Annotated in this window: 96 protein-coding genes, 2 tRNA genes, 2 rRNA genes and 1 pseudogene (2 of these 101 cut by a window edge); 49 read left to right on the forward strand and 52 right to left on the reverse strand. The window is 61.4% G+C overall.

Annotation, left to right across the window (positions count from 1 at the left end; all coding sequences use genetic code 11):
* From AMK05_RS00315 to AMK05_RS00325, 3 genes are all read left to right on the forward strand, one after another.
* A 23S ribosomal RNA gene (locus tag AMK05_RS00315) occupies positions 1-1838 on the forward strand; it begins 1044 nt to the left of the window's first position.
* Between the two features lie 109 nt (positions 1839-1947).
* Positions 1948-2062 (forward strand): 5S ribosomal RNA (gene rrf, locus AMK05_RS00320).
* A 199-nt stretch (positions 2063-2261) separates the two neighbouring features.
* Positions 2262-2338: transfer RNA gene (locus AMK05_RS00325), tRNA-Met, on the forward strand.
* Positions 2339-2430: 92 nt separating this feature from the next.
* Here the strand turns inward: AMK05_RS00325 and AMK05_RS00330 are convergent.
* The 7 genes from AMK05_RS00330 to AMK05_RS00360 form a co-directional block, all read right to left on the reverse strand.
* Complete coding sequence (locus AMK05_RS00330) at positions 2431-5808, reverse strand: DEAD/DEAH box helicase (protein WP_064835528.1); 3378 nt, start codon at positions 5806-5808, stop codon at positions 2431-2433.
* Between the two features lie 131 nt (positions 5809-5939).
* Positions 5940-7586: a GNAT family N-acetyltransferase gene (locus AMK05_RS00335; RefSeq protein WP_064835530.1), complete on the reverse strand. Its 1647-nt coding sequence runs from the start codon at positions 7584-7586 to the stop codon at positions 5940-5942.
* 259 nt (positions 7587-7845) lie between these two features.
* Positions 7846-8337 carry a hypothetical protein gene (locus AMK05_RS00340; RefSeq protein WP_049731340.1) on the reverse strand — a complete coding sequence of 164 codons (492 nt, stop codon included), beginning with the start codon at positions 8335-8337 and terminating at the stop codon, positions 7846-7848.
* 124 nt (positions 8338-8461) lie between these two features.
* Positions 8462-9811, reverse strand: a complete 1350-nt coding sequence (locus AMK05_RS00345) for an HlyD family type I secretion periplasmic adaptor subunit (RefSeq protein WP_064835532.1) — start codon at positions 9809-9811, stop codon at positions 8462-8464.
* 5 nt (positions 9812-9816) lie between these two features.
* A complete protein-coding gene (locus tag AMK05_RS00350; RefSeq protein ID WP_064835534.1) occupies positions 9817-12159 on the reverse strand; it encodes a type I secretion system permease/ATPase in 2343 nt (780 codons plus the stop codon).
* A gap of 25 nt (positions 12160-12184) precedes the next feature.
* Positions 12185-14236 carry a hypothetical protein gene (locus tag AMK05_RS00355; protein ID WP_064841219.1) on the reverse strand — a complete coding sequence of 684 codons (2052 nt, stop codon included), beginning with the start codon at positions 14234-14236 and terminating at the stop codon, positions 12185-12187.
* Between the two features lie 144 nt (positions 14237-14380).
* The gene (locus tag AMK05_RS00360; RefSeq protein ID WP_064835536.1) at positions 14381-15352 is read right to left on the reverse strand and encodes a hypothetical protein; all 972 of its coding nucleotides are present in this window, start codon (positions 15350-15352) and stop codon (positions 14381-14383) included.
* A gap of 833 nt (positions 15353-16185) precedes the next feature.
* Between AMK05_RS00360 and AMK05_RS00365 the strand changes: the two genes are divergently transcribed.
* Positions 16186-16968 (forward strand): helix-turn-helix transcriptional regulator, encoded by a 783-nt coding sequence (locus tag AMK05_RS00365; protein WP_064835538.1) that lies wholly within the window; start codon positions 16186-16188, stop codon positions 16966-16968.
* Between the two features lie 63 nt (positions 16969-17031).
* Here AMK05_RS00365 and AMK05_RS00370 read toward each other — a convergent pair whose 3' ends face one another.
* Positions 17032-17352 carry a hypothetical protein gene (locus tag AMK05_RS00370; RefSeq protein WP_064835540.1) on the reverse strand — a complete coding sequence of 107 codons (321 nt, stop codon included), beginning with the start codon at positions 17350-17352 and terminating at the stop codon, positions 17032-17034.
* A gap of 389 nt (positions 17353-17741) precedes the next feature.
* On the opposite strand from AMK05_RS00370, the gene AMK05_RS00375 reads away from it, so the two are divergent.
* The 5 genes from AMK05_RS00375 to AMK05_RS00395 are packed head-to-tail and all read left to right on the forward strand — an operon-like array spanning position 17742 to position 23154.
* On the forward strand, positions 17742-18767 hold the full coding sequence (locus tag AMK05_RS00375; RefSeq protein WP_064835542.1) for a UDP-glucuronic acid decarboxylase family protein: 1026 nt from the start codon (positions 17742-17744) through the stop codon (positions 18765-18767).
* Position 18768: 1 nt separating this feature from the next.
* Positions 18769-19752 carry a UDP-glucose 4-epimerase GalE gene (gene galE / locus AMK05_RS00380; RefSeq protein ID WP_064835544.1) on the forward strand — a complete coding sequence of 328 codons (984 nt, stop codon included), beginning with the start codon at positions 18769-18771 and terminating at the stop codon, positions 19750-19752.
* Positions 19749-21617, forward strand: a complete 1869-nt coding sequence (locus tag AMK05_RS00385) for a glycosyltransferase family 2 protein (protein ID WP_064835546.1) — start codon at positions 19749-19751, stop codon at positions 21615-21617. Before galE ends, AMK05_RS00385 begins: the two co-directional genes overlap by 4 nt.
* A 37-nt stretch (positions 21618-21654) precedes the next feature.
* A complete protein-coding gene (locus AMK05_RS00390) occupies positions 21655-22182 on the forward strand; it encodes a DUF995 domain-containing protein (protein WP_064835548.1) in 528 nt (175 codons plus the stop codon).
* A 3-nt stretch (positions 22183-22185) separates the two neighbouring features.
* Entirely contained in the window at positions 22186-23154 is a 969-nt protein-coding gene (locus AMK05_RS00395) for a glycoside hydrolase family 26 protein (protein WP_064835550.1), read from the forward strand.
* A gap of 63 nt (positions 23155-23217) precedes the next feature.
* Here AMK05_RS00395 and AMK05_RS00400 read toward each other — a convergent pair whose 3' ends face one another.
* Entirely contained in the window at positions 23218-24504 is a 1287-nt protein-coding gene (locus AMK05_RS00400; RefSeq protein ID WP_064835552.1) for an ABC transporter substrate-binding protein, read from the reverse strand.
* A 144-nt stretch (positions 24505-24648) separates the two neighbouring features.
* Between AMK05_RS00400 and AMK05_RS00405 the strand changes: the two genes are divergently transcribed.
* The 3 genes from AMK05_RS00405 to AMK05_RS00415 are packed head-to-tail and all read left to right on the forward strand — an operon-like array spanning position 24649 to position 28567.
* Positions 24649-25707 carry a LacI family DNA-binding transcriptional regulator gene (locus AMK05_RS00405; protein ID WP_064835554.1) on the forward strand — a complete coding sequence of 353 codons (1059 nt, stop codon included), beginning with the start codon at positions 24649-24651 and terminating at the stop codon, positions 25705-25707.
* Positions 25704-27560, forward strand: a complete 1857-nt coding sequence (locus AMK05_RS00410) for a DUF2264 domain-containing protein (RefSeq protein WP_064835556.1) — start codon at positions 25704-25706, stop codon at positions 27558-27560. The genes AMK05_RS00405 and AMK05_RS00410 overlap by 4 nt, the downstream gene beginning before the upstream one ends.
* On the forward strand, positions 27557-28567 hold the full coding sequence (locus tag AMK05_RS00415) for a hydroxyacid dehydrogenase (protein WP_064835558.1): 1011 nt from the start codon (positions 27557-27559) through the stop codon (positions 28565-28567). The genes AMK05_RS00410 and AMK05_RS00415 overlap by 4 nt, the downstream gene beginning before the upstream one ends.
* Before the next feature lie 18 nt (positions 28568-28585).
* Here AMK05_RS00415 and AMK05_RS00420 read toward each other — a convergent pair whose 3' ends face one another.
* From AMK05_RS00420 to AMK05_RS00440, 5 genes are all read right to left on the reverse strand, one after another.
* Entirely contained in the window at positions 28586-29863 is a 1278-nt protein-coding gene (locus AMK05_RS00420; RefSeq protein WP_064835560.1) for a Gfo/Idh/MocA family protein, read from the reverse strand.
* Positions 29864-29904: 41 nt separating this feature from the next.
* A complete protein-coding gene (locus AMK05_RS00425) occupies positions 29905-30735 on the reverse strand; it encodes a sugar phosphate isomerase/epimerase family protein (protein WP_064835562.1) in 831 nt (276 codons plus the stop codon).
* 30 nt (positions 30736-30765) lie between these two features.
* Positions 30766-31929 carry a dihydrodipicolinate synthase family protein gene (locus tag AMK05_RS00430; protein ID WP_064835564.1) on the reverse strand — a complete coding sequence of 388 codons (1164 nt, stop codon included), beginning with the start codon at positions 31927-31929 and terminating at the stop codon, positions 30766-30768.
* Positions 31930-31932: 3 nt separating this feature from the next.
* A complete protein-coding gene (locus tag AMK05_RS00435) occupies positions 31933-33081 on the reverse strand; it encodes a Gfo/Idh/MocA family protein (protein ID WP_064835566.1) in 1149 nt (382 codons plus the stop codon).
* A 130-nt stretch (positions 33082-33211) separates the two neighbouring features.
* On the reverse strand, positions 33212-33889 hold the full coding sequence (locus AMK05_RS00440; RefSeq protein WP_064833294.1) for a TetR/AcrR family transcriptional regulator: 678 nt from the start codon (positions 33887-33889) through the stop codon (positions 33212-33214).
* A 201-nt stretch (positions 33890-34090) separates the two neighbouring features.
* Here AMK05_RS00440 and AMK05_RS00445 point away from each other — a divergent pair, with 201 nt between their 5' ends.
* From AMK05_RS00445 to AMK05_RS00475, 7 genes are all read left to right on the forward strand, one after another.
* Complete coding sequence (locus AMK05_RS00445) at positions 34091-35377, forward strand: ABC transporter substrate-binding protein (RefSeq protein ID WP_049731320.1); 1287 nt, start codon at positions 34091-34093, stop codon at positions 35375-35377.
* Positions 35378-35383: 6 nt separating this feature from the next.
* Positions 35384-36343 carry a carbohydrate ABC transporter permease gene (locus AMK05_RS00450; protein ID WP_064833299.1) on the forward strand — a complete coding sequence of 320 codons (960 nt, stop codon included), beginning with the start codon at positions 35384-35386 and terminating at the stop codon, positions 36341-36343.
* Complete coding sequence (locus AMK05_RS00455) at positions 36336-37223, forward strand: carbohydrate ABC transporter permease (RefSeq protein ID WP_088936374.1); 888 nt, start codon at positions 36336-36338, stop codon at positions 37221-37223. The genes AMK05_RS00450 and AMK05_RS00455 overlap by 8 nt, the downstream gene beginning before the upstream one ends.
* A complete protein-coding gene (locus AMK05_RS00460; RefSeq protein WP_171899730.1) occupies positions 37223-38320 on the forward strand; it encodes a Gfo/Idh/MocA family protein in 1098 nt (365 codons plus the stop codon). Before AMK05_RS00455 ends, AMK05_RS00460 begins: the two co-directional genes overlap by 1 nt.
* 31 nt (positions 38321-38351) lie before the next feature.
* Positions 38352-39428, forward strand: coding sequence for an ABC transporter ATP-binding protein (locus AMK05_RS00465; RefSeq protein ID WP_064835568.1), 1077 nt, complete (start codon positions 38352-38354; stop codon positions 39426-39428).
* Positions 39429-39492: 64 nt separating this feature from the next.
* Positions 39493-40368: a phosphotransferase gene (locus AMK05_RS00470; protein WP_064835570.1), complete on the forward strand. Its 876-nt coding sequence runs from the start codon at positions 39493-39495 to the stop codon at positions 40366-40368.
* Positions 40369-42819: a GcvT family protein gene (locus tag AMK05_RS00475; protein WP_064835572.1), complete on the forward strand. Its 2451-nt coding sequence runs from the start codon at positions 40369-40371 to the stop codon at positions 42817-42819.
* A gap of 419 nt (positions 42820-43238) precedes the next feature.
* Here AMK05_RS00475 and AMK05_RS00480 read toward each other — a convergent pair whose 3' ends face one another.
* A complete protein-coding gene (locus tag AMK05_RS00480; RefSeq protein ID WP_064835574.1) occupies positions 43239-44696 on the reverse strand; it encodes a mannitol dehydrogenase family protein in 1458 nt (485 codons plus the stop codon).
* Positions 44693-46108, reverse strand: a complete 1416-nt coding sequence (gene uxaC / locus AMK05_RS00485; RefSeq protein WP_064835576.1) for a glucuronate isomerase — start codon at positions 46106-46108, stop codon at positions 44693-44695. The genes AMK05_RS00480 and uxaC overlap by 4 nt, the downstream gene beginning before the upstream one ends.
* Before the next feature lie 181 nt (positions 46109-46289).
* On the opposite strand from uxaC, the gene AMK05_RS00490 reads away from it, so the two are divergent.
* Positions 46290-46499, forward strand: coding sequence for a SlyX family protein (locus tag AMK05_RS00490; RefSeq protein ID WP_064841221.1), 210 nt, complete (start codon positions 46290-46292; stop codon positions 46497-46499).
* 45 nt (positions 46500-46544) lie between these two features.
* On the opposite strand, the gene AMK05_RS00495 is transcribed toward AMK05_RS00490, so the two are convergent.
* Together AMK05_RS00495 and AMK05_RS00500 are read right to left on the reverse strand one after the other, a co-directional pair.
* Positions 46545-48026, reverse strand: a complete 1482-nt coding sequence (locus AMK05_RS00495; RefSeq protein ID WP_064835578.1) for an NAD-dependent succinate-semialdehyde dehydrogenase — start codon at positions 48024-48026, stop codon at positions 46545-46547.
* Between the two features lie 63 nt (positions 48027-48089).
* Complete coding sequence (locus AMK05_RS00500; protein WP_064835580.1) at positions 48090-49370, reverse strand: 4-aminobutyrate--2-oxoglutarate transaminase; 1281 nt, start codon at positions 49368-49370, stop codon at positions 48090-48092.
* A 166-nt stretch (positions 49371-49536) separates the two neighbouring features.
* Between AMK05_RS00500 and AMK05_RS00505 the strand changes: the two genes are divergently transcribed.
* The 3 genes from AMK05_RS00505 (at position 49537) to AMK05_RS00515 (ending at position 52866) form a co-directional block, all read left to right on the forward strand.
* Entirely contained in the window at positions 49537-50346 is an 810-nt protein-coding gene (locus tag AMK05_RS00505) for a MerR family transcriptional regulator (protein WP_064835582.1), read from the forward strand.
* A gap of 104 nt (positions 50347-50450) precedes the next feature.
* Entirely contained in the window at positions 50451-51077 is a 627-nt protein-coding gene (locus AMK05_RS00510) for a ribonuclease D (protein ID WP_064835584.1), read from the forward strand.
* A gap of 229 nt (positions 51078-51306) precedes the next feature.
* Entirely contained in the window at positions 51307-52866 is a 1560-nt protein-coding gene (locus tag AMK05_RS00515) for a hypothetical protein (RefSeq protein ID WP_064835586.1), read from the forward strand.
* A 76-nt stretch (positions 52867-52942) separates the two neighbouring features.
* On the opposite strand, the gene rpsA is transcribed toward AMK05_RS00515, so the two are convergent.
* A complete protein-coding gene (gene rpsA / locus AMK05_RS00520; protein ID WP_003571265.1) occupies positions 52943-54646 on the reverse strand; it encodes a 30S ribosomal protein S1 in 1704 nt (567 codons plus the stop codon).
* A 176-nt stretch (positions 54647-54822) separates the two neighbouring features.
* The gene (cmk, locus tag AMK05_RS00525; protein WP_064841222.1) at positions 54823-55470 is read right to left on the reverse strand and encodes a (d)CMP kinase; all 648 of its coding nucleotides are present in this window, start codon (positions 55468-55470) and stop codon (positions 54823-54825) included.
* Between the two features lie 326 nt (positions 55471-55796).
* Here cmk and AMK05_RS00530 point away from each other — a divergent pair, with 326 nt between their 5' ends.
* The 3 genes and pseudogenes from AMK05_RS00530 (at position 55797) to AMK05_RS00540 (ending at position 56801) form a co-directional block, all read left to right on the forward strand.
* On the forward strand, positions 55797-56180 hold the full coding sequence (locus tag AMK05_RS00530; RefSeq protein WP_064841223.1) for a TIGR02300 family protein: 384 nt from the start codon (positions 55797-55799) through the stop codon (positions 56178-56180).
* A gap of 150 nt (positions 56181-56330) precedes the next feature.
* Positions 56331-56406, forward strand: a tRNA-Ala gene (locus AMK05_RS00535).
* A 101-nt stretch (positions 56407-56507) separates the two neighbouring features.
* Positions 56508-56801 (forward strand): annotated as a pseudogene (locus AMK05_RS00540) (GIY-YIG nuclease family protein).
* A gap of 46 nt (positions 56802-56847) precedes the next feature.
* Here AMK05_RS00540 and AMK05_RS00545 read toward each other — a convergent pair.
* Positions 56848-58641, reverse strand: coding sequence for a hypothetical protein (locus AMK05_RS00545; RefSeq protein WP_064835588.1), 1794 nt, complete (start codon positions 58639-58641; stop codon positions 56848-56850).
* Between the two features lie 261 nt (positions 58642-58902).
* On the opposite strand from AMK05_RS00545, the gene AMK05_RS00550 reads away from it, so the two are divergent.
* Both AMK05_RS00550 and AMK05_RS00555 read left to right on the forward strand, forming a co-directional pair.
* Complete coding sequence (locus tag AMK05_RS00550; RefSeq protein ID WP_064835590.1) at positions 58903-59370, forward strand: hypothetical protein; 468 nt, start codon at positions 58903-58905, stop codon at positions 59368-59370.
* Between the two features lie 152 nt (positions 59371-59522).
* Entirely contained in the window at positions 59523-60032 is a 510-nt protein-coding gene (locus AMK05_RS00555; protein ID WP_064835592.1) for a CYTH domain-containing protein, read from the forward strand.
* 26 nt (positions 60033-60058) lie between these two features.
* On the opposite strand, the gene AMK05_RS00560 is transcribed toward AMK05_RS00555, so the two are convergent.
* The 3 genes from AMK05_RS00560 to AMK05_RS00570 are packed head-to-tail and all read right to left on the reverse strand — an operon-like array spanning position 60059 to position 62766.
* Positions 60059-60997 carry a DUF2950 family protein gene (locus AMK05_RS00560; protein WP_064835594.1) on the reverse strand — a complete coding sequence of 313 codons (939 nt, stop codon included), beginning with the start codon at positions 60995-60997 and terminating at the stop codon, positions 60059-60061.
* A 29-nt stretch (positions 60998-61026) separates the two neighbouring features.
* The gene (locus tag AMK05_RS00565; protein WP_064835596.1) at positions 61027-62409 is read right to left on the reverse strand and encodes a DUF3300 domain-containing protein; all 1383 of its coding nucleotides are present in this window, start codon (positions 62407-62409) and stop codon (positions 61027-61029) included.
* A 42-nt stretch (positions 62410-62451) separates the two neighbouring features.
* Complete coding sequence (locus tag AMK05_RS00570) at positions 62452-62766, reverse strand: hypothetical protein (protein ID WP_064835598.1); 315 nt, start codon at positions 62764-62766, stop codon at positions 62452-62454.
* Positions 62767-63091: 325 nt separating this feature from the next.
* Between AMK05_RS00570 and AMK05_RS00575 the strand changes: the two genes are divergently transcribed.
* Genes AMK05_RS00575 through AMK05_RS00595 form a run of 5 tightly spaced genes read left to right on the forward strand, consistent with a single transcriptional unit; the run spans position 63092 to position 68404 of the window.
* Positions 63092-63439: a DUF3302 domain-containing protein gene (locus AMK05_RS00575; protein WP_064835600.1), complete on the forward strand. Its 348-nt coding sequence runs from the start codon at positions 63092-63094 to the stop codon at positions 63437-63439.
* Positions 63439-64596, forward strand: a complete 1158-nt coding sequence (locus AMK05_RS00580; protein WP_064835602.1) for an HlyD family secretion protein — start codon at positions 63439-63441, stop codon at positions 64594-64596. The genes AMK05_RS00575 and AMK05_RS00580 overlap by 1 nt, the downstream gene beginning before the upstream one ends.
* Before the next feature lie 52 nt (positions 64597-64648).
* Positions 64649-66349: a SulP family inorganic anion transporter gene (locus tag AMK05_RS00585; protein WP_237352156.1), complete on the forward strand. Its 1701-nt coding sequence runs from the start codon at positions 64649-64651 to the stop codon at positions 66347-66349.
* 19 nt (positions 66350-66368) lie between these two features.
* The gene (ppk2, locus tag AMK05_RS00590) at positions 66369-67214 is read left to right on the forward strand and encodes a polyphosphate kinase 2 (RefSeq protein WP_064835604.1); all 846 of its coding nucleotides are present in this window, start codon (positions 66369-66371) and stop codon (positions 67212-67214) included.
* A 38-nt stretch (positions 67215-67252) separates the two neighbouring features.
* Complete coding sequence (locus AMK05_RS00595; protein ID WP_064835606.1) at positions 67253-68404, forward strand: AI-2E family transporter; 1152 nt, start codon at positions 67253-67255, stop codon at positions 68402-68404.
* Positions 68405-68468: 64 nt separating this feature from the next.
* Here AMK05_RS00595 and AMK05_RS00600 read toward each other — a convergent pair whose 3' ends face one another.
* From AMK05_RS00600 to AMK05_RS00640, 9 genes are all read right to left on the reverse strand, one after another.
* Positions 68469-68705, reverse strand: a complete 237-nt coding sequence (locus tag AMK05_RS00600; protein ID WP_064835608.1) for a hypothetical protein — start codon at positions 68703-68705, stop codon at positions 68469-68471.
* Between the two features lie 137 nt (positions 68706-68842).
* Entirely contained in the window at positions 68843-69211 is a 369-nt protein-coding gene (locus AMK05_RS00605; RefSeq protein ID WP_064835610.1) for a potassium channel family protein, read from the reverse strand.
* Complete coding sequence (gene cax / locus AMK05_RS00610; protein ID WP_064835612.1) at positions 69208-70302, reverse strand: calcium/proton exchanger; 1095 nt, start codon at positions 70300-70302, stop codon at positions 69208-69210. Before cax ends, AMK05_RS00605 begins: the two co-directional genes overlap by 4 nt.
* 97 nt (positions 70303-70399) lie before the next feature.
* On the reverse strand, positions 70400-71323 hold the full coding sequence (locus AMK05_RS00615; protein ID WP_082935603.1) for an amino acid ABC transporter substrate-binding protein: 924 nt from the start codon (positions 71321-71323) through the stop codon (positions 70400-70402).
* A 17-nt stretch (positions 71324-71340) separates the two neighbouring features.
* The gene (potE, locus tag AMK05_RS00620) at positions 71341-72699 is read right to left on the reverse strand and encodes a putrescine-ornithine antiporter (protein ID WP_064835614.1); all 1359 of its coding nucleotides are present in this window, start codon (positions 72697-72699) and stop codon (positions 71341-71343) included.
* 20 nt (positions 72700-72719) lie between these two features.
* The gene (gene speC / locus AMK05_RS00625) at positions 72720-75083 is read right to left on the reverse strand and encodes an ornithine decarboxylase (protein ID WP_064835616.1); all 2364 of its coding nucleotides are present in this window, start codon (positions 75081-75083) and stop codon (positions 72720-72722) included.
* Complete coding sequence (locus AMK05_RS00630) at positions 75080-77341, reverse strand: Orn/Lys/Arg decarboxylase N-terminal domain-containing protein (protein WP_064835619.1); 2262 nt, start codon at positions 77339-77341, stop codon at positions 75080-75082. The genes speC and AMK05_RS00630 overlap by 4 nt, the downstream gene beginning before the upstream one ends.
* A gap of 156 nt (positions 77342-77497) precedes the next feature.
* A complete protein-coding gene (locus AMK05_RS00635) occupies positions 77498-78424 on the reverse strand; it encodes a cation diffusion facilitator family transporter (protein ID WP_064841226.1) in 927 nt (308 codons plus the stop codon).
* Positions 78425-78615: 191 nt separating this feature from the next.
* Positions 78616-78975, reverse strand: coding sequence for a hypothetical protein (locus AMK05_RS00640; protein ID WP_171899731.1), 360 nt, complete (start codon positions 78973-78975; stop codon positions 78616-78618).
* Positions 78976-79230: 255 nt separating this feature from the next.
* On the opposite strand from AMK05_RS00640, the gene AMK05_RS00645 reads away from it, so the two are divergent.
* Entirely contained in the window at positions 79231-80601 is a 1371-nt protein-coding gene (locus tag AMK05_RS00645; protein WP_064835621.1) for an amino acid permease, read from the forward strand.
* Positions 80602-80613: 12 nt separating this feature from the next.
* Here AMK05_RS00645 and arcC read toward each other — a convergent pair whose 3' ends face one another.
* The 4 genes from arcC to AMK05_RS00665 form a co-directional block, all read right to left on the reverse strand.
* Positions 80614-81552, reverse strand: coding sequence for a carbamate kinase (gene arcC / locus AMK05_RS00650; protein ID WP_064835623.1), 939 nt, complete (start codon positions 81550-81552; stop codon positions 80614-80616).
* Position 81553: 1 nt separating this feature from the next.
* Entirely contained in the window at positions 81554-82558 is a 1005-nt protein-coding gene (locus tag AMK05_RS00655; protein ID WP_064835624.1) for an ornithine carbamoyltransferase, read from the reverse strand.
* Positions 82559-82596: 38 nt separating this feature from the next.
* On the reverse strand, positions 82597-83826 hold the full coding sequence (gene arcA / locus AMK05_RS00660) for an arginine deiminase (RefSeq protein ID WP_064835626.1): 1230 nt from the start codon (positions 83824-83826) through the stop codon (positions 82597-82599).
* Positions 83827-83989: 163 nt separating this feature from the next.
* Positions 83990-84196 (reverse strand): hypothetical protein, encoded by a 207-nt coding sequence (locus AMK05_RS00665; protein WP_064835628.1) that lies wholly within the window; start codon positions 84194-84196, stop codon positions 83990-83992.
* Between the two features lie 448 nt (positions 84197-84644).
* On the opposite strand from AMK05_RS00665, the gene AMK05_RS00670 reads away from it, so the two are divergent.
* From AMK05_RS00670 to AMK05_RS00680, 3 genes are all read left to right on the forward strand, one after another.
* Entirely contained in the window at positions 84645-85895 is a 1251-nt protein-coding gene (locus AMK05_RS00670) for a sensor histidine kinase (protein WP_064835630.1), read from the forward strand.
* Positions 85861-86529 carry a response regulator FixJ gene (gene fixJ, locus AMK05_RS00675; protein WP_064835632.1) on the forward strand — a complete coding sequence of 223 codons (669 nt, stop codon included), beginning with the start codon at positions 85861-85863 and terminating at the stop codon, positions 86527-86529. The genes AMK05_RS00670 and fixJ overlap by 35 nt, the downstream gene beginning before the upstream one ends.
* A gap of 66 nt (positions 86530-86595) precedes the next feature.
* Positions 86596-88407 carry a hypothetical protein gene (locus AMK05_RS00680; protein WP_064835634.1) on the forward strand — a complete coding sequence of 604 codons (1812 nt, stop codon included), beginning with the start codon at positions 86596-86598 and terminating at the stop codon, positions 88405-88407.
* Positions 88408-88467: 60 nt separating this feature from the next.
* On the opposite strand, the gene AMK05_RS00685 is transcribed toward AMK05_RS00680, so the two are convergent.
* Entirely contained in the window at positions 88468-89472 is a 1005-nt protein-coding gene (locus tag AMK05_RS00685; RefSeq protein ID WP_064835635.1) for a hypothetical protein, read from the reverse strand.
* Between the two features lie 157 nt (positions 89473-89629).
* Here AMK05_RS00685 and AMK05_RS00690 point away from each other — a divergent pair, with 157 nt between their 5' ends.
* Positions 89630-90274 carry a helix-turn-helix domain-containing protein gene (locus AMK05_RS00690; protein ID WP_064835638.1) on the forward strand — a complete coding sequence of 215 codons (645 nt, stop codon included), beginning with the start codon at positions 89630-89632 and terminating at the stop codon, positions 90272-90274.
* A gap of 48 nt (positions 90275-90322) precedes the next feature.
* Positions 90323-90682, forward strand: a complete 360-nt coding sequence (locus AMK05_RS00695; protein WP_064835640.1) for a hypothetical protein — start codon at positions 90323-90325, stop codon at positions 90680-90682.
* A gap of 28 nt (positions 90683-90710) precedes the next feature.
* On the opposite strand, the gene AMK05_RS00700 is transcribed toward AMK05_RS00695, so the two are convergent.
* Both AMK05_RS00700 and AMK05_RS00705 read right to left on the reverse strand, forming a co-directional pair.
* Complete coding sequence (locus AMK05_RS00700; protein ID WP_064835642.1) at positions 90711-92645, reverse strand: mechanosensitive ion channel family protein; 1935 nt, start codon at positions 92643-92645, stop codon at positions 90711-90713.
* Between the two features lie 11 nt (positions 92646-92656).
* Positions 92657-93868, reverse strand: a complete 1212-nt coding sequence (locus AMK05_RS00705; RefSeq protein ID WP_064835644.1) for an alpha/beta hydrolase — start codon at positions 93866-93868, stop codon at positions 92657-92659.
* Positions 93869-94093: 225 nt separating this feature from the next.
* Between AMK05_RS00705 and AMK05_RS00710 the strand changes: the two genes are divergently transcribed.
* Together AMK05_RS00710 and AMK05_RS00715 are read left to right on the forward strand one after the other, a co-directional pair.
* On the forward strand, positions 94094-94816 hold the full coding sequence (locus AMK05_RS00710; RefSeq protein WP_064835646.1) for a YoaK family protein: 723 nt from the start codon (positions 94094-94096) through the stop codon (positions 94814-94816).
* Positions 94817-95011: 195 nt separating this feature from the next.
* The gene (locus AMK05_RS00715; RefSeq protein ID WP_064835648.1) at positions 95012-95800 is read left to right on the forward strand and encodes a YdcF family protein; all 789 of its coding nucleotides are present in this window, start codon (positions 95012-95014) and stop codon (positions 95798-95800) included.
* Between the two features lie 3 nt (positions 95801-95803).
* Here AMK05_RS00715 and AMK05_RS00720 read toward each other — a convergent pair whose 3' ends face one another.
* On the reverse strand, positions 95804-96277 hold the full coding sequence (locus tag AMK05_RS00720; RefSeq protein ID WP_064835650.1) for a hypothetical protein: 474 nt from the start codon (positions 96275-96277) through the stop codon (positions 95804-95806).
* Positions 96278-96390: 113 nt separating this feature from the next.
* On the opposite strand from AMK05_RS00720, the gene AMK05_RS00725 reads away from it, so the two are divergent.
* The gene (locus AMK05_RS00725; RefSeq protein WP_064835652.1) at positions 96391-97026 is read left to right on the forward strand and encodes a trimeric intracellular cation channel family protein; all 636 of its coding nucleotides are present in this window, start codon (positions 96391-96393) and stop codon (positions 97024-97026) included.
* Between the two features lie 12 nt (positions 97027-97038).
* On the opposite strand, the gene irrA is transcribed toward AMK05_RS00725, so the two are convergent.
* Positions 97039-97458 carry an iron response transcriptional regulator IrrA gene (gene irrA, locus AMK05_RS00730; protein ID WP_064835654.1) on the reverse strand — a complete coding sequence of 140 codons (420 nt, stop codon included), beginning with the start codon at positions 97456-97458 and terminating at the stop codon, positions 97039-97041.
* Between the two features lie 299 nt (positions 97459-97757).
* On the opposite strand from irrA, the gene fabA reads away from it, so the two are divergent.
* The 5 genes from fabA to AMK05_RS00755 all read left to right on the forward strand — a co-directional run bounded on the left by fabA (position 97758) and on the right by AMK05_RS00755 (position 101055).
* The gene (gene fabA, locus AMK05_RS00735) at positions 97758-98273 is read left to right on the forward strand and encodes a 3-hydroxyacyl-[acyl-carrier-protein] dehydratase FabA (protein ID WP_064835656.1); all 516 of its coding nucleotides are present in this window, start codon (positions 97758-97760) and stop codon (positions 98271-98273) included.
* A gap of 43 nt (positions 98274-98316) precedes the next feature.
* Positions 98317-99549, forward strand: a complete 1233-nt coding sequence (gene fabB, locus AMK05_RS00740; RefSeq protein WP_064835658.1) for a beta-ketoacyl-ACP synthase I — start codon at positions 98317-98319, stop codon at positions 99547-99549.
* A 4-nt stretch (positions 99550-99553) separates the two neighbouring features.
* Entirely contained in the window at positions 99554-100360 is an 807-nt protein-coding gene (gene fabI, locus AMK05_RS00745; RefSeq protein WP_064835660.1) for an enoyl-ACP reductase FabI, read from the forward strand.
* A gap of 105 nt (positions 100361-100465) precedes the next feature.
* The gene (locus AMK05_RS00750) at positions 100466-100663 is read left to right on the forward strand and encodes a type II toxin-antitoxin system HicA family toxin (RefSeq protein WP_064835662.1); all 198 of its coding nucleotides are present in this window, start codon (positions 100466-100468) and stop codon (positions 100661-100663) included.
* Positions 100660-101055, forward strand: coding sequence for a type II toxin-antitoxin system HicB family antitoxin (locus AMK05_RS00755; protein WP_064835664.1), 396 nt, complete (start codon positions 100660-100662; stop codon positions 101053-101055). Before AMK05_RS00750 ends, AMK05_RS00755 begins: the two co-directional genes overlap by 4 nt.
* Before the next feature lie 3 nt (positions 101056-101058).
* Here the strand turns inward: AMK05_RS00755 and AMK05_RS00760 are convergent, their stop codons facing one another.
* The 10 genes from AMK05_RS00760 to rimP form a co-directional block, all read right to left on the reverse strand.
* On the reverse strand, positions 101059-102075 hold the full coding sequence (locus AMK05_RS00760) for a class I SAM-dependent methyltransferase (protein ID WP_064835666.1): 1017 nt from the start codon (positions 102073-102075) through the stop codon (positions 101059-101061).
* Between the two features lie 132 nt (positions 102076-102207).
* On the reverse strand, positions 102208-104346 hold the full coding sequence (gene pnp / locus AMK05_RS00765; protein ID WP_064835668.1) for a polyribonucleotide nucleotidyltransferase: 2139 nt from the start codon (positions 104344-104346) through the stop codon (positions 102208-102210).
* Between the two features lie 356 nt (positions 104347-104702).
* A complete protein-coding gene (gene rpsO / locus AMK05_RS00770; RefSeq protein ID WP_025417456.1) occupies positions 104703-104972 on the reverse strand; it encodes a 30S ribosomal protein S15 in 270 nt (89 codons plus the stop codon).
* A gap of 152 nt (positions 104973-105124) precedes the next feature.
* Positions 105125-105976 carry an alpha/beta fold hydrolase gene (locus tag AMK05_RS00775; protein WP_064835670.1) on the reverse strand — a complete coding sequence of 284 codons (852 nt, stop codon included), beginning with the start codon at positions 105974-105976 and terminating at the stop codon, positions 105125-105127.
* A 118-nt stretch (positions 105977-106094) separates the two neighbouring features.
* Positions 106095-107027: a tRNA pseudouridine(55) synthase TruB gene (gene truB, locus AMK05_RS00780; RefSeq protein ID WP_064835672.1), complete on the reverse strand. Its 933-nt coding sequence runs from the start codon at positions 107025-107027 to the stop codon at positions 106095-106097.
* 13 nt (positions 107028-107040) lie between these two features.
* A complete protein-coding gene (gene rbfA, locus AMK05_RS00785; RefSeq protein ID WP_064835674.1) occupies positions 107041-107445 on the reverse strand; it encodes a 30S ribosome-binding factor RbfA in 405 nt (134 codons plus the stop codon).
* Between the two features lie 164 nt (positions 107446-107609).
* On the reverse strand, positions 107610-110369 hold the full coding sequence (gene infB / locus AMK05_RS00790) for a translation initiation factor IF-2 (RefSeq protein ID WP_064835676.1): 2760 nt from the start codon (positions 110367-110369) through the stop codon (positions 107610-107612).
* 102 nt (positions 110370-110471) lie between these two features.
* Entirely contained in the window at positions 110472-111167 is a 696-nt protein-coding gene (locus AMK05_RS00795; protein WP_171899733.1) for an RNA-binding protein, read from the reverse strand.
* The gene (nusA, locus tag AMK05_RS00800; protein ID WP_064835678.1) at positions 111164-112771 is read right to left on the reverse strand and encodes a transcription termination factor NusA; all 1608 of its coding nucleotides are present in this window, start codon (positions 112769-112771) and stop codon (positions 111164-111166) included. Before nusA ends, AMK05_RS00795 begins: the two co-directional genes overlap by 4 nt.
* 58 nt (positions 112772-112829) lie before the next feature.
* On the reverse strand, positions 112830-113435 hold the full coding sequence (rimP, locus tag AMK05_RS00805; protein WP_064835680.1) for a ribosome maturation factor RimP: 606 nt from the start codon (positions 113433-113435) through the stop codon (positions 112830-112832).
* 243 nt (positions 113436-113678) lie between these two features.
* On the opposite strand from rimP, the gene AMK05_RS00810 reads away from it, so the two are divergent.
* Together AMK05_RS00810 and AMK05_RS00815 are read left to right on the forward strand one after the other, a co-directional pair.
* Positions 113679-115310 carry an MFS transporter gene (locus AMK05_RS00810; protein ID WP_064835682.1) on the forward strand — a complete coding sequence of 544 codons (1632 nt, stop codon included), beginning with the start codon at positions 113679-113681 and terminating at the stop codon, positions 115308-115310.
* 8 nt (positions 115311-115318) lie between these two features.
* Positions 115319-115343, forward strand: the beginning of a protein-coding gene (locus tag AMK05_RS00815; RefSeq protein ID WP_064835684.1) for a GNAT family N-acetyltransferase. 431 nt of this gene lie beyond the right edge of the window; only the first 25 of its 456 coding nucleotides appear in the window; its start codon is at positions 115319-115321; its stop codon lies off the right edge, out of view.

Raw genomic sequence — 115343 nt, forward strand, 5'->3', positions numbered from 1 at the left:
GGGAGTACTACTCGGCAGACACACGGCGGGTGCTAACGTCCGTCGTGAAAAGGGCAACAACCCTAACCTCCAGCTAAGGTCCCCAAGTCATGGCTAAGTGGGAAAGGATGTGAGGATCCCAAAACAACCAGGATGTTGGCTTAGAAGCAGCCATCATTTAAAGAAAGCGTAACAGCTCACTGGTCTAAATAAGGGTCTTTGCGCCGAAAATGTAACGGGGCTGAAGCCATGCACCGAAGCTGAGGATGTGTAGCAATACACGTGGTAGCGGAGCGTTCCGTAAGCTGATGAAGGGAGACCTGTGAGGGCTCCTGGAGGTATCGGAAGTGCGAATGTTGACATGAGTAACGATAAAGAGGGTGAGAGACCCTCTCGCCGAAAGACCAAGGGTTCCTGCTTAAAGTTAATCTGAGCAGGGTTAGCCGGCCCCTAAGGCGAGGCAGAAATGCGTAGTCGATGGGAACCACGTTAATATTCGTGGGCCTGGTGGTAGTGACGGATTGCACAAGTTGTTCTGGTTTATTGGATTATCAGGGCAGCGGAGCGGTTCCAGGAAATAGCTCCACCGTATAGACCGTACCCGAAACCGACACAGGTGGTCAGGTAGAGTATACCAAGGCGCTTGAGAGAACTATGTTGAAGGAACTCGGCAAATTGCACGCGTAACTTCGGAAGAAGCGTGACCCCATATGAGGCAACTCTTGTGGGGTGGCACAGACCAGGGGGTAGCGACTGTTTATCAAAAACACAGGGCTCTGCGAAGTCGCAAGACGACGTATAGGGTCTGACGCCTGCCCGGTGCTGGAAGGTTAAGAGGAGAGGTGCAAGCTTTGAATCGAAGCCCCAGTAAACGGCGGCCGTAACTATAACGGTCCTAAGGTAGCGAAATTCCTTGTCGGGTAAGTTCCGACCTGCACGAATGGCGTAACGACTTCCCCGCTGTCTCCAACATAGACTCAGTGAAATTGAATTCCCCGTGAAGATGCGGGGTTCCTGCGGTCAGACGGAAAGACCCCGTGCACCTTTACTATAGCTTTACACTGGCATTCGTGTCGGCATGTGTAGGATAGGTGGTAGGCTTTGAAGCGGGGACGCCAGTTTCCGTGGAGCCATCCTTGAAATACCACCCTTATCGTCATGGATGTCTAACCGCGGCCCGTCATCCGGGTCCGGGACAGTGTATGGTGGGTAGTTTGACTGGGGCGGTCGCCTCCGAAAGAGTAACGGAGGCGCGCGATGGTGGGCTCAGACCGGTCGGAAATCGGTCGTCGAGTGCAATGGCATAAGCCCGCCTGACTGCGAGACTGACAAGTCGAGCAGAGACGAAAGTCGGTCATAGTGATCCGGTGGTCCCGCGTGGAAGGGCCATCGCTCAACGGATAAAAGGTACGCCGGGGATAACAGGCTGATGACCCCCAAGAGTCCATATCGACGGGGTTGTTTGGCACCTCGATGTCGGCTCATCGCATCCTGGGGCTGGAGCAGGTCCCAAGGGTTTGGCTGTTCGCCAATTAAAGCGGTACGTGAGCTGGGTTCAGAACGTCGTGAGACAGTTCGGTCCCTATCTGCCGTGGGTGTAGGAATATTGACAGGATCTGTCCCTAGTACGAGAGGACCGGGATGGACATATCTCTGGTGGACCTGTTGTCCTGCCAAGGGCATAGCAGGGTAGCTATATATGGACGGGATAACCGCTGAAGGCATCTAAGCGGGAAACCCACCTGAAAACGAGTATTCCCTATCAGAGCCGTGGAAGACGACCACGTTGATAGGCCGGGTGTGGAAGTGCGGCAACGCATGAAGCTTACCGGTACTAATAGCTCGATCGGCTTGATCGTTCTCATTGACTGTGCTCATCGAACAAAGTTCGATGATGCTTGAAGACGTGTTCAAATAAACGATGTGAAAACATCACCAGCTTCTCAAACATAAGTTGCGCTTTGCCGACCTGGTGGTTATGGCGGGGTGGCTGCACCCGTTCCCTTTCCGAACACGGCCGTGAAACGCCCCTGCGCCCATGGTACTTCGTCTTAAGACGCGGGAGAGTAGGTCGCTGCCAGGTCTGCAAAACGCAACTTCATGATATAAAATCTTCTCATCACAGACCAACGGCCCAAAGCCGATCAAAGGGCCGCTCACAAAGCGGCCTTTCGTGTTAATATATACCGCGGGGTGGAGCAGCCCCCGCCGAACCGCAGAAGGCAAAGCCTTCGAGGACCGGCAAACAAAAAGTCCGGGCATGCCCAGACAGCTCATCATGGCGCGGGGTGGAGCAGCCCGGTAGCTCGTCAGGCTCATAACCTGAAGGCCGCAGGTTCAAATCCTGCCCCCGCAACCAAACTTTACTTCCGCAAAAACCCGCCTCTGGGCGGGTTTTTGCGTTTCTGCACGGTGGTCGGCAGACAAAACGGGACGCGACGGCGCGACCTGTCAGCTCAATTCATTCCGGGTCAGGAATTCTGCTGCCTGCATCGTCTCCAAGGCATTCGCTGTCTCCCTGAAGTAAGGGAAGCTTTGCCAGAGAGTGCGGTCGCCGACAATATAGCAGCGGCGTTTGGCGCGTGTCAGCGCCACATTCAGGAGGTTCGGCTTCGATGCCGCCCAGGCTGCCGCCCCGCTATGCTCGGCATCGGCGCCGAGCACCATGAAGACGATGTCTTCCTCCTTGCCTTGGAAGGTATGCACCGTGCCTATCCGCTCTCGCAGCCACCGTGACAGTTTCGACGGCGAACGCATATTCCCGTGGCGATCGACCCATGACGCATGGGCCAGAGACTGCCTCAGGCTGTTTTTGATCTCCTTGAAAGGCGAAATGATATAGAGATCCGGCAATGCGCCATCGCGGCGATAGGTGGCAGTGAGGACGCCGACGATGAAGTCTGTCTGTTCGGCAACGGTCTGCTTGCCCGATACCCGGCCCCTGACGTCGATCCAGGCGCTGTCGCCATAAAATGGCGGTGCGTCGCCGGCCGGGCGTCGACTTTCCAGCCCGAATACCATCTTGTTCTGATAGGCGATCCGGTTGGCGAGGCCGAACATCGGATCGATGCAGCGCCGATGCACTCTGAGAGGGCAGCCGATCCAGAGCCCGTCCGCTTCCTCGCCGGGGACGGTCGTTCCGTAGCGGTTGGCGGCATCGGCGAGCATCTGAACCGACGCCCGGTTCGGCGAATATTGTCCTGCCGCCGTGTGGGGTGAGAGAGCCGAAATGGCGGTGATCAGCGCGCTGGGAAGGACAAAGACCGGCTCGATCTGCTGGGGATCGCCGATCGCCATGACGCGACGTCCCCGCAGCAGGGCCCCGACCGCCGCTTGCGGCACTGCCTGACCGGCTTCGTCGATGAAGACCCAGCCGATCGAATCGGCTTCAAGCCCGCGGAACTGCCGGGCGAAGGAGGCGAATGTCGTCGAGACGATGGGAACGATCATGAAAAGGCTCTGCCAGATCAATGCAATGTTCTGGTCGTCGACGGGACTGTTGTTGGACAGCAGTTTGCTGATGGCGACGATGTTTCCGCCAAAACCGCCGCCCTTCTTGCCGACCTCCGCCAGCCATGCTTCATGCAGCGTCAACGCTGCCTCCAGCAATGCCGATCGCAGGCCTGCGAACTCGTCCTGATGCCAGAGACCGTCGATCTGGAAGCGGTCGGTCTCCAGATCGGCGAGAGACCCGGGCATGGCGGGATGACCGAGAACTTCGCCCAGACGGTCGAACTCCGCTCTTTTCCTTACCCAGATTTTCTGCCGTGACCGCAGTGCCTGTTCAGCCCGCTCATGTTCTCGCAAAGCCTGTTCCAGCTGAGGTTCATAGGTTTTCGCAAGATGATGCTCGCAGTCCGCCAGCGCCTTGCGCAAGTCCAGCTGCCGGCGCGCATTGGCGCCGACATCCTGCCGATGCTGCCGGGCGGGGGTATTGGGCAGCACCCGCTCCCACCAGGCAGGCGCGCTGCGGTCGAGCAGCTGTTCCTCCTCCTTCAGATCCGACAATTCTTGCCCGATCCGCAGCATCTCGGCCGCCACCATATCGTAGCGCTCCTGCGCGCGCCGAAGTTCGGCGGCGGCTGCCCCGACCCGTTCAAGCGCATCGCTGCAGAACGCATCCTGCGAAACCAGGGCGATGTCGTCATGGAGATCGGCATAGCGTGCATATTGACCTATCTTGTCGCGGACCCGCTCGTCGGCGGCACGAAAGGCCGACGATGCTTCGACGAAGCTCGGCCCCTCGTAATCGTCTCGCCATTCCCAGATGGTCTGCGGCTTGGCGGCACCGGACCAGCCGGGGTTCGGCCTTTCGGTGATTTCCATGAAGGCGAAACGTTCCTTGAAGGCCCGCCGGTTCCTGGCATTGCCGAGCGCGCAGGCGATCAGTCCCCATGGCCGATCGCCGTCCGCGAGCTTGACGGTGGCGCCATTGTCCTTTTGACAAGCGATCTTGTGCGCGACCGTCTGCAGATATTCGAGTGAAGATGTCCTGGCGATCGAGCTCCGCTTGGGAAGATCGCGCGAAATATTCTCCACGGCGGCATTGTTGGAGGAGGCGACGGCCATTTCGAAACCAGTAAGAGCCGGGATCAGCGCCGATATGGAGGCGGTGCTGCGGTCGGCGAAGATGGCGCGGCGCGGCGATCCGTCAAAGGCGTCGCGCGCCGTCTTCAAGGAGGAGAGCACGCGGGCGCGCCGAACGAGGTTGTCCGCGAACATGTCGCGAAGCAGGGTCGTCTTTCCCGTCCCCGGTGGGCCGTTGACCGAGAAAAGCCCGGTTTCCGAAAGCTCGCCGAGGGCCGAATTGATGGCGAATTGCTGCATGAGACTCATCGCGTGATGGGGTTCGCTGAGCCAGCGTCCGCGGTTGAGATTTCCCGGATGCAGGGCCCGGACAATCGCCCGGCGCCCATCCTCCGAATAGAGGTCGATCCGCTTCTCCGGGGCAAGCGGGGTGAGATATCGCCTGAGCGGCTCGGGAATATCGCCGTGTTTGACATGCATCATCGCCCGCTCGATATCCTCGATGAAGAAGCTGTTCAGGATGCCGATCTCGTCCTCGATACTTGCGCTCTCATCCTCCTCATTATCGGCATCCGGCGCATGGCTCTCCTGCTGCGGCGGCAGCGAGAGGACGTCAGGCCTTTCCGCCCTGTCTTTGTAGCGTATTTCAACGGCGGCGATCGGCTTCTCCTGACGCGAGGCAAAGCCAGCCCAATCGCAGAGCAGTTCATGCAGTGTCAGGATTTCGCCGGCATCGAGCGGCTGATCGGCATCGTCGTCCAAGGATGAAGATCTCAGCTGTCGCTGCGCCCGAAAATTCTGAAGCAATTCCGTCAACTGCCGCTTGCTGTCGGCAAATGCCTGGTGGCTGAGCGCGGCGAGGCCGGATTTGCGCACACGTCCCAGCGCCCATGGAAGCGTGGATACGGAAAATGTTTCGAAAATCGGCTGCCCCGAAGGCGCCAGTTGCAAGCTGGCAAAGCAGGTATCGCCATCGAGATCGCCGCGTTCGGCATCCTCATACTCGGCGAAATCGGCCGCAACGCTATCGAAGTGCCGGCGGACAGAGGTAATTTCGGACTTGCTGAAAACGCCGAGGAACAGGGTAAAACCCGTGATCTGCTTCTCCTCGGGGATCGCTGGGCGGCTAAGCGCGGCGCCGTCATCGTCGAGCGTCCTTGCATGCAGCCAGAAGACACTTCGTCCTTCACCTGCGACGATACGGCTGGAGAGATCGTAGGGAATGAAGAACTCGATCTTGTGCCAGAAATCGAGGATGGCCAGAAGCCGTTCCCTTTCGGCGCCATCTGCATTGGTCTGCATGAGTTTCCACTGAGGAGTTGCAAAATAGGCTTGCACCCCTTTTAGCAACGAACGGCGCTCAAAATCAAAGACCACGGCGGTTGCGCGTCCAGGAGCCGCCCGAACGCATTTCGCCGCCGGCGATGATCTCGTCAGTGCAGCCGTGGCCGGCGTCGTTCGCCGAGCAGCCCACCCCGGCTCCAGCGGGCGATGGTCTCCGGCGCGACATCCGTCTTGTGCGGCTCGGCACGCGCCTGGATAAGTTCGAGGGCGGCAGTTGCCTTGGTGATATAGTCGAGTGCGGCCGGATCGTCCGAATGGAAGTCCTGGATCGCGGCGAACACGGCCTCCGCCTCGGCCAGTCGTTTGCCGGCCGCAAGAGCGATGCCACGCTTGTACTGCGCCTGGATGAGATGCGGCCCGGCCTCGCCGACCCGGCGGAACGTCTCGGCGGCCTGGTCGTATTGATGCAGCGCAAGCTGCGTGTCGCCGAGCCGCATCCGGATCGGCGTCGGATCGGGTGCTTGCTCGGCGAGCGCCTTATAGGCAGCCAGGGCCTCCGCGAGCTTGCCCCGGTCAAACAGCAGATTGGCGATCCCGAATTCCGCGCCGGTATGGCCCGGAACCGATTGCAGGACCTGATTGAAGGCGATCTCGGCTTTCCCACGGGCACCGTTCCGGTACATGTCGAGCGCCTGTTCGTAGACGAACCGAACGCTCCGAGGGTTGAGCGCGCCATGCAGATTATGGCCGTTGCGGGTGCGGAACAGGGTGCAACTGATCCGTCGTTCCTCGACCCCGAACATATATTTATAGGGCTCGTTTCCGCGCAGGAAGTCGTAGGTCTTGAAGCCTTGCTCGATCGCCCGCCGGATGCAGTAGCCATGCAGGATGAGACCGGGAGACGGCGTCTTCCATGTCTCGTCGCGGCCGGTGATATAGAAGAGGATCGCCTTTTTCTGCCGGTCGACGATATTCGCCAGCGCGCCGAGCGGTTGGTCGCCATGCCAGAGGACCGGCACGTCGAGATTGCCGCTGTTGAAGCAATCCATCAGCATTTCGCGCGTGGTGATGATCAGCCGCTCGGTCCGCTCCGTGCCTTTGCGGGCGCTCCACTTGGCTCGCCAGAGATTGAAGAGGATGTCCAGGTCGCGCTCGATGGTCTTAGGGTTCGCCATCGTGATCCGGTAGATATCGTCTCCCTCGACCTTGCGCAGAAACCGCCGGAGCTTCTGGCGCGTCTGGCTGCTCATGCGCTGCTCGAGATAATCGTGGAAGCTTGCCGGCAGGGGAACGATGGGGCAGATTGTATTGTCGATATTCTCGCTGTTTTTCGGCGAGCTGTCGCGAAACATCACCTCCGGCCCCCGCAGCGCCGCGATCATCTTCTCGCGCCGCCCGGCCGGGCCACAGAAATATTCGAGCTTCAGGTCCGTCCAGTTCTGATGTTTGATAAACGAGGCAAAGCCGGCAATGGCATGATGCTCATAATCCGGCCTGACGATGAAGCCGGTGTAATCGGCGGCAAAATTGCCGGCCATGATGATCTCGTCGTAGAATTGCCCGGTCTTCTCGTTCAGATGCGTGATCAGCCGTAAGGGAAAAAAAGCCACATAAGGCGCGTCCGGATCACGCTCGCGAAGCGCGAGTATGAACCAGCGGCGCCGACGGGACAGATAATTCTTCAGCCAGATCCAGGAGAGGAAATGCTGCGCATCGGGATCGTCCATAAAGACCTGATCCCAATTGTCGCGTAGCGCCTCGAACCCGGCAATGGTGTCGATGATATCTATGCGCATGTCCGCCCCCCAATACCCCATACGTCACTCGGGAGCTTTCATTCTAATGGCAAACACCGATCTTCAAATAAACCGTCAGGATGATTTGAAGCGCTTAAATGTGATTAGTTTTGAGCCGGCAAATAACCTCAAATCGCAATCTGTTTCTGGTAATAATTCAAAGACATAGGGCTAGGCGCGCTGCACGCGATGCCGGGCCTCGAGTCCCATCGCCCGAAAGTGTGCGACGGTCTGGAATGACTCATACAGAAGGATTAGATTAGAGCTCGCCGGAGATCTGCGGGCTCGCATGAATGAAGGCCCAGAGTGCCCGGCTGATGGCGACGATTTCGGCGATCGACTTCTCCAGAAGGTCGATCTCGCGTGCATCCATCTGCTCGACCTTGCCGTAGCGGATCTCCTTGTCGTCCTCGACCAGCCGCATCAGCTGCGTGCTCGAAATCTCCCCCTTCTCGTCGAAGGAATAGATGCAGTGGTTGTACTTGTTGCGGGTCTTGGATTCCTTCTTCAGCCGCGACATGGCTGAAAGAATTGCCTTGCGGTCGGAAGGCGAGGTCGAGGCGAGTTTGGCAAGCCGTTCGACGAGATCGATCCGTGCCCGTGTCGTATTGAGGGTCAGGAACACGACGATGGCCGCATCCTTTTCGACCCGCAACAGATGGGCGATGATGTAGATCAGCAGACTTTCGGTATTCGTCCAGACATAGTTCAGGCGCCCGACCCGCAGCAGGACATCGGACATCGCCGCCATGCTCGCCCTTTCTTCCCCAAAGGGGATGATCCATCCCGAAGGGATGATACATGCCGATGCCATATCAGAACAACGGACAAATCCCCTGTATTTAACGGACCGCCGTCGTTTGCGATCTCCGCGATCAGCGTTCCTTGAAAGCCCGGGACATGCTGTCGGTGATCGGTTTGCTGATATATTCGAAGAAGGTCCGTTCCGACGTCTGGATCAGCACTTCGGCCGGCATGCCGGGAACGGGATGGAAATTATGCACCCGCGCAATCTCGGAGTCCGGTATTTGAACACGCACGATATAGACGTCCTTGACCGAAACCCCCGAATTTTCCTCGATCGAGTCGGCCGAGACGTAGAAGACCTTGCCCTCCAGGACCGGCGTCGTCCGCCGATTGAGCGCCGTCAGGCGGATCGAGGCCGTTTCTCCCTCCCGCAGTTGGTCGATGGAGGTGCGCAGCACCTGCGCTTCCAGGATCAGCGGCACATGTGCCGGCAGGATCTCCATGATCGGCTTGCCCGTGGTGATGACACCGCCGGCGGTGTGGAAATAAGAGCGCACCACCGTGCCCGTCACCGGTGAGCGAATGGTGGTGCGCTCCAGCACGCCGGCAGCCTCACGCATCTGCTGGCGCACGCTGTCCAGATCGGATTCGGCGGTTTCGAGCGCATCGAGCGCCGCCTGCTTGTTGGAATTGACGGCGATGATGGCTTCCTGGCGGAATTTGGCAACCTCCGCCTCGCTCTCGTTGAGTTCGCCGTTCAGGCGAGAAATGTCGCCCATCGCATCGGCGATCGCCCGCTCGATCGCCAGCAGATCGGTCTTGCGCATATAGCCGACCTTGACCAGCCGGGCCTTGGAATCGCGTTCCTCGGTCAGCAGCGCCATTTGCCTTTCAAAGGATTCTCGTTGGCCCTTATAGCCGGCGAAACGGTATTCCAGCGACTTGATGTTCTTCTCGATCAGGTTGAGCTGCTCTTCGAGTTTGATCTGCTTGCTGTGGAAGACGACGTTCTGGCTCTGGATGATCGCGTTGATGTCGGGGTCGCCCGCCTCCTTCGTCACGATATCGGGAAACTGGAATTCGCGCAGGCCCTGTGCTTCGGCGCGCAGCCTTGCGACGACGGCTTCCAGGCGCAGGCGGCGAAGCTGCAGCATCCGTTCGTTCGAGCGGGATGCGGTGGTGTCGAGGGTCAGCAGGACATCGCCTTCCTTCACCGTGTCGCCTTCGCTGACGCGCATTTCCCTGATGATGCCGCCTTCCAGATGTTGGATGATCTTGTTCTTACCGGTTGCCACGAAGCTCCCCTGCGCGATGACGGCGGAGGCGAGCGGGGCGGTCGCAGCCCAGTAGCCGAAGCCTCCGAACGAGGTGAAAAGAACCGTCAGGCCGACGATGCTGTGCATCCGGATCGAGCGCGGCACGTCGCTATACCATTCGAGCTGGGCTGGACCGGCCGTCTCCTGATTTTTCCGTCCCATGTCGGTCACCCTTCGATGCGCGGTGTTTGTTGACCACTATTACAGTTGTTCTTGGACAGCGCCTGCAGCACCTCGATCCTTTCCCCGAACATGGCGACAGTGCCCTCCTTGAGCACGAGGATCTTGTCGACGCATTGGAGCAGAGCCGGGCGCTGGGTGATGGTCACCGTGGTGATGCCCTGCTTCTTGGCGTGGATCAGTGCCTTGGCAAGGGCAGCCTCACCCTGGGTATCGAGGTTCGAATTCGGCTCGTCGAGGACCACGAATTTGGGATTGCCGAAGAAGGCGCGGGCCAACGCGATACGCTGCTTCTGGCCGCCCGACAGCGGAGCGCCGTCGGCCGCCACGATGGTTTCGTAGCCCTGTGGAAAGCCGGCGATGAGTTCATGCACGTCGGCCAGCACCGCGGCCTCGTAGATCTGGCGATCCTCGACATCGTCGCGCATGCGGCAGATATTGGCCTTGATCGTGCCGGGAAAGAGCTGCACGTCCTGCGGCAGATAGCCGATGCTCTCGCCGAACTGGCGCTGGTCCCAATTGCGCAGATCCATCAGGTCGAGGCGCACATTGCCCGATGTGGGCACGATCGAGCCGACAAGCATTTTGCCAAGCGTCGTCTTGCCGGACCCGGAATTGCCGATGATCGCCAGCGATTCCCCCTTCCTGAGCGAGAAGGAGATGCCGTTGAGAATGACCTTCTTCTGCGGCGGCGGCACGAAGAGAATGCGTTCGACATCGAGCCGGCCTTCGGGGTTGGGAAGCCGCAGACGCGGGAAGTTCAACGGCGAATTCAAGAGCAAGCTCTTGATCCTGGAATAGGCGGCGGCCGACCGGTTGAACTGGTGCCAGCCTTCGATGGCGCCTTCGATCGGTGCCAGCGCCCGTCCCGAGATGATTGACGACGCGATCACCATGCCGCCGGTCAGCTCGCCGGAGAGCGACAGATGCGCGCCCCAGCCGAGCAGGGTGACCTGGGTGATCATGCGGCAGGCCTTCGATATGCCGGAGAAGATGATATTGCGGTCCTGTGCCTCGACCTGCGATTTCAGCGAGCCCGCCGTCTCGCGGCCCCACATCTTCACGGCCTCGGGGATCATCGCCATCGCGTTGATGATCTGCGAATTGCGCGACATGGAATCGAGGTGGAAATTCGCCCGGCTGAGATAGCCGTTGGATTCGGCAAATTGGCGGGCGGTGAATTTCTGGTTCAGATAGGCGATCAGGAAAAGCACCGCGCAGCAGGTCAGGATGATGATGCCGAGATGCGGATGCACGAAATAGACGACGACGACGAAGAACGGCATCAGCGGTGCGTCGAGAAACGCGATCAGCGTGCCTGACGTCAGGAAGCCGCGCAGCAGTTGCAGGTCCTGCAGCGTCTGATAGTCCTTGCCGCTGCCATGCAGCGATGCCCGCGCCGCAGCGCTGAGGATCGGCGCGCCGAGCTGCACTTCGAGTTCCACTGCGGTGCGCATCAGGATGAAGCGCCGCACCGAATCCATGAAGGCCTGCAGCAGCACGGCGCCGAGCACGGCGATCGAGAGCATGACGAGCGTGTCGATCGAGCGGCTGGTCAGTACCCGATCGGATATCTGGAAGAGATAGAGCGGGATCGCCAGCAGAAGCACGTTGATGGCGATCGTGAACATCATGACGACCGCCATATTGCGGCGGACCGCGGCCATGCCGCGCGAGAGGCTGGCGGCGAAATTCACAGGCTCGCTGCGCTTGTGAAATCCGCCGCCGCTTCCCCCGCCCCCGCCCCCGCCGCCCCCGGGATCGGAATTCTTACCATTGCCACCGTCGCCGCTGCGTAGCCGCCTGTCGTTCTCGCTGATCGGCCCCCTGTCGCCATCGATGGTTTTGCCGAAGGGCGCCGCCGGGTTCGATTTGAGCTCGGTTTCCGCCGGCTTTTCGGGCGTCCGCGCTTCGACCGTTGGCTGGGCCGCTTCGATCGGTTTTGCTTCTGCCGGTTTTGTTGCCACCGGTTGTGCCGGCATCGGGCCCTGCAGCACCGCCGCAGGAGGCGCCGGTTCTGCCATGGTGACGGCGACCGGCGAGGCTTCCGGCGTCACCGCTTTTTGCAGGAGAGGCATCTGCACGATGGCTGCGCGCGCCATAGCGTCGCTCGTTGCAACGCCGGCCGTCTCCTTGCTGCGATCGGAAGATGGCGATGGAGACGAAGCGCTGTTGCCGCTGAGCCGGCGAAGGTTCTCGACCGCCTCATCGATCGCAGAGAGGCAGAGATTGGTCCTTTTGGCCTCCGAAGGCGCAGCGGCGGGAATATTGCCGGACTTGAGATCAAGGACGCTGCCGGCTGCGAAGATCTGTTTGGAAATCTGGTTCATCGTGATTCCTCCGCGATACTCAAGGTCACGCGACCATGGCTTGCATGACGTCGGGATGCCCCGACGACCATGAAAGATCATGCCCGGCATTGATGACGCCATCACTGGAATCGCCGCCCGCGGGATCGTCGTCATCGAGGAAGGCGATAACCTCGTTGGCAAGCCTGTCGCCGGCCGGTTGCGGTTGTGTCGTATCGTGCTCCACCAGCCCGCCCTGAATGAGGATGGCGTCCGAATAGAGCTGGCCTGCCAGATAGGTGGTGTCGCCGAAACTGTCGTAGTCGACGATCTCGGCGATGTTGATGATCGCATTGCTGCCCGTGTCGATCGTAATCGTCGCATCGGGATTGTTCTCGCGGAGCGCCGATGCCGCCAGGGTCACGTCATCGGAATCGCCGAGGATGCTCACCTGCTTGATAATCGTCATGTCGTAGAGATTGCCGGTGATGTAGAGCACGTTGAGGCCGGCATATCCCTGGAAATTCGCATCGAAAGACAGCCCTTCCGGCATATTGGGATCGCGATCTTCGATCGCTTTCTGGGCTTCGACCATATAGTCCGGCATCGCCTCGAACGGGCTGCCCGTCCCGACATTGTGGATCGAGGCGAAATTCCAGATCAGGTTGTTGCCGGTCTCGATGTCGGCGCCGGGATCGATGCCGTCTTCCGCCCGCACCCAGTCATTGTCGTAGAGCAGCGAGATCTGCGTGATGCTGTTGATGTCGAGCACATTGCCGCCGATGATCACCAGATCATACTGCATGCCCATGCCGAAAAAGGAGGAGAGGTTGATGGAGGTATTGCCGCCCGTCAGAACCGTGGTTTCGGAGCCCGAGGTGGTGACCGTCATCGTGTCATTGTCGCTGACGAAGTGATACTGCTCGACCCACTGCACGAAGGAGACATCGCCGTCGATGACACTGACGCGCCAGCTGGTCGGAAACGTCGGATCGGCCGCGTCGATTTCGGCGTGGTTCGATGCTTCGAAGCTGCTTTGCTGGAAGACGGCGATATTCTTGGCGACGGTTCCGGCCTCCTCGGCCGAATAGCCCGATGAGCGTAGCGCCGAAGCGATCTCGTCATCATCGCTGTAGACAAAGGATTGGGAAACCGCGTCGATCTGGTGGTAATTCCCCATGACAGCGGTGACCGAGGCGATGACGCCGGTATTGATCACCGAGGCGACGTTGACGACGAAGTTCGCACCGGCGGTGACGTCAAGGCTGTTGCCGCTCGGGTCGGTCTGCTCGACGGATGAATGGCTGTCGTCGGGCTCCTCCGGGATCTTGGCGAGACCGCGGTCGGGCAGGAAATCGTCGAGCACAGGGATGGCCGCCTCGACCTTGCCGTTGATGTAGACGGCGTCGTTGACCTCGGGGTCGATGCGGATGAAATCATGCGCGGCGTCGGCGCTAGGCGAGGTTGCTTCGCTGTCGCTGCTATCTTTACCATCTTCGGTGTTCTTGGCATTCTGGATGTAGTTTTCGAGATCCTGGGCGATCTTCAATGCGCCATCATAGGTATCGGTTCGGTGGAGGCTTGCAAAAGGCGTGTAGATTTCGGCCGCGGTGCTGAACTCCGCCAGCCGCTCGATGACGAAACTGGTGTCCCGGGGAGCATGGATGCCGTCCGTCATGTCGAGATAGTCGTCGTCGTAAAGCACGTTGACCTGAAGGACATGACTGATCGCCGAACCAGGCCCGGCAAAGACATGAAGCTCCGGCTCATCCGACAGCACGATATCGGTGGGTTCGCCGAAATGCGGTAAGGGTATGTCCCGTGCGGCAATTGCCGCCAGCTTCTCGATACTCTCTTCGAAGACGCGACCCAAATGGCGCGCCGGACCGAATTCGATCTCGTAACTGCCGCTGTTGTAGATGATACCGGGATCATAGTCCTTGAGCTGCAGATTGGACGAGAAGGCCGCGGTAAAAGCATCCTGATCCGGCAGAGCCGGTCCATCTTCGCCCGGCCCCGCGCCTTCGGCATATTTGGTGCGCGCTCTCATCTCTTCAGTGGTCATCTCGAAGAGACCGATGAAGTGCGCAATGATTTCCGAAATCTTCTCGATATGCATGGTTCGGCCCTCCCATTCGAAATGACGATCGGCCTTGGAAGCGGCCCCGCCGGGAGCCATGGTGTGGTCGTCAAACCGTTTTCAAGCAGTCAAACTGCACCGGCGGGCGCCGGTGCAGTTCCTCTTGGTCCTTGGAGGTCAGTGTCAGGTGCCGGTGTCCTCGCCGACATCGGAGACATGAGAATTGCCGCCGACGACGCTGGAGTCGACCGTGTTGCTGAGCAGGTTCGCACCCTGAACGAGTTCGAGGTGGAAGCCGGAATTGGCAAGGATTGCCGAAGCATCCGCCGTGCTCGTGCCGGTGGCGTCGTCGCCGGCCTTGAGGTCCCAGCCCCTGCCGTCCATATCCATGCCTTCTGCGCTATCGGCGGTGCCGGCATTGGCATTCAAATGGTTCTGGGCGCCTTCGTTCTCCATCTTGATGTTCCAGGCGCTGTCCTGGTCGGCCAGATGGTTGGCCTGGACGGCGCTGAAACCGCTGTCGTTGCCCGCACCGCTCAGCGAATTGTTGAGGATGCTGTCGACATCGAGCGTGAAGGAGAAGTCGTCGCCGAGATTGAAGGTGAGGTCGTGGCCGGCAACACCGAGGTTGTCGAAGTCCTTGACGTCATCGATGACGGCGAAATCGGTGTCGGTCTTGTTGAAGCTGTCAGCGGTATTGTTGCTGTCGGAGATCGTCTTGGTGTCCGTATCCGTGATGGTCTTGATATCCGTGTCGGTCACGGTCTTCGTATCGGTGTCCGTGATCGTCTTGGTGTCGTTGTCGCTGTACGACTTGCTGTCATAGCTCCAGTCGTAGTCGGTTTTGGTGTCGGTGATCGTCGTGGTCTTGGTGCTGGTGTCGTCGTCGGACTTGTAGCTCCAGTCGTATTCGTTGTCGCGGTTGTTGCCGTTATTGGCAGAGACATCGATGTCGGCCTTTACGTCGACGTCGACGCTGTTGTCGGTATTGTCGCGATTGTCGCCATTGGCGACGCCGACATAACCGGTCGAGCCGTCGTCGACTTCAGTGGAATTGACAGCGCTGTTGGCAAAACCGTCGGCAAGCGCACCGACCTTCGTAATCTCGGTTTCGTCGCCCGATGGTTTCGGGTCGTGTTTATAGGCGTCGGACATCAAACTTTCTCCAGAAAAAAACCGGAGCAGCTTTTCGAAATCCCTCTCATCTCAAATGGGATCTTGCTCGCGCTCGCTCCGATGCGGTTAACATCGGCAGATGTATTCGGTACCAGTCATCTGCAGCTTTTCGCGATTTGTTGATCAAACCGTTGGTATTGGGAATGTACGCACTCAGTACTCTGCCGCACATATCCGGATCCGCATCCTGACGAGGATAAGGAGTATCCAGGAGTTACTGTTGTTGAGTTGCCCCAAATGGATGCCATGTATCAAATACACACGCCGATACCTGGATCGTCCATGCCGCCACTTGGGCAGCGAGCACAGATTGCTGGAAAAAATACGGAGCCGATAGATATCAATTCGGGCTAAGACAGATTTGCCACGTCCGGCTAGCCTCTGTCGGTGAAACGTCGAGACGTCTTGCTTGGGGAGGCGCCGGGTCGCGGGTATCCGGGATTACGGCGCATTCACGGTGGGGTTGAGGGCAGGCTTTCGACGATCGCCTGTCTCAGATCGAACACTTCATGGAGGCCGCAAATATAACAATCTGTACTGAAATATTACGTCAAGCTCTGATCTATAGTGACAGCAAATATAACCTCGAAGTATCCATGACAGTAAAAATGCAACCAACGCTTAGTATCTTATGGCTTTTTGCCCGCTAAAACTAATCACTTTGGGCCATTTCCTTCCTTCTCAATCCGTATTAACATAATTAAGAAATGTCTAAAAAATAAAGCGGTGACATCAGGGGTCGGCATTTCTTACTATCGAATACCCGCCATCGCTCCACGTTTGAGTAAAGTGTAACGCTAGGGGAGGCGTATATGTTCATGACAAGCTCAGGAATGGAGAATACAGACCAGAGCAGGAAGTTAGGTTCATCGGGAAATACTATATTAGTGGTCGCCAATGCGGATCTGTTTTCGGAGTGCATGGTAGAGGCGCTGGCCAAGAAATTTCCGAACTGCGATGTCGCAAGCGTAACGAGCACGAAGCCGATGCTGGAAAAAGATACCGGCGATCTGAAGCTCGTTTTATTCTATCATATACCTGCGCCGGAGCTGCATGAAGCGCTGCAGGCTGCCCGCGAAAACCACCCGGAAACCTCTGTCGGACTTGTCGTCGAAGCGATCGACATGCTCGAACCCTATGTCAGCCGCCTGGTGGAGGCAAGGATCATCGACGGCGTCCTGCCCCTCAACCTGCGGCTCGATGTCTTCATGGCTGCGGTGGATCTGCTGATGAAGGGCGGCGAACATTTTCCGTCAGCCCTGCTCAATCGTCTCACCAACAAGAATACCCAGCTCGAGCCGTCGCTCTATCAGACAAAATCGGTCGATGCGGCGCGCACCAATGCGCTGAAGCTCAGACGCGACAGCATCTCTTCTTTGACCACCCGCGAGGTTCAGATCCTGGATCTCATATGCAAGGGCACGCAAAACAAGATCATCGCCGACAAGCTGCATCTTTCCGAAAACACCGTGAAGGTTCACGTCCGCAATATCTATAAAAAGATGAACGTCCGAAACCGCACGGAAGCCGCATCCCGTTTCTTCAACGAGCATCCCGCCAGCGAGGACGACATGTCCGGCCGGTGGCGCAATTGATCTACCCCGCCACGCGTCTATTGTGATGCGCACAAGACGCGCGTCGCGCGTCGAATTGCTGCCTCAGATCGACGGACGTGCGAAGCAGCGCGACTTCTGTCCGAAGCCGCTGGGAGAGCAGATATAAGGCGCTGAGCCGTGATAGGCGACGCGAACCGTTGACGCAGCCGGGCGTTCAGGCCGATGTGTCGGATAGGCATAGGCTTTTGACACGCGCGGCGCCTCGACCACGACGACGTTCTTTTTCGCGACGACGGCGATGTCGTCGTTGACGACCGTACAGGCCGTCGTTCCGATCGCAAGAAGCGTCGCTCCCCCGGCAAGCATCGCAAAATGAAATAGACGCCAGCCTTTCGGCGCCGCTGCAGCTTGTTTTTTCGACATGGCAAAAACCCCTCGCATATGGCGCTTCCGGATGCAAGACCGGTCGAGCAGTTCAACGCGGCCAACCTTCCCCATTACTTGTAGATCAGATTCATTGAGCGAAGCTTGAGCAATATCAGGACACGCGTTCTGAGGGAAAAATGAAAGAAAATGATTAATCATTCGTTACATCGAAGAATAGATGCGTAATTATTTTGGATACTCAGAGTTTTTTGAAGTTGACCTTAGTTGCAATCGTCTTATCATTTTAATAGTAATTCGGTTATCTGAAGAATAACTCAAAAGTTATTCATGACTGGGTGGTCAGCACCAAGAATACCCAGCCAGGTAAAGAAAGCGTGCAGTGCATAACTAAAACAAAAGACTAAATACCTGGGAAGGAGTTTGTAATGCGTAGTTTCGTTCCCAACGAAGGTTATTCCGCAGTGACGGGCAAAGAACCGGGCACCGCTCTGGTGAATGGCGGGGCCGGTTTCCTCGGGTCGCATCTCTGCGAAAGGCTTCTGCAGCGCGGCCACCGAGTTGTCTGTCTCGATAATTTTTCGACCGGCCGCCGCGTGAATGTCGATCACCTCGCCTCGAACGCCCGTTTTCACATCGTCGAGCATGATGTTCGCCAGCCCTTCGATATTGAAGCGTCGCTCATCTTCAACTTCGCCTCGCCCGCCTCTCCGCCTGACTATCAGCGGGATCCGGTGGGCACATTGCTCATCAATGTGCTCGGCGCCGTCAACACTTTGGATTGCGCCCGCAAGACCGGTGCGACCGTCGTTCAGTCGTCGACCTCGGAGGTCTATGGCGACCCGAACCAGAGCCCGCAGCACGAATCCTATTGCGGCAATGTCAACCCGATCGGACCGCGGGCCTGCTACGACGAAGGCAAACGCAGCGCCGAGACCCTGTTCTTCGATTATCACAGGACCTACGGCGTCGACATCAAAGTCGGCCGTATCTTCAACACCTATGGGCCGCGCATGCGTCTGGACGACGGCCGGGTGGTGTCCAATTTCATCGTGCAGGCCCTGCGCAACGAGGACCTGACGATCTATGGCGACGGTGAGCAGACCCGCTCTTTCTGCTATGTCGACGATCTCGTCGAAGGCTTCCTGCGGTTCTCGGCCGCCGGCAGCGCCTGCCACGGTCCGATCAACCTCGGCAACCCGACCGAGATCACGGTTCGCCGCCTGGCGGAAATCATCCGCGACCGGACCAATTCGCGCTCCCGCATCGTGCATCTGCCGGCGGTGACCGACGACCCCCGCCAGCGGCGGCCGGATATTTCCCGGGCCATGGCCGAGTTGGGCTGGCAGCCCTGCATCGGCCTCGAAACCGGCCTGGCGCGCACCGTCGATTATTTCGACGGCTTGCTTACTGACGCAAAGCAGGCCGGCGCCGAGAAGGCGGAGGTCGTATGAGATGCCCCGCTACATTCTGGTTACCGGCGGCGCCGGTTTCATAGGCAGTCATATCTGCAAAACGCTGGCGCGTGCCGGCATGGTCCCGGTCACCTATGACAATCTGTCGACAGGGCATGCCGACAGTGTCCGCTGGGGGCCGCTCATCCGGGCCGACCTCGCCGATGCGGCGACGCTGCGCCGGACGCTCGCGGAGTTTTCGCCCGATTGTGTCATCCATTGCGGCGCCAATGCCTATGTCGGCGAATCCGTCGAGATGCCCAGGAAATATTACCGCAACAACGTCGTCGGCAGCCTGACGCTGCTGGAGGCCTGCCTCGACCAGGATATCGAACGGATCGTCTTCTCGAGCAGCTGCGCCACCTATGGCGTCCCCGCCTCCCTGCCGATACTGGAGGAAACGCCACAGCAACCGGTCAATCCCTACGGCCGCACCAAACTGATCTTCGAGATGGCGCTCGAAGATTTTGCCGCTGCCTACGGGATCCGCTTTGCCGCGCTGCGTTATTTCAATGCGGCCGGCGCCGATCCGGAGGGGGAGCTTGCCGAGCGCCACCAGCCCGAGACCCATCTCATCCCTCGCGCCCTTCTCGCTGCCGCCGGCAGGCTGGAGCGGCTCGATATCTTCGGCACCGATTATCCCACCGAAGATGGAACCTGTGTGCGCGACTATATTCATGTCAGCGATCTCGCACAGGCCCATCTTGCCGCCGTCAATCATCTGATGGCCGATGGCGGCTCGCTCAGCGTCAATCTCGGTTCCGGCCGGGGCACCTCGGTGCGCGAGATCCTCGAAGCCATCCATCGGGTGACCGGCCTTGAAGTTCCCGTCCGGTATCGCCCCCGTCGGGCCGGCGATCCGCCGATCCTCTTTGCCGACACGGCAAGAGCGGAGGCCGAACTCGGCTTCACGCCGGCGCTTTCGGATATCGATACGATCATCCGCACCGCAGGTCCCACTTTCGGGTTGAAGGTGAGCGCATGAGCATTGGTTCGGCAATCGACCACCGTGCCAGGACGGCGAAAGCCGCCGCCGCAGATACATTCGATCCAGTTTTTACCGGTTGGAAGCGCGCCGCCTACAGCCTCGGCATTCTCTGCTGGCTGACCGCACTCGGCTATTTCTGGATCTGGTGGTGCCAGTCGGCTCACATCATTTCCTGGACCGCCTTCGTGCTCATCACCCTCGTGCTGGGCTGGATCACCCTCGTCCCGGCCTATTTCATCCTGATCTTCCTCGACGCGCGGACGGTCAGCCCGCGTGCGCGGCTGCCGGAGGGGCGGGTGGCGATGGTGGTCACCAAGGCGCCGTCCGAGCCCTTTGCCGTCGTCCGTGCCACGCTGCAGGCGATGCTCGACCAGGTCGGCGTCGATTTCGATGTCTGGCTGGCCGACGAGGATCCGTCGGAGGAGACCAGACGCTGGTGCGCCGAGCGCGGCGTGCTGATCTCCACCCGAAAAGGGGTGGCGGACTATCATCGCGCGACCTGGCCACGCAGGACGCGCTGCAAGGAAGGCAACCTCGCCTATTTCTACGACCATTTCGGCTATGCGCGTTACGATTTCGTCGCCCAGTTCGATGCCGATCATGTGCCGACGCCGACCTATCTCCGCGAGGTCCTGCGCCCCTTCGCCGACCCCGGCATCGGCTATGTCTCGGCGCCCAGCATCTGCGATGCGAATGCGGCTGCGAGCTGGGCCGCGCGCGGCCGGCTCTATGCCGAGGCCAGCCTGCACGGTTCGCTGCAGACGGGTTACAACAATGGCTGGGCGCCGCTCTGCATCGGCTCGCATTATGCGGTTCGCACTTCGGCGCTGCGTGAGATCGGCGGACTCGGCCCCGAGCTTGCCGAAGACCATTCGACGACGCTGATGATGAATGCCGGCGGCTGGCGTGGCGTGCATGCCGTCGATGCGATCGCTCACGGCGACGGCCCGGCGAATTTTGCCGACCTCGTCGTCCAGGAATTCCAGTGGTCGCGCAGTCTCGTCACCATTCTGCTGCAACATTCCAGCCGCTACATCGCCCATCTGCCGTGGCGGCTGAAATTTCAGTTCGTGTTTTCGCAGCTGTGGTATCCGCTCTTTTCCGCTTTCATGGCGGTGATGTTCCTGCTGCCGGTTGCCGCCCTGCTGACGGGCCATGTCTTCGTCAACGTCACCTATCCGGATTTTCTGCTGCATTTCGTGCCGATCTCGGTCGTGTTGACGCTGTTTTCCGTTTTCTGGCGGGCGACGGGAACCTTCAGGCCGTATGATGCAAAACTGTTCGGCTGGGAGGGGCTGGCCTTCATCTTCCTGCGCTGGCCATGGTCGCTTGCCGGCAGCCTGGCGGCCGTGCGCGATCATATCTCCGGTTCCTTCGTCGATTTCCGCATCACGCCGAAGGGAAAGCAGCAACAGCATTCTCTGCCGCTGCGCGTCGTTGCGCCCTATATCGTACTCGCCGGGCTTTGCGCCGTCGCCATGGCGCTCGCCAGCGAAGCCGCCGCCGCTCAGGGTTTCTATATTTTCGCCGCGATAAACCTCTCGATCTATCTGTCGGTGACGATGCTGATCGTCGTTCGCCATGCCATCGAGAACGGTCTGCCGCTGCTGCCGCAATCGCACGGGCTGCGGTTCGCGACCGCCATGGGGCTTGCCATTTGGCTTACCGGCGGCATGCAGCTGGGCAGCCATGGCCTGCGCAGCCTCGAAGCCCTTTCCCACGGCCAGCCATTCGTCAGCTTCACCGAAACGCAATTCGCCGTGGCCGGTGCCGGTCTCGGCGGCGGCAAAACCAGGATCACGAAATTCCGTCTCAAATGGAATGGGTTCGGCAACATGGGACGGGACCAACAGGGTGTCTGAGCCGGCGGAACCGGCACGTGCCGAACAGGAGGATGTAATGCGTATCGGATCGAAACTTTATGGAGCAGCCCTTGCCCTCGGCCTGTGCCTGCCGTTGGCGGCACATGGCGCCGAGGCAGCCGGCAAGAAGCCGGCGACGCCGACGCCGCTCAGCGCCTATGAGCTCTACCGCATCTATGGCGACAAGACCTGGGTCTGGAATACCGGCGGCGGCCGTTTCTCGGATGACGGCCGGCGGTTCGTCGCCTGGGTGAACGACAAGGGCAAGCAGTCCTTTGCCGAAGGCAAGTGGGTGGTCGACGATCTCGGCCAGCTCTGCATGCGCGCCACCTGGACGAATGCCGAAGGTGCGGCCCGCGCCAGCACCTGTTTCGGCCACCGCAAGATCGGCAGCACGATCTATCAGCGGCGCCAGCCGGACGGCAATTGGTACGTTTTCCGTCATGCGTCGGTGCGCGGCGATGACGAGTTTCTCAAGCTCGTTTCCATGGATTCGGTCAGCGACAAGGCGCGCGACCTGAAGCAGGTCCTGCTGAGCCAGGAAGTAGCCCGAAAAGGAGGGTGAGCCGTGAAGAAGCTGATGAAAAAAAACCTCTCGACCGCAGCGATGGCACTGCTCCTGCTGTGTGCCGCGGATATGCCTGGCCGAAGCGAGATGCAATATGCCGGCATTGCCCCGAACTCGGCGGCAGGCGTCCAGACGATTATCGACAAACGCCCCGTCCTTCATGCCGACGGCATCAAGTTCGGCGCCTACGATCCGCATGGCGATTTTGGTGCACAAGCCAATGTGGCAACCGAAGCCCTGTTCCTGCCCTGGGAGGACGTCGATCTGGAGACGCTGCGCGTGGCCGATGCCTACGCGCAGGCCAGGGGCCGCAATCTGCTGATTACAGTGGAACCGTGGTCCTGGGACGTCGACTGGCGGCTGACCTCCGCCGAGCTTCGCCGGAAGGTCCTGCGCGGTGATTACGATGTCAACATGCGGGCGATCGCGCAAATGATATCCCAGCTGAAAAGCCCGGTAATCGTCCGCTGGGGCCAGGAGATGGAGGACAAGTCGGGGCGGTTCTCATGGTCCGGGTGGAATCCGCGCGATTATATCACCGCCTACAAGCGGATGATGGATATCGTCCGCCAGGAGGCGCCGGGCACTGAAATCATGTGGTCGCCGAAGGGCGAGCCGGGCTTGCAGGACTATTATCCCGGCGACGATTATGTTGATCTCGTCGGTCTCTCGGTCTTTGGCCTGGAACGCTACGATGAGCTTGCCTACGACAAGCACCGGACATTCTCCGAAGCGCTGAAGCAGGGTTACGATCTGGTCGCCGGCTACGGCAAGCCGATCTGGGTGGCGGAGCTCGGTTATGAAGGCGGCGACGCCTATGTCAGGCCCTGGATCGAAACCGCGACGCTGAAGCAGAGCGCCTTTCCGAATTTGCGGGAAGTCGTCTATTTCAACGATCGGGATGTGCATGCCTGGCCGTTCGATCTCGGCCGGCCGGACTGGCGCGTCGTCGAAAGCCTGGCCAACTGACGGCCCGGAAAGAGAGAGGCCCGCCGGGGTTTGCGGGCCTCTCCTCTCATGTCAGGCGATCGATCATCCTTTGAGCGTCGCCTTACCCTCTTCGATGAGCCGGGTCGCCGCATCGGCCGGCGAAACCCGTTCGAAGGCGAGTTCGTCGCAGATCGGGCGCAGGACGCGCTGGTCGAACTGGGTTGCACCCATCGGCACCGGCGGCGGATATTCGCCGACCTGATCCTTGAGAAGATTGACGTATTTGACCGTTTCCTGCTCCGTCGGGTTGAGCTGAGGCAGAATGGCTTCACGCACGGCCGGCGACATCGGCACGCCGCGCTCAACGCCGAGGATCTTGCCGGCCTCGATATCGTTGACGAAAAAGTCGATGAATTTCGCGGCCGCTTCGCCGTTCTTCGTCGTGGCGCCGAGGCTCCAGATCAGCGCAGGGCGGTAATAGTGGCCCGACGGTCCGCCCTTCTTTTCCCGCGGCAGCATGGTGATGCCGAGCTTGTTCTTGATGATCAGCTGATAGCCGACCATCTGGTTGGAATAAGCCATGCCGATCACCGATTTGCCGAGACCTAGGCAGTTGGTGTCGATGGTGTTCTGATCGAGCGTCTGGACGTCGGCAGCAACGGTGCCGCCGGCCTTGCGCAGCTTCTCCCAATAGTCGAACCATTCCGTGGCATCGTCGGCCGTGAAGCCGAGCCCGACGGTTTCCTTGGCAAAGAGGCTCTTGCCGCGCTGGCGCAGCCAGGCGTCGAACACATAGGCGTAGCGGGCTGCATAGGGTCCTCCGCTCTTGCCGGAAGACTTGGTGAGTTCGACGGCGAGCTTGGCATACTCCTCCCAGGTAAGGTCGGGTGTCGGCAGCGGAATGCCCGCCTTTTCGAATTCGACGGTGTCGAAGAACATCGAGAAGGAGTTGAGGCCGAGGCCGACACCATAGAGTTTGCCGTCGATGGTGGTCAGTTTCAGCATGTCGGCGCCGAAGGACTGGACCTTCAGCGTCGAGGGGACGAATTCGTCGAGCGGCAGGCAGGCGCCGCGCTTGGAATAATCGGAGATCGTTCCCGGCTCGAGCTGGAAGACGTCGGCGATGGCGCGGCCGGCCATCTGGGTGGCGAGCTTCGTCCAGTAGCCGTCGCCCGAAAGCGATTCACCGACGATCGTGACGCCTGAAGTCTTTGATTGATAGAGCTTGGCGACGTCGAGCGTGCGCTTGGCACGGTCGTTCGAGCCCCACCACATGGCGCGCAGCGATACGCCTTCGGCAAAAGCCGGAATGGCGCTTCCGGCGCCAAAGGCGAGGCCGGCGGCTGCTCCGGCTGAACCCATCAGAAATGAACGGCGGTTGACCTGCATGATATCCTCCTTGCCCCAATATGCCCGCTGCCATCCTCCAACGGCGTTTGCAGACATGTCCTCACTGAGAGTACGCAAAAAAATAATCATTGCAAGAAATAACGAATATCTTGCAAATTTGCATAAATTGCATAAGCTTTGCCTATGAAGAACGAAAAAATCGGGAACGACGAGAAAATCAGACGGCCGCGTCAGGCCGATATCGCCACATTGGCCGGCGTCTCCGTCTCCACGGTGTCGCGGGTTCTTGCCAATGAACCCGGCATCAGCGAAACCGTGCGCCGCCAGATCTTGAAGGTGGCGGCCGAGCATGGTTATCCGGTCAAATCTGCGACTGAAGCCGTGGCCGGCGGGCTGGCGCTGATCGCCAGCGACGGCGTCACCGGCGGCCTCAGCGTCTTTTATGAAGCCATCGTCGAGGGGCTGCGCGCCGGCGCCGCCGAGGCAGGCATGCCCTTCGAAATCCGGATGGTCCGCGAGGATCGCACGACGCCGGACGCCGTGCGCGACTATATGCAGGCAGCAGGCGCCGAAGGGCTCTTTCTCGTCGGCATCGATCCGAACGAGACCCTGCGCGGCTGGCTGCGGGACACCATGACGCCCGCCGTTCTCGTCAACGGCACCGATCCCGGCATGCAATTCGACGGCGTTTCGCCGGCTAATTTCTTCGGCGCCTATCAGGCGACCAGCCGATTGATGAAGGCTGGCCATCGCCGCATCCTGCATATGAGCGGCTCCCATCGCCAGACGCTCCGGGAGCGTATCCGCGGTTTCGAGGCGGCGATTGCCGCTGTTCCTGGCGCCGAAGGTCGTCTCGTATCCATGACGCTGCAGGGCAGCGCCAGCGGCGAGGCCCATGAACGCACGGCCGCGATCCTTGCTGAAGATGCCGGTTTCACCGCTGCCTTCTGCATGAATGATTTCATCGCCGTCGGCGTGCTGGAGGCCGTCACCGAGGCCGGGCTGCGGGTGCCGCAGGATTTCGCCATCGTCGGCTTCGATGATCTGCCCTGTGCGCTGATGACCAATCCGCCGCTTTCCACCATGCGCGTCGACCGCGCCGCCCTCGGGCGCGAGGCCATCTCACTGATGCTGTCCCGTTTCCGCAACAGGACGGCGCCGGCGCGCCACATCTGCCAGGCAGTCGTTCCCGTTCCGGGAGGGACGGTTGCGAGTGCTGAAACCCGTGAGGGAAGCCGATGACCTATGATCCCGCCAGCGCCAACCCGCTCGCCGGCAATCCGCTCGAAACCCGCACTGACATGAGCCGGGCTCTGCTTGATTGCTTCGATCCGCTGCTTGCCTGTTTTTCGAAAGGCAATGCCCGCGTCAGGCTGAGCGGTGCCGCCGCCCATTTCGACCGGGCGGCGGCCGATCTTGAAGGTTTCGCCCGCCCGCTCTGGGGTTTGGCGCCGCTCGGCGCCGGCAACGGTGATTTCGCCCATTGGCACCGTTTTGCCGAAGGCCTCGCAAACGGCACCGATCCCGCCCATCCGGAATATTGGGGAACGGTCAATGGCCGCGATCAGCGGATGGTCGAGCTTGCTGCTGTCGGCTTTGCCCTGGCGCTGGTCCCGGAAAAGATCTGGCAGCCGCTCGATGCGCGCGCCCGCGACAATGTCATCGCCTATCTCAAGCACGCCAGACAGTTCGACTATGCCGACAACAACTGGAAATTCTTCCGCATCTTCGTCGATATCGCCCTCGATCGTCTCGGCGCCGATTTCGACCGCAGCCTGACGCGGCAATATCTGGAAGAGCTCGAGGGCTTCTATATCGGCGACGGCTGGTATCGCGACGGCAACGTACGCCGCATCGATCACTACATTCCCTTCGCCATGCATTTTTACGGGCTGATCTATGCGAAGCTCGTCGACGACGATTACGCGAAGCGCTACCGCGAGCGCGCCATCCTCTTCGCCCGGGATTTCCGCCACTGGTTTGCCGCCGACGGCGCCACGATTCCCTTCGGACGCAGCCTGACCTATCGTTTCGCCTGCGCCGGCTTCTGGTCGGCGCTCGCTTTTGCCGATGTCGAGGCGCTGCCCTGGGGCGAGGTCAAGCATCTCTGCCTGCAGCATCTGCGCTGGTGGCGGGATAAGCCGATTGCCGATCGCGACGGCGTGCTGTCGATCGGTTTCGGCTATCCGAACCTGCTGATGTCGGAGAGCTACAATTCCGCCGGCTCGCCCTACTGGGCGTTGAAGGCCTTTCTGCCCCTTGCGATCGCCGAGGATCATCCGTTCTGGACGGCCGAGGAGAAGGCGCCGGAGCCGGCGCCCGCGGTCGTTCCCCAGCGCCATCCCGGCATGGTGATGATGCGGGCGGGCGGCGACGTCGTGGCCCTGTCCTCCGGCCAGGAAAATCTGCAGATGCGCTTCGGCACGGAAAAATACGCGAAATTCGCCTATTCCTCCCGGTACGGCTTCAGCGTCGAATCCGATGAACGCGGCTTTGCGCTTGCCGCTTTCGATTCGATGCTGGCCTTCAGCGATGACGGTTTGCACTACCGCGTGCGCGAAACGAATGAGGAAGCGAAGCTCGCCGGTGATGTGCTTCACGCGAAATGGTCACCTTTCCCCGATGTCAGCGTCGAAAGCTGGCTGGCGCCCGCGGCCCCCTGGCATATCCGTCTCCACCGGATCAGGGCGGCCCGGCCGCTGAGGGTCGCCGAAGGCGGCTTTGCCATCGCCCGCCGGGATTTCGAACTGGACACGCTGTCGGCGTCGGATGGCGCTGCCTATGCGATCGGCGAAGCCGATTTCACCGGCATTGTCGATCTCGGTTCGTCGGTCAAACGCGCCGGGCTCGCCCAGAAGGCGCAGCCCAACACCAATGTGATTGTCGCGAAAACCATCGTGCCGCAACTGCGCGGTCAGATTCCGGCCGGCGAAACCATCCTGGTGACTGCGGTGCTGGCACTCGGCGATCCCGCCGCCGTCGCATCCGCCTGGACAAAGCCGCCGAAGGCGCCCGATATTGCGGCGCTGGAGGCGCTGGTGCGGGAAAAGGGCATGACGGTCAGCGCCATCGAAGCGCCGGGTCAGATGCCATGAACCGTCCGGCAATCATCCTTGCCATGGAGCCGTCGCGCACGGAGCACGTCCTGCCCGATGAGATCCTGCACCGGCTCGATACGATCGGCCGCCTGCTGAATCCCGAGCCGCTGCAGCATTTCGAGGATGAACGCGCCAGCCGCCTGCTTTCCGAAGCCGAAATCCTGGTCACCGGCTGGGGCGCACCCTATGTCGGGCCTGAGATTGCCGCTGCCGCGCCGCGGCTTCGTCTCATCGTCCATGCGGCGGGCACGGTAAAGGGCATCATCGACGACGCCATCTTCGAAGCCGGCATAACAGTCAGCCATGCGGCCGAGGCCAATGCCGTGCCGGTCGCCGAATTCACGCTGGCGGCAATCATTTTCGCCGGCAAACGTGCCTTCCGCTTCCGCGATCTCTACATTGCCGACCGCAATCGCGATCGGACCTACCCCATGCAGCGCGAAGCGATCGGAAATTACGGCCGCACCCTCGGCATTGTCGGCGCCTCGCGCATCGGCCGGCGGGTAATCGAGCTTTTGAAACCCTTCCGCTTCGAGCTGCTGCTGTTCGACCCCATGCTCGATGCTGCCGAGGCCGCCGGGTTGGGCACGGAGAAGGTCGATCTCGACGAATTGATGCGCCGCGCCGATATCGTTTCCCTGCACGCGCCGTCGCTGCCGGCGACCCAGCATATGATCGATGCGCGAAGGCTGTCTCTGCTGAAGAACGGCGCGACGCTCATCAACACCGCGCGCGGCATTCTTATCGATGAGGCGGCACTGCTTTTGGAGCTGAAGACCGGCCGCATCGACGCCGTTATCGACGTCACCGATCCGGAGATCCCGGAGCCGGGTTCTGCTTTCTACGATCTGCCGAACGTCTTTCTGACACCGCATATCGCCGGCGCCATCGGCCTGGAACGGGCGCGTCTTGGCGAAATGACGGCGGATGAGATCGAGCGTTTTGTGAGCGGCCGGCCGCTACTCTACCAGATCCGCCGGCAGGATCTCGAGAACATCGCCTGACGCGTCCAGCGCTTAGCGTCAGCGCGATGTCCTCAACGAATTGGGCGAGCCGTCATCGGCGAGCTCGGGCATCAGATCCGCGATTTCGACCACCTTGCCGGCGCGCGAACTCGTCAGCGCGGCGATGCCGCAGAGCACGGACATGGCGCCCGCCCGCGTGCCTGCGCGCTGGCCGAGCCGGTCTTCCATGTCGGGCTTGAAGATCATGTTGCGCATCCGGTCATCGCCGCCGTAATGGCCGCCGGTGAAATGCGGAACGACGATCCGCTCGACGGCTTCCTTACCATTCGGGAAATTGCGGATGAGCAGGATCGTGTCCTGCTTCGGCTCTTCCCAAGGCTGGGTCTCATACTGGCGAATTTCGATGCGTCCCTTGGTGCCGTTGAAGGCGAGGTGATGGCCTTCGATCGGCTGGAAGGTGTTCAATGAATAGGACACATGGACATTGTTGCGGTAGCGCAGGCTGACCACCATCGTATCAGGAATATCGATGTCCTCGCGGAAAACGCAGCCGTCGCGGAAATAGCCGTCGATCTTCGAAGGATCCTCGTAGAGCTGATCGAGGAAGGGATCCTTTTCGAGATCGAGATAATAATCGCATTCATGTGCGTGCGGACAGAGCTTGCAGCGCGGTCCGCGGAACGGGCCCTTGCGGCCGTAATTCTGCAGATCGGCAAACGAGGTGACGGCGTCGGGATCGCTGTCGAGATACCAGTTCAGAAGATCGAAATGGTGGGTGGCCTTGTGAACGAACAGGCTGCCGGAATTTTCCGTATAGGCATGCCAGCGGCGGAAGTAGTCGGCGCCATGCTTGGTGTTCAAATACCAGTGGAAGTCGACGGAGGTCACCCGGCCGATCTCGCCGGCATTGAGCAGTTCCTTGATCTTGGCGGCCGTTGGCGCATAGCGATAGTTGAAGGAGACGTCGACGCGGCGGCCGGTGCGCTTTTCGGCGTCGAGAATCCGGCGAATTTTCTCGACCGACGTGGTCATCGGCTTTTCGGTGATGACGTCGATGCCGGACTCCAGCGCCCGCACGATAATATCGTCATGCGTCTGGTCGGGGGTGCAGACGATGACCAGATCCGGCTTCTGCTCGGCGAGCATGGAATCGATGTTTTCATAGAGTGGCGCGTTGCTGCCGATCATGTTGCGGGCGCGCTCGCCGCGCAGCGAATTCTTCTCGACGATGGCTGTGAGGTCGACATGCTCGCGCCAGCCGGCCAGCAAGTCCTTGCCCCACATGGTGGTGCCGCGGTTCCCGGTGCCGATCAGGGCAAAACGGCGTTTCTCCATCGATGATCCTCCTGCATGCGTGATGAAACGAATATTGAAACTTAGATCTGGCAGCAGCTCCGGAAGCGCTCGACGCAAGTGGCGATCACCTGGTCGGCCGGGCGTTTCCACCAGGTCTCGGCCGAAAAGATCTCCACCTCCTGCGCGCCGAAGAAGCCGGCCGCCTCGATCATCCGTCTTATGCCCTTGAGATCGATGACGCCATCGCCCATCATGCCGCGGTCGAGCAGCATGTCTTTGGTCGGCACCAGCCAGTCGCAGATGTGATGGGCAAAGATACGTTTCATCCGTCCGGCGCGGGCGATCTGGTTGGCAAGATCGGGATCCCACCAAACATGGTAGACGTCGATCGCAACGCCGACATCCTCGCCGAGCGGTTCGCACATGTCGAGCGCCTGGCCGAGCGTGTTCACGCAGGACCGGTCGGCGGCATACATCGGATGCAGCGGCTCGATCGCGAGCTTGACGCCTGATGCGTGTGCATGCGGCAGCACGGCGGCAATGCCGTCGAACACCATCTGGCGGGCCGCGACGATATCCCTGGAGGCGCCCGGCAAGCCGCCGACGACGAGCACCAGGCAATCGGCTGAGAATGCTGCCGCCTCGTCGATCGCCCGCCTGTTGTCGTCGAGGTTCTTCTGCCAGTCGGCATCGTTTGCGGCCGGAAAGAAGCCGCCGCGGCAAAGGCCGGTCAGCTTAATGCCGTTCGATTTGACGATGCGTACCGCCTCGTCGAGGCCGGCCTTGGCGACCTGGTCGCGCCATGGCGCGATCGAGGTGATGCCGTGTTTCAGGCAGATATCGACGGCTTCGGCAAAGCCGCATTGCTCGCGGATCGTCGCCAGATTGATCGAAAGACCTTCGACCTGCATGTCATTCTCCTCCCATCGCCATGCCTGAGATCAGTGAACGCCGTGGACGGCCAGCACCTGTTTCATGCGCGCCGTTGCGAGTTCCGGATCGGCGAGCACGCGCGCCTTGTCGGCCAGGCGGAAGAGTTCAGCCAGATGCGTGAGCGAGCGCGTGCTCTGCTGGCCGCCGACCATGGTGAAATGGTCCTGCAGGCCGTTGAGATAGGCGAGGAAGACAACGCCGGTCTTGTAGAAGCGGGTCGGCGCCTTGAAGATGTGACGCGACAGCGGCACGGTCGGCTCGAGCAGATCGAAGAATTCATGGTTGCTCTTGCGGCCGAGGGCGTCGAGCGCAGCCGACGCTGCCGGCGCGATCGCATCGAAAATGCCGAGCAATGCGTCGGAATGGCCTTCTTCGTCGCCGGCGATCAGTTCGGCATAGTTGAAATCGTCGCCGGTATACATGCGCACGGCCTTCGGCAGCTGCCGGCGCATGGTCACTTCCTTCTCCTTGGAAAGCAGCGAGATCTTGATACCGTCAACCTTGGCGGAATTGGCTTCGATCACTTCAAGGCAGGTTTCCATCGCCTTCAGGTGGTCGCCATTGCCCCAATAACCTTCCAGCGCCGGGTCGAACATTTCGCCCAGCCAGTGGATGATGACGGGTTCCTTGACCTGGCGAAGGATGCGGTCGTAGACCCTTATATAATCGTCCGGTCCCTTGGCCGTGACGGCAAGCGCCCGGCTCGCCATCAGGATTATGCGGCCGCCGGCCGCCTCCACCGTTTCGATCTGCTCCTCATAGGCCTTGAGGATGGTGTCGATGGTCACATCCGGTCCAGGCACCAGATGGTCGGTGCCGGCGCCGCAGGCAATCACTGCATCCTTGCGGCCGGCTGCTTCGGCAAGCGCCCGTCGGAGGAGGTCGCGCGCTTCAGGCCAGCCGAGGCCCATGCCGCGCTGCGCCGTATCCATGGCTTCGGCGACACCGAGGCCGAGATCCCAAAGCCGGTGGCGGAAGGCGAGCGTCCGGTCCCAGTCGATCGCCGGCGTCAGCCAGGGGTCGTTGTCGGCGAGTGGGTCGGCGACGACATGGGCGGCGGCAAAGGCGATGCGCGGGAAGTCCTTGGCGTCGCGCTTCTTCAGTTCGATCGGCGTGCCGGTCAGCGTATAGGGAACGATCTTGCCGTCGAGGGGGAGATTGATCGTCGTCACGGCTCAGAACTCCAGTGCGGGAACGTCGAGCCAGCGGCGCTCGGCCCAGGATTTCAGGCCGAGTTCGGCCAACTGCACGCCTTTGGCGCCGGCCTCAAGCCCATAGGGCCAGGGCGCATCTTCGACGACATGGCGGATGAACATTTCCCACTGCGCCTTGAAACCGTTGTCGAAGGCCTGCGTATCCGGAACCTCGTCCCAGGTCTTGTAGAAGTCGATCGTCTGCGGCTGGTCGGGGTTCCAGACCGGCTTCGGCGTGTTGACGCGGTGCTGGCTCCAGCATTTCGTCAGGCCGGCGACGGCCGAGCCATGGGTGCCGTCGACCTGGAAGGTGACGAGATCGTCGCGGCGCACACGCACCGCCCAGGAAGAGTTGATCTGCGCGATCGCGCCGCCTTCGAGTTCGAAGGTCGCATAGGCCGCATCGTCGGTATCGCAGTCATAGGGCTTGCCCTGCTCGTCGATGCGCCGCGGAATATGCGTGGCGCCGAGGCAGGAGACCGCCTTCACCTCGCCGAACAGATTGTCGAGCACGTAGCGCCAGTGGCAGAGCATGTCGAGAATGATGCCGCCGCCGTCGCCCTTGCGGTAGTTCCAGGAGGGGCGCTGGGCGGGCACGCCCCAGTCGCCTTCGAACACCCAGTAGCCGAATTCGCCGCGCACCGAGAGGATCTTGCCGAAGAAGCCGGAATCCTTGAGCAGCGCCAGCTTGCGCAGGCCGGGCAGGAAGAGCTTGTCCTGCACGACGCCGTGCTTGAGGCCGGAGCGGCGCGCCTTGCGGGCAAGGTCGATCGCCACCTGCAGATCGTCGGAAATCGGCTTTTCGCAATAGACGTGCTTGCCGGCGTCGAGCGCTTTCGACAGCAGCTCGGCGCGCATCAGCGTCGTGCCGGCGTCGAAGAAAATCGTGTCGTCGGGATTGGCGAGAGCGGCATCGAGATCGGTCGACCAGCGCTGGATGTTATGCTTCTTCGCCAGCTCTTCCATCTTGGCGCCGTTGCGGCCGACGATGATCGGGTCGATCTCCAGTTTTTCGCCCGACTTCAGCGTAATGCCGCCCTGGTCGCGGAAGGCGAGGATCGACCGCACCAGATGCTGATTATAGCCCATGCGGCCGGTAACGCCGTGCAAGATGATCCCCAAGCGTGCCATTTTTTCCTCCCTGGAATCTTTTACGGCGGGAGCGGGCATTCGGCCCGGCCCTCCCAAGCCGGTAACTAAACAGTTACTTGATGGCAGAAGAGCGGCGAGGCTGTCAATAGTCAAATCCTGATTTCGGAATTCAGTGTTTGATCGAGGCGAGCGTCACGTGGACGATATGTCTTTCCCAGGCATTGAGATGGTTCGGCTCGATCAGGTCGCGGCCGAAGATCGTCGAAAGCGTGTACTGGTTGGACAGGTAGAAATAGCCGAGCGAGGCGATTGTCAGATAGACATGCAGCGGATCAGCGGTCTCGACGAAGACGCCCTGCTTCTTTCCCCGCTCGAGCACATCCGAAAGCTCGCCGATCAGATGCGAATGCAATTCCTTGAGCCGAACAGACTGGCGCAGCCACCGGGCCCGATGCAGGTTTTCCGTGCCGAGCAGGCTGAGGAATTCCGGGTGCTGGAGAAAATAGCGCCAGGTGAAGAGCGCCAGTTCCCCGATGCCTTCCTCCGGGCTGCGGTCACCGATATGCAGCGCGCGCTCGGCGGTGCGGATGCCGACATAGGCTTCTTCGAGCACGCGGAGATAGAGCTGCTCCTTGTCGCCGAAATAATGGTAGAGCATGCGCTTGTTGGTGCCGGCGCGCTCGGCGATGGCGTCGACGCGGGCTCCGCCCATGCCGTTTTCGGCAAACTCCCGCGTGGCCGCCTCAAGGATCGCGGCGCGCGTCCGCTCCGGATCGCGCTGGGCCGTGCGTTCCTGAGAAGGACGCCGGGATTTTTTCTTCTCTCCGTTTTCGCCGCTGTCGTTCATCGTTCCCCTCCCTCTCGCATGTTGCGCTCATAAGCCTTCGGTGCGAAATTGTAAAAACCGAATTTAAAAGGGCGGCCGCCAAGAACCGACACCCGCTTGACACGCTTGCCGCTTTGCTCGTAGCTTGTAACCAATTAGTTATTTATGCAAGAGTAACTGGTCGGAAGCGTGTGGAGGCGCTTCCCTTTGGAGGAGGAAAAAATGAGCCTACGTGTAAGCAGACGTAATTTCGTTGCGGGAGGGGCCACTCTCCTTTCGCTCTCGGCGCTGGGAACCAGCGCTTTTGCACAGGAACAGCGCTTGCGCCTCCTGTGGTGGGGCTCGCAGCCGCGCGCCGACCGCACCAACAAGGTGTCCCAGCTCTATCAGACGAAGAATGCCGGTACCTCGATCACCGGCGAATTCCTCGGTTGGGGCGATTACTGGCCGCGCCTTGCGACCCAGGTCGCCGGCCGCAATGCGCCTGACGTCATCCAGATGGACTACCGCTATATCGTTCAGTACGCGCGTCGCGGCGCGCTTGCGCCGCTTGAATCCTACATGCCGGCGAAGCTCAACCTCGACGATTTCGACAAGGCGCAGATCGATGGCGGCAGCGTCGACGGTCATCTCTATGGCGTCAGCCTCGGCGCGAATTCGGCCGCGACGGTTCTGAATACCACCGCCTTCAAGGAGGCAGGCGTCGATCTGCCGACGCAGGCGACCACCTGGGACGAGTTCGCCCGCATGGGCGCCGAGATCACCAAGGCCGGCAAGCGTAAGGGCATGTTCGGCCTCGCTGACGGCAGCGGCGGCGAACCTCTGTTCGAAAACTGGCTGCGTCAGCGCGGCAAGGCGCTCTATACCGCCGACGGCAAAATCGGCTTCGGCGTGGACGACGCATCGGAATGGTACGATATGTGGGCCAAGTTCCGTGAAGCCGGCGCCTGCGTTCCCGCCGATATCCAGGCTCTCGACAAGAACGATATCGAAACGAACACAGTGTCGCTCGGCAAATCTGCGGCCGGTTTTGCCCATTCCAATCAGTTCGTTGCCTATCAGGCCATGAACAAGGACAAGCTGGCGCTGACCAACTATATGCGTATCAAGGCGGATTCGAAGGGCGGCCACTATCGCAAGCCTTCGATGTTCTTCTCTGTTTCGGCCCAGTCGAAAGCGATCGACCTGGCCGTGGACTACATCAACTTCTTCGTCAAGAATCCCGAGGCAGTGTTGCTCCTGGATGTCGAGCGCGGCATTCCGGAATCGGCCGCCATGCGCGAGGTCGTCGCGGCGAAGCTCGATGAGAACGGTAAGGTCGCATTGGCCTATGTCAGCGGTCTCGGCGATCTCGCCGGCAAATTGCCGCCGCCGCCGCCGGCCGGCGCCGGTGAAGGCGAGCTGATGCTGCGAAACATCGCCGAACAGGTCGGTTTCGGACAGCTGTCTCCTGCCGACGGCGGCAAACAGCTGGTCACCGAAATCACGCAGATTCTCGCACGAGGCTGATCCCGTATGAGCAATGCGATGCGCACGCCCGCAGGGGCCATAAATGTGGAAAGATATCAGGGGGCCGTGGCCGAAGGACGCTTCCGGCGTCTCTGGAATACCAATGCTCCCGGCTATCTCTTCCTCCTGCCATGGCTTATCGGCTTTTTCGGGCTGACGCTCGGGCCGGCCCTGATTTCGCTCTACCTCTCCTTCACCGACTTCGACATGCTGCAGTCGCCGCGGTGGGTGGGAATGGCGAATTACGTGCGCATCGCCACGGCGGATCCGAAATTCTCGGCCGCCATGCACGTCACCCTGACTTATGTTGTCTTCTCGGTGCCGTTCAAACTGACCTTCGCTTTGCTGGTCGCCATGGCGCTGAACCGCGGCCTGCGCGGACTGACCTTTTATCGCGCCATCTTCTACCTCCCTTCCTTGCTGGGCGGCAGCGTGGCGATCGCCGTGCTCTGGCGCCAGCTTTTCGCCAGCGATGGTCTCGTCAATGCCGCGCTCTCGCAATTCGGCATCGAAGGTCCGAGCTGGATCTCGCATCCGAACTATTCGATCTACACGCTGGTGGCTCTGTCGGTCTGGCAGTTCGGCTCGCCGATGATTATTTTCCTCGCCGGCCTGCGCCAGATTCCCCAGGATATGTACGAGGCCGCAAGCCTCGATGGCGCCTCGAAATTCCGCCAATTCTACAAGATCACCCTGCCGCTTCTGACGCCGGTGATCTTCTTCAACGCCGTCGTCCAGACCATTGATGCCTTCAAGGCTTTCACACCCGCCTTCATCATCTCCGGCGGCACGGGCGGTCCGATCAACTCGACGCTGTTTTATACGCTCTACCTTTATCAGGAAGCCTTCGGCAATTTCCGCATGGGCTATGCCTCGGCGCTCGCCTGGATCCTGGTGCTGATCATCGCCGTCTTCACCGCTTTCTCCTTCCTGACCTCGCGTTATTGGGTGCATTACGATGACTGAGATGACCGCTTCCGTCACCGCGGCCCGGCCGCCATCGGATATCACCAAACGCAGCCTGCCGGCGTCGCTCATCATCCACGCCCTGCTGATCGCCGCATCGCTTCTGATGGTCTATCCGCTGTTGTGGATGGTTTCGGCATCGGTCAGGCCGGAAACCGAGATCTTCTCGTCGACCTCGCTTATCCCTTCGTCGATCGATTTCTCCTCCTATGCGCGCGGCTGGGTCGGCCTCGATGTCAGCTTCGGCCGGTTCTTCTGGAATTCGCTCGTCATTTCGCTGCTGGTGGTGACGGGCAATGTCATCGCCTGTTCGTTGACGGCCTTCGCCTTTGCCCGGCTGCGTTTTGCCGGCCGCAATTTCTGGTTCGCGATCATGCTCGGCACGCTGATGATCCCCTATCATGTGACGCTGATCCCGCAATATGTGCTCTTCCTCAACCTTGGCTGGGTCAACACCATCCTGCCGCTCGTCGTGCCGAAGTTCCTGGCAAGCGACGCCTTTTTCATCTTCCTGATGGTGCAGTTTTTCCGCGGCATCCCGCGCGAACTCGACGAAGCCGCCATGATGGACGGCTGCAGCGCCTGGCGCATCTACTGGAAGATCATGCTGCCGCTGTCGCTACCGGTCTTGGCAACGGCTGCCATCTTCTCCTTCATCTGGACCTGGGACGATTTCTTCGGGCCGCTGATCTACCTGAACGACATGAACACCTATACGATCCAGCTCGGCCTGCGCACCTTCGTAGATTCCACCAGCGCATCGGATTGGGGCGGCTTGTTCGCCATGTCGACTTTGACGCTCGTGCCGGTGTTCTTCTTCTTCCTGTTCTTCCAGCGCCTGCTGATCGAGGGCATCGCCACGACGGGCATGAAGCGTTGATGGCGGTCACGGGAAACAGCGACATGAGCATCAGAACGGTCGCGATCGTCGGCTGCGGCATCGGCCGCTCGCACATTGTCGAGGGTTATCTGCCGCATGCCGACAAATTCAAGGTCGTGGCGATCTGTGACCTGAACGCAGAGCGGCTGGCGGCAGTCGGTGATGAGTTCGGCATCGAACGGCGCACCACCTCCTTTGCCGAGCTGCTCGCTGACGACACGATCGACATCATTGACATCTGCACCCCGCCCGGGGTGCACCTGGAGCAGGTCGTGGCTGCCCTTGCCGCTGGCAAACATGTCGTTTGCGAAAAGCCGCTGACCGGCTCGCTCGCGGCCGTCGATACGATCATGGCAGCGGAGAAAGCCGCCAAAGGCGTGCTGATGCCGATCTTCCAGTATCGCTACGGCGACGGCATCCAGAAGGCCAAGCGGATCATCGACGCCGGTATTGCCGGCAAAGCCTATACGGCCTCGGTCGAAACCTTCTGGCTGCGCAAACCCGAATATTATGCCGTGCCCTGGCGCGGCAAATGGGCGACCGAACTCGGCGGCGTGCTCGTCACCCATGCGCTGCATCTGCACGACATGATGATGCACCTGATGGGCCCGGCGGCCAGGGTCTTCGGCCGGGTCGCCACCCGCGTCAACGATATCGAGGTCGAGGATTGCGCCTCCGCCAGCCTGCTGATGGAAAGCGGCGCCTTCGTCTCACTGTCCTGCACGCTGGGTTCGCAGGAACAGTTGAGCCGGCTGAGGCTGCATTTCGAGAATGTGACCTTCGAAAGCAGCCATGAGCCCTATACGCCGGGCAAGGACCCCTGGAAGATCATCGCCGCCAATGACGATGTCCAGCAACGGATCGACCGGGTGGTCAGCGATTGGCAGCCGGTCGCCCCCCGGTTTACCACCCAGATGGGCCAGTTCCACGCCTTCCTCAGCGGCCAGGGGCCGCTGCCGGTGACGACGGCGGATGCGCGCCGGGCGCTGGAACTCGTCACCGCCATCTACCAGTCTTCCGACAGCGGCGCCGAAGTGCCGCTGCCGGTCGGCCCCGACAGTCCGAAATACGCCGATTGGCGCGCAAGAACGAAGTAACCGATAAATAAACGAGAGGGGTTTTGAGAAGATGGCAACCAGTGTCGTTCTTCAGAAGGTCGAGAAGCGCTACGGCGCGATGGATGTGATCCATGGCATCGACCTGACGATCGATCCCGGCGAATTCGTCGTTTTCGTCGGTCCTTCCGGCTGCGGAAAATCGACCCTTCTGCGCATGATCGCCGGTCTCGAGGAAATATCGGGCGGCGGGCTGCTGCTCGACAACGAGCGCATGAACGAGGTGGCCCCTGCCAAGCGCGGCATTGCCATGGTCTTCCAGTCTTACGCCCTCTATCCCCATATGTCGGTCTACAAGAACCTCGCCTTCGGTCTGGAGACGGCGGGTTATAAGAAGGCCGAGATCCAGCCGAAGGTCAAACGCGCCGCCGAAATCCTGCAGATCGAGAAACTCCTGGAGCGCAAGCCGAAGGCGCTCTCCGGCGGCCAGCGCCAGCGCGTGGCCATCGGCCGGGCGATCGTGCGCGAGCCGCGTATCTTCCTGTTCGACGAACCGCTGTCGAACCTCGACGCCGAACTGCGGGTGCAGATGCGCGTCGAGATCTCCCGCCTGCACCGGCAGCTCGGCAACACGATGATCTATGTCACCCATGACCAGGTCGAAGCCATGACGATGGCCGACAAGATCGTGGTGCTCAACTCCGGCCGCATCGAGCAGGTCGGCGCTCCCCTCGATCTCTACAACAATCCGGCCAACCGCTTCGTCGCCGGCTTCATCGGCAGCCCGAAGATGAATTTTCTCAAGGCCCGCATCGAAGAGGTCGGCGAGACGGAAACCACCATTCATGTCTGCGGCAATTCCGTCCGCCTGCCGCGCCGGCTGAAAGGGCAAGCCGGTGAGGACGTCACCTTCGGCATCCGTCCCGAGCATCTTTCCCTCACAGAGGGCGCCATCACGCTGTCGACCGTCAACGTCGATCTCGTCGAAAATCTCGGCGGCGCCACCATGCTCTACACCACGACGCCGGATGGACAGCTGCTGACGATCGCCCTCGACGGCCAGCAGAAGGTCGAGCGCGGCGCCAATGTGAAGACCTTCTTCGATCCTGCTCGCTGCCACGTCTTCGACGCCGCCGGCAAGACGATCTGACCGCCTGCTTGACAGCCGATCCTGCTCTGCCCCATCATTTCGAGAAGGTGATGGGGGATGATGCATGACGCCTGAAGATAGGATTCATGCGCTCGGCATTTGGCAGGGCCCGATCGAAATCTCGCCGATCTCAGGCGGCATCACCAACCGGAACTATCTGGTCAGCGATGCCGTCGCGCGTTGCGTGGTGAGGCTCGGCACCGATATTCCCATCCATCACATCAGCCGCCAGAACGAACTTGCCGCAAGCCGCGCGGCCCATGCCGCCGGCCTGTCGCCTGCCGTCATCCACCATTCGCCCGGCGTGCTGGTGCTCGATTATATCGAAGCGCGGGCGCTGTCGCCGGAGGACGTCGGGACGCCTGATATGCTCGCCCGGATCGTTCCGCTCATCCGCGCCTGCCATCACGACATTGCCCGGCATTTCCGCGGCCAGGCGATGATCTTCTGGGTCTTCCACGTCATCCGCGATTACGCCGCCAGCCTGAAGGAGTCGGGCAGCCCCTATCTGCCATTGCTGCCGGCCCTGATCGGCAGGGCCGAGACGCTGGAACAAGCGGCAGGGCCGTTCGAGATTGCCTTCGGCCACAACGATCTGCTGGCCGCCAATTTTCTCGACGACGGCAAGCGGCTCTGGCTGATCGACTGGGATTATGCCGGCTTCAACACGCCGCTGTTCGATCTCGGCGGATTGGCCTCCAACAACGAGTTCTCGGAAGCCGGCGAGCAGATGATGCTGGAGACCTATTTCGACCGGCCGCTGACATCGGATCTCGGCCGGCGCTATCGCGCGATGAAATGCGCGTCGCTGCTGCGTGAGACGCTGTGGAGCATGATTTCGGAAATCCATTCCACCATCCAATTCGACTATGCCGCCTATACCGCCGAAAATCTCGGGCGCTTCGAACGCGCCTATCAAGCCTTTGAACAGGAACGATAAATGACGAAACAGTTACCGAAGACGGCAAAAGCCGTGGTCATCGGCGGCGGCATCATCGGCTGCTCGACAGCCTATCATCTCGGCAAGCTCGGCTGGACCGATACTGTTCTCCTGGAGCGCAAGAAGCTGACGTCGGGCACCACCTTCCATGCCGCCGGCCTCGTCGGCCAGCTGCGCAGCAGCGCCAACATCACCCAGCTGCTCGGTTATTCCGTCGATCTCTACAAGCGGCTGGAAGAGGAAACCGGCCTCGGCACCGGCTGGAAGATGAATGGCGGCCTGCGGCTTGCCTGCAACGAGGAGCGCTGGACCGAAGTCAAGCGTCAGGCAACCACGGCCCAGTCCTTCGGCCTCGAAATGCGATTGCTGACGCCGCAGGAGGCCTTCGATCTCTGGCCGTTGATGACGATAGACGATCTCGTCGGCGCTGCCTTCCTTCCCACAGACGGCCAGGCCAACCCGTCCGACATCACCCAGGCGCTGGCAAAAGGCGCCCGCATGGCGGGCGTTTCGATCTTCGAGGATACCGAAGTCCTCGATCTCGAGATCGACAAGGGCAGGATCCGCGCCGTCATTACCGCTGAGGGCCGTATCGAATGCGAGCGCGTCGTCGTCTGCGCCGGCCAATGGACGCGCGCCTTCGCTGCCCGCTTCGGCGTCAACGTACCGCTGGTCTCGGTCGAGCATCAATATATCATCACCGAATCTTTCGGTGTGCCCTCCAACCTGCCGACCCTGCGCGATCCCGATCGCCTGACCTATTACAAGGAGGAGGTCGGCGGCATCGTCATGGGCGGCTATGAGCCGAACCCGATCGCCTGGGCGGAGAAAGGCATCCCCGAAGGTTTCCACTACACGCTGCTGGACAGCAATTTCGACCATTTCGAGCAGAACATGGAGCAGGCGCTCGGCCGCGTTCCGGCGCTGGAGAATGTCGGCGTCAAGCAGCTGCTGAACGGCCCGGAAAGTTTTACGCCGGACGGCAATTTCATTCTCGGCGAGGCGCCGGAGCTGAAGAACTTCTTCGTCGGCGCCGGTTTCAACGCCTTCGGCATCGCCTCGGCCGGCGGCGCCGGTATGGCGCTCGCCGAATGGGTGACGAAGGGCGAGCCGCCCTATGATCTCTGGCCGGTCGATATCCGCCGCTTCGGCCGCCCGCACTTCGATACCGACTGGGTGCGCACCCGCGCGCTCGAAGCCTATGGCAAACACTACACCATGGCCTGGCCGTTCGAGGAGCATGCAAGCGGCCGCCCCTGCCGCAAGTCGCCGCTCTATGACCGGCTGAAGGCGCAGGGCGCCTGCTTCGGCGAAAAGCTTGGCTGGGAGCGGCCGAACTGGTTTGCCGATCTCTTCGCCAATGAGGAACCGAAGGACGTCTACAGCTATGGCAGGCAGAACTGGTTCGAGGCCGTCGGCCGCGAGCACAAGGCCGTGCGCGAGGCGGCCGTCATCTTCGACCAGACCTCCTTCGCCAAATTTGTGCTGAAGGGCAGGGATGCCGAGGCGGCCCTCTCCTGGATCGCCGCCAACGATGTCGCAAGACCCGTGGGATCGCTCATCTACACGCAGATGCTGAACGACAAGGGCGGCATCGAATGCGACCTGACCGTCGCCCGCGTCGCGGAGAACGAATATTACATCGTCACCGGCACCGGTTTCGCCACCCACGATTTCGATTGGATCGCCCGCAATATTCCGGAGGAGATGCACGCCGAACTGGTCGATGTCACCTCAGCCTACTCAGTGTTGTCGCTGATGGGACCGAATGCACGCGCCGTGCTGGAAAAGGTGACGGGAAGCGACGTCTCGAATACGGCCTTCCCCTTCGGCCAGGTCAGAACCATCGGCATTTCGGGCTGCCCGGTGCGGGCCTTGCGCATCACCTATGTCGGCGAACTCGGCTATGAACTGCATGTCCCCATCGAATATGCGACCACGGTCTATGCCGTATTGATGACTGCTGGCGGCGAGTTCGGCCTCGTCAATGCCGGCTACCGCGCCATCGAAAGCTGCCGCCTGGAAAAAGGCTATCGCGCCTGGGGCTCCGATATCGGCCCCGACCACACGCCTGTTGAGGCCGGCCTCGGCTGGGCGGTGAAGATCAGGAAGAACGTTCCCTTCCGCGGCCGCGAGGCGATCGAACGGCAGCTTGCGGACGGCGTCAAGAAGCGCCTCGCCTGCTTCGTGCCAGACGATCCTGAGGTGGTGCTGCTCGGCCGCGAAACCATCTATCGCGACGGCAAGCGCGTCGGCTGGCTGTCGAGCGGCGGCTTCGGCTACACGCTCGGCAAACCGATCGGCTACGGCTATGTCCGCAATGCCGATGGCGTGACGGAGGATTTCGTCCTCTCCGGCACCTATGAACTCGATGTCGCCAGGGAGCGCATCCCCTGCAAGGTGTCGCTGGCGCCGCTCTACGATCCGGATATGGTGCGGGTGAAGACGTGAGGGGGCGGCGTAGATTTGCGCCTCTGCGTCAAAGCGGGACGGTCGCGACTTGGCTCCGTCTTCTCCCCAGCGGGGAGGAGGTGGCCCGAAGGGTCGGATGAGGGGGCCACACGGCACGCCATCCATTGCCCTTCGCTTGCGCTCAGCGCATTCGCGACCTTGCCGCTCACCCCCTCATCTGCCTGCCGGCATCTTCTCCCCGCTGGGGAGAAGGGACGTGTAGCACGCGCCTTGCCAGCTCTCGCTAAGTTAGAGCAAGGCGTGCCGGAGGAAGAGATAGAGGCTGCGTTAGAGCATGATGCCGAAAAGTGTGAGCGGTTTTCGGACGACATCATGCTCTAACCGTTTAATTTAGAACAGGATTCAGATTTTAGGCCGACCCGGCCTAAAATCATCCTGTTCTAGAGAATCTTCAACTCTCAAAACAACGGCAGCCGATCGTCCTGGATCAGGATTTCCAGCTTGTCCGACACATCCTGCGCCCACGCCCGATGTTCCGTCAAAGCCTTCGGGAAAAGTCCGGGCAGGGTGAAAAGCGCCGCCGAAATCGCAGGCCCCGTGCGCGGGACATCGGCGATCAGTGCAGCGATTTCCGCGGCTCGGGGGTCGCGCAGCTCGAAGCGCTCGCCATTGCCGTGTTCGCCGAGCGCATAGCGCATCCATGCCGCCACGGCGATTGCATAGGTCTCCGCCCTGTCGCCATGCGCCAACGCCTCGCAGGCCGGTTCCAGCAGCCGCTGCGGCAGCTTTTGCGTGCCGTCCATGGCGATCTGGTAGGTGCGATGGGCAATCGCCTTATTTGCAAAGCGGGCTATCAATTCGTTGGCGTAATCGTCGAGATCGATGCCGGGGACCGGATCGAGCGTTCTCGCCGCCGCATGCATGTGGCGATAGGCCAGCGCTGCCAGGGCGGCATCGTCCATCACGTCGCGGATGAATTCATAGCCGCCGATATAACCGAGATAGGCGAGCAGCGAATGCGCCCCGTTCAGCATCCGGAGCTTCATCTTCTCATAGGCCGAGACGTCTTCGACCATCAGCGCGCCGCGCACCTTTTCCCAGGCCGGGCGGCCATTGGCGAAATGGTCCTCGATGACCCACTGCGTAAAGGGCTCCGTCTCGATCGCCGCCATATCCGCGCGGCCCGTCAGCCGCTCGGCATCGGCATAGGTCGCCTCGGTGCTGGCCGGCGTGATGCGGTCGACCATCGTCGACGGGAAGGGCACATTCGCTTCGATCCAGCGATGCAGATCGGCATCGATGCGGGAGGTGAATTCGAGCACCAGGCGCTTCAGAACAGCGCCGTTGCTCGGCAGGTTGTCGCAGCTGAGCGGCGTAAAGGGCGCAATACCTTTCTGCCGGCGGCGTGCAAGGCCTTCGACGAGATAGCCGATGACGCCGCGCGGCGCATGCCGGTTGGCGAGGTCCACGACGATATCGGGATGTTTGAGATCGAGGCCGCCCGTTGCCGGATCGAAACCATAGGCTTTTTCCGTCACCGTCATGCTGACGATGCGGATCGCGGGATCTTCGAGCCGCGCCAGCAGTCCGGCCGGATCGCGCGGCGCCACATGCGCCTTCAGGATCGAGCCGATCACCTCGGCGGTCGTACCCGAGGTGTCGCGGATCAGCGTCGTATAAAGCCCGTTCTGGGCACTCAGATTGTCGGCGACATCGGGTGTGCGCAGGCTTGCCACCTCGATGCCCCAGTCGCCGCCTGCGGCCGCCAGCGCGCCATCGGTGAACGGCGCGAAATGCGCGCGGAAGAAGGCGCCGGGGCCTAGGTGCAGGATGCCGCTTTTCAGCCGGCTGCGGTCATAGGCGGGAAGCTTCGCCGTCGGGGCGAGGCCGGAAAGGGTCTGCAGTCGTTCGGTCACAGCTTGTAGGCCTTCTTCGCATTGCCATAGGAAAGTTCGCCCGCCACGATCGCGGCGTCGCTCTTGGAAATCCGGTGCTCGGCGGCAAGCCCGGCGAGGAAGCGGCAAACTTCGCGGCGCCAAACATCATGCCGCGCCGGGATCGAAAGCAGCGCCCGCGTATCGTCGTTGAAACCGGCCATATTGGCAAAGCCTGCCGTTTCCACCACCTGGTCGAGATAGCGGCGAATGCCGAGCGGGCTGTCGTGGAACCACCAGGGCGGGCCGATCATCAGGCAGGGCCAATGGCCGACCATCGGCGCCATCTCGCGCGCATAGGTCGTCTCGTCGAGCGTGAAGAGCAGCACCCGCAGCCCCGGCGCATGGCCGTATTTGGAAAGCAGCGCATTGAGGCCGCCGACCCAGTCGGTGCAGGTCGGAATATCGGCGCCCATATTGGGCCCGCGCGTCGCAAACAACCCACTGTCGGTGTTGCGCCGCGAGCCTGCATGGATCTGCATCACCATGCCGTCCTCGGCCGAAAGCCCGGCCATCTCGGTCATCATCTGGCCGCGGAAAAGCTCGGCATCTTGAGCAGAAAGCGGTCCCTTCAGCGCCTTGTCGAGCAGCGCCTGCCTTTCGGCAAGCGGCAGATCGGCGGTGAAGGCTGTGGGCACGCCGTGGTCGGTCGCGGTGGCGCCGAACTGGCGGAAATAGGCGCGCCGGCGCCGATGCGCCTCGATCAGCCCCTCCCAGCGCGTCACGTCAGCGCCGGTGATCTCACCGAACTTCACGAGATTGTCGCGGAAGCCGACCGCATCCGGATCGGTGACGCTGTCCGGCCGGTAGGTGGTGCGCACTCTGCCGATCCAGCCGTCGGCCGCCATCTTCTGATGATGTGTCAGCGGGTCGAGCGCGCCCTCGGTCGTCGCAATCGTTTCGATGCCGAATCGCTGATGCAGCGCCCGCGGACGGAATTCGGGAAGGGCGAGCTGAGCATTGATATGGTCGTAGAGCGCATCGGCATTGTCCGATGTCAGCGGCTCGGGGCAGCCGAGCACGGCCGACATGGCGTGGTCGACCCAGAGGCTCGACGGTGTTCCGCGGAAGAGATGATAATGCCTGCCAAAAGTCCGCCAGATCGTCCGCCCCGCTGCCACCGGCTTGCCGTCGAGCCGCGGCACGCCGAGCGCGTCCAGGGGAACGCCGACGCTGTGCAGCATCCGGAAGAGATAGTGATCGGGAATGACCAGCAGCGAGGCCGCATCTTCGAAGGGCTTGTCGTCGGCGAACCAGGACGGTTCGGTATGCCCATGTGGGCTGACGATCGGAAGATGGCGCACCGTCTCATAGAGGTCGCGCGCGATCGTTCGTGTTGCCGGGTCGGCCGGAAAGAGCCGGTCCGGATGAAGAAAGCCGTTTCCTACATCCATCAGTATTCCTCCCTGATGGATAAGGGCCTACCCCACAACATCAGGCGCGGCAAGGTCTTTTAGTAACCAGATGGTTCGGTTTTTGCGCACCTCTGCGCCGGCCTTCGAAAGCATTGACGAAACGGTCTATTTCCGCTTTGGGAGAAGCATCTGTACTGCCGGTTTCGGCAAAGGAGGATCGATGTCCGACGAGACGAACCGCATCACCCGGCTCGAGGAAATGCTGGCCCATCAGGCAAAGACAATCGAGGAACTGTCCGATCAGCTGACCGAACAATGGAAGATCGTCGAGCAGATGCGCACCAAGCTCGACCGACTGACCGAACGTTTCCTGTCGCTTGAGGAACAGTCGCTGGAGGCCCCTGGTATCACCCGCCCGCCGCATTATTGACGGCACGCGGCAGTCTGCCGCGTGCACTGCTTTCACGGAATGGTCTCAGACGCCGCCGATGCAGAGATATTTCATTTCCAGATAGTCGTCGGCGCCGTGGCGTGAGCCCTCGCGGCCGAGGCCGGATTGTTTGATGCCGCCGAATGGCGCGGTCTCGGAGGACATGATGCCGGTGTTGATGCCGATCATGCCATATTCCAGCGCCTCCGCCACCCGCCAGACCTTCTTCAGGTCGCCGGCATAGAAGTAGGCGGCAAGGCCGAATTCCGTATCATTGGCTTGAGCGATGACATCCTCGGCCGTCTCGAAACGGAAGAGCGGCGCCACCGGCCCGAAGGTTTCCTCGCGCGCCACCTTCATGCCGCGCTCAACGCCGGTCAGCACCGTCGGGGCAAAGAAGGTGCCGGCGCCGTCAATGCGTTTGCCGCCGGTCAGTACCTTGGCACCCTTGGCAAGCGCATCGCCGACATGGTCTTCCACCTTGGCAAGACCCTGCTCGTCGATCAGCGGCCCGATCTCGACCCCCGCCTGGAAGCCGTCGCCGACCGACATTGCGGCGACCTTGGCGGCAAGCTTGGCCGCGAAGGCGTCATAGACGCTCGACTGGATGTAGAGGCGGTTGGCGCAAACGCAGGTCTGGCCGGCATTGCGGTATTTGGAGGCGATCGCGCCCTCAACCGCGGCGTCGAGATCGGCATCGTCGAAGACGATGAACGGCGCATTGCCGCCGAGCTCCAGGCTCACCTTCTTGATCTGGTCAGCGCATTGCCGCATCAGGATGCGGCCGACCTCCGTCGAGCCGGTGAAGCTGATCTTGCGCACCTTGTCGTTGCCGCACAGCTCGCGGCCGATCGCCGGGCCGTCGACGCCGACGATGAGGTTGAAGACGCCGGAGGGAATGCCGGCCTGTTCGGCGAGCACGGCAAGGGCGATTGCCGTCAGCGGCGTCTGTTCGGCGGGCTTTGAGACGACCGTGCAGCCGACGGCCAGTGCCGGCGCAATCTTGCGGGCGATCATCGCGGCCGGGAAATTCCACGGCGTGATCGTGCCGACGACGCCGACCGGTTGCTTGATGACGATCATGCGCTTGTCATTCGAAGGCGCGGGGATCGTCTCGCCATAGATTCGCTTGGCTTCTTCGGCGTACCATTCGACATAGGACGCGGCATACAGGATCTCGCCGCGCGCTTCCGCGAAAGGCTTGCCCATTTCGGCGGTCAGGATCGCGGCGAGCGCGTCCGCATTGGCGACCATCAGATCGAACCATTTGCGCAGGATGGCGCTGCGCTCCTTGGCCGGGCGGGCAGCCCAGGCCGGCTGGGCGGCATAGGCCGCATCGATCGCCGCCCGCGTCTCGGCAGCCCCCATATCGGGCAGCGAAGCGAGCAGCTCGCCCGTTGCAGGGTTGAGCACGTCGAAGGTCTTTGAGGCATCGCCCGATGTCCAGACGCCGTTGATATAGCCCGCAGCGCGCAGGAACGGCGAAGAGAAGGGAACGTGCCTTGTCAGGGCGGTGGTGAAAGCCATGTCATATCTCCTTGGGAGCGGCTGCCTGTTGCCGGCAGCCGTTGTAATCCGGTACCTGTCGCGTCACTTGGCCGAACTCGCTTCCAGCATCGAGGCCTTGAGAATGTCGAGCGCCTCGCCGAAGACTTCGTCCTGGATGGTGATCGGCGCGAGGAAGCGGATGACGTTGCCGTGGACGCCGCAGGTGAGCAGGATCAGCCCCTTGTCGAGCGCGATCAGCCGCACCCGGTTGGCGAAATCGGCGCTCGGCAATCCCGTCGTCCGGTCGTTGAATTCGACGGCGTTCATGAAGCCAGGGCCACGGATATCGGCGATCTCGGGCACCGTCTCGCGCAGCGATTCCAGCCGCTGCTTCAGCCGTCCGCCAAGCAGGTTGGCGCGGCCGCAGAGATCTTCGTCCTGGATGACGTCGAGCACGGCGTGGGCGGCGGCGATGCCGAGCGGATTGCCGCCATAGGTGCCGCCGAGACCGCCCGGTCCTGGCGCGTCCATGATCTCGGCGCGGCCGGTGACGGCGGCGAGCGGAAAACCGCCGGCAAGGCTCTTTGCCATCGTCGTCAGGTCGGCCGCCACCTCGTGATGATCCATGGCGAACATCTTACCGGTGCGGGCAAAACCGGTCTGCACCTCGTCGGCGATCAGCAGGATGCCGTGCTGGTCGCAGAGTTCGCGCAGCGCCTTCATGAAGGCGGCGGGGGCGGCGTAGAAACCGCCTTCGCCCTGCACCGGCTCGATGATGATGGCCGCGACCCGCTGCGGATCGACATCGGCGGCAAAGAGCTTCTTCAGCGCCGCAAGCGACTGATCGGCGGTGACGCCGTGCAGTTCGACCGGGAAAGGAACGTGGAACACATCGCCCGGCATGGCGCCGAAGCCGACCTTGTAGGGCACGACCTTGCCGGTCAGCGCCATGCCCATGAAGGTTCGGCCATGGAAGCCGCCGCCAAAGGCGATGACGGCCGAGCGGCCGGTGGCCGCACGCGCGATCTTGACGGCGTTTTCGACCGCTTCGGCGCCCGTGGTGACGAAGATCGTCTTCTTCTCGAAGGCGCCCGGCAGCAGCGCGTTCAACCGTTCGGCAAGGCTGACATAGTTTTCGTAGGGAACAACCTGGTGGCAGGTATGGGTGAAATGGTCGAGCTGATCCTTGACCGCCGCGATGACTTTGGGGTGGCGGTGTCCGGTATTGAGAACGGCGATGCCGGCCGCGAAATCGATATAGCGGCGGCCCTCCTTGTCCCAGATCTCGGCATTCTCCGCACGGTCGGCATAGATCTGGGTCGTCATGCCGACACCGCGGGAAATGGCGGCGTTCTTCCGGTCGGTAAGGCTTGTCGCGGTCATCGATGCGCTCCTGGCTGAAAGGGATCTGGAATTATCTTGCAGAAATTCTGCAATCGCTATCGAAATTCCTACATTTTTCCTGTAAGAAAACAAGAGCCATTTTTTGCTTCAAACATCATGTGTTTTGATGAATGCTCGCACGCGATTGGAATCAGGGATATTTCGGATGAATGATAGCGGGCCTGTACGCTACAAGGTGGCCGAGGCCGCGCGGTTGGCGGGCGTTTCGGCTTCGACGCTGCGGCTGTGGGAAAGCCAGGGTCTGCTCGTTCCCGGCCGTTCGCAAACCGGCCATCGGCAATACAGCGCCGACGATCTGGCGCGCTTGAAGCGCATTTCCTGGTATCGTGTCGAGCGCGGCCTCAATCCCGCGGCCATCCGCGAGGCGCTGGAGGCCGAGGAGCCGTCCGCCGATGGCGCGGAGACAAGCCAGGGCACCGGCCTCGGCCGCAAGCTGCGCAGCCTGCGCCACGCGAGCAGCAAGACGCTGGATCAGGTGGCCGGCGACATCGGCATCACCGCTTCGACCCTCTCGACCCTGGAGCGCACCTCGCAGGGGGTCAGCTTCAAGCTCCTGCATGACCTCGCCGAGTATTACGGCACCACCGTCTCGCGCCTGTCCGGCGAAGAAACCGAGGATGGATCGGCTGTGGTGCGCTCAGGCGAATGGCGTAATTGGCCGGAAACGACGCCGGGCGTTACGGTGCAGCTGCTTGCCGAAGGCCGCAGGATGATGGATTGCCATCGTTTCGTGCTGGCGCCGGGTGCCGCCAGCGAAGGCGCCTATCGTCACGAGGGCGAGGAGTTCATGCACGTTCTGTCCGGCCGGCTCGAACTGGTGCTCGACAGCGATCAATTCTTCGATCTCGGCCCGGGCGATTCGCTTTATTTCGAAAGCCGCCGCTACCATTCCTGGCGCAACCGCCACGACGGCGAAACCGTGCTGCTCTGGATCAACACGCCGCCGACATTCTGATCCACCGCCAGAGGAAGCGGTTTCGCATTTTGCGGCTTTGCGCTATAGCGCTAAAACACGATCTCAGGCCGGTTCAGCCTGACATCCCAGGGAAAGACAGTCTTATGGCCGCCACCATACGTTATCACGAAGGCGATATATCAGCGGCCGATGCCGCCCGCTACACCGGCGCGGTCGCCATCGATACCGAAACGCTCGGCCTGGTGCCGCGCCGGGACCGGCTCTGCGTCGTCCAGCTTTCGCCGGGTGACGGCACCGCCGACGTCATCCGCATCGCCGCCGGCCAGAAAGAGGCCCCCAATCTTGTCGCTTTGCTCGAAGATCCGACCCATCAGAAGATCTTCCATTATGGCCGCTTCGATATTGCCGTGCTCTTCCACACTTTCGGTGTCACGACGAACCCCGTCTTCTGCACCAAGATCGCATCGCGCCTGATCCGCACCTATACGGATCGGCATGGCCTCAAGGACAATCTCAAGGAGATGCTCGACGTCGATATTTCCAAGACGCAGCAATCTTCCGATTGGGCGGCCGAGACGCTGTCTCCGGCCCAGCTCGAATATGCCGCTTCCGATGTGCTTTATCTCCACGCGTTGCGCGACAAGCTGACGGCACGCTTGATCCGCGACGGCCGCTTCGACCATGCGACGGCCTGCTTCGCATTCCTGCCGACCCGCGCCAAGCTCGACCTGCTCGGCTGGGAAGAGGCCGATATCTTCGCCCATAGCTGAGTAAAGCAGCTGCGACACGCAGACAGACAAAGGCCGTGGACTGGCGTGTCCGAGGCGTTAGCGATTCGTTAACGCCTCTTTTCTAAAATTCCCCTTATATTTATGCATTTCGATGACGCCGGTACTGCGTCATGCGGATAGGAGGATCTGCTGGGATGCAAGGGGGCCGGATGAGCACGGTCCTTTTATAGAGCCTGCTTTCATCGTCACTTTACGAAAGGAGCATGCCATGTTGACTCCCGTTCGTGCAGCGTCCAATGCAAGCTTTTCGTCCCAAGGCCAGACTGCGGCAATCGTCGCCGGCGGCCTCGGTCGTTCTGTGATTGCTCCAGCGCCGGTCAACCCCGTCGAAGCCGCCGATCTGAATTCCGCTATTGCCGGCAAACTCAGTATCCTGCTCCTTGCCGCACGCGAGCGCATGATCGAAGCCCTTTTCGACGCCATCGATGCGGCCGGCCGCGCGATCTCGCTGGATCGCGGCGAGGACGAGAGCAATCTTGCCTTCGCCTCCCGGCTTGCCGATGCCATCCAGCGGCTGCCGGCCGCCAGGATCGACGAAGTCGAGCGCCAACTCACCGAGCAAGGCCACAGCCTGCCGCTTCGGATGATCGCCGCAGCGCTGAAGAATCCCGCGGGCCCGGAGGCGGCGCGCATCGTCGCCTATCTGGAAATCGTCCGCTACAAGGATCGCGATCTCGCCGCCCGCGCCGTCGTGCGCTCCTATGGCCAGAACGACGCTTCGCCGATGCGCGCCGAAGCCCGGCCGGAGATCCAGCTGCATGAGAATCATTCGCCTGCCGCCATGCGCCAGCCGGCAGACAAGCCGTCCGCGCCCGCCAGTGCGCTGAGCGAGACCGCGGCGCTGGCGACGGCTGAGGAAGCGGTGATCGCCGAGGCCGTGGACGCTGCCGATCCGGAAACGCCGCGGCGTGAAAACCGGGCTCAGTCCGCAGCGGCAAGCGCGGTCGCGTCGGAAGAATCCGAGCCGCAGGAGATCGACGCCGCGCCAGCCTTGCCGGTCGAAGCCGCAGCGGCTGAGGACGCGCGGGAAACGCCGGAGGCGCCTGCAATCCAGCCGCGCGCCATGCCGGAAAAAGGCGATCCCGTCATTCCCAGGAATTGGACGGGAATTGTCGCTTCGATGACCGAAGAGGTCTCCGAGATGATCGTCACCATCATCCGCGAGCAAGACGCCGAAACCGTGCCGGAGAATGGTCCCGTCGAAGCGGCCGTGGAGATCGATGCGATTCTCGATGATGCCGTCATCAGCGATGCCACCGAAACCTTGATCCGGCAGCCGGCGGAACCCGCAGCGCCCGATGCGCGCGCCGCCGCAGCGCCGCGCGCCTCGCCGGTGGAAACGGAGATTGTGGCTGCCCGCCAGCCGAAAGAGATTGCCGCGCCGCCAATGATGCCGCTTCCCGAGACGGCCGAGGCTGCCTATCTACCGCTCGCGGCAAGGATGCCGGAGGGATTTGCCTATACGCAGCTGCCCTATCAGTTTGCCAAGGATGTCCCGCCGAACGAGAAGGCCGGTGAAGCCAGCCACCAAAATCCGCATCATCACGACGAGGCGCCGCCAGACCAACAGCAAGAGAATCTGCAGCAGGAAAATCAGCAGCAGGCGCAGTCCGGCGCCGGGGATGTGGCGGCCGATGCCGAAGCAGCCAGTGCGGGGCCTCAGCGCAGGACGCCGAGGATGATTGATGCCGAGCCGACGCCTTATCAGTCCGGCGCGGCCGCCGACCCTGTTTACGCGCTCTATCAGCGCATGGTCGGCTGGGAGTAACATCTTTACCGCCTGAAAATGAAGAACCCGCCGGATCGCTCCGGCGGGTTCTTCAATTCAAAGGCGGATGCGAGGCTTATTCGCCGCCGCGGTTCTTGAGCGCTGCGCCCAGAATGTCGCCGAGTGAAGCGCCGCTGTCGGACGAACCGAACTGAGCAACGGCTTCCTTCTCTTCCGCAATCTCCAGAGCCTTGATGGACAGCATGATCTTGCGGTCCTTCTTGGAGAAGTTGGTGACGCGGGCATCGAAGACCTGGCCGACCGAGAAGCGCTCGGGGCGCTGTTCGTCGCGGTCGCGGGCGAGGTCGGCGCGACGGATGAACGAAGTGATGTCCTCGTGGTTAACGAGCTTCACTTCGACGCCGCCGTCGTTGACCGCGATGACTTCGCAGGAAACGACTGCATTCTTGCGCAGGTCGCCCGATGCAGCGGCGTCGCCGACCGCATCCTTGCCGAGCTGCTTGATGCCGAGCGAGATGCGTTCCTTCTCGACATCGACGTCGAGAACGACGGCCTTGACGACGTCACCCTTGTTGAACTCCTCGATGACCTGTTCGCCCGGACGGTTCCAGTCGAGGTCGGAGAGGTGCACCATGCCGTCGACGTCGCCGTCGAGACCGATGAACAGGCCGAATTCGGTCTTGTTCTTGACTTCGCCTTCGACTTCAGTGCCGGCCGGATGGCTGCGGGCGAATGCTGCCCACGGATTTTCCAGCGTCTGCTTGAGGCCGAGCGAAATACGGCGCTTGGACGGGTCGACTTCGAGAACGACGACTTCGACTTCCTGGCTCGTGGACAGGATCTTGCCGGGGTGAACGTTCTTCTTGGTCCAGGACATTTCCGAGATATGGATCAGGCCTTCGATGCCCGGCTCCAGCTCGACGAATGCACCGTAGTCGGTGATATTCGTGACGGTACCGGAAATCTTCTTGCCTTCCGGATACTTGGCCTGGATGCCATCCCACGGATCGCTCTCGAGCTGCTTCATGCCGAGCGAGATGCGGTGGGTTTCCTGGTTGATGCGGATGATCTGAACCTTGACCTGCTGGCCGATGTTCAGGATTTCCGACGGATGGTTGACGCGGCGCCATGCCATGTCGGTGACGTGCAGCAGGCCGTCGATACCGCCGAGGTCGACGAACGCACCGTAATCGGTGATGTTCTTGACGACACCGTCGACAACCTGGCCTTCTTCGAGGTTCTGAACGATTTCAGAACGCTGCTCGGCACGGGATTCTTCCAGAACCGTACGGCGCGAAACCACGATGTTGCCGCGGCGCTTGTCCATCTTGAGGATTTCGAAGGGCTGCGGGTTGTGCATCAGCGGAGTAACGTCGCGGATCGGGCGGATATCGACTTGCGAACGTGGCAGGAAGGCGATCGCACCGTCGAGATCGACGGTGAAGCCGCCCTTGACCTGGTTGAAGATCACGCCTTCGACGCGCTCGCCGGCTTCGAACTTGGCTTCGAGCTTGACCCAGCTCTCTTCGCGGCGAGCCTTCTCGCGCGACAGAACGGCTTCGCCGAGCGCGTTTTCGATACGCTCGACGTAAACTTCGACTTCATCGCCAACCTTGAGCTGGCCATCCTTGGCGCGGGCGCCGAATTCCTTGAGCGCGATGCGGCCTTCGACCTTCAGGCCGACGTCGACAACGGCGACATCCTTTTCGATGCCCGTGACGATACCCTTGGTGACATAGCCTTCGGCCAGATCGTTCTTGGCAAAGGACTCTTCGAGAAGGGCCGCGAAATCCTCGCGAGAGGGAGTAGCTACTGACATAAAATCTCCTGCGTGTCCTGGATAGGAAGCGGACACGTATGCGCCGGTTGGTTTGCGTTGAACGGGCCTGAACCCAGTCCGCCCTCTTTCACGAAGGCAATCCGGCGCTTGGACGGAATTTCAGGCTGCTGTATGAAAAGCGATCCATGCGTCTGAGCATGCAAAATCGCTTCAATTTAGGCATTTCGGCTCAAGACCGCATCGATGATCGATTGTGCGGCTTGAAACGCGGCCTCTATACTCATTTCCGACGTATCAAGCAAGTGCGCATCGACTGCTGGTTTCAAAGGGCTGTCGGCCCGTCCCATGTCGCGTTCGTCGCGCCGCTTGACGTCTTCGAAAATCGCATCGAAATCCGCCGTCGCACCTCGGCCGATGATCTCGTCGTAACGGCGTCTTGCCCGCACCTCCGCCGTCGCCGTCACATAGAGCTTCACCGGTGCATCAGGGCAGACGACCGTGCCGATATCGCGCCCGTCGAGCACCGTTCCCGGTGCTTTCGTCGCAAACCGGCGCTGCGCCTCGACCAGCGCCCGTCGCACCGCCGGCATGACGGCGATTGTCGAAGCGGCTTCGCCGATCTCATGTTCGGAAAGTATATCGCGATCCAGCCCGGCGAGTTCAACCTCCCGTGCGATCTTTTCCGCCACCGCCTCGTCGTTAAGGGGCAGGCCGGCGTCGAGCAGCGCCTTGGCCGTGGCGCGATAGGTCAGGCCGGTGTCGAGATGGTGGAAGCCGTATTGCTCGGCGATGCGGCGCGAAAGCGTGCCCTTGCCGGCCGCTGCCGGGCCATCGACGGCGATGGTGAAAGTCTTGCTGTTCATGTGTCGATCCTGGGGCACCTGGCTGAAAGGCGGCGGCGCAACGCCTTCAACACGTAATGCTTTGTAAAGTCGCAGCATTTTCTGCGCAAGCCCGATCCTTCCGGCGACGATCTTCGCCCGCCTCTGCTGCTGCGGCGGCTCGTTACCATAAACCCACCGGCCGGTCATCCGCCGGCGCCGGAAATAGCTTGCGCTCCGAACATAAAGTTTGGCTTTGACATGGGAAGCCACAGCGATTAAGGGGACCGGCTTATAAATTCCGATGGAACGCCGGCTTGAACGGCATTTGCCGAATCTCGGATTCGGCCATTCTCACGAGGCTTATAGTGGCGAAAGCGGAACTTGGAACCAAGCGTACCGATCCGGAAACCGGCAAGAAGTTTTATGATCTGAACCGGGATCCGATCGTTTCTCCTTATACCGGCAAGTCCTACCCCCTGTCCTTCTTCGAGGAAACGTCGGCGATATCAGATGTTGCCGAAGAAGACGAGGTTGCGGAAGTCGATACCGAAAACACCGAAGTCGAACTGGTTTCGCTTGAGGATGCCGATGACGCCGCCTCCGGCGACGACATCCCGGATATGGGCGACGACGATGTCGAAATCGAAGGCGATGACGACGACGACACCTTCCTCACACCCGACGAAGACGATGACGACGACGACATGAGCGACATCATCGGCGTGACCGGCGACGAAGACGAAGTCTGACGGCTGCATTTCGGCCCGGCGAGGAAAAAATTCTCCGGGCCGGATTTTTTAGGCTTGCTATCTCCGAAAACCGGAAGTAATAAGCCGCCACTCCGCAGGGCACGCCCTGCGAAGCATCCCAGGACCGGCCCTCAGCCGGACCACCTTGATGGGGCTATAGCTCAGCTGGGAGAGCGCTTGCATGGCATGCAAGAGGTCAGCGGTTCGATCCCGCTTAGCTCCACCACGCTTCGCCCTTACGGGCTTCGCGTGGCGCAGCCGCGGGAAACCGTTAGGCCGAAGCAGTGCCCGGCATAGCCCGAAGGGCGACGACGGGCTGAAACGCTGATGTGGTATGTCTATATTCTTCGCAGCGTCGATTTTCCCGATCAGGAATATACCGGGTCTACCGCAGATTTGAAGCAACGGCTTTCCACGCACAATGCTGGAAAATCCACTCACACTGCCAAATTTGCACCATGAAATTTGCTCTGGTATTGCGCCTTTCCTGACAAGCACAAGGCGCTTGAATTCGAAACATATCTGAAATCGCATTCCGGCAGAGCTTTTGCCGGCAAGAGACTGGTCCAGCCGAACCTGGCTTCAATTCGCCTCGCCAACCGGAAGACCGATCCCGAATAAGCGCCGGTGCACGCGAAGCCGGCGCCGGCATTCGGCGCACATCACCTCAATTCTTCGCTGCTTCGCCATCCTGCACCGGCAAACCGGCAGCCTCAATTCCCGCAAGGAACCGCTTCTGATCCTCGGTTCGCGCCAGCCGGCTGACGACCTCGCGTCTTATGTTCGGGATCAGTGCAGGCGATTCGCGCCGGATCCATTCGACCTGTTCCTGCGCCTCCTGCTGTTTTCCAAGCGCGCCAAGAATGGAGAGCAATACAAGGCGGTGCATCGGATTGTAATTGAGGTCCGACATGCGCGACCAGAGCTCCGCAGCCTGCGTGTCGCCGCGCATGAAGGCGCAGAGCGCCATCCCGACTTCGTAATATCCGCGTGGGCCGGCATTCTTGCCGACGGCCTCCGAAATCAGCATGCAGCCTTTATCCCATTCTCCCGACATCGACAGGCGCAGGCCGTATTCGCCGGCAACCTCGGTATCGTTCGGATTGCTGGCATAGGCGGCGGCGCCGGCGCTGAGAGCTGCAGCCGCATCATTGCCGAAAAAGCTGGCAAGCATCAGCGCCTGAAGGGCGCGCGCATTCTTCGGGTCGAGCTGCACCGCATGCTCGGCAAGTTCCTTGGCGATGCCGAGCGTTGCGGCCGTCGATTGCCTGTGAAGCTGGTATGAAAAGCGGAACTCGTCGAGATGCATCAACGAAAGAAGGGCGACGATGTTGGAATCGGCTGGCGTTTCCTTCACGGCCTGTTGCAGGCAGGATTTCGCCGCCTCATGCGCCTGCACGGTCATTTCGCTGCGGTAGCTGTAGTAGGACAGAACGCAGGAAAAAGCGTCCGCATTGCCGGCGATGGCGGCGGTGTCGGTCTGGAATATGACGCCGAACGGACGCGCGACCGCCGCAGCGATATCTCCGGCAAGGCTCGCCTGCGTTTTCGGGATGCCCTGCACCTTCATATCGGCATCGTAATTGTTTGCCCAAATGACCGCTGCATCCGCCCGCCGCACCAGCCTCGCTGTCGAACGCAGCCTGTTGCCTTCAAGCCTCACGCTTCCCTGCAGGGCGTAGAGCGGCTCGGACGAAGCTTTGCCGATATTATTATTCCGCGGTATGGCGGTGACGACGACGATGTCGTTGAAGCGGACCAGTTTCTCGATGACGTCGTCGGTCATGCCACGCGAAACATCGGCGGCGGGGCTGTCGTCGGAGGCACTTTCAAAACGCTCGACGATAATGGTGGGGCGATTGTCGGTTCTCGTTGTCGTCTCGCGCGCCGTATTCGGCGATCCCAACTGTTGAAGTAGCGCCGCTGCCGAGGCAAGGATGAGCATGGCACCGGCTGCCAGGAGCCAATAGAGGGACCATCGGCGCCGGTCCGGTTGCTCCAGGCCGTCCGTATCCGCAGCCGTAGTGATCTTCTCATTATCATCGCCCGGCAAGCCAGGCCGATCGGGCTGTTCGGGCGGCACCGTATCCGCGGGACCAGCACTCCGGATGACGTCGAAGACCGGCGCGTAGCCACCCTTGGGGATGGTGATGATGATTCGGTCGGCGGCGCCGGCGGTCAGGTAATAATGCTCCAGTTCCCGTCGCAGCCGGCCGGCTTCGATACGAACGCATGGATCCTGTTGTGCATCGAAATTCGCGTCTCTGCCAAACACTGCCTGCGCGATGGTAAAGGCTTTCAGATAGTCGCGACGGCCTGCGAGCGTTTCCGTGACCACGAATTCAAGAAATCGCCTCGCCCGTTCGGGCAGGCGGAACTCGCGGCTGGACAGAATGCGCTCGAGTTGCTGCTGCACCTCCTCCTGCGAGGCGGCGACCCTGTTTATGCCTGCACTCGTCATCGGTTCCCCCAGACTCCGATTGCGAACAACTTGCAGAACTCTGTCTTAAACAATAGTCCCGGCCGGTCGTAACGGCAATGCCGACCGCCGAATAACATGACCATGCTACATGAGCCCCGTGAATAGCTACATGATGGGCGTAAACCAAAACTTGCGAAATGCGAGCGTAGGATACCGTATTCTACCGGCCCCGACATGTATCTTACTGCCTTAGTCTCCAAGCGCGCTCTATCATCGGCGCGTATTCTGGAGGAGGCTGCGATGACATCACCTGAAACCGCTACACCCCACCCCATGACAAGCGCGGAGGATCTGCGCAAACGTGCTCTGGAGCTTCAGCTTGTCGAGATGGAGCGCAGCGAAAAGATCAAGGCGCGGGAAGCAAAGAAGCATGCGGAATTCGTCGAGGATTTTTTCCGCAAGCAGATTGGTGAAGCGGAACGCGCCGTCATCAAGCGGCTGGTCATGAAAGCGGCCGCAGACGGCAAATACGAGGCGCTGATCTACAGCTTTCCGTCGACGTTCTGCACGGACAGCGGCCGGGCCATCAACAACAATCTGCCCGGATGGCAGAAGACGCTGCAGGGAAAGGCGAAGGAGATTCTCGAGCTTTTCGAACAGGTCGCCAAGCCGCAGGGGTATGGGCTGAAGGCCATGATCATCAATTTCCCGGACGGCATGCCCGGCGATGTCGGCTTCTTCCTCACCTGGGAGCCGCCTGTAGACTGACCGGCGGGAAAAGCGAGAGCAGTTCCAACAAAAGCGCCTTCACACTTTTCGGCATCATGCTCTAGCCTTTTGCGTCGGGAATTACGTGAGAACAAAGAGGCGGGCATTTCCGAGCTTCGGAGAAAGACGGAAATCCTCCGGGAGAAATCAACGTGAAAGCGACCGAGATCGAGCGCAAATTTCTCGTGCGTAACGATAGCTGGCGCGCGCGCGCCGGTGTTTCGCATGTGCTGCAGCAGGGTTATTTGTCCCGCGGCGATAACCCGGTGCGTGTCCGTTTGATTGACGGTCGTTCCGCTTTGCTGACGATCAAATTCCATACGATGGGGCTTGCGAAAGACGAATATGAGTATGAGATTCCCGTCGAAGAGGCGCGAGACCTGCTTCGTCATGCGACTGGCCACGTCATTGAAAAGACCCGCTACCGGGTGCTTCACGAGGGCAGACACTGGGAAGTGGACGTCTTCGCCGGAGCCTATGAGGGATTGACGCTCGCCGAGATCGAAATGGCGAGCGAAGATGATCTGCCGGCGCTGCCGCAATGGCTCGGGCGGGAAGTCACGGGCAACAAACGCTATTCCAATCGCGCCATGGCCGCTGCCTCGTTCAAGCCGCCTCTGAATGCATCGGGGCGGATGGGGGCGGCAGCGTCGCCCCTCTGAAAAAGGGTGCAGGGCGCTGCCGGAACCTATTCGCTGACAATGGTCCAGTTGGCATCCGGATTGAATTCCTTGATCGCGGCGGCGCGCTGTTCCGTCTCAGGGCCGAGATCGCGCTGATAGATGGCGCTCCTCCCGTTGACGATAAATGTCTGCACGCCGGTCACCCGATATTTGACCGGCCAGGCGATGAGTGCGAAGCCGCCGGTCATATATCCATTGATGACGTAGCTTTGTTTGCCGCCCAGCACGTTGTCGCCCTGAGCGGTCAGGATGCGATAGCGGTATCCGAAATAACCCTCGCCGCGTTTGGCGGCGCCGAAGGCAGCCGTTTGCACTAGCGCGCTGGCCGGGCTTTCTTCCGGGTAGACGTTCGGATCCCAGTAGAGACCGTCAAGCTTGCCCGGACTGCTGATCAGTTTTTTGGCAAACTCGTAAATGCCGTCGCCGTCGCGGTCGTCGGATGCATATTGATACTGCGCCGCCACATATTCATGCATCGTGTCGATCGTCGCCAGTTCGTTCTCGCCGATGCGCCGGTTGACGATCTCCTCGAAGCCGCGTTGCGTGTCGAAGGACCATTTCCCATCCTTGTCCTGCGTCAACGGGAATGGCAGCGGCCAGAGCCGATCGCCGATCACAACGATTTTCGCAGCATCGGCGTCTTTCAGGATCATCTGCCGTTCGGCGCCTTCCCGGATCAATCCATAAGCGATCATCGCCTCATTGCTCGCGCGCAGCCTGTCTGCGTCCAGGCCGAGAAGATTCGCAAGATCGCCGATATTGTTGGCGGCAAGCACCGCTTTCAGCCGATCGAGGGCAAGAGTTGGACTGTCGAATTTCGGTGAGGATGTTGCCGCCTTGTATTCGGCGAGATCCGTCTGCCCTTGCGAAAGCGCCGGCGTCGTCGGCATCGTGACAAGCGCTGTCGCAAGCATGAGCGGGATTACGATCGATTGACGTCTCATGATGGAACTCCATGGGCTCGTAAGGGGTGTCATCGCCGTCCTCTGCCGCCACCACCGCCGCCGCGGCCGCCGCCGCCGCGAGACGGCATCGGGCGCGAGTGCTGAGCGGGACGGGCTGCCGGGCGGTGAGCGCCCATGCTTTGTGAGCCTCGTTTCGAGGCGACGGACTGCTGGCGGCCGGACTGGACATTGCCGAGTGCGCTCGACTGGCGTCCGCGATTGTCGGGTCTCGCAGCCATTTGCGGCTTGTTGGGTTTCTTGACGGATTTCTGCGCGGGTTTCGCCGAAGGGCGATTGGCCGATTGTTTCGGACGGTTCTCCGGCCGCGACGCGTTCTGCCGATTGGCCGCCGTCGGCCTGTCGGCCTGCGGTTTGGCCTTCAGCCCTTGCGCCGTGCTTTTCCGGATATCGTCCGCGCGCGCCGCCGTCGTCCGATTGCCCGGCCTTTGGCTTGCCTGCCTGTCCGCGGCCTTGTTGCGCAATTGGTTTCGATTGTCGCCCTGCAGCCCCGATTGGATCGCCGACCGGTCCAGCTTGCCGAGCTGATCCTTGCCGATGCTCAGCTTGCTACGGTCGACATTCGCCCAGTCGACGTCATTCAACTTCATTTTGCCGTTGAAGTTGCGATTGTTCAGGCAATTGTTGCAATCGATGTCGATATCGCCGTCCCAGCGGCCGCCCCAGACGCCCCAGTCGTCCCAATTGACGACGGCGGCCCAGGCAAGCCCGGTGACCGCGCCGGCAAAGAATGCGGCGCCCGGATAGTAATAACTGTCGTAATAATCCGGATAATAGGAGATCGGCTCCGCGGCATAGTCCGGCTCATAGAGCATTTCCGGCGGATATTGCGGGATATAGATCTTCTCGGGATCGGTCGGCCGGATAATGATGTTGTCGTTTTCGGTGACAACCGTCACCTTGTCATCCGTTTTGATGATGTTCTTTGCCACTGCCTCGTCGCGAAGCTGCTGGATGGCGATGAGCACGTCCTTCTGCTGATTGGCGAGCGCATCGGCGAGCGATTGCGTCCAATCGAGATCCTCGCTCATCATCTTGACGATGTCGGGATAGTTGAGCAGCGAAACGACGCTGCCGTCCCACTCGCTTTTGGGCTTGAGGTCGGCACTTTTCTTTTTCGCGTCCAGAAAGCGCTGCGCCTCGATGATCTCAAGGGGAAAGAGCGAGGCGGCCGAAATCGCCGCCACCAGTTCGTCGGGATAGAGCGCGATCCGCGCGACGAGCACTTCAAGCTCTTCTTCGGAGAGAAGGGCAGGCGCGGCCTGCTCCGCGGCTGCCGGGGCTGGCGCGACAGCCGGCGCGGGAGCCTGTGCTCGCACGGGGAAGGCCGGCTGCAGCGCAATGATCGCCAGCGCCGACAATCCACCAAGCAGTTTGCGGGAAATTGCTTTCATCGCACATGGACCTCCCTTGAATCAGTTGAATGACGAATGCGTTCACGGAGATTTGGGGCCGGTGACGGGGGACCGCCTGAGCATCACAATTTTCGATTGCGAAATCGCCTCCCGCATCTCCTTCAACAGGGCATCGACCAAGCCCGCATATTCCAGCCGCCGCGCCTCTCTCAACGTGTCGGGCAGCTGTTCGACATTCGCCAAAGCCTGCGCCGCGGCAGCGAGATCCTCGCACATGCTACGAAAGGCCTCGTTGACGTAGAATAATCGCTGCACCAGCCTCGCCTGGTCGGGGAAATAAGCCTCTGCCGTTTCAAGGGCGGACGAATATGTCGAACCACTTTCTCCCGACGCCATCTCCCGCCCCCGCCGCAGAACTGCGCTCAGCAGATGTGAAAACTATATATCAGCCGCGCTGTCTGCAGACGTAAAATACGCGATCCTACGTTGTCCGGCTCGCGAACGGCGCTTCGCACCCGGCACATGAGACGTGAGATCGGATGCGCTTGCCGAGCCGGCGTTTTTCCCTGTGCCACAGGCGATCTCGTCAGGCGGATCGTCTGCGAAGGTCTCGATAGAGATTACGCGATGCTACGGGCCTTTGTGCCGAAACGGGCCTACTATTCCGTCTTCGCTTGCGATCAGCGGCTCGGGTTTGGACCCAAGCCGGAAGGGAGGGGTCGTGTTTCTCGACTATTTTGCCTTGGGCGTCTTGGTCTTCGTGGTGGTCACGCTTTTCTATGCCGTGATTGCCATTCACGACATTCCGCATCTGATGGCCAAGGCGCGAAACCATCCCCATCAGGATGCCATCCATGTTGCGGGATGGGTCAGCCTCTTCACGCTTCATGCCATCTGGCCGTTCCTGTTCATCTGGGCGACGCTTTACCGCGAAGACCGCGGCTGGGGCATCCGGCAGGACGGAAAGCTGTCGGCGGAGGTGGAAGCGAATGCGGAAATTGCGCGTCTGCACGCCCGGATCGCCGAGCTCGAGGCACAAACGCCGCAGCCGGAGAAGGAGACCGCCTGATGGATCTGCTCCTGATATTGACCTATGCCGCGATCTGCTGGACGATCTTCAAGATATTCCGGATCCCCGTGAACCAATGGACGCTCGCGACGGCCGTCCTCGGCGGGATATTCCTTATCTCCGCCCTCCTGCTGCTGATGAGCTACAATCATCCCTATTCGAGCGACGGGCGCATCTATTTCACTTCCGCCCCCGTCATTCCCGTCGTCGGAGGCCAGGTCGTCGAGGTGCCGGTGACGCCGAATGCGCCCTTGAAGAAAGGCGACATCCTCTTTCGCATCGATCCTCGGCCGTACCAGTTTTCGGTCGATCAGAAGAAGGCCGCGCTCGCCGAAGCCGAGCAGTCCGTCCTGCAGTTGAAAGCGGCGATGGACGCTGCCGATGCGGCTGTCGTCGGCGCCGAAGCCTCCAGGGATAGGTCCTTGCAGGCTTTCGAAAAATTCCAGCAGTCGAACGAGAATGCGAAGTCGAGCGGCAGGGGTGCGGTCTTTTCCGAACTCGAGGTCGAAAACCGGCGCGGCATCTACCTGACGTCGGAGGCCACGGTCGATACGGCCCGCGCGCAGGCGACGCAGGCAAAGCTCGCCTACGAGTCCGAGATCAACGGAACGAACCCGACGGTTGCACGGCTGCAGGCCGAGTTGAACAACGCTGAGTACGAGCTGGACCAGACGGTCGTGCGGGCGCCGACCGACGGCTATGTCACCCAGGTCTTCCTCCGTCCCGGAATGATGGCCAATCCTCTGCCGCTGCGGCCGGTGATGGTCTTCATCGACAGCCAGGACCGCATGCTGGCGGCAGCCTTCATCCAGAATTCGCTGCAGCGCGTCCGCGTCGGCGACGAGGCGGAGGTCTCCTTCAAGGCGGTGCCCGGCAAGATATTCAAGGCGCGGGTGGGAGAGGTGATCGATGTCATGGCCCAGGGCCAGCTGCAGCCGAGCGGCGCGCTGATCGACCCGCAATCGCCCGAGCGCGTCTCGCCCGGACAGACGCTGGCGCGGATCGAGCTGCTCGAAAGCACCAAGGACTATCAACTGCCGGGCGGCGTGGTCGCTGATGTCGCGGTCTATACCCATCATTGGCACCACGTCGCCGTTCTGCGCAAGGTGCTGCTGCGCATGAGCAGCTGGATGAATTACGTGTTCCTCGAACACTGACGCATGTCGGCGGCAAAGGATGAAGGAGCCAGCGGTGATAGGAAGTCTTCCGATGTTGCGGGGATTGGCCGGCTTCAACAGAGACTGGCTTCGCAGTGATATTCCGGCCGGGCTGTCGATCGCCGCGGTCGGCTTGCCGAGCGCCATCGCCTATCCCGCCATCGCCGGCCTGCCGCCGGAGACGGGCATCTATGCCAGCATCGTGGCGCCGATCGCCTATGCGATCTTTGGCCCTTCCCGGATTTTGGTCGTCGGGCCCGATGCGGCGACCATGACCGTGCTGGCCGCCGCCATGGGCGCCATAATCGCCGCCGAACCTGGCACCGCAGGTGTCGACAGGATCGCCATCGCCTCGGCTCTTGCGCTTGGCGTCGGCGTCTTCTGCATCGCGGCGAAATTGCTGCGGCTCGGCGTGCTCGCAAGCTTTCTCTCCCGTCCCATTCTGGTGGGATTCTTCGCCGGCGTCTCGCTCTCCATCCTTGTCGGGCAGATCGGCCGCTTCACAGGGGTGAAGATCGAGTCCGACGGGCTGATCCCGCCGCTCGTCGAAATGCTCGCCAAGAGCAGCCTGATCCACTGGCCGTCGCTCCTCCTCGGCCTCGCCATGTTCGCCTTGTTGTGGATCGTCCGGGCCTTCCGGTTCAAGGTGCCGGGCCCCGTTCTGGTGGTCGTCCTCTCGGTGGTCCTTTCGGCGATTTTCGATTTCCAAGGCCGCGGCATCGCAGTTGTCGGCGATATCCCGAGCGGACTGCCGAGCCTGTCGCTGCCTGCACTGTATCAGATGCCTCTCGACAAGATCGTGCTCGGTTCGGCCGCGATCTTTCTGGTCAGCTTCGGCGCCGGCATTGTCGCGGCAAGGAGCTTCGGGTCGCGAACCGGAGAGGAGGTCGACGCCAATCAGGAATTGATCGGACTTGGCGCCGCCAATCTGGCGCCCGGCCTGTTCGGCTCGTTTCCGGTCAGCGTCTCGGATTCGCGAACCGCGATAAACCTGTCGACTGGCGGCGTCTCTCAGCTCGCAGGACTGGTCTCGGCCGCGACCCTCATTGCCGCGCTCGTCTTCCTTCATAGCGCGCTGCGGATCCTTCCCATTCCTGCTCTCGCCGCAATTCTCGCCACGGCGGCAATCAGCCTCATCGATATTCACGAACTGAAAAAGATCTGGCGCATCAGCCGCATGGAATTCATCTTTGCGCTGATCGCCATGTGGGGCGCCATCAGCTTCGGTGTCCTCAACGGCGTCATCGTCGCCGTTGCGGCGACGCTCGTCTATCTGCTGCGTCAGACGATGTTTCCCCGCGACGGCCTGCTTGGCCGCATCGAGGGACGGCACGGCTTTTTCGATCTTGCGCGCTTTCCCGAAGCTCGCCCCGTCGAGGGCGCGGCCGTCTTCGCCATCCAGGGCAGCATTCTGTTTTACAATGCCGATTATGTCCGCATGCGGCTGACCTCGGTCGCAAAGGCACTTCCTGCCGAAACCAGATGCCTCGTGCTCGATGCCAGCGCCGTCACCCATGTCGACAGCACCGGCGCAACTGCGCTCGACGCCGTGGCCGAGATCCTCGCAAAACGCAATATCGTCTTTGCGATAACGGATCTCAGTGAAGAAAGCCGTGGCATCCTCGACCGCGCAGGCGTCATCAAGACGATCGGCGCCCACAATCTTTTCAACGGTCGAGACGAAGCGCTGAGAGCGCTGATCGGCAGTGTTGACGAGACCGGCGCTGCTGCCTCGGCAGGCAGACTATCATAACCGCAAGGGAGGGAGAAAAATGGACGAGAATTACGAGCCCGCGCAGACGGATGGAGGGGCTGGCCGCGTCGTAAAAGACAATAAGAAGAAAAAGAAATCATGGGATTACGACAAGGAAATCGAACGGCTGCAGGTGGAGTTGGCGCATTTGCAAGCCTGGATCAAGAAAGCCGGCTCGAGGGTGGTCATCATCTTCGAGGGACGGGATGCCGCCGGCAAAGGCGGCATGATCAAGCGCATAACGGAAAGAGTCAGTCCACGGGTCTTTCGCGTCGTGGCGCTGCCGGCACCGACCGACCGGGAAAAATCCCAGATCTACATGCAGCGCTATATCGCCCATCTGCCGGCAGCCGGAGAGATCGTCATATTCGACCGCAGCTGGTACAACCGCGCCGGCGTTGATCGCGTCATGGGATTCTGCAGCGAAAAGAAAGCGCAGCGCTTTCTTGAGCTGGCGCCCCGTTTCGAGGCTGCAATCGTCGAAAGCGGCGTCATTCTGCTCAAATACTTCCTGACGGTCAGCGAGGAAGAGCAGGAACGTCGCTTCAGGCGCCGGATCGACGATCCGCGGCGACAGTGGAAGCTCAGCCCCATGGACGTCGAATCCTATCAGCGCTGGTGGGACTACACACGCGCCTATGACGAAATGCTGCGGATGACCGACAGCAACCATGCTCCGTGGTGGGTGGTGCCGTCGGATGACAAGAAGCGCGCCCGGGTCAACTGCATCTCGCACATTCTGCAATCCATTCCCTATGAACGGGTGAAGTTTGAAGCGCCCGATCTCGGCAAACGTCAGAAGCGGCCGGCGGATTTCCTGGAGGACCGTAGCGTCCGCCACGTTGTGCCGGATGCGAGGTCGTAAGACGGTCTTAGCCGGAGCATGGCGGACGGGATGCAGCGATGGAGAACACAGGCGAGACGGCGGCGCAGGGAGCCGGGTCAGGACAGAGTTCGGTAGAGGGGAGAATAAGCGACCTCGTCCGGTTGGGCATCATCGGGCTTTTCGCCTATTGGACGATCGTTCTCATCGCTCCCTTTGCGCTGATCGTCATCTGGTCGGCCATCCTGGCGGTTGCGCTTTACCCGATATTCCAGGCGCTCTGCAGGGTGCTCGGAAACAGACCCGTCATCGCGGCCATTGTCATCGTCGTCTTTTGCCTCGTGCTGATCATTGCGCCGCTGGCCCTCGTTGCGGTCAATTTTGCCGACACGGCGCAGGCTTTGATCGGCACGTTACGGGCGGGGAATTTCACGCTCCCCTCGGCGCCGGCCGCCATTCGGGAGTGGCCTGTCGTCGGCGAGCGGATCCACGACGCCTGGAATCAGATCGCAAGCGATCTGGCCGCCACCATCATCAAGCTTCAGGCGCCCATTCGTGAAGTGACGGCCGTTATCGTTGCAAAGCTTGCCTCGATCGGCGGCGGTGTGTTGAGCTTTGTCGTTTCGATCATGCTTTCGGGTGTATTTCTCACACGTTCGGCTCGCCTGGCCGCGGCCGTGCAGGTGCTGGCAAACCGGGTCGCTGGCGAAAAGGGTGTCGGCTTTGCCAGGCTGGCGGGAGCCACGGTGCGAAACGTATCGCGGGGGGTTATCGGCGTTGCCTTCCTGCAGACACTGCTCTGCGGACTATGCTTTGCTTTCTTTGGCGTCCCGGCGCGCGGGGCGCTGACCTTCGTGATCTTCATGTTTTGCCTGATGCAACTGGGGCCCGGCCTCGTGCTCCTTCCCGTCGTCATCTGGTCGTGGTTCTCGTGGTCGCCCGCCGCTGCCTTTGCCTTTACCGCCATTGCCGTGCCCATCACGCTCATCGACAACATATTGAAGCCCCTGCTGATGGCGCGGGGCCTTTCGACCCCGATGCCAGTCATCCTGATCGGCGTCATCGGCGGCACACTTTCCCATGGGCTGCTGGGCTTATTTCTGGGGCCGGTCGTGCTCAGCGTCTTCTACGAGCTGCTGAGAGCCTGGGCCTGGCCTTCGGTCGCGACCGGCTCGGACAATAACCTCGCCACGCTCGATGCCCTGCCTGAACGGATGGAACACAGGCAATGACAGCTCTCCCGACGTCGCCGAAATTCTCCCGCTTCTCGCCATGGTCAGGCCAGCCCGGCGGGGTTCACCGGTCCTTGCAGTAGACGACAACCTCCTGCTCGATTTCGCGGCAGAGTTGTTCATACTCACTGATCAGCACCTCTTCCCTCGGGCTCCTATTTCGGAACCGCTCCAGCGCATCGACGGCAAGATCATAGGATTCGAACATTTCCGCGAGCGCCTCGCTGGTGATGCTCGCCAGCAGATGCCGAATATCGGGAAGTCGCAACATCAATTTTCTGCGGCCGCGTTCTTGGCTCATGGATTAGCTCCGCATTCAAGGCGCCCCTGCAATGGATACGAAGTCACCAAGCCATCGGATCGTTCCCGGGAATCACGAATAAATGTGCGGATTTGGAATCCGGCCACCCGAAACCCACAATCCGACGGGCCTAATAGCTAGCTGCTGCCGTCTCGGTCCGTTGCGTTCAGGGCCTTTACGGTGATGGCTGCAATGACGCCGGTCAGCACGATCCCTGCAAAACCGATGAGCAAGGCGAGTATTCGTGCCGAAACATGTTTGGGCGTGAAGTCGCCGTAACCGATGGTCAGGCCCGTCACGAAGGTAAAATAAAGCGCTTCATCGATCCGCCAGTCCTCGATGCGCCAAATCGCAAGGCCGGATGCCACCATGATCGACACGATGCCGGAAAGGATCGGCCAGATGACGCGGAGCTGCCTTGCGAGAGCGATGAAGAACAGCCGCCGCATTTTTTGCGTTTGCGGTTCGCCGCCTGAGGGCTCCGCTTTCGGAACGCCGGATGTCATCGCACTGCCGGAGGCAGGACGTACAGCGTTATCGCAAAAATCATATAGACCATCAGCACCAGGACACCGACAAACCATGCCGATCGTCCGCTGTTGGTTACAAACATCGCAGTCACTGTCGCAAGGAACATCATCGTCACGGCGCCCGGCCAGAATTGCAGATCCATCGGTGACGGGCCGATCACGTAACTCATCAGGACCAGGACCGGAGCGACGAACAAGGCGATCTGGGACGCGCTCCCGAGCGCGATGCCGACGCTCAGATCGAGTCGGTTCTTGCGCGCCCCGGAAAAGGCCGAGGCCATTTCGGCCGCGCCGCCGACCAGTGCGACGACGATGAAACCGACAAAGGCCGGCGTCATTCCGAAGGCTTCGGCCGCTTCCTGCACGGATTCGACGAAAATCTCGCTCACCAGCGCCACCAGGACGGTGACGCCCGCAAGGGTACTGAGAGCAAGGCTGATCGGCCACGGCTCTTCGCCGGTCTCGGCATGTTCCGCCGAAGAGAAAAACTCCCGATGAGTCCGAAGCGTGAAAAACAGCCCCAGCCCATATCCGATGATCAGAAGGGCAGCCAGGCTGAGGCTGAGTGTTTGGGTGACTGGTGCGACGGATGCCGCGTCCAATTCGCCAAGCGCCGATGGCATCAGAAGGGCGATCGTGGCCAGGAAAAGCAGGCCGGCCTGAAGACGGGCGCTCGCCCGGTTGAATTCCTGAATGTGGTATTTCAACCCGCCAAGCAGAAACGAAGCGCCCAGCATGAACAGCGTGTTGGTGACGATCGCTCCGGCGATGGATGCCTTAACCAGCGTATATTGGCCGGCCTGCAAGGCGGCCAGCGCGATGACCAGTTCGGTCAGATTGCCGAGGGTCGCATTCAGCAGCCCGCCCGCGGCGTCACCAGTCTTGGCGGCAACGGATTCCGTCGCATGACTAAGCAAAGCGGCCAGCGGCACGATCGCCAGCACCGACAGGACGAAAAGCGCCGTGTGGGCTTCGGGCAAGAGCGCCGCAGCCAAGAATACCACCGGTACGGCGGCCAGCAGCCAGAGTATCGGGCTATCGCGAATCTGTTTGAAAAGCAGGCTCAACCTTCACTCCCCGTGATCACCTGGATGGATTAAACCCTTGCCCGTCATCGCAATGTCGGCAGTGATGATTCTCACATTCCTTATTCTGTGCGCCGCCTCACTCCGGAAGCGCCGTCTGCTGGAAGAAGGTGACGACCGCCTCGTCAGGCGGGCCAAACCAAGTTGTGAAGAACGCCCGGAAATCCGGTGCCGCATAGGCTTGGCTCAATGCGCGATCGACGGCCAGGCGAAAATCCTCGTCTCCGCGCACGAGTTCGAGGCCAAGCGGTTCGTAGGTGAAATGACGCTCGAGGACGATGAGATTGCCGGAGCTGTCGCTGCGGGCGGCGGCATCCATCAGGATTGGCATGTCGCCGAAGAGCACCGCCGAGCTGCCGTCCAGAACACGCTCGATCCCCTGTTGATAGTTGGTCACGGGCGTCGCCGTCGCCGCGAGCTGGAAGGTCTTGATCTTGTTGGACAGCCAGCCCTCGCTTGTCGAGCCCGCGATCGACGAGAACGTCTTATGTTCGAGGATCGTGCGGGCCGGTGCTCCGCGCCAGACGGGCCGGTTCGATGGTTCGCCATATTGCAGAACCTCGCGCAATGCAAAGGGGGCGCTCGCGCTGAGCAGCGCCCCGGTGCCGCTCGGGAAGATCGGCAGCGAGAACGACACTTGCTGCCGGCGGCCGAGCGTGACCGGCTCCGCGGCGCAGACAAGGTCCGCCATGCCGTCCTGTATGGCGCGCAGCTTGGAGTCACCCGAAAGGGGAACCCATTCCACATCGAGCTTCGGCAGGTTCAACTGCGCTCTCAGGCTATCGGCGATCCTGTTGCAGAGCGCCACCGCATAGCCGTCGGGCTTGCCTTGGGCATCGAACGAAAACGGCCTTGCTTCCGGATCGTAGCCGAATTTCAGCGCGCTGCTCGTCCGGACGCGGTCGAGCGTCTGTGCCTGCGCGGGCAGCGCGGCGGCGCAGACGGCCGCTGCGGCGAGGACAGAGGCGGCGATTGCCGCCCGGCGACCATTTCTCTCTGACATATCTGGTCCTCCCTGTGTTACTCGGCCGGCGCCCGGTTCACGCCGTTGGCGAAACGCGGGGCGATGAGCCCGTAAATGATGAAACCGATCCCTGTGACGATCATGCCGCCGAGCACCGCATCCTTGCCGGAGGCGTAGATGGCGAAAACGCTGTAGGCCATGCCGACCATGGCGATGACGGCGTTCAGCCGGTATTTCGCCTGCGGCACGCGGGCAGCCTTCATCATCACGAACAGCGAAGAGAGCGCGATGATATAGGGCAGCACGTTTGTCACCACGGCGAGATTGACGAGAGCGGAAAACTGCTCGCTCAAGGTCGGCGAAATGGTCATCAGCGCAAGCCCGGTCTGCACGATGCCGAGGATGATCATGCCGCTGACCGGTGCTCCCATCTCGTTGACCCGGGAAAATATCGACGGAAACATCTTCTCCTCGGCTGCAGTCTTCGCCGTCTGGGCGATCGTGAACTGCCAGCCCAGCAGCGAGCCGAGGCAGGCAAGCACCGCCAGCGCCATGACGATCGAACCGATGGTCGGATTGAACATCGTCGCATAGGCCAAGGCGAACGGCCCCGTGGAGGTGGCGAGATCGGCATTGGGCACGATGCCCTGAATGACAGTGGTCGACAGGATGTAGATGACGGCCGCGCCGAGCGTGCCGAACATGCAGGCGAGGGGCACGTCACGTTTCGGATTTTCGACGGCATCCGAATTCTGTGCGGCCGACTCCATGCCGAGGAAGGCCCAGAGCGTCAGCGAAATGCTCGACCCCATGCCTTGGGCCAGCGTCAGCCCTGTCGGATTCCAGGCAGCGCCGAAGGTGCTTGAGCTGAACCAGAGCCAGCCGATGAGCGACAGCAGCCCGACCGGAAGGATGACGCCCCACACGGTAATCGAACCGATGCGCCCGGTAATGCGCGGGCCGCCGAAATTGGCGGCCGTGGTCAGCCACAGCAGGATGATCAGCGCCACGCAGGTCATGATCGGGGTTGATGTCAGCACCGGAAAAAATCCGGCAAGATAGCCGACGGCGGAGATGCCGATCGCGACATTGCCGACGGCAAGCGAAAGGAAATACAGGAAGAACACCATGAAGTAGCCGTCTTTGCCGTAGGCATCCTCCGCATAGGCGGACATGCCGCCGGGACGCTGATTGAACAGCCCGGCCTGGGCGAAGCCATAGGCGATCGCCATCGACCCGATGGCGGTCACGAGCCAGGAAAGCAGCGAGATCGCACCCACCTGGGCCATGTTGGCGGGCAGCATGATGATGCCCGACCCCATCATGTTGACGGCGACGATGAAGGTGAGCTGCACCAGGTTCATCTTTTTCTTGGTCGTGGCCTCGGCCGCGAGATGCATTGTGTTGTCGGTCATGACGAAAACCCTCCCTGCGTCTACTCGCGCACGACATATGTGTGGAATTTGATCCGCCCCTCGATCCTTTCCTGGAACACACCCTGGACCTCGTAGTTGAAGCCCGGAAACCGGTTGAACGACTCTTCGAAGGCCAGGAAATAATCCCGCATCGGGCGTGCCCTCTCGTCCCAGCGCTCGCCGGGAACGATCACGCCGATGCCCGGCGGATAGATCAGCGCCAGCGTTGCCGAAATGCGGCCGGCGGCCTGCGTCAGCGGCATATAGTCGACATTGTTGGCGACCAGCGCTTCATAGGCCTGCTTGGGAGCAATGGCCGGTTCCGGGAAGCTCTCGGAGCGGAAGCAGAGGCGCTGCAGTTCCTTCACGCCGGCATCGCGATAGAAGGCGTGCATCTCATGGCAGACCTGCCGGACCGTATAACCGGCATAGCGCTCGCGATTGGCCGCATACACCGTCGGCAACACTTCCTGCAGCGGCGCATCGCGGTCCCAGAGGTTCTTGAACTTGACGAGCTTGGCGATGAGCGTGTTCAGTTTACTCTCGTCCTCGGCCGGCGTCAGCAGGAAGAGCAGGCTGTTCAGGTCGCATTTTTCCGCCACCACCCGCTGCTCGCGCAGATAGTTGGCGACGACAGTCGCCGGGATGCCGAATTCGCGATAGCCGCCGGTCTTGCGGTCGATGCCGGGTGTCAGTATGGCCAGTTTGTTGGGGTCGACCATGGTGTAACCTGGTGCATACCCGGCATAGCCGTGCCACTTTGCCTGTGGATCGAACTGCCAGCATTGCTGCTCGCGTTTGAGCACATCCGTCGGAATATCCTCCCACCGCATGCCTTCGAGGTCGTTGGTATGTTTGGAGCCCGAAACGGTGACCTTGTCCGGCACGAAGGGATCGAAGAACCATTGTTCTTCCGGGCTTGTGGCTTTGGTCTCGTAATGATCCACGAAACCGCGCAACTTCTTGCGCACCTCGATCCCGAGCTCGATGCAGCGGTCCCAGAGCATCTCGCCAGCCTTGCCCTCATGCACCTTGGCATTGACATCGAGCGAGGCGAATAGCGGATAGAACGGAGAGGTCGAAACATGCATCAGCAGCGATTCATTGAAGCGCTTGTGTTCGACGAACCGACGCTGGCCGCTGATATGGTCGTCTCGCTTGTGGATCTGCGACGCCTGGGAAAAGCCGGCGCCCTGCTTGTGCACCGACTGGGTTGAAAACAGGCCCGGCATGTCGGCCCGCAGGTCCTTGAGACGCATCGGGCTGCGGCCTTCGAAGAGCGGGTGGAAGGCATTGTAGCCGATCCAGGCCTCGTCCCAGAGGACGTAGTCGCAGAGATGGCCGATCTTCTCCATGACCTGGCTGACATTATAGATCGTGCCGTCATAGGTCGCGAGCTGGATGCAGGCGAGACGGAAGGGCCGGTCTGCCTTCGCACGGCTCTTGTCGGTGACGAGCGGATGTTCCTCGATCCTTCGCCGCAGCCAGCTTTCATCCCACGCCGCCCAGTCCACCGCGCCGATCATGCCGAAAGAATTGCGGGCCGTCGGCAGATAGATCGGGATGGCGCCCGCCTGAACGAGAGCGCCCTGATGCAGGGATTTATGGTTGTTGCGGTCGAAGAGCACGAGATCGCCGCTGTGCAGCACCGCATTGGCAACCACCTTGTTGGAGGTGCTTGTTCCGTTGAGAATGAAATAGGTGCGGTCCGCGCCGAAGATGCGCGCCGCCTGTTTCTGGGCTTCGACGGCTGGACCTTCGTGGATCAGGAGGTCGCCGAGATCGACATCCGCGTTGCAGAGGTCGTTGCGGAAAATGCTCTCGCGGAAATATTTGAAGAACAGCTGGCCGGCCGGCGACTTCCGATAGAACTGGCCGCCCTGATGGCCGGGGCAGTCGAAGGCGATATTCGCCTCGCCGTCATAGGCCATCATGCCGCCGAAGAACGGCGGCAGCAGTGACTTGCCGTAATTGACCGCGCTGGAGACGATCTGCTTGGCATAGAAGGTCGGCGTCTGCTGGCCGAGGTAAACGAAGCCGTCGACCTCGCCGGCCATTTCGACGACGTCCATATCCTTGATGGTCAGCGTATCGGCCATTGCCCAGATCGGTGTACGGAAGCCGATATCCCTGACCGAGCGAAGGAAGCTGCGAGCCGCCGACAGATGGCCGCCTTCGACCGAGCCGATATAGGCGCCGACATCGGCATCCTCTGAGACATCGGCGGAATAGTCGCCACGCAGTTCCACCTCGAAGCCCTGGTCGACGATCTGTGACACCAGTGCCTGAGCCTGAGAGTTGTCGCGGTCGATGATTGCCACGATCTTCAGCATCTTGTGGAAGGGTATGGCGACCGTCGGAGACTTCACATCACGCGGGATCATTCCTGCTCCTCCCCTGCAATGCAATCGACGAGGTAGCGGCGTCCGCCATCACCGGGCGCGAAGCGAAGGCCGTGAATATCCGTTTCGAAACCGGGGAATTTGCGGTCGAAGTCACGAGCATAGAGCAGGTAGGCCTGGATGGACTTCGTCGATTGCGTGATCCGCTCGCCCGGCATGATCAGCGGAATGCCCGGCGGATAGGGAACGATCATCACGGCGAGGATGCGGTTCATCAGATCGTCGATCTCGATGCTCTCGATCTTGCCCTTGACCAGCCGGTCATAGGCATCGGCGGGACGCAGCGCCATCTCAGGCAGCACCGTGTACATCTCGCGCTGCGCCTTCGGCACGTCGTCCTTGCGGTAGATCGCATGGATCTTCTCGCAGAGATCTCTCAATCCCACGCCCGCATAGGCTTCCGGATGGGCTGCGGCGAGGGCCGGCAGCGCCCGTGTCAGTGGTGCATTGGCGTCGTAAAGATCCTTGAAATTGATGAGCTCGGTGACGAGCGTGCTCCACTTGCCGCGGGTAATGCCCATCGAGAAGAGCACAAGGAAGGAATAGAGCCCGGTCTTTTCGATCTCGATGCGCCGGGAGGAGAGGAACTTGGTGATGACCGCCGCCGGTATCCCGTGCTCGTCCATCGCTCCGCTGGCCGAAAGGCCGGGTGAAAGGATGGTGACCTTGATCGGGTCGACCATGACATGATTTTCGGCAAGCCCGGCAAAACCATGCCAGGCATCGCCAGGCTTCAGCACCCAGTCGGCATGGGTGTCGCTCGGCGTCTGCTCGGCAACCGTCGGCTCCCAGACGTCGAACCACCAACTGCCCTCGGTCTGTTTTCTCACGTTGTTCATCGCCCGGCGGAAGCTGATCGCCTCGTCGATCGTCTCCTGCACCAGCGCCCGCCCGGCCGGCTGCTCCATCATGGCAGCCGCGACATCGCAGGAGGCGATGATGCCGTATTGCGGCGAGGTCGAGGTGTGCATCATGAAGGCTTCGTTAAAGCGTGTGATGTCGAGCCGCCTGGTCTCGGCATGCTGGATGTGGATCATCGACGCCTGCGAAAGGGCGGCAAGCAGCTTGTGCGTCGAGTGCGTGGCAAAGGTAATGGCGTTTTGCGATCGTGCGGGCTGGTTCGACGAGATGCCGTGGAAACCATCATAAAATTCGTGGAAGTTGGCGTAGGCATACCAGGCTTCGTCGAAATGCAGCACCTCGACGGCGTCGCCGAGCGACGCCTTGATCGCATCGACATTGTAGCAAAGCCCGTCATAGGTCGAATTGGTGATGACCATCAGCCGGACCTTGCCGCTCGTCTGTCCGGCAAAGGGGCTGGCGGCAATCTTGCGGGCGATCGATTCAGGCGTGAACTGATCCTTCGAGATCGGACCGATAATGCCGAGCCCGTTGCGCGAAGGGATGAGATAGATCGGGGTGGCGCCCGTCATGATCAGCGAGTGCAGGATGGACTTGTGGCAGTTGCGATCGCAGAGCACGAGATCGCCGCGTCCGACCATGCCGTGCCAGACGATCTTGTTGGCCGTCGACGTGCCGCCGACGACGAACAGCGTCTCGTCGGTGCCGAAGATGCGGGCCGCGTTGCGTTCGCCCTCGGCGATCGGCCCGACATGATCCAGCAGCGAGCCGACGCTGCCGACCGATACGGAGATGTCGGACCGCAGCGTGTTTTCGCCGAAGAACGTATAGAAGAGCTGGCCGACCGGGCTCTTGCGGAAGGCGGTACCGCCGCCGTGGCCGGGCGTGTGCCAGGAATAGGCGCCCTCAAGCGTGTAGTCCATCAGCGCCTTGAACATCGGCGGCGGCAGCCGGTCAAGATAGTTGCGGGCGGCCTGCGCGATGGCGCGGGCCATGAATTCTGCCGTATCCTCGAACAGCCGGAAGAAGGCGTTGGCGTGGCGCAGCACCGTGGCGGGAACGTCCTCGGCGGTCGTATCGTCGCCGAAGAGGAAAATCGGCAGGCGGTCGTTCCTCTGCCGCTTTGCGGCCAGGACCTCTCCCAGGACCTGCCAGCGCGTGGTTCTGTCCTCGCTTCCGTCGACGGAGACCAGCCAGCAGGATTCGGTGTTGAAGATATGCACGAGGCGCCGCGCATCCTCGTAGGAAACGCCGGAGACGATCCGGAAGCCTTCCTTCTCGATTGCAGCCGCCAGATCGCGCATGCCGCGTCCGGCAGCACTCCTGCCGTCAAAATCCTCGTCGATAACGGCTATCGGAAATGCCATCTGGAATTCCATGCGTTCCTCCAGAAACCGAGGGTCAAAGGCCGTGGCCGCCTTGCAGCGACGCGCGTCTCAGCTGGAGGGATCGTACAGGACGGGTGGCGCACCGTCGTTGATTGCAATCAACGTGAGGCCAAGCATTTCGGTGTCAGCGGGAATGCCGACGCCGGCTTATTCCGCCCATTCCAAATCGGCGGTGAAGGCAATCGTCAGCCAGCGATTGGCGCTCTCATCTCCGATCGCATCGCCTATCTCGTCTCTGAGCGCGTCCCATGCCTCCACGGTCTTCGGAGGAAGCCCTTCGGGCACGATGAAATAGAGCTCGATCTGCATGGCGCGGCCGACCCGGGCAACATAGGCGCGGTGCGAGAGAAAGCCGAGACGGCGAACCGTTTCGGAAGCAACGCGGTCGACATGCTCCTGAAGATCGACGGGAGCGATCAGCAGGATTTCGCTCAGCGCCTTCCAGACGGTGCCGATCGGAAGCGGGATCATAACCAGGCAGACCAACGCCAGAACCGCCGGGTCCATATAGCCGGCAATCCAGGCGGCCGGCGTCGCCTCTACGGCCATGCCGATGAGGAAGGCAATGAGCAGGGCAAGCGCGATGCCGCCGGACATGATCCAGGCCTTGATGTCGAGCGAGATGAAATCGGATTTGATGCGGGCGTTCAGCCTGATGCCGAGGAAAGCCATGGCGGCACAGACAAGCAGGGTCGCGGCGGAATAAGCCACCGCCATGCCGAACTGCAATTCATGGCCCCCGCTGAGGATGCTGATGATCGCGCTGATCAGCGCATAGAAGGCGACCGTCATCAGCAGGCAGCCATTGAGCATCAGCACGATGGGCTCCAGATGCCAGAAACCCATGGTAAAACGGTTTCGGATCCTGCCCGACCGGGCGTCGTTCTGCGTCGATTTTATGATCAGGCCGGAAACCCAGAGCGCCAACCCCGTCATCGCTGCATCCGCCAGCGAATAAACGCCGTCGAAAGCGATGGAGAACGATCCGGAAAGAATGCCGAATACGACGCCGAGCGTAGCGACCACCACCGTCGCCGCGATCGAGATCCTGAGAAATCCCTGCTCGCCAATCATCATCCCCCACCTCCGGTACCGTCATTCCAATCGTTTTATGCTGATTGTGAAGGCGAGACGAGGTGGGAACGGGTCGTCTGATTTTTAACTCTTGCCAGCCGTAGTCGCCCACGGCAGGCGGACGCCGGTCCTATCAGGCGAGGAGGCCCCGCGGCCTGCCTCAGCCTGAAATCTACCGGTGCGGATAGCAGTCATTTTGTATAGAAGGTCATATTGCCGTTGCGTGCCCGCGATACCCATTCGATGTCGTTGGCGGTGAGCTTCTTGGTCTTGAGTTGAGTCGTAAGCCATTTGTTGGCGCGAATTGCATCCCGGATGGCTTTGACGTGCTCTTCGCTTCCCTGTGCAGGGTGTGAGCCGGTCTCGGAAAAATCGGCCATCCTGTAACTGACGATCGTGAACCGTCTGTCGTGATAGGTTCGCACCGCCTCAGGCAGATTCTCGCTCCAGTTCATCCTGCGATATTCGCGTCTGCTTTGCTGGGCCTCGACCGGCACAATTCCGGCGGCGGCAGTCAATACGGCAAGCCCAAGGATCACGGCCATCTTCATCGCTTTAACTCCCGAGAACCAAATGATGTTCGGTTGCTGAGGATAGCGCATGCACCGGAGCCAGGCATTGCGTAGGATCAATGGCGTTCAAACAAGCAGACCGCCGAATACAATAGGATTGCCTGATGCTGGAGACGGGCACCGACTACGCATTGAACCGGATTGCGGCGTCTATTCTTTGGGAGGAAGATTGCGCCCGGCAGCAGATGTCCGAGGCGATATCGGCATCGGAATGCCGTCTCTGGGGAGGGCACCATGACAACGTCGCCAAATGGCAAGAGTCTGGGACTTGCCGCCTGCACCGCCATCGTGGTCGGAAACATGGTGGGCTCGGGCTTTTATCTTTCGCCGGCCGCGGTCGCGCCCTATGGCAATCTGGCGATTATCACCTGGATCGTCATGGGCGCCGGTGCGATCTGCCTTGGCCTCACCTTCGCGCGCCTGGCGCGCCTCGTTCCCGCCGTTGGCGGCCCCTATGCCTATACGCGGCTCGCCTACGGTGATTTTGCCGGTTTCCTGATCGCCTGGGGTTACTGGATTTCAATCTGGACATCGCTGCCGGTCATCGCCATTGCCTTTGCCGGGGTGATGGTCGATCTCTTCCCCGCCCTCGGCAACCGCTTCGCCGCGACCGTGCTGACGCTCGGCGTGATCTGGGCGATCGTGCTGGTCAATCTGCGCGGCGTGCATGCGGCGGGTGTCTTCGCTCAGGTCACCACCTATGCCAAGCTGCTTCCCTTCGGCGCCGTCGCCATTATCGGTCTTCTCTTCATCGATACCTCGCATTTCTCCGAATTCAATCCGAGCGGACAATCGCTGCTGCAGTCGGTCGCAACGCTGGCGCCGTTGACGATGTTCGCCTATCTGGGGCTGGAATCGGCGACCGTGCCCGCAGGCGATGTCGAAAACGCCGAGCGGACCATCCCCCGCTCGACCGTGCTGGGGATCTCGATCGCCGCCGCCCTTTACGTCCTCGGCACCATCGTCGTGATGGGCCTCCTGCCGCGCGATCAACTCGTTCACTCGGTTGCGCCATTCTCTCAGGCTGCGGGGATCATGTGGGGACGGCCCGGCGAGCTGGCGATCTCGCTTGCCGTGCTGCTTTCCTCGATCGGCGCTCTCAACGGCTGGACCCTGCTGATGGGGCAGGTTCCGATGGCGGCGGCCCGGGACGGGCTGTTTCCGCCGCTTTTTGCGCGGCTCTCCCCGCGCGGCGTGCCGGCATGGGGCATGATCATCTCGGCCTCGTTCGCAACGCTTTTGGTGCTTGTGCAGGCGATCGGCTCCGAAGGTTTTGCGGCCGTCTATCGGCTGATGGTCGGGCTGAGCACCATGGCCGCCGTCGTCCCGTATGCCTTCTGCTCGCTCGCCCGAAGCCTCGTTGCGGGTGTCACCCATGAGCGAATGCCACGGGTGAGCGGAATCGAGCTCATCGCCTTCGTCTTTTCAATCTTCACCCTTTATGGTTCCGGCGCCGAACCGGTGCTCTATGGCCTCGTGCTATTGATGCTCGGCATCCCCGTCTATGTCTGGCAAAGACGAAATGCGGCCGGCGCGACGGACAAGGAGACGGCAGCAGCGGCCGCCGTAGCGCGCCCGCTGCCCTCTCAGGATAAGTTTGCTTGAAGGGCGAGGCGCTCAGGCGTGCCAGCGCAGACCGGAAAAATTCTCACTGATGATCGTTCCGCGTTCGCCGCGCACCATTGCGGCAATGTCGGCAAGCGATCCGATGGCCGCGGTCTTGCCGCCGGCGCGCGCAAAATGGCAGGCGGCGTCGACCTTGGGGCCCATCGACCCGGCCGGAAAGGAAAACTGCTTGAAATCATCGGGACGGGCCTGATGGATTGCCTTCTGGGACGGCTTGCCCCAGTCGGTGCAGACGGCCTCGGCGTCCGTCGCCATGATCAGCAGATCGGCGTAAAGCTCGCGCGCCAGAAGCTCCGAGCAGAGGTCCTTGTCGATCACGGCTTCGACACCGATCAGCTTCCGGTCGCTGCCCTTTTCATACATCGTCGGAATGCCGCCGCCGCCGGCGCAGATGACGATGGTGCGCTGTTCCAGGAGCCAGCGGACCGGACGGATCTCGAAGATGCGTTTGGGCGCCGGCGAGGCGACGACGCGCCGCCATTTTTCGCCGTCCTGCTTGAAGACCCAGCCTTTTTCCGTGCGGATCCGCTCCGCCTCGGCCTGCTCATAGACCGGGCCGACGAATTTTGTGGGGTTCTGGAAGCCCGGATCGGCGGCATCGACTTCGACCATGGTCAGAAGCGTGGCCAAAGGCTGCTCGAACGGCAGGAGATTGCCGAGCTCCTGTTCCAGCATGTAGCCGATCATGCCCTCGGTCTCGGCGCCGAGAACGTCGAGCGGATAGGCTTCCTCGGGCTTGTAGGCCGCCCCTTGCAGCGCAAGCAGGCCGACTTGCGGCCCGTTTCCGTGCGTGACGACGATCTCATGTTCGGCTGCCAAGGGCGCGATCGCCTGAGCTGCGACGCGCGCATTCCGTCTCTGGGTATCGGCCGTCATCGCTTCTCCGCGCCGGAGAAGCGCATTGCCGCCAAGCGCAATGACCACACGCATGTCAATCTCCCAGGGTCGCGACGAGCAGGGCCTTGATCGTATGCAGGCGGTTTTCCGCCTGTTCGAAGGCGACATTGGCCTCGGACTCGAAGACCTCGTTGGTCACTTCAAGGCCGTTGTCCATGCCGTAATCTTCGGCGATCTGCTTGCCCAGCGTCGTTTCGGTGTCGTGAAAAGCCGGCAGGCAATGCATGAATTTGGCCTGCGGGTTGCCGGTCGCCTTCATCAGCTCCTGGTTGACCTGATAGGGCGTGAGCAGCTTGATGCGCTCGCGCCAGACCTCCTTCGGCTCGCCCATCGAGACCCAGACGTCGGTGTGAATGAAATCGACGTCCTTGACCGCCTCCCTGGGATCTTCGGTGACCAGCAGGCGCGCGCCCGAGGCCTGCTGCAAATCCTTGGCGATCTTCATATAGTCTTCCGAAGGCCACAGCGATCTCGGGCCGCAGATGCGCACATCCATGCCGAGCAGGCAGCCGACGATCAGCAGCGAATGTCCCATATTCGAGCGGGTGTCGCCGACATAGGCATATTTGATCTGGGCGATCGGCTTGTCGCTATGTTCGCGCATCGTCATGACGTCGGCGATCATCTGCGTCGGATGATATTCGTCCGTCAGTCCGTTATAGACGGGAACACCGGCGTATTTTGCCAGCGTCTCGACGCCTTTCTGCGCGGAGCCGCGATATTCGATGGCATCATACATGCGCCCCAGCACCCGTGCCGTGTCCTTGAAGGATTCCTTGTGGCCGATCTGCGAGCCGGAGGGATCGAGATAGGTCACGTTGGCGCCCTGGTCCGAGCAGGCGACTTCGAAGGCGCATCGCGTCCGCGTCGAGGTCTTCTCGAAGATCAGGCAGATCTCCTTGCCTTTCAGGTGCTCCTGCTCGGTGCGGGCATATTTGGCCCGCTTCAGGTCGCGGGCGAGATCGAGGAGGTAGCGGAATTCCCGCGGGGTATAATCCTGCACGGTCAGTAGCGAGCGATTGCGCAGATTGAAGCTCATGGTCTTGCTCCGTCGGTCTGGTTCGTGGGTGTGAAACGTCAGTAAGCCGGGTCGCGCCAGATGGGGCATGTCATGCAATGCCCGCCGCCACGGCCGCGGCCGAGTTCCGAGCCGCGAATGGTGACGACCTCGATCCCCGCCTTGCGCAGAAGCGTATTCGTGTAGGTGTTGCGGTCGTAGGCGACGACGACGCCGGGCTCGAGCGCAACGACATTGTTGCCGTCGTCCCATTGTTCGCGCTCGGCCTGGTAGGAATTGCCGCCGGTCTCGACAGTGCGCAATCGCGGCAGGTCGAGCGCCTCGGCGACGACATCGAGCATCGGCCGATTTTCAGGCCGGATCTCGAATGTGCCGTCGTCATCGCTAGGGTACATGCTGTAGCAGCGGACCTGGTCGACGACCTCGGCAAATAGGGTCACGACATCGCGATCGCAAAAGCTGAAAACGGTGTCAAGGTGCATGGCCGCCCGGCTCTTCGGCATCAGGCAGCCGATCACCCTCTTTGCCGCCTTGCTCCTGAACAGGGCCTGCGCCACCTGGCCGACGGCCTGGTAGGTCGTGCGCTCGCCCATGCCGATCAGCACGTTGCCGTTGCCGATCGGCATGACGTCGCCGCCCTCCATCGAGGCATTGGCGAACGGCTGGTCCGAATCGCCCCACCAGATCTGGAAATCGCCGTCGAGGAAGATCGGATGAAACTTGTAGATGACGCGCTGGATCAGCGTCTCGGCGCGCCTTGCCGGCCAGAACATCGGGTTGCAGGTCACGCCGCCGTAGATCCAGCAGGAGGGATCACGCTGAAACAAGGTGTTCGGAATCGGCGGGATGACGAAATCCGTCTCGGGCAGGGCGCTGAGCATCAGCGACTTCGCCTTGACCTCAGGCAGGTCGGAGATTGCGATGCCGCCGATCATGAAGGCGGCGAGCTGCGCAGGCGGCATTTCATCAAGCCATGGCCGCATCGCCTCGGCGATCTGCGAGCCGAGCACATTCGGGGTAATGCGCCGGTCCAACAGGAAATCACGCGCCTGCTTGTTGGCAAGCGTCTGACCGAGCAGATCGTGGAGTTCGAGAACTTCGACACCCCGTTCCTGCATCTTCAGCACAAAATCGAAATGGTCCTTCTGGGCCTCGTGGACCCATAGGACATCGTCAAAAAGCAGATCATGGCAATTCGCGGGCGTCAGGCGCTGATGCGCCAGAGACGGCCTGCAGACCATGACGGTTCTTAATTTCCCGATCTCCGAGTGAACCCCGAAACCACGCATGTGGTCCTCCTTCCAGCCTTTCGGATGACGGCCGCACCGCCCATTCTTCGAAGACCAGATTATTTCGGCCCGTTCGGTCGTGTCATTGATCGCAGACAATCCGCGCTGCGGTATATTGCGATCCTTCCACCGGGGCCGGTCCTCAGCGGTGCTGCCGTCGCGTTCATTGAAGACCGGAAACGTTGCGGCGACGGATTTGCCATGGGCGCCAATGAGTAGGGTGAATGTCGAGCGTTTCGCCGCTCTTGGCATTGACCCAGCCGTTGGAGAGCCGCCGGCAGGGGAAAACCAGGGCATGGACGCCTTCATCGTCGATGACGGCGAGTTCTATATCCTGTTCGAACGGAGCTTCGACGGGCAACCGCCACATTTCCGAACCCTCCCGGAGGATTCACCAGCGTCAGCCGGACACGAGCTTCCGGCAACTCGCCGGCATGTTTGGGGATCGCGCATTGAACCGATTTCATGCGCACTGGTATGCTGGCGACCCTCCCGGACGTCTCACGAGCGTCACCATGGCCGCAGGTGTCGCGATTGCGATGGCGAGGACAAATTCTTGATCTTTCAACGTTCTCGAGAGGAGCCCCTCGTCTTGCTTCTCACAATAGTGGAACAACGCGTCGGGGGCATTGAGCCGGATCAATGGCGATGTGCCCGACGCCGGGGGGAAGAGGCGCCGAAGCGTGCCACGAAACAACAATAGAGGCTACGCGATACTACACGGATTAGCCGTCCGGGGATGGTATCTTCAGGTCATTGCCGGAGGAAAATGACGGTCCATGGGGCCAAATACGTCTCAAGGGGCGGAGGAGACCATCATGACTATCAAGATGGAGGCGCTGCATGCCGTCGCCGAAGCCGGTCCGAGCGTGGCAGCGGTGGCAGGACACGTCTCCCCGGTGACGTCGCAGATGCCGCATCGCGAGCCTGCGCGCGCCTTTCGCGAAGGAAACGGCGGACCACGGATGGACTGGATTCGGCAACTCCACGAACACATGCCGGACGCGGTGTTTTTTATCAGCGACCGCCATAGAATTTCAGCCTGCAACAAGGCCGCGGTCGCCTTGTTCGGCTATGAGGAGCGCGAATTGATTGGCCGAAAGATCGGTTTCGTCTGGCGCCCGACACCGAATGTCCGATTGAACGGACGCTGGGCGGGCCAGGGGGCGGTGCGGGCCGGCCTGGCGGTGACCAAGCGCGGGGCGCAATTTCCGACCGCCCTGACCATTATCAGGAAGCATGACGAAAACGGTGTCTTCACCGCGGCGGTTTTCGAGGACTTTCGAACCGAGCGCGAGACATTGCGGCAAGTTCAGGAACTGCAGCAGGAGATGGCCCGCCTTGCAAGAGTGACGGAACTGGGCGAAATGGCATCCACCCTTGCCCACGAACTTTCCCAGCCGCTGTCGTCGATCGCCGCCTATTCCGAAGGGTGCGGGCGTCTTGTCACGGGCAATCGCCTCCGGCGCGGCGAAGAGCTTCGCCAAGCGCTGCTGCAAATTACCCAGCACGCGCTCTGGGCGGGAAGCATCGTCCAGAACGTCAGAGAATTCGCAGAGCGCGGTGCTCCCGAGAAGAAACCGGAGGCGATGCACGAGCTGATCCACAGGGCGGCAATGCTCGCCCTCATCGGGTCGCGGCGAAAGGACCTGCACACGGACTTTCAGCTCGAAGCAGTGCAGGACATCGTTCTCGCAAACCGCGTTCAGATCGTGCAGGTACTGACCAACCTCGTTCGCAACGCCCTGGAGGCGACAGAGTGTGTCGAGCAGCCCTCGATTGCGATCCGGACAATAGTCAACAATTCTTCGCAACTGGTTGTCGACGTGTCCGACAATGGCTGCGGGATTGCCGCCGAGATCGAGGATTCGTTGTTTCACCCCTTCGTGACCGGCAAGCCTCATGGCCTCGGCATCGGCTTGGCCTTGTCCAAGCGCATTGTCGAGGCGCATGGAGGCCGCATAGGCGCGCGTAGGAAAGCAGAGGGCGGTTCAGTCTTTTCGTTCTCGCTTCCGCTGGTGGAGATTGAAGCCAATGGCGAACGACCTGACGATTCATCTCGTCGATGACGAGGAGGCCTTGAGACGTTCATTGACGTTCCTGCTGGTGTCGGCAGGCTTTGCCGTGCGGGCCCATAGCTGCGCAAAAGCATTTCTGGATCTGCTGCCCCTTTCGGGCAGAAGCTGCCTTGTGACGGATCTGCGCATGCCTGATGTCGACGGCATCGAATTGCTACACCGCCTGCGACGGTCCAGCGTGGACGTTCCGGCGATCGTCATTACCGGCCAGGGCGATGTCGCTGCAGCCGTTCAGGCGATGAAGGCGGGGGCATCGGATTTCCTGGAAAAACCGCTCAGGGAAGAGACCCTGATCGCAGCGATCAATCTGGCAATCGGGCAAAGGCGGCCCGGCCGTTCGATTGCCGATTCCGAAAGCGTCGCGGCACGGCTTCGCCAGCTCACCGATCGCGAACATCAGGTTCTGACCGGAGTACTCGATGGCCTGCAGAACAAGATGATCGCCTATTATCTGGGCATCAGCTCGCGCACGGTGGAGGTCCATCGCGCCAACGTGATGGCCAAGATGGGGGCTCGCAACCTTGCCGAACTCATGCGTATGGCCGTCACTATCGATGCGGTTGTGCAATCGAGCGAAGCCGGGCGGATCTCATCCATCGACCCCTGGCCAGCCTGCGCCCGATAATTCGAAGAGGCCATGCTTGCAACTTCAGGCTCGTGAGATATGATGCTTTAGAAGATGCTTACATAATTGCGTGATCTTGTCGTAGGGGCGATCGTGAGAAACGCAACACAGATCAATATAGTCAGCAGTCTTGGACCGACCGCTGAGGAAATCTGCTGGCAAGTCGAGCGAATTCTTGCAAGTGAGGAATTTCACGCGCCGCAGCGCGGGCGAAATTTTTTGCAATTTGTCGTCAGCGAGACGCTCGCCGGTCGATCGGGATTCCTGAAGGCGTTTACCATTGCAAATGTGGTTTTCGGTCGGGAAGCATCGTTCGACCCGCAGAATGATCCGGTCGTCCGGATCGAGGCCGGCCGGATCCGGAAGGCGCTGGAGCGTTATTATCTCGTCGCGGGTCAGGCGGACGAGGTGATTATCACGGTGCCGAAAGGCGGCTACGTCCCGCATTTCGAATATCTCAGGGACGCGTCGGCGCCGCCACAGCCTGAGAAGGACCGGGAAAATGCGCAGGGCGTAGCGCCCCCGGATCAGACACATTCGCCGCGCGAGACGCACGGCGTGGCGCTGGCGAACGGTCGTGGCCGCCGGACCGGCCTCCTGGCCGTGCTTGTTCTTCCTCTCCTCGCCTTTGCTTCTGCACTTTTTGTTGCGCGCGGCACCCCGATCAGGCCGCCGCCGTCAGAGGCCCTGCCGCCGACGGTCGCCGTCGAGGTTTTTGCCGAGAGCGGCTTTCCCGATTCCAGTTCGGATATCGCCCGCGGCCTGAGGGACGATATTATCGGCCAGCTTGCCCAGATCGATGATCTGGTCGTGGTCGCCGATCCGTCGGCAGGTGATCATGCCGCGGCTGCCGGTTACGCGCTTCAGGGCAATATTCAGGCGGACGGAAGCAGGTTGCGTTCCGTTGTCAGGTTGGTGCGCCAGACGGACGGGGCCGTCATCTGGGCCAATAATTTCGACGCCGATCTTCGCGCTCAGAACAAGCTCGAGATTCAAACAAATGTCGCCCGGCAAATTGCCGGCGCGATAGCGCGCCCGCATGGCGCCATCTTTCAAGCGGAAACGGCCATGATCGCGCAGTCAGCGCGGAAGGCAGACCAGGATGGCTATGCCTGCGCTCCGATCTATAGCAGCTATATCGAGACGATGACCGCGAAAAACCACGGCGCCGTGCGCGAGTGCCTGCAACAGGCAATCCGCCAGCGTCCGGATAACGCGACATCCTGGGCGCTCTTGTCCTTGGTCTATCTTGATGAGGTGAGATTTCGCTACACGCTCGGCACCCCCTCTTCAGCCGAGGCGCTTTCATTGGCAGCCGCTGCCGCCCAGCGGGCGGCATCGCTGGCGCCGGACAATCCCCGCGTGCTCCGCGCCGTCATGCTGGTGAACTTTTTCCAGGGCGATATCGACAAGGCCATTGCGGCCGGGACCGCAGCCTATGCCGCAAATCCAAACGATGTGGAAGTCGCCGGCGAGTATGGCCTGCGATTGGCGATGTCCGGAAAATGGCAATCGGGTTGCGAGTTGATATCGATGGCGCTTGACAAAAATGCCGGCCCCAGAGGCTATTACGAAGCCGGTATGGCAATGTGTGCGTTGATGAGGGGCAATATCGAAGCGGCGGAAGAATGGTCGCGAATATCCGGTCTCGACGGCAATCCGATGCGCCATCTTGCTTTGCTCTCCATTCTCGGAGCCGCAGGCAAGATGGACGAGGCGAAGCTGGAGCGGGATTGGCTTCAGACGCATGCGCCTGAATTGATGACGAATATCCGCCAGGAAATTTCCCTGCGCCTGCAACTCCCGGAAGATCAGGAAAAGTTCTTCGACGGCCTGCGGGCTGCGGGCGTGGCCGTCGACCTGCCATCGGGAGGATAGCGGCACGCACGATCCCGGTTGGACGGTCCGCCGGCGATGGCCGGTGATCGATTGCAAGGATTATGGAAGAGGGCCTGCGCCGTTTAGTTTGCGGCTGGTTGAAATTTCCGTGGCGATTTGGGCGGCAATGTCGTCCTCGACATCGAGGATGGTCTGATCCCGCAAATCGCGATCATATTGATTTGCCCAGACGACGGTGCCGTCGGCACTGTTGATCAGGCGGACATGCAGATGCAGGATCGTGCCCTCGACAACGGTGCTTCCCTGAAGATTGAACAACGAGCCGATCGTCTCCACGCCGAATCGGCCGGGAGCAAGCACGACAAGTCTGTCCACTTTCATGAGCTTGGCGATCAGCTGATCGGCCAGTCCTTTGGCCAAATCCGCTCCTTGCGCCGTGCCGCCGAGGGCCACGAAGGGTTCGACGACGATTCTGGTCTTGCTTGTCGATGTCGAGACGGCGGGCGCCGGCGGCATTTCCGGCGGCGAGAGGTAGGATTCGAGCGGACGGATGAGGGCGAGCACCGCCACTGCGCCGAAAAGGGCCGGAATGCCGATCGGCAGGAGAAGATCGCGATAGCGCAACGGTCGCTCATGCCCAGGCTGGCCACGCTCATGCCCAGCCGGACGCAGATCATGTCCGGGCCGGCGCTGCTCGTTCTCGCGATTTGGCGAGGCAGCGGCCTCGACGGTCGAACTGTCTTCAACACTTGAAAAATGCGGAGCATAGCCCCCTTTGGGAATGGTGATTTCGACCGGATCGCTGTTTCCGCATACGAGATAATATCGCTCGAGGGCGCGACGGATACGTCCCGCTTCGATACGCACAACCGGATCGTTCTGCGCATCGAAGGAGGCATCGCGTCCGAAGACCGCCTGCGCAATCGTAGAGGCCTTGAGTTGTTCGCCGTTCCCGTCAAGCGTCTCTTCGACAATATATTGCAGGAACCGACGCCCGCGTTCAGGTGCAAGAAATTCCGGGCTTGCGAGGATACGATCAAGCTGCGCGCGAACGGTTTCGGGTTCTTGACGTGCCTGGCTGGCCCCTCCCTCTTCCGGTACCATCTAGACCTCCCGCGATACTGCCGTATCGCCCTCAGGGGATGACAGCTTTATACACCTGTCGGTGGTCGCCGGCTTCCGTAGCAATACGTAAGGGGTATCTCGAATATCGGGGCACACAACGATTGCTTATGCTGAGCGCGGATGGGGGACGACGCACATGTTTCAGGATCAGGCGATCGGAAAATACACAACGGTTCCCGGCCACCACCACCGAACGGCTTCCGCTGCGGCCAAGGATCAGTCGATCAAACTCCGCGCCGACGAAGCGATCTACAGCGAAGGCGAATACGCCCTTGCGATCTACCAGGTCGAGGCCGGCGCCGTCCGGATTTACCGCCTGACGTCGAACGGCCAGCGGCACATCCTATCCTTCTGCGGCAAGGGCGAATGGTTCGGGCTCGAAAACGGCAAGGTGCGAACCGATTTTGCAGAGGCGATCTGTGAAACGCGCGTCAGATCGTTTCGCACCAGCCAGGACGCGGTCGTTCCGATCGATCTGTTGCACATTGCCCTGACGAACCTCGCAAAGGCGCAATGCAAACAGCTCATCATCAGCGAGCAAAGTGCTTTGAAGCGGCTTGCGGCCTTCGTTCAGGAGATGGCCGACCGCCACCCCGAGGATGCGGAATTCGATATGATGATGTCGCGCAGCGATATCGCTGATTATCTTGGACTGACGGTCGAAACGGTCGCTCGCTCTTTCACGAAGCTCCGGGAAAAACGCATCATTCGTCTTGCCGGCAAATCGCAGCGGATTGTCCGGCTTCTCGACCACGATGCGCTCATCGCCTTGACGATTTGATACATGCCAGCAGAGGGCCACCAGGGGGCCATCAGAGGGATTTGAAACATGACATATGCGTCCCGCCGAAAATCGATCGGATCGATCAAGCGAGTTTTTGCCGGCCTGGTCGGCGCCGGGGCTTTGGCGGCGGTTCTTCAACCGCTTGACGCCATCGCCCAGGACGATCCATTTTCTCAGTTTCCGCTGGTGATCCATTGCAAATACAACGAAACCTACCACGCCTTTTACATATCGCGCGTCTCGCAAGACGGTGTCGCGACCTATGTGGCATCCGATCGGATCGCCGGCACGATCACGCTCGATGGCCAGGCAAAGGCGATCGGCGGCGCAGGCGGCGGCAGCTGTGTCGGCAAAACGCTGGTAGAGCTTCGTGCGTCGCACCAGGCTTATGATCTGAAGCCGTAGCGCCTTTGATCCGCCTCTGCCGGCAATGTCACTTTGCCGGTGTCGCTGCGTTGACCTGCTGCGTGCGGATCGCCTGCGCGGCCGCCGCCGCGCCGCCGCCCTTGTCGTCTCCGCCGACCTGCACCGTCGGCTGCGCGAATGCGATGCCGTTGGCCAGGAAGACCTCGCGAATCTTGGCATAGGCCTTGCGGCGGATATAGGTCTGCATGCCGGGAACCGTGGTCATGGCGAAGCTCAGGACGATGCCGTAGTCGCCGAACTGCTCGACGCCCTTCATCTTCAGCGGTTCGATGAAGTGCTGGCCGAGTTCCGGATCTTCCGTCAGCTCGGCCCCGACCTTCTTGGTCAGCTTGCGCGCCTTGTCTATATCGGTGTCGAAGCCGACGGTGATCGTGAATTTGTCGATCACCCAGTCCCGGCTCATATTCTCGACGGCGCCCAATTCGCTGAACGGCACTGTGAACACCGGGCCGCGATGATGGCGCAGACGCACCGAGCGCAGGCTGAAACTCTCCACCGTCCCCTTATAGTCCTTGGCCTGGATGTATTCGCCCACCCGGAAGGCATCGTCGAGCATGTAGAACACCCCGTTGATGACGTCCTTGACGAGGGTCTGCGAGCCGAAACCGATCGCCACGCCGAATATGCCCGCTCCCGCAATCAGCGGGCCGATCTGCACGCCGAGTTGCGCCAGCACGATCAACCCCGCCATGACCGCGACGGCGACGGCGAGCGCATTGCGAAAGATCGGCAGAAGTGTGCGAAACCGTGCGCGACGGGCGGCGTCAGCCGGCGCCAGCGATGTCGTGCTTGTGGATATACGCAAGGTTCGGTCGATCCAGCCGCGCGCCACCTGCCAGAGAAGGTCGGCAACCACGAGGATCAGCACGCTCTTCAGGCCGCCGTAGAACAAGGCGGCGATCATCGGGTCGCGCTGACCCAAAGTATCGGGATTGAGACGCCAGACGAGCGCCAGCCATCCCACCGCAAGCGCGATAACCGCGGCGCGTGCGCCCCGGGCGATGAGGATCCCGCGCAGGCTGCCGGGATCGCTGGTGAAGGATAGCGCGACCCGGCCGACGGCGTTCAGGATGCCGGGCAGTACCAGCGCGTAGATGCCGATCCAGAACAGGCCCCTCATATTGAGGCACCAGACGAGCCACAGCACGGCCAGGAAGGCCGCTATCGCCGCTTTCCTGGCGCGGCTTCCCTCCCAGGCCGACCACACCGCCTCGATGGCAAGCAGCAGCCCGAGCACCGAAAAGCAATAGCTGATGGCCTTGCCGACCTCGGGGGAAACGCCTAGCGGCTTGCTGAGAGCCGCCGTGGCAACCGCAAAACAAATGACGCCGAACAGGATCATCAGCCTCCGCCGCAGGGATGAACCCATCGCCGCCACGGACAGGAGTGCTGCCGCCAATCGAAACAGGATGAAGGCCGAGAGATAGGCAAGCAGCGTCACGCGCGCGAGCGGCGGCCATTCCACCGCGAAGAAGATGATGCCCATCGCGCCCGCGAAAATGCCGATCGGGATAAGTTGGCCGAGCAATGCCTCGCGGCGCGCGGCAAATCTGCGATAGACCGCCTCGGCAGCGAGACCGAAGGCGACCAAGCTGCCGAATATCACGAAAACAGGCGCATAGCCTCTGCTGGCGGCTTCGCGCCTGGCTCGTGTCGCCGCTGCCGTCACCTCAGCCGGGATTGCCGGGATTGCCGCCAGGATCGCATGCACGCGCGCCCGCGCGCCCGCCTCCCAGTTGGCCAAGGTCGAATCGCCGGCTGGTGCGGCGGGTGTCGAGGCGCCGCTCTCCTGCTTGCGGCTATCGAGCCAGGCTTTGACCTCGGGATCCTGCAGCAGGCGCACGAGTTCGTCGATCTTCTGCTGCGGGGCCGCCGGCGGTACCTGCGCCAAGGCGCTCAGCGCGAAGAAAAAAGCGGCGGTGAAGGAAAGAAGCCATTTCAAACGGGAACTCCTCACTGCGTCAGCGTCTGTTTCTTCAAATCGCCGTCGAGCGTCTCTTCGGCGGGTCGTGGCGGTCTCTGGCGCGTAACCGGCTGCTCGATGATCGCAACCGGCACCGCCACCGCGGTAGCGGCAACAGTGCCGATGTTCGTCACCGTTCCGCCGACGACCGCCGTAATGCCCTGGCCCAGCGTAACCCTGGAATCGGTCAGGGTCTGGCCGGTCATCAGGCGCTGGCCGATGAGCTGGACGATCTCGGGACTTTCGGCGAATTTGCCGTGATTGAGCCTGTCGTTGGTCTTCACCTTCGTCAGGTCGATGGCGGTGATGCCGGCTCTTTCCAGCTTCGAGCGATAGGGCTCTTCCGTCGGATTGATCGCGCCGAGACGCGAGACGCGCCCGGTGATGAAGCTGGAGACGGCAAGAGCCTTGTCGTCCTGGGAGACGAAGATCGTGAATTTCGGACGCGGCTCGCCCATCTCTACAAATTGCTTGGCGAAGACCTGGATGTCGATGTCGGGCGAGGCCAGGATGACATTGTGGATCTTCGAATTGACGTGGCCGTCGCGTATTCCCATCTGCCGCAGCGATTCCATGGCAAGCCACGTCCCCATAGAGTGCGCCATGATGGTGATGTCCTTGACATTGGGGTCGGCCGCCAGCGTGCGCAGCGCCTGCTCCAGCGCGGTGCGCGAATAGTTCGTACTTTCCTTGTCATATTGGTAGGCCGTGATCTCTGCTCTCGACGGCCAGGTGAACAGGACAGGCGTTGCCTGCATCCTGCTGTCGTGCACGATCTGCGCCAGCCGGAAGACCGAATCCTCATAGGTGTTGTTGAAGCCGTGAATGAAGACGAGCGCATGCCCGCCGTTCACATGCTGCCGGAACCAGACGCGGCCCTGCGCCACCGTGTTGATCTGCTGAACATTGGTCACGGCAAAGTCGGTGGCCGGATCGGGCGGAAGCCGCTTCGGCCACTGCACGGTGCCGGCTTCGCGCTTTGCCGGGATCGAAATCGAGATCTGCGTCAGATGCGGCTTGGAACTGCGCTCGCCGTTGAAGAGTGTCGCCGGGTTGCCGGAAGGCTCGCGTGTGGTCGCAACCAGCATGTCGACCCTTGATGTCGGTGGCGTTGCCGACGAACTGGAAACCGGCGTCATCACGCCGCCCGGATGCCCGCAACTTGCCAGCAGAAGAAAAAGAGCCACGCCACGTCTTGCCATTCACACATCCAGCAGTCGCTCAAGGAGGCTTTCCGAGCCCTGGATACTAGCAGGCGGGGTATGGCGGCGCCTGTAGCATCACGTAATATCTGTGGCTTTCAAGGCGATCGGGATCGTCGGCCAGCACGTTCCCAGCCGTTCCGATCCCCTTTGCCAATTCCTCAACGAAGAGGATGTATCTTTGCTGCCGGAATCGCAGCGATTCGGCTTCAGGATCCGCAACCCATGACCAGAGCAAGACGCCGCCGTCTCATCCGCACCCGACGCACCGCAACCGGGCTTGCCCTCGTCGGCGCCATCTCATTTCTGGCCGGCATGACCGACGCGACCGGTCTGCTGCTGACCGGCGATTTCGTCTCCTTCATGACCGGAAATACGACGCGGGCAGCACTCGCCGTGAGCCAAGGCAATCTCTATCACGCGGCGGTGTTGATCTCCGCCATCGGCGTTTTCGTGCTCGGCAATGCGGCGGGTATCGTCATTGCCCATGTCTCCGAGCGTCGCATTTTCGTGGTGCTCGGCTGCGTCGGTCTCGTCCTGGCGCTCGCCTCGGTGACGACGGTGCAGGGCCTGCTGCTCGCCCGCTTCTACATGATCGTTTTTGCCATGGGCATGGTGAATGCCGCCGTCGAACACATCGAAGGCCTGCCGATCGGGCTGACTTATGTCACAGGCGCGCTGTCGCGCCTCGGCCGCGGCATCGGCCGCTGGATCATCGGCGACCGCCATATCGAATGGACGATCCAAATCGTGCCCTGGGGCGGCATGGTGCTCGGCGCGATCGCCGGCGCCGTGCTGACGCACCTTATCGGCGCGCATGCGCTGTGGATGGTCTCCCTTTTCGCCATGGCGCTTGCGCTTGCCGCCATGTTCATCCCCCGGCCGCTTCAGCGGCGCTTCAACCAGAAGTCCGCGCCGCACCACTCGGCCGTTGCACGCGGCAAATAGAGCATGTCGCGCAAAAGTGTGCGCGGTTTTCCCAGGCAAAGCGCGAAGCGCTTTTGCCGCAACGGCATGCGCAAAAACAAAGGGCTAAAGCGCTGGGAGCGAATCTGAAAGATCGCGACGCGCTTTAGAAGCGTCGCATTCCTGTTACCCTCGAATCGGATAGGAAGCATCGTCGTCCGTCTCAAGGAGTAGGTCTTGTTCCTGATTTCGAAGCTTGTCTGGATTTTCGCGCAGCCGCTGTCGCTGGCATTCTTCCTCGTCTTTCTGGCCCTCATTGCCGGTCTTCTGCGTTGGCGTATCTTGAGTATCCTCGGCGCCGCGGCTTCAGCCCTCATCCTCTTCGTCACGCTCTACACCACGGCCGGCAACCTGATGATGCAGGGGCTTGAGCAGCGCTTCGCCAAGCCCGCCGCCGATCCGGAGAGCCTGCAATGCATGATCGTGCTCGGCGGTGCCTTCGAAAACGAGGTGAACACGGTCCGCCACGGCATCGAATTCAACGGCGGCGCCGACCGCTTCGTCGAGGCCCTGCGCCTTGCGCAGAAATTTCCCGACTCGCGCATCCTGGTGTCGGGCGGCGACGGCTCCATCTCCGGCGTCTATGAAGGCGATGCGGCGGCATCCGAGCGCTTCTTCCCGCTCTTCGGCGTCGGCAGGGATCGGCTGATCGAGGAGACGCAGTCGCGCACCACCTTCGAAAACGCCGTCAATACCAAGGAATTCCTGGCGAGCCAGGGGCTTTCCAATTGCCTGCTGATCACCTCGGGGTTCCATATGCCGCGCTCCGTCGGCATCTTCCGCAAGCTCGGTATCGAGATCGTGCCCTGGCCGACCGATTATCACACCGACGGTCAGGTCAGGCCGGGCCTGGATTTCACCCAGCCGAACCTCAATGCCCAGAACATGGCGACGGCGATCCGCGAATGGTACGGGCTGGTCGGCTATTATCTCGCCGGCCGGACGTCGGAGCTCTATCCGGGCTGAGATCTATTTCTTCGAGATGGTGACGAATTTCGTGCCGCGCACGCGCGCCGTCACGATGCAGGGGTCACCCTCGGTGCGGTCGCAGAAACGCGGATGCATCTTCATCGCCAGCACCATGTTGCCGAAGCGCTGGACGAAGTCGTAGCCGTAGATCTGCGCCGTCGCGATCATGAAATAGCCGCCTTCGGCGACCTGCAGGTAGAAATTATAGGTGCAGCCGTCGTCATTGCATTGCGGCCCCTTCTGCCCGTCGCAGGTGAGCTCGCCTTCGTTGACCACGGCGTCGATCAGCCCGTCATTGTTGATGTCCTGCCGGATGACAAAGCCGTCGGCAAATTCGGCCGCCTTGCACTGCTCCTGGAAATGTTTCTTCTCGTAGATCTCCGGATCGGAGATCAGCGATTGCTGGCCGAAGGCCGCAGCCGGCATGATGACCAGCAGGAGAATGTTCAGAACGGCGAGCACCAGCGTTTTCACGGCTTTCCTCTTTTGGATAAAGCGCTATCGGCTGGCTTTATGGCCGCGCCGCCTTGCGCCGCCCTTGCCGCCGTGGTTCTTTCCGGAAACTGTTTGCCGGTCCCGGGGTCTGCATGTCCTTGCTCGTCTATCTCGATTATGCCGGCATCGCGCTGTTTGCCGCCACAGGCGCGCTCGCCGCCTCGCGCAAGCAGCTGGATCTGATCGGCTTTCTGTTCTTCGCCATGGTCACGGGAACGGGCGGCGGCACCGTGCGCGATATCGTCCTTGGCCGGGTGCCGGTGTTCTGGGTGCTGAACCCTGCCTATATCCTCGTCTGCTGCATCATGGGCGTCATCGTCTTCTTCACCGCCCACCTGTTGGAATCGCGGTATCGCCTGCTGATCTGGCTGGATGCGATCGGCCTTGCTGCCTATTGCGTGCTCGGCGCCGCCAAGGGGCTTGCCGCCACCGGCTCGCCGACAATCGCGATCGTCACCGGCACCCTGACGGCGACGTTCGGCGGCATTCTGCGCGATTTGATGGCAAACGAGCCTTCGGTGCTGCTCAGGCCGGAAATCTATGTGACTGCCGCCCTTATCGGCGCCGGCGTGTTCACGCTCGCCAATGCGCTGGGAATGCCGCTTTATCTGGCGTCTGCCTGCGGCGTCGCGGCGGCCTTTGCGGTGCGCGGCGGCGCCCTGTGGTTCGGCTGGACCTTTCCGACCTACAGGCATAAGCCCGGCCGGCACCCCGACGATGTCATGTGAAACAGCGTGTCGTCAGCCCTGCTTCGCCCGCAGCCGGATCACCACGTCGACATGAGCGATCTCCATGCCCTCGGGCGGCTCCGGCAGATTGGCGATCGTCAGGTTGCTGACCGGAATGTCGAGCACCTCGTTGTCGCCTTCGACGAAGAAGTGATGGTGGTCGGAAATATTGGTGTCGAAATAGGTCTTGGCGCTCTCGACGGCGAGTACGCGGATAAGACCGGCTTCGGTGAACTGGTGCAGCGTGTTGTAGACGGTTGCCAGCGACACCGGCACACCGGCGGCAACCGCCTCCTCATGCAGTTCCTCGACGGTCAAATGCCGGTCGCCCTTGGCAAACAGGAGGTTGCCGAGCGCGACACGCTGGCGGGTGGGACGCAGGCCTGCACCGCGCAGCCTGACCTCTATGGCGATCGGGAGTGCACCCGTCATCAAAACCAACTCCGGTTATTCCTGCATAAAGCAATCATGTTTCTTCAAGCGGTATAACTTTTGCACAGGAGCCTTTCAATAGTTCAATGGGGACAAGAGCCTGATAAACGCGGCGAAAACCGGCTTTTAGCGCAAATAGGTCTGGTCGCAGCCCTGGCCTTCCTGTATGCGACCACCAAATAATAGCGCAAGCTTGGTCCGGGACCGTGAATGAAGCTGCCTTGCTCATGCTTCATTTTCTGCAGAACTTGGACTACACGTTGACATCCACGGGCTCACGCGGGGGAAAAAGAAACTTTATGACGACCAGACAGTCCAGCTACTCGTACGACGAACTCATCGCCTGCGCACATGGCGAGCTGTTCGGCCCCGGCAATGCGCAGCTTCCCCTGCCGCCCATGCTGATGGTTCATCGCATCACCGATATTTCAGAAACGGGCGGGACCTTCGACAAGGGTTACCTCAGGGCCGAATACGACGTGCGCCCCGACGATTGGTATTTTCCCTGCCATTTCGAAGGCAACCCGATCATGCCGGGCTGCCTCGGCCTTGACGGCATGTGGCAGCTGACCGGCTTCTTCCTGGGCTGGCTCGGCGAGGAAGGCCGCGGCATGGCGCTGTCGACAGGCGAAGTGAAGTTCAAGGGCATGGTCCGCCCGCATACGAAGCTGATCGAATATGGCATCGACTTCAAGCGTGTCATGCGCGGCCGTCTGGTCCTCGGCACGGCCGACGGCTGGCTGAAGGCGGACGGCGAGACCATATACCAGGCGGCCGACCTTCGTGTCGGTCTCTCGAAAGACAAGACGGCCTGAACCGCATCTGAAGCGGCTCACGAAACAAAAAAGGTTTGATCAGATGAGACGGGTAGTTGTCACGGGTCTGGGTATCGTGTCCTCGATCGGAAACGACGCCGCCGAAGTCACCGAATCCTTGCGGCAGGCAAAGTCGGGTATCTCCTTCTCCAGCGATTTCGCAGAACATGGCTTCAAATGCCAGGTTTGGGGCAGCCCCAAGCTCGGCGCCGCGGAGCTGGCCGAACTGGTCGATCGCCGTGCCATGCGCTTCCTGTCGCAGGGCGGCGCCTGGAACCATGTCGCCATGAAGCAGGCACTTGCCGATTCCGGCCTGGACGAGAAGGATTACGCTCAGAACGAGCGCACCGGTATCATCATGGGCTCCGGCGGCCCGTCCACCCGCACCCTGATCGAGGCGGCCGACATCACCGTCAAGAACAACAGCCCGAAGCGCATCGGCCCCTTTGCCGTGCCGAAGGCGATGTCTTCGACGGCATCGGCGACGCTCGCCACCTGGTTCAAGATCCACGGCGTCAACTATTCGATCTCCTCGGCCTGCTCGACATCGGCGCATTGCATCGGCAACGCCGCCGAGATGATCCAGTGGGGCAAGCAGGACGTGATGTTTGCCGGCGGCCACGAAGATCTCGACTGGACGATGTCCAATCTTTTCGACGCCATGGGCGCCATGTCCTCCAAGTACAACGATACGCCCGACAGCGCCTCGCGCGCCTATGACGTCAATCGCGACGGCTTCGTCATCGCCGGCGGCGCCGGCGTACTGGTGCTCGAGGAGCTGGAGCGCGCCAAGGCCCGCGGCGCCAAGATCTACGCCGAAATCGTCGGCTACGGCGCAACGTCGGATGGTTACGACATGGTCGCCCCCTCGGGCGAGGGCGCCATCCGCTGCATGCGCCAGGCGCTTGCATCAGTCAAAGGCGACGTCGATTACGTCAACACCCACGGCACCTCGACGCCGGTCGGCGACAGCAAGGAAATCGGCGCTATCCGCGAGGTATTCGGCGCCAAGATCCCGCATATCCAGTCGACCAAGTCGCTGACCGGCCATTCGCTGGGCGCGGCCGGCGTGCAGGAATCGATCTATTCCCTGCTGATGATGCAGCAAGGCTTCATCGGCGAAAGCGCCCATATCACCGAGCTCGATCCCGAATTCGAAGGCGTGCCGATCGTGCGCAAGCGTATCGACAATGCGAAGATCGATATCGCCCTCTCCAACTCCTTCGGCTTCGGCGGGACGAACGCCACGCTCGTCTTCCAGCGCTATAACGGATAATAAAATGACTGGAATCATGCAAGGTAAGCGCGGCCTCATCATGGGCGTCGCAAACAATCATTCGATCGCCTGGGGAATTTCAAAAGCTCTTGCCGCACAGGGTGCGGAACTCGCCTTCACCTATCAGGGCGATGCGCTCGGCAAGCGCGTCAAGCCGCTGGCTGCCGAAGTCGGCTCGGATTTCGTGCTGCCCTGCGACGTCGAGGACATCGCCTCGGTCGATGCCGTGGTCGACGCGATCGAACAGCGCTGGGGCAAGCTGGATTTCATCGTCCATGCCATCGGTTTTTCCGACAAGAACGAGCTGAAGGGTCTCTACGCCGATACGACGCGCGAGAATTTCAGCCGCACCATGGTCATTTCCTGTTTCTCCTTCACCGAGATAGCCAAGCGCTGTGCGCCGTTGATGGAAGACGGCGGTGCGATGCTGACGCTGACCTATAACGGTTCGACCCGCGTCATCCCGAACTACAACGTCATGGGTGTCGCCAAGGCGGCGCTCGAGGCTTCGGTGCGTTATCTCGCCGCCGATTACGGCCCGCGCGGCATCCGTGTCAACGCCATATCGGCCGGCCCGATCCGCACGCTTGCCGGCGCCGGCATCTCGGATGCGCGCGCAATCCTCTCCTGGAACCAGCGCAATGCGCCGCTGCGCAAGACCGTGACCATCGATCAGGTCGGCAATTCGGCTCTCTACCTGCTCTCCGACCTTTCCGCCGGCGTCACCGGCGAAATCCATTTCGTCGACGCCGGCTTCAACGTCACTTCCATGCCGACGCTTGACACCCTGCGCCGGGCCGACGTCGAGTAATAGCCCTTATTCAAAAGACTCCAAAAGGCCATGCGTATAATAATGCGCATGGCCTTGCTGTTTTTAGACGTAAGAGTTATATTGTAAAGGCATTTGGGGTGATCCGTGGAGCGAAACAGCCAGAAGATTATTGCCAGGCTGAAGCGGGAAGGCTTCGAAGTCGTTTCGATCAAAGGCTCTCATCATAAGCTTCGAAGGGGCAATGAGACCATCATCGTTCCGCACCCGAAAAAGGATCTGCCGACCGGCACCGCGCTTGCAATTGCGAAGCAGGCCGGATGGAGTGTGAGTGACAAATCATGAAATATTTCATTGCTCTCGTGCATAAGGACAGCGACAGCGCTTTCGGGATCAGCTTTCCGGATCTGCCGGCGGTATTCTCCGCTGCCGATGAGGAAGAAGACCTTACTGCGAACGCCATAGAAGCCCTTCGCCTTTGGGCGGAAGACGAAACTCTGCCGCTGCCTTCCTCATATGACGAGATCGGCTCACGGCAGGATATCCGCGCGCAGCTGGCCGAGGGTGCTTTTCTGACGCGCGTTCCTTTTATCGAAGACACAACACGCACCGTTCGAGCCAATGTGACTTTCGACAAAGGTATGCTTGAGGCAATCGACAAGGCTGCGAAAGAGCGCGGCCTCACCCGTTCGGCTTTCCTTGCGAGTGCGGCCCGCAAGGAAATCGAGGCTGCATAAGGCTTATTTCTTCGCCCACAGCACCTTGAAGCGGGCGTTGCGGCAGGTTTCACCGCTTTCCCTGAAATTCGCTGCCAGAACCGGCTCGTAGGGCAGGCCGCGATTGGCGACCAGCATCAGGCGGCCGCCGCCGCGAAGCGCGGATGCGGCGGTCTTGATCATTGCCTGGCCGAGCGCCGGCTCGGCGGCGTGCCCTTCGTGGAAGGGCGGGTTCATGATGACGAGATCGTATTTGTCCTTGACCGGCTCGCCCGCCAGATCGTGCCAGAAGAAGCGCGCAGGCGCGTTCGGGCAGTTCTCTGCCAGATTGTCCCGCGCGGCCTCGAGAGCCGCGTGATCGGCCTCGTAGAGGTCGAGACGCGTCAGCCCGCGCGACCTCTGTGCCAGCTCGACGGAGAGATAACCCCAGCCGGCGCCGAAATCGGCGACGTCACCGGTAAAATCCTGCGGCAGGCGCGAGGCGAGCAGTTCCGATCCGGCATCGATTCGGTCATGCGAGAACATGCCGGCGGTGGCATTGAAACGGCCGTCGACGCGCACCGGCGCCTTTGCCAACTTGGAGACGATCTCGTCGGCATCGGCAGGACGGCCGAACCAGAAGGCGACGCCGTGATATTTCGGCATATGGTCGATGGCGAGGCCGAAGCCTTCCAGGCGCTTGCGCAGCGGCTGAATGCCGTCTTCCTTGGCGCCGGCAACGACGATCAGGCCGCCGATCCGCGTGCGGGCGATGGCCGCGGCGAGATTGGCCTCGTTCTCGCCCTTGTGCTTCGTGCAAAGCACCAGGGCGGCATCGTAGTCTTCGCCGTCGATCTCGGGTTTGGCGTCGATCCGCTGGGCCAGCAGCTGCCGGTAGAGCGGCCGGAAGCCCTGGACGGCGCTGAGAGAGGCGGCGAAATCGTCGGGCAGCGCAAAGCCCGCCTCGGCGCCGAGGAAGAGCACACGCTCGCCCTCGCCGGGCGCCTGGACTGTGCCGCTGGCAAAGGGATGGAACAGGGTCTTCAGCGTCTCGCGGCTCATGGGTCTCGTCTCGTTAAAAGCAGGTCGCGCAAAAATGTGTGAGCGGTTTTGCGGCCACGACATGCGCAAAACCGGGATACAAAAAGGGCGCGGAAGATTCCCGCGCCCGGAATGAAATCTGGGAGACGCGGCTTATTCGGCCGCTTCTTCCTTCTTCTTCTCGTTCGGGATCTCCTGGCCGGTGGCCTGGTCGACGACCTTCATCGACAGGCGAACCTTGCCGCGTTCGTCGAAGCCGAGCAGCTTGACCCAGACCTTGTCGCCTTCCTTGACGACGTCCTGCGTCTTGGCAACGCGCTCGGAAGCGAGCTGCGAGATATGGACGAGGCCGTCGCGGGCGCCGAAGAAGTTGACGAAGGCGCCGAAGTCGGCGGTCTTGACGACCGTACCTTCGTAGATCTGGCCGATCTCAGGTTCGGCGACGATCGAGTGGATCCACTTGCGGGCCGCTTCGATTTCCTTGCCTGAGGAGGAGGCGATCTTGACGGTGCCGTCGTCTTCGATGTTGATCTTCGCGCCGGTCTTTTCGACGATTTCGCGGATGACCTTGCCGCCGGAGCCGATGACTTCGCGGATCTTGTCGACCGGGATGTTCATGACTTCGATGCGCGGAGCGAATTCGCCGAGCTGGCCGCGGCTTTCGGTGATGGCCTTGGCCATTTCGCCGAGAATGTGGGCGCGACCGCCCTGAGCCTGGCCAAGGGCGACCTTCATGATCTCTTCGGTGATACCGGCGATCTTGATGTCCATCTGCAGAGAGGTGATGCCGTCGGCGGTGCCTGCAACCTTGAAGTCCATGTCGCCGAGATGGTCTTCGTCACCGAGAATGTCGGAGAGGACGGCGAAGCGATCGCCTTCCAGGATCAGACCCATGGCGATACCGGCAACCGGCTTGGCGAGCGGAACGCCGGCATCCATCAGAGCCAGCGACGTGCCGCAGACGGTCGCCATCGAGGACGAGCCGTTCGACTCGGTGATCTCGGAGACGACGCGCAGCGTGTAGGGGAACTGCTCCGGCGTCGGCAGCATCGGGCGGATGGCGCGCCATGCGAGCTTGCCGTGGCCGATTTCGCGGCGGCCCGGGGAGCCCATACGGCCGGTTTCGCCAACCGAGTAGGGAGGGAAGTTGTAGTGGAGCAGGAAGCGCTCCTTGTACATGCCCGTCAGGCTGTCGACATACTGTTCGTCTTCGCCGGTGCCGAGCGTGGCAACGACGATCGCCTGCGTTTCACCGCGGGTGAACAGCGCCGAACCATGGGTGCGCGGCAGAAGGCCGACTTCCGAAACGATCGGACGGACGGTTTCGAGGTCGCGGCCGTCGATGCGGCTCTTGGTGTCGAGGATATTCCAGCGGACGATTTTCGCCTGCAGGTGCTTGAAGATCGCGCCGACTTCCTCGGCGGTGTAGCGGGCTTCGCCTTCCTCGGGGAGGAAGTGTGCCTTCACCTTCGCCTTGACGGCGTCGACGGCGGCGTAGCGGTCAGCCTTCTGAGTGATCTTGTAGGCTTGGCGAAGTTCAGCTTCGGCAAGGCCGAGCATCTCGGTTTCGAGAGCGGAATAATCTTCCGGCTGGAAGTCGCGCGGCTCCTTGGCGGCTACTTCGGCGAGCTTGATGATCGCGTCGAGAACCGGCTGGAAGCCCTTGTGGCCGAACATGACGGCGCCGAGCATGACTTCTTCGTTGAGTTCCTTGGCTTCGGATTCAACCATCAGCACGGCGTCGTAGGTGCCGGCGACGACGAGATCGAGGCTCGATTCGTCCATCTCGTCGAGATGCGGGTTGAGAACATATTCGCCGTTGATGTAGCCGACGCGCGCACCGCCGACCGGGCCCATGAACGGAACGCCGGAGAGCGTCAGCGCTGCAGATGCAGCAACCATCGACAAGACGTCGGGATCGTTTTCAAGATCGTGCTGGACGACGGTGACGACGACCTGCGTGTCGTTCTTGTAGCCTTCCGGGAACAGTGGGCGGATCGGGCGGTCGATCAGGCGGGAAACCAGCGTTTCCTTTTCAGACGGACGACCTTCGCGCTTGAAGTAGCCGCCGGGGATCTTGCCGGCTGCATAGGTCTTTTCCTGGTAGTTGACGGTGAGCGGAAAGAAGTCCTGGCCGGGCTTCGGCGCCTTGGCCGAAACGACGGTGGCGAGAACGACGGTTTCGCCGTAGGTGGCGAGAACTGCGCCGTCGGCCTGACGGGCGATCTTGCCGGTTTCGAGCTTCAGCGGGCGGCCGGCCCACTCGATTTCGACTGTGTGTGTATCAAACATGACTTGTCCTTCAATGCGGGAGCACGCGCCATCGCCGATATCAGGGCGCAGCGCACAGTCGACCGCAAACAATGTGACGTATCACGGGCAAGACAACGGGAGGCTTTTCATCCTTGGTTTCCTCGATAATCCGAGGGTCCCTGGGAAAACCAGGCCAAAGCCTCGAGAAGCCTTGGCCGAAAGCATCCGGCAATCCTGCCCCATGACAGGTCAACGGTTGGTTTGGCAGAACCGGCCCATCCGGGTCCGCCGGTCGTTCCACCGCTTGGAGATAGGGCGCGGCTGGAACATTTCATCGGGAACCACGTCCCGAAACAGGATCCGGCGGGCGCTCGGAAAGCGCCCGCCGGACAAACTTAGCGGCGGATACCCAGGCTGGAAATCAGCTTGGAATAGCGGCCTTCATCCTTCTTCTTGAGATAATCAAGAAGCGAGCGGCGGCTCGAAACCATCGTCAACAGGCCACGGCGGGAATGGTTATCCTTCTTGTGGTCCTTGAAGTGTTCGGTCAGGTTGTTGATGCGTTCGGTCAGGATCGCGACCTGAACCTCAGGAGAACCGGTGTCGCCTTCGGCGGTTGCGTATTCCTTGATCAGCGCAGACTTGCGCTCAGCAGTGATCGACATCGGGTGATCCTTTCTAAGAGAGGAGATAAAGGTCGCCAAAAGCCGGGATGCCGTCCAGCTTTGGCCGTGAATGCGAGCAGGCGAACCTGACGCTGGCGCTGCCTATAAACCAAATAAGCAGCGATGGAAAGAGGGGAGCGCCCGCAGCGGTTTCAGCGGCCCGCCATCGCCGCCCGGATCATAGCATTGTAACCCTCGGGATCCTGCAGCATGGCGAAATGGCTGGCCTCTTTCAGGATGACGAGCTTGGCACCCGGTATCTGTTTCGCCATCATTTCCGTATGGTCGAGCTTCACGGCTTCATCGTGGTCGCCGATGGCGAGCGTGACCGGCACCGTAATCTTTCCGAGATCCGCCGCCGTCCAGGCCGGCTGTGTCGCCCACATCTCGGAGATCTGGGTGACGAAGGCGTCGTACTCGTTCGGCGTCGGCGACAGCGTCCGATATTGTTCGCCGGCGACATTGATATAGTCGTTGAAGGTCTTGTTGTTCATGACGTCGGGCTTGACGCCGTCGGTCGTGACATTGGCCGCCTGGGCAATGACGCGCGTCAGCTTTTCCGGATATTTCATCGCCATGTCGATGCCGATGATGCCGCCGTCCGACCATCCCACCAGCGTCACCTTGCCAATCTTCAAATGGTCGAGAAGCGCGGCATAATCCGATGTCATCAGATCGTAGCCGAAGGGCTGCCGGCTGCGCGTCGAGCGCCCATGCCCGCGGCTGTCGGCAACGATGACCAGGTGGTCTTTGGCAAATTCGGCGATCTGGTGGCCCCAGACCTCGGCATTGCCAAGCCCGCCATGGATGAAGAGCATCGGCTCGCCTTCACCATACTCGGCGTAATACATGCTGATGTCGTTCACATCGGCCATGCCGCTGGTCTTCGGCACGGGCATTGGAGGAAAGGCCGGGAGCTCGGCCCAGCGCTCGGCGGATTGAGCGCCGGTAATGGCCAGGAACATCGAAAAGAACGTCAGCATGCCGATAGCAGTCGCGCGCATAATCATCCCCCTTGTCGGGCCGCCATGGCCCCTCGGACCGTTAGGGCCCCTCGGGCGGCCATCGCCCGAAAGGAAGATATCGCATCGCCAACGCCTGACAATCGTTGGCTGTGCAGACTCAGCCGAAAACCCGCTTCGGGCGAAATTCGCCCTGGCCGATCTCGCCGATCGCAATCAGCCTGCCGCGGGCCGTCGCATAGGCTTCGCTTTCGGCAACCGGCGCATCGCGGCCGCGCACCAGGATCGGGTTGCCCATTTTCAGCCGGTGGGCCTGGTCGTCGTTGATGACGAGATGGGGCAGAGCCGATAGCGCCTCGCAGGTGTCGATCAGCAGCGCATCGAGGGCTGCCAGCCGCTCGTCCGTATCTTCGATCGCCTCCAACGCCACGAGGTCGGCGAGCGGCACCATCGCCTCTTCCGAAAAGGGCGCGACAAAGGTGCGCCGCAGCCCCGAGACGTGGCCGTAGCAGCCGAGCTCCCGGCCGAAATCGCGGGCGAGCGCCCTGACATAGGTGCCCTTGCCGCATTCGACTTCGAAATGCGCGCTGTTGGCATCCGGGCAGGCGAGCAAGGTCAGCCGGAAGATATCGACTTCGCGCGAGGGGATTTCGACGGTTTCGCCTTCGCGCGCCAGATCATAGGCGCGTTCCCCCGATATCTTGATCGCCGAAAACTGCGGCGGCACCTGGCTGATGGTGCCGATATAGCGAGGCAGGATATCGCGGATCTGCTGTTCGCTCGGGCGTTTGTCCGAGCTTGCGGTCACGTCGCCCTCGAGATCGTCGGTCGCCCGCTCTTCGCCCCAGCTGACCGTGAATTCATAGATCTTGCGGCCGTCCATCACATAGGGAACGGTCTTCGTCGCATCGCCGAGCGCGATCGGCAGCATGCCGGAGGCGAGCGGATCGAGCGTGCCGGCATGACCGGCCTTCTGCGCCTTGTAGAGCCACTTGATCTTGGAAACGGCTTCGGTCGAGCCGAAATCCACCGGCTTGTCGAGGATCAGCCAGCCGGAAATCGGCCGGCCCTTGGGTTTGCGTGGTTTGGACATCAGTCTCTTCTGTTTATTGTTCGTCTTTATCGCCGTCGAGATCGCGGCTCACCTCGGGCGAGCGCAGCAGCTCGTCGATTTTTTTGTAATTGTCGAAGCTGGTATCGTCGCGGAAGCGCACCTCCGGCATGTATTTCATCTGCCGAAGCTGCTGCCCGAGCCGGCCGCGGATATATTTCGCATGACGGTTCAACGCCTCGATGACGACGCTGTGGTCGGAAACGCCGAGCGGCGTCACGTAAGCCGTGGCGATCTTGAGGTCGGGCGACATGCGCACTTCCGAGATCGAGATCACGGTCGCTTCGATGACGTCGTCGCGCACTTCGCCCCGCTGCAATACCTGGGTGATCGCGGCGCGAACCTGTTCGCCAACGCGCAGCATGCGCTGCGAAGGCGCGGAAGAAGTTGCTCTGGTCATTGTTATCTCTATTTGCCGATGCGGCTGGGAATCGAACCCGTCAAAGGAGAGCGTCCATGACTCTTTTGGCAGAAAAGGTCAAGTCGGCGGATATCCGAAAGCCATCCGCCGGGCTGGCGAATGGCTTTCGGAAAGCTGATGCTGCGCTTAAAGCGCGCCGCGGTTTAGAGCGTGCGCGTGATATGCTCGACGCGGAAGCACTCGATGACGTCGCCGGCGCGCATATCCTCGTAATTTTCGAAGGCCATGCCGCATTCCTGGCCCATCGGCACTTCGGAGACTTCGTCCTTGAAGCGCTTGAGGGTCTTGAGCTTGCCTTCGTGAACGACGACGTCGTTGCGGATGAGGCGGACGCCCGCACCGCGTTCGACCTTGCCTTCGACGACACGGCAGCCCGCGACCTTGCCAACCTTGGTGATGTTGAACACCTCGAGGATTTCGGCATTGCCGATGAAGGTTTCGCGCCGTTCCGGAGACAAGAGGCCCGACATCGCTGCCTTCACGTCATCCACCAGGTCGTAGATGATGTTGTAGTAGCGGATTTCGAGGCCTTCGCGCTCGGCGAACTGGCGTGCCTGCGTATTGGCACGAACGTTGAAGCCGATGATGGCCGCGTTCGACGCTTCGGCGAGCGAGATATCCGACTCGGTGATGCCGCCGGCGCCCGAATGGACGATACGGGCGCGGACCTCGTCGGTACCGAGCTTCTCCAGTGCGCCGGCAATTGCTTCGATCGAGCCCTGCACGTCGCCCTTGATAACAAGCGGGAACTCCTTGATGCCGGCGCTCTGGCGCTGCATCATCATCTGTTCCAGCGAGCCGCGCTGTCCCGACTGGCGGGCAGCCGCCTTGTCGCGGGCCAGACGCTGACGGTATTCCGAGATTTCGCGGGCGCGGCTTTCGCTTTCGACGACGGCGAACTTGTCGCCCGCCTGCGGCGTTCCGGAAAGGCCGAGAACCTCGACCGGGGTTGCGGGACCGGCTTCCTTCACATGGTCGCCCTTGTCGGTGACCAGCGCGCGCACGCGACCCCAGACGTCGCCGGCGACGATGATCTGGCCCGGACGCAGCGTACCCTTCTGAACGAGCACGGTCGCGACCGAACCACGGCCACGATCGAGCTGGGCTTCGATGACGGTACCTTCGGCAGTCCGGTTCGGGTTGGCCTTGAGATCGAGAATTTCCGCCTGCAGCAGGATCGCCTCGAGCAGCTTGTCGAGGTTCTTGCCGGTTTTGGCCGAAACTTCGACGTCGAGCACTTCACCGCCCATGGATTCCACGAAGACTTCGTGTTGCAGCAGCTGATTGCGGACCTTCTGCGGATCGGCCTCGTGCTTGTCGACCTTGTTGATCGCCACGATGATCGGAACACCGGCCGCCTTGGCGTGGTTGATCGATTCGATCGTCTGCGGCATCACGCTGTCGTCGGCCGCGACGACCAGGATCGCGATGTCGGTCGCCTGGGCGCCGCGGGCACGCATGGCCGTAAAGGCGGCGTGGCCGGGGGTGTCGATGAAGGTGATCTTCTGGCCGCTCTGCTCCACCTGATAGGCGCCGATATGCTGGGTGATGCCGCCGGCTTCGCCGGAGACCACGTTGGCATGGCGGATGGCGTCGAGCAGCGAGGTCTTGCCGTGGTCGACATGGCCCATGATGGTGACGACAGGCGGGCGCGAAACCAGTTCGACATCCTCGTCCGACACGTTGAAGATGCCGAGTTCGACGTCGGATTCCGACACGCGCCGGACCGTATGGCCGAATTCGCCGGCGATGAGTTCGGCGAGATCGGCGTCGATGACGTCACCCGGCTTCATCATCTGGCCTTCCTTCATCAGGTACTTGATGACGTCGACGGCGCGTTCGGACATGCGCTGCGACAGTTCCTGAATGGTGATGGTCTCCGGCAGAACCACCTCGCGGGAGATCTTCTCGCGGGTTTCCTGCATCTGACCGCGGCGGAATTTCTCCTGCCGGCGGCGCATCGCCGAGAGCGAACGGCCGCGGGCATTGTCCTCGCCGTCGACATTGGCGGTGGAGATCGTCAGCTTGCCGCGACGGCGCTCTTCATCCGTCTTCGGGCGTGTGGTGACCGGCTTTGCCGGTTCCGGGCGAACGACGCGGCCACGGACCGGGCCGCCGCGCGCGGCACCGCCACGATCGTCGTCTTCCTTTTCGTCGCGGCGGCCGCGAACGGCGCCGGGAGCAGCTGCGCCTGCTGCCGGACGGGCAGCGCCAGGCGCTCCAGCCGCATCGGGCCGGCGCGCGGCAGGCGCCGACGATGCTGGCTGCGGCCGCGGAGCGTCGGCGCGTGCTTCGGCCGGAGCCGGTGCTGCGGCTGCCGGTTCGGCAACTGGAGCGGGCGCCTCAGCCTGGCGGATGGCCTCTTCGGCGGCCCTGCGGGCAGCTTCTTCGGCTTCGGCTGCCTTGCGGATAACCTCTTCGGCGGCACGGCGCTTTTCGTCCTCGGCGCGGCGGATCGCATCCTGGGCGTCACGCGCTTGGGCGTCGGCAAGCGCACGCCGGCGCGCGTCCATTTCCTCAGGCGACAGATGGTTCAGCACCACCGGGCGCGGACGATCGTTCTGGCGCGGCGCCTGGTGGGACTGCTGCGGCCGCTGGTTCGTCTGGCTGTTGTTGTTGCCCTGCTGGATCCGCGGTGCCGGTGCGGCCTGCTGCGGACGCGCCTGCACGGGTGCGGGCGCCGGTTCGGTGGCACGCACGGGAGCCACCGGAGCCACAGGTGTGATCGGCTTTTCGTCTTCCGGGCGCATCGGGCGCCGCTTACGGGTCTCGACGACGACCGCCTTGGTGCGGCCCCGACCCATATCCTGGCGAACGGTGCCCTGGCTCATCCCCGATGGTTTCAGGGTAAGCGTCTTTTTGCCCGTCACGCTGATTGTCTTGTCGTCGTTACTATCGGTCATTCGTTCCCGTTCCTTCGGACAGGGAGCGATGACTAGATCAGACCCTGTCGTTCAATACTTGTCGATCAATGAGAATGCGACCGGCCGATGCCGGTGACCGCCTCATTGTTTTTGCCGGCCAGCGCCGCCCGCTGCCCGGGACTGACCGCCAATACGGTACTGTTCGAGCATCTTTGCGCGCTTCACTACACCCTCACCCGCCTGCCCTGCAAGCACTGCGGCATGGATAAAAGCATTCTGGCCCATCAGGCCTTCCATTTCGCTCTCCGAGAAGAGACGGAAGGAAGGTATCTCCTCCTCGGTCTCCATTCCGAGGTGCCAGGCCTTGCGGGCCTGGTCGATTTTCCGGACGCCGTCATCGGCTGCATCGGTCGCGTGGAACACCGCAAGGGCTGCCCCGCTTCTGACCGCGGCATGCACTTTCGAGGAGCCGCTGACGAACTGGCCGGCTTTCCGCGCCATGTTCATCATCTGCATCAATTGCGCCGCCAGCAGGCGGTCGACGCTTGCGCCGAGATCGTCTGCCGCCTTCACATCCATTTTCAGCGCGCGGGCGAAGAGTTTCCTCGCCACGGCCCTGTCGACCAGCGAGCGGTCGATCTTCACCCAGCATCCGCGTCCCGGCAGCTCGCGCTTCAGGTCGGCGACAACAGTTCCATCGGGAGCGGCGACGAAGCGGATCAGCTCTTCCGGCGATCCGCTTTCGCGCGTCACGATGCACATGCGTCCGTTCACGTCATAACCTGCAAGATCGTCGTCCTCGTCAGGGAGAGCGTCCGGCTCATGCGCGGTCATCATGCTTCTTGTTCGGCTTCGGCTTCGGTGACCTCTTCTTCGGTCCCCTTCGCCAGGTCCTCTTCGGTGATCCAGCCGGCCGACAGGCGGGCCTGGACGATCATCTGCTCGGCCTCGACGCGCGAGACGTCGAACTTCGAGAACAGGCCTTCGAACTTCTTCGTTTCGCCGTTCTTGCGTTCCGTCCAGCCGACGAGATCGTCAGCGGCGCAACCGGCAAAATCCTCGATCGTCTTGATGCCGTCTTCGCCGAGCGCCACCATCATCTGGGCGGTCATGCCGTCGATTTCGCGCAGTTCGTCCTGAACGCCGAGCGCCTTGCGCTTCTCGTCCATCTCGGCTTCGAGACGCTCGAGGAATTCGCGGGCGCGCTGCTGGATTTCCTGCGCCGTCTCTTCGTCGAAACCGTCGATCGAGGAGATTTCGTCGAGATCGACATAGGCCAGTTCCTCGACGGCGGCAAAGCCTTCGGAGGCCAGAACCTGGCCGACCATTTCGTCGACGTCGAGCGAATCCATGAACAGGTTGGTGCGTTCGTTGAATTCCTTCTGGCGGCGTTCCGATTCCTCGGCCTCCGTCATGATGTCGATATCCCAGCCGGTCAGCTGCGACGCCAGGCGGACGTTCTGGCCGCGGCGGCCGATCGCAAGCGACAGCTGCTCGTCGGGAACGACGACTTCGATGCGCTCGGCATCCTCGTCGAGAACGACCTTGGCGACTTCGGCCGGCTGCAGGGCGTTGACGACGAAGGTCGCCGGGTCCTGGCTCCAGGGAATGATGTCGATCTTCTCGCCCTGAAGCTCGCCGACGACGGCCTGAACGCGCGAACCGCGCATACCGACGCAGGCGCCAACCGGATCGATCGAACTATCGTTCGAGATCACGGCGATCTTGGCGCGCGAGCCCGGATCGCGGGCGACCGACTTCACCTGGATGATGCCGTCGTAGATTTCAGGCACTTCCATGGTGAACAGCTTCACCATGAACTGCGGATGCGTGCGCGACAGGAAGATCTGCGGGCCGCGCTGTTCGCGACGGACGTCGTAGACATAGGCGCGGACGCGATCGCCATAGCGCACGTTCTCGCGCGGGATCATTTCGTCGCGGCGGATGATGCCTTCGCCACGGCCGAGATCGACGATGACATTGCCGTATTCGACGCGCTTGACCGTGCCGTTGACGATTTCCCCAACGCGATCCTTGAATTCGTCGAACTGGCGGTCGCGCTCGGCTTCACGCACCTTCTGCACGATCACCTGCTTGGCGGACTGTGCGGCGATGCGGCCGAAATCCATCGGCGGCAGCGGGTCGGCGATGAAATCGCCGAGTGCGGCGTCCGGGTTGCGGTCGCGGGCAAGCTCCAGCGGGATCTGCGTCGAATAATCCTCGGCCTTGTCGACGACTTCGAGCAGGCGCTGCAGACGGATTTCGCCGGTCTTCGGATTGATATCGGCCCGGATGTTGGACTCGGTGCCGTAACGGGAGCGTGCCGCCTTCTGGATGGCATCGGCCATTGCGGCCAGCACGATCTCGCGGTCGATGACCTTTTCGCGCGCCACTGCATCTGCGATCTGCAGAAGTTCGAGCCGGTTCGCACTGACTGCCATTGTCTTGTTTCTCCGTCTTAACCCCGGGTTCCCGTCCCTGGAGCGGTCTGTTGATCGGTTATTCCTGGTCGTCCGCGTCGTTCTGGTTGGCGGCCTCAGCTTTCGCCAGCTTGTCGGCGCGCAACGCCTCGCGGATCAGGTCGTCGGTCAGAATGAGCTTCGCATCGCTAAGCGCCGTGAAGGGAATGGTGACCTTTTGCTCTTCCCCGTAAGCGACCTGGTCACGCTCGAGCGTGAAACCATCTACGCCTGCTTCGACGATCTTGCCGCGGAAGCGCTTGCGATTGTCGATCAGGATCGACGTCTCGCATTTCACAAGGTGGCCCTGCCAGCGGACGAAATCGGATTTCCGAACCATCGGACGGTCGATGCCAGGCGAAGACACCTCGAGATGATACTCTTTATCGATCGGATCTTCCACATCGAGGACGGGAGAAATCGCCATCGAGATTTCTTCGCAGTCCTGAACCGTCATCGTCCCGTCATTGCGCTCGGCCATGACCTGCATTGTCGCGCCGTTCTGGTTCAGCATACGGACGCGGATCAGCCGAAAGCCCAGGCCGACGAGAACGGGCTCGATGATATCGGCAAGACGCTGGTCAAGCCCGGTTTCGGTAATCAGCCGCGGCTCAAGTTCGTTGTCTGCGTTTGTCATGTCCGACAAGCGGTGCGCTCCTCGCAATTTCATGCTGTTTAGGGATCGCGCTAATAAAAAAGAGCGGGTCCTTGCGGCCCACTCTTCATCAAGCGATCAAGAATTTGAGAGGCATATAGTCGGGTTTTTCCGAAATTGCAAGGTCTGCGACCGATTCGGCCAATTCGCTTCCGGCGAGGCGACGAGACCTATGGCCAGCGCTGGTCTTGCGCATATATTGCCGTGGGGCGCAACAACAAGAGCGGAGAAATCGTGGCCTATACGTCGTCGACATTGGCGCCTTTGCGGCACGATACCTACCGTGCCATCTGGTTTGCCAGCCTGTCCTCGAATTTCGGCGGCCTGATCCAGGCGGTGGGTGCTGCCTGGATGATGACGACGATCACCGCCTCCGAAGACATGGTCGCACTGGTGCAGACCTCGACGGCGCTCCCTATCATGCTGTTTTCGCTGATCTCCGGTGCGCTCGCCGACAATTATGATCGCCGCCGGGTCATGCTGACGGCGCAGTGTCTGATGCTGGCGGTCTCGGCGCTGCTGACGGTCACGGCCCTTCTCGGCTGGATCACGCCCTGGCTGCTGCTGTTCTTCACCTTCCTGATCGGCTGCGGCACCGCGCTCAACAACCCTTCCTGGCAAGCTTCGGTCGGCGACATGGTGCCGCGCGCCGATCTGCCGGGCGCCGTCACGCTGAACAGCATGGGTTTCAACATCACCCGAAGCGTCGGCCCAGCGATCGGCGGCGTCATCGTCGCGGCAGCCGGCGCCGCCGCGGCCTTTGCGGTCAACACCCTCAGTTACCTTCCCTTGATCTATGCCCTGCTGCGCTGGCGCCCGGGCGCGCCGGTCTCGACCCTGCCGCGCGAGGCGCTCGGCAGCGCCATCTTCGCCGGCCTGCGTTATGTGTCGATGTCCCCCAATCTCGAAAAGGTCCTGGTCAGGGGGCTGCTCTTCGGCATTGGCGCCAGCTCGATCCTGGCGCTGCTCCCGGTCGTGGCGCTCGATCTCGTTGCCGGCGGCCCGCTGACCTATGGTTTCATGCTCGGCGCCTTCGGCATCGGTGCGATCGGCGGCGCGGTGCTGAATGCGCGGCTGCGCCAGATGCTGTCGAGCGAGGTGATCATCCGCCTGGCCTTTGCAGGCTTTGCGCTCAGCGCCGTCATCGCCGCCTTCAGCCCGAGCGCGGTGCTCACCTCGGCCGGGCTGCTCGTCTCCGGCGCCTGCTGGGTCTCCGCGCTCTCGCTCTTCAACACCATCGTCCAGCTGTCGACGCCGCGCTGGGTGGTGGGTCGCGCGCTGTCGCTCTACCAGACCGTCACCTTCGGCGGCATCGCCGGCGGCAGCTGGCTCTGGGGCGTGGCCGCCGATCGCTACGGCGTCGCCGATGCGCTGCTGATGTCGTCGGTCGTCATGTTGCTCGGCATCGCGATCGGCCTGCGTTTTTCGATGCCGGCCTTCGCCTCGCTCAATCTTGATCCGCTGAACCGCTTTACCGAGCCGGCGCTCAGCCTCGACATCACCCCGCGCAGCGGCCCGATCGTCATCCAGGTCGATTACGAGATTGCAGATGACGACCTTGCCGAATTCATGCAGTTGATGGGCGAGCGCCGCCGTATCCGCATCCGCGACGGCGCCCGCAACTGGGCGCTGATGCGCGATCTCGAAAATCCCGGGCTGTGGACGGAAACCTATCATACGCCGACCTGGGTCGAATACATCAGACACAACCAGCGGCGCACGCATGCCGATGCCGAAAACATCGACAGACTTCGTGCGCTTCACCGCGGCGAAGGCCTGCCGCATGTCCACCGGATGATCGAGCGTCAGGCCATTCCGCCTGATAACGACGTCTTCCACCAAGCGCCGATCGACCTGCACCATTGAGGACGACCATGTATCAATTCAGGCTCGCCCGCC

Origin of the sequence: Rhizobium sp. N324 (assembly GCF_001664485.1) — a bacterium.
Lineage (GTDB): Bacteria > Pseudomonadota > Alphaproteobacteria > Rhizobiales > Rhizobiaceae > Rhizobium.

Bases quoted from the DNA above. Each gene is read 5' to 3' on its own strand.
- AMK05_RS00410 (WP_064835556.1), top strand. From the start codon at position 25,704: ATGACCTATGATCCCGCCAGCGCCAACCCGCTCGCCGGCAATCCGCTC.
- AMK05_RS00565 (WP_064835596.1), bottom strand. From the start codon at position 62,409: ATGAAAGCAATTTCCCGCAAACTGCTTGGTGGATTGTCGGCGCTGGCG.
- AMK05_RS00415 (WP_064835558.1), top strand. From the start codon at position 27,557: ATGAACCGTCCGGCAATCATCCTTGCCATGGAGCCGTCGCGCACGGAG.
- AMK05_RS00385 (WP_064835546.1), top strand. From the start codon at position 19,749: ATGAGCATTGGTTCGGCAATCGACCACCGTGCCAGGACGGCGAAAGCC.
- AMK05_RS00375 (WP_064835542.1), top strand. From the start codon at position 17,742: ATGCGTAGTTTCGTTCCCAACGAAGGTTATTCCGCAGTGACGGGCAAA.
- AMK05_RS00695 (WP_064835640.1), top strand. From the start codon at position 90,323: ATGACATATGCGTCCCGCCGAAAATCGATCGGATCGATCAAGCGAGTT.
- AMK05_RS00505 (WP_064835582.1), top strand. From the start codon at position 49,537: ATGAATGATAGCGGGCCTGTACGCTACAAGGTGGCCGAGGCCGCGCGG.
- AMK05_RS00475 (WP_064835572.1), top strand. From the start codon at position 40,369: ATGACGAAACAGTTACCGAAGACGGCAAAAGCCGTGGTCATCGGCGGC.
- AMK05_RS00405 (WP_064835554.1), top strand. From the start codon at position 24,649: ATGAAGAACGAAAAAATCGGGAACGACGAGAAAATCAGACGGCCGCGT.
- AMK05_RS00420 (WP_064835560.1), bottom strand. From the start codon at position 29,863: ATGGAGAAACGCCGTTTTGCCCTGATCGGCACCGGGAACCGCGGCACC.
- AMK05_RS00465 (WP_064835568.1), top strand. From the start codon at position 38,352: ATGGCAACCAGTGTCGTTCTTCAGAAGGTCGAGAAGCGCTACGGCGCG.
- pnp (WP_064835668.1), bottom strand. From the start codon at position 104,346: ATGTTTGATACACACACAGTCGAAATCGAGTGGGCCGGCCGCCCGCTG.
- arcA (WP_064835626.1), bottom strand. From the start codon at position 83,826: ATGCGTGGTTTCGGGGTTCACTCGGAGATCGGGAAATTAAGAACCGTC.
- fabB (WP_064835658.1), top strand. From the start codon at position 98,317: ATGAGACGGGTAGTTGTCACGGGTCTGGGTATCGTGTCCTCGATCGGA.
- AMK05_RS00585 (WP_237352156.1), top strand. From the start codon at position 64,649: ATGTTGCGGGGATTGGCCGGCTTCAACAGAGACTGGCTTCGCAGTGAT.
- AMK05_RS00725 (WP_064835652.1), top strand. From the start codon at position 96,391: ATGTCCTTGCTCGTCTATCTCGATTATGCCGGCATCGCGCTGTTTGCC.
- AMK05_RS00570 (WP_064835598.1), bottom strand. From the start codon at position 62,766: ATGGCGTCGGGAGAAAGTGGTTCGACATATTCGTCCGCCCTTGAAACG.
- AMK05_RS00665 (WP_064835628.1), bottom strand. From the start codon at position 84,196: ATGTGGCGGTTGCCCGTCGAAGCTCCGTTCGAACAGGATATAGAACTC.
- AMK05_RS00445 (WP_049731320.1), top strand. From the start codon at position 34,091: ATGAGCCTACGTGTAAGCAGACGTAATTTCGTTGCGGGAGGGGCCACT.
- AMK05_RS00435 (WP_064835566.1), bottom strand. From the start codon at position 33,081: ATGGCACGCTTGGGGATCATCTTGCACGGCGTTACCGGCCGCATGGGC.
- AMK05_RS00630 (WP_064835619.1), bottom strand. From the start codon at position 77,341: ATGGAATTCCAGATGGCATTTCCGATAGCCGTTATCGACGAGGATTTT.
- AMK05_RS00775 (WP_064835670.1), bottom strand. From the start codon at position 105,976: ATGCGCGCGACTGCTATCGGCATGCTGACGTTCTTTTCGATGTTCCTG.
- fabI (WP_064835660.1), top strand. From the start codon at position 99,554: ATGACTGGAATCATGCAAGGTAAGCGCGGCCTCATCATGGGCGTCGCA.
- AMK05_RS00580 (WP_064835602.1), top strand. From the start codon at position 63,439: ATGGATCTGCTCCTGATATTGACCTATGCCGCGATCTGCTGGACGATC.
- AMK05_RS00600 (WP_064835608.1), bottom strand. From the start codon at position 68,705: ATGAGCCAAGAACGCGGCCGCAGAAAATTGATGTTGCGACTTCCCGAT.
- cmk (WP_064841222.1), bottom strand. From the start codon at position 55,470: ATGAACAGCAAGACTTTCACCATCGCCGTCGATGGCCCGGCAGCGGCC.
- infB (WP_064835676.1), bottom strand. From the start codon at position 110,369: ATGACCGATAGTAACGACGACAAGACAATCAGCGTGACGGGCAAAAAG.
- AMK05_RS00705 (WP_064835644.1), bottom strand. From the start codon at position 93,868: ATGGCAAGACGTGGCGTGGCTCTTTTTCTTCTGCTGGCAAGTTGCGGG.
- galE (WP_064835544.1), top strand. From the start codon at position 18,769: ATGCCCCGCTACATTCTGGTTACCGGCGGCGCCGGTTTCATAGGCAGT.
- AMK05_RS00500 (WP_064835580.1), bottom strand. From the start codon at position 49,370: ATGACCGCGACAAGCCTTACCGACCGGAAGAACGCCGCCATTTCCCGC.
- AMK05_RS00350 (WP_064835534.1), bottom strand. From the start codon at position 12,159: ATGAACCAGATTTCCAAACAGATCTTCGCAGCCGGCAGCGTCCTTGAT.
- AMK05_RS00490 (WP_064841221.1), top strand. From the start codon at position 46,290: ATGTCCGACGAGACGAACCGCATCACCCGGCTCGAGGAAATGCTGGCC.
- AMK05_RS00605 (WP_064835610.1), bottom strand. From the start codon at position 69,211: ATGACATCCGGCGTTCCGAAAGCGGAGCCCTCAGGCGGCGAACCGCAA.
- AMK05_RS00635 (WP_064841226.1), bottom strand. From the start codon at position 78,424: ATGATTGGCGAGCAGGGATTTCTCAGGATCTCGATCGCGGCGACGGTG.
- AMK05_RS00545 (WP_064835588.1), bottom strand. From the start codon at position 58,641: ATGACGAGTGCAGGCATAAACAGGGTCGCCGCCTCGCAGGAGGAGGTG.
- AMK05_RS00595 (WP_064835606.1), top strand. From the start codon at position 67,253: ATGGAGAACACAGGCGAGACGGCGGCGCAGGGAGCCGGGTCAGGACAG.
- fixJ (WP_064835632.1), top strand. From the start codon at position 85,861: ATGGCGAACGACCTGACGATTCATCTCGTCGATGACGAGGAGGCCTTG.
- AMK05_RS00355 (WP_064841219.1), bottom strand. From the start codon at position 14,236: ATGCATATCGAGAAGATTTCGGAAATCATTGCGCACTTCATCGGTCTC.
- speC (WP_064835616.1), bottom strand. From the start codon at position 75,083: ATGATCCCGCGTGATGTGAAGTCTCCGACGGTCGCCATACCCTTCCAC.
- AMK05_RS00495 (WP_064835578.1), bottom strand. From the start codon at position 48,026: ATGGCTTTCACCACCGCCCTGACAAGGCACGTTCCCTTCTCTTCGCCG.
- AMK05_RS00755 (WP_064835664.1), top strand. From the start codon at position 100,660: ATGAAATATTTCATTGCTCTCGTGCATAAGGACAGCGACAGCGCTTTC.
- AMK05_RS00515 (WP_064835586.1), top strand. From the start codon at position 51,307: ATGTTGACTCCCGTTCGTGCAGCGTCCAATGCAAGCTTTTCGTCCCAA.
- AMK05_RS00440 (WP_064833294.1), bottom strand. From the start codon at position 33,889: ATGAACGACAGCGGCGAAAACGGAGAGAAGAAAAAATCCCGGCGTCCT.
- AMK05_RS00450 (WP_064833299.1), top strand. From the start codon at position 35,384: ATGAGCAATGCGATGCGCACGCCCGCAGGGGCCATAAATGTGGAAAGA.
- potE (WP_064835614.1), bottom strand. From the start codon at position 72,699: ATGACCGACAACACAATGCATCTCGCGGCCGAGGCCACGACCAAGAAA.
- AMK05_RS00345 (WP_064835532.1), bottom strand. From the start codon at position 9,811: ATGGGACGGAAAAATCAGGAGACGGCCGGTCCAGCCCAGCTCGAATGG.
- AMK05_RS00400 (WP_064835552.1), bottom strand. From the start codon at position 24,504: ATGCAGGTCAACCGCCGTTCATTTCTGATGGGTTCAGCCGGAGCAGCC.
- rpsA (WP_003571265.1), bottom strand. From the start codon at position 54,646: ATGTCAGTAGCTACTCCCTCTCGCGAGGATTTCGCGGCCCTTCTCGAA.
- ppk2 (WP_064835604.1), top strand. From the start codon at position 66,369: ATGGACGAGAATTACGAGCCCGCGCAGACGGATGGAGGGGCTGGCCGC.
- rbfA (WP_064835674.1), bottom strand. From the start codon at position 107,445: ATGACCAGAGCAACTTCTTCCGCGCCTTCGCAGCGCATGCTGCGCGTT.
- AMK05_RS00330 (WP_064835528.1), bottom strand. From the start codon at position 5,808: ATGCAGACCAATGCAGATGGCGCCGAAAGGGAACGGCTTCTGGCCATC.
- AMK05_RS00795 (WP_171899733.1), bottom strand. From the start codon at position 111,167: ATGATGACCGCGCATGAGCCGGACGCTCTCCCTGACGAGGACGACGAT.
- AMK05_RS00335 (WP_064835530.1), bottom strand. From the start codon at position 7,586: ATGCGCATAGATATCATCGACACCATTGCCGGGTTCGAGGCGCTACGC.
- fabA (WP_064835656.1), top strand. From the start codon at position 97,758: ATGACGACCAGACAGTCCAGCTACTCGTACGACGAACTCATCGCCTGC.
- AMK05_RS00340 (WP_049731340.1), bottom strand. From the start codon at position 8,337: ATGGCGGCGATGTCCGATGTCCTGCTGCGGGTCGGGCGCCTGAACTAT.
- AMK05_RS00460 (WP_171899730.1), top strand. From the start codon at position 37,223: ATGGCGGTCACGGGAAACAGCGACATGAGCATCAGAACGGTCGCGATC.
- AMK05_RS00510 (WP_064835584.1), top strand. From the start codon at position 50,451: ATGGCCGCCACCATACGTTATCACGAAGGCGATATATCAGCGGCCGAT.
- AMK05_RS00370 (WP_064835540.1), bottom strand. From the start codon at position 17,352: ATGTCGAAAAAACAAGCTGCAGCGGCGCCGAAAGGCTGGCGTCTATTT.
- AMK05_RS00470 (WP_064835570.1), top strand. From the start codon at position 39,493: ATGACGCCTGAAGATAGGATTCATGCGCTCGGCATTTGGCAGGGCCCG.
- uxaC (WP_064835576.1), bottom strand. From the start codon at position 46,108: ATGGATGTAGGAAACGGCTTTCTTCATCCGGACCGGCTCTTTCCGGCC.
- AMK05_RS00390 (WP_064835548.1), top strand. From the start codon at position 21,655: ATGCGTATCGGATCGAAACTTTATGGAGCAGCCCTTGCCCTCGGCCTG.
- nusA (WP_064835678.1), bottom strand. From the start codon at position 112,771: ATGGCAGTCAGTGCGAACCGGCTCGAACTTCTGCAGATCGCAGATGCA.
- AMK05_RS00615 (WP_082935603.1), bottom strand. From the start codon at position 71,323: ATGTCAGAGAGAAATGGTCGCCGGGCGGCAATCGCCGCCTCTGTCCTC.
- AMK05_RS00710 (WP_064835646.1), top strand. From the start codon at position 94,094: ATGACCAGAGCAAGACGCCGCCGTCTCATCCGCACCCGACGCACCGCA.
- arcC (WP_064835623.1), bottom strand. From the start codon at position 81,552: ATGCGTGTGGTCATTGCGCTTGGCGGCAATGCGCTTCTCCGGCGCGGA.
- irrA (WP_064835654.1), bottom strand. From the start codon at position 97,458: ATGACGGGTGCACTCCCGATCGCCATAGAGGTCAGGCTGCGCGGTGCA.
- AMK05_RS00560 (WP_064835594.1), bottom strand. From the start codon at position 60,997: ATGAGACGTCAATCGATCGTAATCCCGCTCATGCTTGCGACAGCGCTT.
- AMK05_RS00425 (WP_064835562.1), bottom strand. From the start codon at position 30,735: ATGCAGGTCGAAGGTCTTTCGATCAATCTGGCGACGATCCGCGAGCAA.
- AMK05_RS00690 (WP_064835638.1), top strand. From the start codon at position 89,630: ATGTTTCAGGATCAGGCGATCGGAAAATACACAACGGTTCCCGGCCAC.
- AMK05_RS00455 (WP_088936374.1), top strand. From the start codon at position 36,336: ATGACTGAGATGACCGCTTCCGTCACCGCGGCCCGGCCGCCATCGGAT.
- AMK05_RS00645 (WP_064835621.1), top strand. From the start codon at position 79,231: ATGACAACGTCGCCAAATGGCAAGAGTCTGGGACTTGCCGCCTGCACC.
- AMK05_RS00760 (WP_064835666.1), bottom strand. From the start codon at position 102,075: ATGAGCCGCGAGACGCTGAAGACCCTGTTCCATCCCTTTGCCAGCGGC.
- AMK05_RS00670 (WP_064835630.1), top strand. From the start codon at position 84,645: ATGACTATCAAGATGGAGGCGCTGCATGCCGTCGCCGAAGCCGGTCCG.
- AMK05_RS00685 (WP_064835635.1), bottom strand. From the start codon at position 89,472: ATGGTACCGGAAGAGGGAGGGGCCAGCCAGGCACGTCAAGAACCCGAA.
- AMK05_RS00365 (WP_064835538.1), top strand. From the start codon at position 16,186: ATGTTCATGACAAGCTCAGGAATGGAGAATACAGACCAGAGCAGGAAG.
- AMK05_RS00640 (WP_171899731.1), bottom strand. From the start codon at position 78,975: ATGAAGATGGCCGTGATCCTTGGGCTTGCCGTATTGACTGCCGCCGCC.
- AMK05_RS00550 (WP_064835590.1), top strand. From the start codon at position 58,903: ATGACATCACCTGAAACCGCTACACCCCACCCCATGACAAGCGCGGAG.
- AMK05_RS00360 (WP_064835536.1), bottom strand. From the start codon at position 15,352: ATGTCCGACGCCTATAAACACGACCCGAAACCATCGGGCGACGAAACC.
- truB (WP_064835672.1), bottom strand. From the start codon at position 107,027: ATGTCCAAACCACGCAAACCCAAGGGCCGGCCGATTTCCGGCTGGCTG.
- rpsO (WP_025417456.1), bottom strand. From the start codon at position 104,972: ATGTCGATCACTGCTGAGCGCAAGTCTGCGCTGATCAAGGAATACGCA.
- AMK05_RS00655 (WP_064835624.1), bottom strand. From the start codon at position 82,558: ATGAGCTTCAATCTGCGCAATCGCTCGCTACTGACCGTGCAGGATTAT.